This is a genomic window from Campylobacter sp. 2457A, from assembly GCF_020135895.1.
GTDB classification, from domain to species: Bacteria; Campylobacterota; Campylobacteria; order Campylobacterales; family Campylobacteraceae; genus Campylobacter_D; species Campylobacter_D taeniopygiae.
Genome location: NZ_JACHTO010000001.1, coordinates 57,672 through 150,614 on the forward strand (window position 1 = coordinate 57,672; position 92,943 = coordinate 150,614).

The following is a 92,943-nucleotide window of genomic DNA, read 5'->3' on the forward strand; positions in this document are numbered from 1 at the left end:
GTCAATGTAGGAGATTATGTTAATTCCGCAAATACAGAATTAGTCCGCGTTACAAACCTTAATCCAATTTATGCAGAATTTTACATTTCTGATACAGATAAACTTAATATTATACGAAATACTCAAAGTGGAGAATGGGATCTTAAAAATATTCAAGCTACATTGAATTTAAATGGAGAAGAAGTTAAAGGAAAACTTTATTTTATCGATTCAGTGATAAATGCAGATAGTGGAACTGTTAAAGCTAAAGCTATTTTTGATAATAACAATTCTAGTCTTTTACCAGGAGCATTCGCCACAATCACTTCAGAAGGATTTATCCAAAAAAATGGCTTTAAAATACCACAAAGCGCCATCAAACAAGATCAAAATGAAGTATATGTTTATACCATAGTTAATAACAAAGTTACAAAAAGCCCAATCCACATCAGCTATCAAAACAATGAATATGCCATCATCGACTCTGGACTTAAAAATGATGATAAAATTATTTTAGATAATTTCAAAAAAATTCACATTGGATCTGAAGTTCAAGAAATTGGGAGTAAATAATGTTCTCTAAGTTTTTTATAGAAAGACCAATATTTGCCTCTGTTGTTGCCATTATTATTTCAATTTCTGGAGCCATAGGTTTAATCAATCTACCCGTAGAGCAATATCCTGCGCTAACCCCCCCTACAGTTCAAGTAACAGCAAGTTATACTGGTGCAGATGCTCAAACGATAGCCTCAACTGTTGCAACTCCTATTGAAGATGCAATCAATGGCGTTGATAATATGATTTATATGGATTCTACGAGTTCTACAGGCCAAATGAAACTCACTGTTTATTTTGATATAGGAACTGATCCTGATCAAGCAACTGTGAATGTAAATAATAGAATTTCAGCAGCAACAGCAAAACTCCCAGAAGCAGTTAAAAAACTTGGGGTAACCGTTAGAAAATCTTCTTCTTCGATACTTGAAGTTGTTTCCATCTATTCGGATGATAATTCGATGAGCGATGTAGATATTTTTAACTATACTACTTTAAATATCTTAGATGAATTAAAAAGAATTCCTGGAGTTGGAGATGCTAACGCCATAGGTGGTAAAAACTATTCTATGAGAATTTGGCTTAAACCTGATTTATTAAACAAATTTAACATAACCGCTACAGATGTTATCAATGCAATTAATGAACAAAATGCTCAATATGCGACAGGAAAAATTGGCGAAGAACCTGTTATCAATAAATCCGCTCAAGTACTTTCTATAACAATGCAAGGAAGACTTTCCACTCCTAAAGAATTTGAAAATATCATTATAAGAGTTAATAAAGATGGATCTTTCTTGAGAATTAAAGATGTGGCAAATGTAGAAATAGGATCTCAAGAATATACCTCAACCGGACGTTTGGGCACCAAACCAGCTGTTCCAATTATGATTAATTTACAATCAGGTGCTAATGCTGTAAGCACTGCAAAATTAGTCAATAAAAAACTTGAAGAACTTTCTAAAAATTTCCCTCAAGGTTTAAAATATAAAGTTCCTTTTGATACAACAATTTTCGTTAAAGCTTCTATTAAAGAAGTGATAAAAACTTTTGCTGAAGCCTTAATTTTAGTTCTTATTGTTATGTATCTTTTCTTGAAAAATTTCAGATCAACCCTTATTCCAATGATCGCTGTTCCTGTTTCATTACTGGGAACTTTTGCTGTACTTTATTTACTTGGCTTTAGCATTAATCTTTTAACTCTTTTTGCCCTTGTTTTAGCCATAGGTATTGTTGTTGATGATGCTATCATAGTGGTTGAAAATATTGATAGAATTATACATTCTAACCCCAATATTTCGATCAAAGATGCAGCTATTCAAGCTATGCATGAAGTAAGTTCACCGGTTATTTCTATTGTTCTTGTTTTATGTGCTGTTTTTATCCCTGTGTCATTTATTTCAGGGTTTGTAGGAGAAATTCAAAAACAGTTTGCCCTAACCTTAGCCGCTTCTGTTGCTATTTCTGGATTTGTTGCACTCACATTGACTCCTTCATTGTCTGCAATTTTTTTAACAAGAAATGAATCAAAACCTTTCTATTTTGTTCAAAAATTTAATGATTTTTTTGACTGGAGTACTTCTGTATTTAGTGCTGGTGTAGCCTATATGCTAAAACGCACTATTCGCTTTGTTCTTATTTTTTGTATTATGCTAGGAGCGATTTTTTATTTATATAAAATTGTACCAAGCTCTCTTGTTCCAAGTGAAGATCAAGGTGCTATTATAGGTCTTATCAATCTACCTGCTGGCACACCTTTACATAAAACCATAGAAGAAGTAGAAAATATGAATAAAGATATCTACAAAATGGATAGTGTAGAATCAGCTATTTCTCTTATAGGATTTGATCTTTTTACAAGCTCTTTAAAAGAAAATGTTACGGTAACATTTTTAAAATTAAAAGATTGGAGTGAAAGAAAATTAAATTCTAATCAAATCATTGGTATGTTATTTGGAAAATATGCAAACGATAGAAACGCTCAAAGCTTTTTTATTAACCTTCCTGCGATCCCTGGAATCAGTTTAACAGGTGGTTTTGAAATGTATGTCCAAAATAAAAGCGGAAAAACTTATGATCAAATTCAACAAGATGTTAATAAATTACTAGAAGCAGCAAAAAAAAGAAAAGAATTATTTAATGTAAAAACAACCCTTGATACTAATTTTCCACAATATAAACTTATTATTGATCGAGATAAAATGAAATATTTTAATCTCAATATGCAAGATGTTTTTAATACTATTAGTGCAACAATAGGAACTTATTATGTTAATGATTTTCCTATGTTGGGAAAAAATTTCCAAGTTAATATTCGAGCTTTAGGAGATTTTAGAAATACTCAAGACGCGTTAAGAAATATCTTTGTAAGATCAAATGATGGAAAAATGATCCCTCTTAACTCATTTTTAACCCTCTCTAGAAGTGTTGGGCCTGATGATGTTAAAAGATTTAATCTTTTTCCAGCTGCTCTTATACAAGGAGATCCTGCATCGGGTTATTCTTCTGGACAAGCTATTGAAGCGATCTCAGCTGTTGCTAAAGAAACCTTAGGAAGTGATTATTCAATTGCTTGGGCAGGAACTGCTTATCAAGAAGTTAATTCTAAAGGCACTGGATTATTTGCTTTCACCTTAGGAATGGTTTTTGTATTTTTAATTTTGGCAGCTCAATATGAAAGATGGCTTATTCCACTTGCTGTTGTTACCGCTGTTCCTTTTGCAGCATTTGGATCTTTTCTTTTAGTAGCTCTTTCAGGATTTGACAACGATATATATTTTCAAACTGGACTTTTGCTTTTAATCGGACTTTCTGCAAAAAATGCAATTTTGATTATTGAATTTGCTATGGAAGAACATCTTAAAAAAGGAAAAAGTGTTTTTGATGCTGCCATTAGTGCTGCAAAATTAAGATTTAGACCTATTGTTATGACTTCACTAGCCTTTACTTTTGGTGTTTTACCAATGATTTTTGCTCATGGGGCAGGAAGTGCTTCCCGTCATGCTTTAGGAACTGGGCTTATAGGTGGAATGATCGCTGCTTCTACTTTAGCGATTTTCTTTGTTCCATTATTTTTCTATCTTTTAGAAAATCTAAGTATTTGGATTAACAAGAAAAGAGGTAAAATCCGTGAATAAGATTATTTCAATAAGTATTATTACAAGTCTTGGATTATTGATTTCAGCCTGCTCTTTAAGCCCAAATTTAAATATTCCTGAAGCAAATTATACCCTTGCTGATAGCAAACAAGAAAATAATAACGGTATTGATCAAAGATGGTGGGAAGAATTTCAAGATGAACATTTAAATAAACTTGTTGATTTAGCCCTTAGAAACAATTCTGATTTAAAAATTGCTTATATACATTTAAAACAAGCTAGCGCACAATTAGGGATCGATTTTAGCAATTTATTGCCAAAATTTGATGCAAGTGCAAATGCTCTAAGAAGTAAAACTTCGATAAATGCACCAACAAATAAAAGTGGTCAATTTAATTATGGCAATGACTTTAAAATGGGGTTAAATTTAAGCTATGAAATTGATCTTTGGGGTAAGTACCGAGATTCTTACAGATCAAGTAAAGCTTCTTTTGAGGCAAGTAAATATGATTATGAAGCGGCGAGACTTTCCATTATTTCAAATACAGTTCAAACGTATTTTAATCTCGTAAATGCTTATGAAAATGAAAATGCTTTAAAGCAAGCTTATGAAGCAGCACAAGAAATTTATCGCATTAACAATGAAAAATTTTCAGCAGGAACTACTGGAGAGTATGAATTATCTCAAGCTAAAGCCAATCTTGAAAGTATTTCTTTACAATACAATCAAGCACAACTTAATAAAGAAAACTATCTTAAAGCCTTAAAAATATTAACCTCCAATGATTTAAATAATATACTTTATCAAAATCAAGACTACCAAACCTTTAATCTTAAAGAGTTTGATATTCCAACTGGAATCACTAGCGAAATTTTATTACAACGTCCTGATATCAGCTCTTCTTTAGAAAAACTCATGCAAAAAAATTATCTTATAGGCGTTGCTCGTTCAGCTTTTTTACCTAGTCTTTCCTTAACCGGACTTTTAGGTTTTGAAAGTAATGATTTAGATACTTTGGTAAAAAATGGCTCTAAAACGTGGAATATAGGTGGAAGTTTTTTAATGCCTATTTTCCACTGGGGTGAAATTAATGAAAATGTTAATTTAGCCAAATTAAATAAAGATGAAGCCTTTATAAACTATGAGAATACTTTAAAAACGGCCTTTGGGGAAATTCGGTACGCTTTAGTTTCTAGAAAAAACATACGCTTACAATACGATAATGCTTTATCTAGCGAACAAGCCTATAAAAGGATTTATGAAATTGCTAAAGAGCGTTATGATGTAGGAGAAATGTCTTTGCAAGATTATTTAGAAGCTCGAAAAAATTGGCTTAATTCTCAAATCAATTTCAACAATACAAAATACTCTTATGCTAACTCTATCGTAGATGTTATCAAAGCCTTTGGCGGTGGATTTGATCGACAAGATGAAAATTCTTGGGAAAATGCCCAAAAAGAAGAGTTTCAAAATTTAGAAAATTCTTTAAAATAAACGTTTGATTTAGAAATCTTTTTCTAAATCAGCGCTTGTGATTTTATAGGCCTTATAAATAGCTGGTAATATTTTTCTTATTGCATAATCATAATGATAAAATCGTTTATACATCTCTTGGGCATTTAAATCTTTTGCATTTTTAAAATCAAAAACTTCAGTATTTTTCAATTTTTCAATATTTTCATCAAAAAAAGAATAAAATTCTGATCTTTTTTTAAATAAGGCATTTAAATCCTTAATAATTTCTGATTTTTCCATAATATCACATCCTTTTAAAATAATTTCTATTGAAATATAAAAAATTTACCATTAATTTAGTAAAAATTTGATAAAGTTCTCTATCATACTTTAATTATTAGGTTTATTCGATGAATTTGTTTCAAAATTTAGCTTTAAAATATTCTCATATTATGATGGAAAAATCTTTAGAAAAAGGTTTTAATGTTGAGCTTTTAAAGGATCCAAAAGAAAAAATCCCAAAAAATGATAAAACTTATATGCTTTATGCTCATATACCTTTTTGTCATACTTTTTGTCCTTATTGCAGTTTTCATAAATATTATTATGATGAAGAATTAGCTAAAATTTATTTTGAAAATCTAAGAAAAGAAATACTCTTAATTAAAGAAAAGGGGTTTGATTTTACCTCTATGTATGTTGGTGGCGGCACAACTCTTATTCATGAAGAAGAACTACTAAAAACCTTGGAACTTTGTAAAAAAATTTTCAATATTAAAGAAATTTCTTGCGAAACGGATCCAAATCATATAAAACCTGAAAAACTTTCCATGTTTAAAGGCGTAATCGATAGGTTAAGTTGCGGAGTTCAGAGTTTCAATGACGATATTTTAAAAAAAGTTGCAAGATATAATAAATTTGGCTCTTCTCAAATGCTTCAAGAAAAAATTTCAAAAGCAATAAATATTTTGCCTATTTTTAGTATAGATTTGATCTTTAATCTTCCAGGACAAACAACAGAGCAACTTTTAAATGATTTAACTGTTGCTAAAAATTTAGCTCCTCAACAAATTACAACTTATCCCTTAATGAAATCAGGATTAACCAAAGATAATATAGCTAAAAGTTTAGGCGTAAGCACTGAAGATAATGAATTTAAATTTTATCAAATCATACGAGACTTTTTTAAAGATTATCAGCAAAATAATGGCTGGAGTTTCTCTTTGGAAAAAAATACATTCAATGATGAATATGTAAGCTCTCATCATGAATATTTAGGAGTGGGTAGCGGTGCTTTTAGTTTTTTAGATGGAGAACTTTTAATCAATGCTTTTGATTTAAACGATTATTCAAGACTTATAAAAGAAAAACAAAATGCAAATATTGCAAAAGCTGATTTTGATAAAAAAGAAATCATAAAATACGTCTTTTTAACTGAAATTTTTGCGGGAAAAATAGATATCAAACGCTTCAATAAAACTCTTAATTGCGATCTTGAAAAAGAGCTTTTTATTGAGCTTTTGGGTCTTAAAATGAGCGGAGCCATCAAAAAAGAAGATGATTTTTTAACTACAAGCAAATTTGGTCAATATCTTTTTGTTGTTTTAATGAAAGATTTTTACACTGGAATGGATCTTGTTCGTGCAGTTTTTAGAGATAGTAAGCGTATTAAAAATAAAAACTTTATCGACATTATGAAAGAAGATGTTAATCCGCTTGAACCCGCTAGTATGGAGATCAAGGCGAATTAAGATTAGAACGGGCGGACAACCATCATTAAAGCGATAATGATAAACATAATTGTGGGAAATTCATTATAAATTCTAAAGTATTTTCCGCTTTTTGTATAAATATCTTTAGATAAAGCTTTTAAACAAAAATAATTGTGTATATGAAAAAGGATTAAAAGCGTTACACAGGTAAGTTTTACATGCATATAAGCTGCCCCTACCATTAAAATTTCTTTATGAGCATGCAACATTAAACTTCCGGTAATCAAAGTCGCAATCATTGCAGGGTTTTGTATAGCAAAATAAAGTTTTTTCTCTTGAATTTTTACCACATCAGTAAAACCTTTATTTTCTTTATGTTCTACATGATATACAAAAAGTCTTGGCAAGTAAAAAAGTCCGGCCATCCAAGAAACAAAAGCTAGATAATGCACCCATTTAATCCAAAAATAATATTCATTAATCCATTCTGTCATTTTTACTCCTTCTTTTTATAAAAATTTCTTGTATAAAAATCAACGCAACACTAATATTTATCATAACATCTGCTACATTAAAAATAGCAAAATTAAACCATTTGTGCCAAAAAAACATATCTACAACTCCACCATGCACAAAACGATCCAAAAGATTTGAGCATCCAGAACCTAACATTATCCCAAAAGCTATGATATGTTCTTTTAAAAATTTTTTTTGCCAAAAAAGATACATGACAAGTATCAATATAAATACCAAATGAAAATATTTTAAATAATGATCTAAAAAACTAAGCATTGAAAATGCAATACCAGTGTTTAGAGCAAAGGTTAAATCAAAATATTCACTTTGCCACCTCATCCCCCCTAAAGTCAATTGCTTAACCCATTGATCTAGGATAAATGCTGCTATAAAACAAAGGATAAATTGTAAATTTTTACTCATTTAAAGCTTTCTTAAAAAAATTAATAACATTATTCATTTCTTTTTCCAAAACTTTACTATCTTTATTTTCTAGCAAAAGCCTAATCAAATTTTCAGTTCCAGAGTAACGAAATAAATAATTAATATTTTTATTTTCCAAATCTTTTTTTAGTTCTTTTAAACCTTTAATTTTTTCTAAGTCTTTTTTTTCAGAAATTTTCAAATTTGTTAAAAGTTGCGGATAAGGCTTAATTTGACTTAAAATCGCACTCGCACTTTTTTTCCTTGAAAGCATTAATGCACTAAATTGCAAGGCTGCTATAAGCCCATCTCCTGTTTTAGCATAATCACTAAAAATAATATGCCCACTTTGTTCTCCACCAAAATTTCCACCGATGGCTTTTAGTTTTTCGAGTACATATTTATCTCCAACATTGCAAGTTTCAAGTGAAATTTCATGCTTATTTAAAAATTCTTTCAACGCCCCATTACTCATAATAGTTGCAACAACGCTTGATTTTAACTTGCCTTGCTCTTTTAAATAAAGAGCTAAAACACCTAATAAGCTATCACCATGTGCCACTTCGCCTTTTTCATTCACTACCACCAAACGATCAGCATCTCCATCGAAAGCAAAACCAACATCTGCACGAAATTTTATCACTTCAGATGCTAAATTCGACGGGTGCAAAGCTCCACAATTTTCATTAATATTAAGCCCATTTGGTTGATCATTGATCACAATAACTTCTGCCCCAAGCTCTCTAAATACAGTTGGTGCTACCTTATAAGAAGCTCCATGCGCCACATCTAAAACAACACGTAATGATTTTAAAGTCAAATCTTTAGGAAAAGAATTTTTAATTGAAACAATATAACGTCCTATAACATCATCAATTCTTTTAGCTTGTCCTATTTGATCCATACTCACTTTAGAATCTTGTATAAGTTTGTCATTAAAATAAATTTCTTCTATTTTTCTTTCAACATCTTCATTAAGCTTATTTCCATGTGCGTCAAAAAATTTAATACCATTATCATAATAAGGATTATGAGAAGCCGAGATCATTATACCTGCATCGCAACGCATATCTTCTGTTAAAAAAGCAATAGCAGGGGTTGGCATAGGTCCTATTTCAATGACATTATATCCTATAGAAGTCAAACCTGATACAATAGCATTTTCTATCATATAACCACTTCGCCTAGTATCCTTACCTACTAAAATATTATTTGTAATACTTTTATCTTTAAAATAAATTCCAGCAGCCATAGCCAAACGCATCGCTAAAAAACTATCTAGGAATTCTCCAGCTTTTGCTCTTACGCCATCCGTTCCAAAAAGTTTCATTTATATCCTTTTTTGATAGTATTACTTTAAATTATAACAAAAAATAAAGTCTGAAAAACTAATAGACTTAAAAAAGTCTATTAGTTTAATTAGAATTGAGGTAGTGGTGTTTTTTCTGTGGAAACTGGAAGCTGAGGATAAATTATTTTAGGTTTAACACCTGTTAAAGATTTTAAAAATGTCTCTATACTTTTTGCATCTTTATTAGAAATGTTAATTCCAAGTTGCACACTTCCCATCTCTTTAATAGCATCGGTTAATTTCCAAATCGCCCCATTGTGAAAATAAGGTGCTGTTTCAGCTACATTTCTTAAAGTTGGTGTTTTAACCATTCCATTTGCATCTCCTTTAAAATCACCTAAATTAGAAAATTTATATTTTCCAGCTACTTCGAAAGGTTGCATATTTCCGCCCAAATTAACTCCGTTATGACAAGCCACACATCCTTTGTCTATAAAAAGTCTTAAACCTTTTTTCTCATCATTACTTAAGGCTTTTTCATCGCCATTTAAAAAAGCATCAAAGCGAGATGGAGTGATCAAAGTTCTTTCAAAATTTGCAATCGCATCGGCTATATTGTCAAAACTAACACCACTTTTGCCATAAATTTGTTTAAATTCTTTCACATATTCAGGTAAAGATGAAATTTTTTCAACAGCTAATTTTGCAGGAGTAGCCATTTCTGGTTCTGATTGTATAGGGCCTTTGGCTTGATCTGCTAAATTTTTCGCACGACCATCCCAAAACTGCACATTATTTAAAAATGCATTATAAACGGTTGGAGAATTTAAATGATGGGGATTTTCTTTCCATTTATTTCCTATAGCAGTTGAAACTCCATCTGCACCACCTAAACCTAAATTATGACAAGTATTGCATGAAATAATACCACTTTTTGAGAGTCTAGGATCAAAATAAAGTTTTTTACCAAGTTCAACTTTTCTAAGATCAAATTGACTTACTTTCACTCCATTTGATTTTAAAATTTCCTCAACGCCTTTTTGATCTTTTGGCAAAGGCTTTAAACCAGAATTTTTAGCCTCATCAATTAAATTCATTGCACTTAGACTTGAAGCAACAAATATTGCTGCAAACAACAAAAATCTCATCTTTTACTCCTTTATATAGAATTAAAAATTTTAAATTTATTAATCTATATTAATAAATTATGAATAAATACTATTCTTTTAACGCTTAAATAAGAATAAAAAATATGTATTAATATTTTTTATTATTAGCTAGACTTATTTATTTTTTTTATCTATAATATTCCTTTACAAACAACCTAAAAATAATATTATGAGGTTTATAACAGTGGAAAATTTAATTATTTACGCTATGGCTTATTGCTTAGGTGCAATTCCTTTTGGCTTAATTTTGACAAAAAAATTTGCAAATATAAATATCAAAAATCAAGGATCAAAAAATATAGGAGCAACTAATGTTTTAAGAGTTGTAAAAGAATATAATCCCACTTTAGCTAAAAAACTTGCCATCACAACAGTGATTTTAGACTTTGCAAAAGCTGCATTACCTTTACTTGTGTTAAAATTTTTAAATTATGATTTAAATGTGCTTTGGAGCGTTGCTGTATTAGCTGTATTTGGACATTGTTATTCTATTTATTTATTATTTGAAGGTGGAAAAGGTGTTGCAACAGGCGCTGGAGCTATGATTGTACTTTTACCTTTAGAGGTTGTAACAGCTTTTGTTGTTTGGTTTATTGTGGGTAAAATTTTTAAAATTTCTTCCTTGGCATCTTTATTGGCCTTAGTAACCTTTATTGGAAGTTCTTTTATTTTTAATTACAATATGGAAGTTATTAATACTCACGCACCTGTATTTATCATAGCTTTTCTTATTTTTTATAAGCATATTCCAAATATTTATAGATTAATTTTCAAAAAAGAATGCAAAGTCATATAAGCATAAAAATACATTTTAAATGTATTATCGGAATTTTAAACTTTGAACGCAAAAAAAAGCAAAAAATTTGTGTTAAATTAAAAGCTAAGGCAAATGATTTTTTAGACTATGCAAAGGTTTCAAAAAAAATCAAAAAAATATACAAAAAAGAAAAATTTTTTACCTTAGAGGAATCTTTGGATTTTGTAAGTGAAAAACTTCATTGTAAATTTCCTCAAATCACTTATTTGAAAATAGCAACTTTTAAACCTAAAATAATAAAAAATGGCAAAGTTGGAGTAAAATTAAAAAAAAGATATTAATTTTTTTTTAAAGATATCTAAACATTTACTTAAACTATGTTATAATTTTTAAAATTTTCTTATTACGAAGGATAAAACAATGAGAATTTTAGTTATAGAGGATGAAATTAGCCTTAATAAGTCTATTATAGATAATCTCAATGAATTTGGCTATCAAACAGATTCATCGGAAAATTTTAAAGATGGGGAATATTATATTGGAATAAGACATTATGATTTGGTATTAGCAAGCTGGAACCTATCTGATGGTGATGGTACAGAACTTATCAATATCATAAAACAAAAATCCCCTAGAACTTCAATAGTTATCATGTCTTCAAAAACTGATAAAGAAACGGAAATAAAAGCTCTTAAAGCAGGAGCTGATGATTTTATAAAAAAACCTTTAGATTTTGATATTTTACTAGCAAGAATTGAAGCAAGATTAAGACTTGGTGGAACAAATGTGATTAAAATTGAAGATCTTATCATTGATCCAGATGAAGAAAAAATCACTTATAAGGATCAAGATATAGAACTCAAAGGGAAACCTTTTGAGGTTTTAACTCATTTAGCTAGACATTCAGATCAAATTGTATCTAAAGAACAACTTTTAGATGCTATTTGGGAAGAACCTGAACTTGTAACCCCAAATGTTATTGAAGTGGCTATCAATCAAATTCGCCAAAAAATGGACAAACCTTTAAATATTTCTACTATTGAAACAGTTCGCAGAAGAGGATATCGTTTCTGCTTTCCTAAAAAATCTTGAAAAAAATTTTACACCATTTCTTGGTGTAAAATTTATCTTTTTTATTTAATTTTATATTATATTTAAGTTTGATTATTGTATAAACTAGACAAATATTATTTAGTTTATGAAAGGTTATAATGGCTCTTTTAATAACAAAAGATTGCGTATGTTGCGACGCTTGCAGAGAAGAATGTCCTGATGAGGCTATTTATGAACATAGTCCAATTTATGTTATTGACGCTGATCTTTGCTCTGAATGTGTGAATGATTTTTCAGAACCTGCTTGCATAGTGGCCTGTCCTTATGAATGTATCATTCCAGATCCTGATAACATAGAAAGTATAGAAGAGTTAAAATTAAAAAATCGCAATAGAGATCTATAATGGCCAAAAAAACCGCTGTTGTTGATTTAGGATCAAATTCTATTAGAATGGTGATTTTTGAAAAAACTTCAAGATATGGTTTTTATACAACTTGTGAATACAAACGTAAAGTAAGATTAGGTGAAAATTCTTACAATAATGGTAAAATTCTTCAAGAAGAAGCTATGCAAAAAGCTGAAAATGCTTTAAGATTTTTCAAGCAATGCTCTTTAAAACACAAATGTAAAAAAATTTTCATCATAGGAACTTCAGCTTTAAGAGATGCCCCTAACTCTAAAGAATTTATAAAAAGAATCAAAACCAAGCTTAATTTAAATATACGATGTATTGATGGGAAAGAAGAAAGTTATCTAGGTGGTTTAGCCGCTTTAAATCTTTTAAGCCCTTTTAAAGATGCCACTACTCTTGATATAGGTGGAGGATCAAGTGAGCTTTGTTTGATTAAAAACAATAAAATAGTTTCTTGTATTTCTTTAGACATAGGAACAGTTAGATTGAAAGAATTGTTTTTTGACAAAGGAAAAACCAAATCTTTAGATCAGTTTATTGATCCTATTTTAAAACAAATTCCTAAAGAATTTTGCAATCACAATCTTATAGCCATAGGCGGAAGCTTAAGAGCTATTTCAAATTCTATTATGCAAAAAAATTCTTATCCTTTAAAAAATTTACACGATTTTCGTTATGATTTAGAAGAAGAAAGAGAACATATTGAAAAAATTCTTGAAGCTAAAGTTGATTCTTTGGCAAATTTTGGCATCAAAAAAGACCGTTTTGATACTATTAAAAAAGGAATTTTTATATTTTTAAAAATTGCCCAAAAACTCAATACAAAACATATTATAACAAGTGGAGTGGGAATTAGAGAAGGAATATATTTAAAAGATTTATTACGCCCAAACAATCGTTTTCCTGTCAATTTCAATCCTAGTTTAAAATCTTTACAAGATAGATTTCTACAAGAAGATAAAAATAATCATACAGCCAAATTTGCAATGCAATTATTCAATGCTTTAAAAAACATTCACAAAATTCATGATCATTATAAACAAAGCTTGTTAGCTGCAGCCAAACTATGTCATATAGGAGAGTATTTGAATTTTTATTTTTCAAATGAACACTCTGCGCATTTTGTTTTAGGTGGATTAAATTATGGTTTTTCACACAAAGAAAAAGTTTTAATCGCAAATATTATTAAGCTAAATGGAAAAAAAATCAACCCATATAATCTAGAGCCTCATAAACAACTTTTGCCTAATTTTCATATTCTTTCTTGGTTAAATTTCATACTCAATTTAGCAAAAACTCTAAACAATACCAATGAAAGCAAAATCAATTTTACCGTTTTAGATAATACGCTTTATATTTTTAATGAATTTAAAGAACTAAATTTACCAAAAGAAGAATTGAAAAAAATTGCAAAACCTGCATCAATAGCTTTAAGCTTTAATCAAAAGCCTTAGAGCTATTTTTTCTGACGTTGTTCTATAAGATTTTGTATGCGTTTTTTATTTTCCTCAAAAAAAGAATCAAAATTCTTTTCTTTTTTTTCTAAATCAATTTGCCCCTGCTCTGCTTCTGCACTCTCTAAAACAATATTAGAATTACCTATTATCATAGTATATCTTTTATGGGCGTATTCAAAAACGACTAATTGATTGTTTTTATCTAAAAATCTTTGAAAAATCATACGAAAATCTCTTGAAATACCGCTTTTTTTTGAAATCAAAGAATTTTTAAGCCACCAAAGTATTATAAGTAAAATTATTAAAATCACCATAACTAAAATATAGTTTGTATAATCATATTTAACCAAATTTGCATCCTTAAATTCAAATGAAGTTTCTTTTTCTTGATTTGATTTCAAAATAGAATCTTGACTCAAATTTTCTTGTTTATTTTGCTGTGTAACTCGAATTCTTACTCCGAATTTATCATTAATAGAACTCACATTAAGTGAAATATTTTGTTTGTTTTTTAACATGATATAAGTATCATTATTTTTCGAGCTAATACTAACTCTATCAACGAGTTTAGAATTTAAATTTTTTAACTCGTCTTTAGAATACGTTAATTTGCTAAAAGTTAAAAGAATAAAATTCTTATCTTTTGTTTGAGAAATTTTTCCATTATAAGCATTATCAAAAGAAAGCATCAAATCGACTCGATCATTTCTATCATAAATATTATAATCGACTAATTTAACCGCAAACAAAGGCAAAGTCAAAAAACACAATAAAAAAAATTTCATTTATATTTCTTTTTTAAAATATTGAAGCACAGTTTTAGAATCTAAAATTTCATTAATCCTTATCGCTAAATTTTTCTCATAAACCATAACTTCACCCTTGCCAAAAATACGTTTATTGATATAAAGTTCCACGCTTTCACCAGCAGGTTTTTCAAGATCAATCACTGAACCTACTTCTAATCTTAAAAGATCTGCCACACTCATATTTGTTGTACCAAGCTCACTGACAAAATCTACACTGATATCTAAAATATCTTCATAAGATTGTAAAAGTCCGTGAGTTTCAAATTCTATTTCATTGCTCATTATTGACAATATCCTATTCTAAAACAATAATCTTTAAAACCATAAGTTAATGACTGGTCTAAAATAATATTTGGATTATGTATTCTTCCTAAATATTCTGGTATGCCGAGTTTATACTCATCATCACCACCTTTAGCATCATTGAGTAATTTTTTCGCATATCCTACAATCTGATTAGCACATTCTTTAACAAGATCACACCTATCATCTTCTTGAAAATCTTCCTCTCCAATGAAAATGGTTGAAACTAAATGTAAAAATTCTGTCGAAAAAAATAAATAAAAATTATATTCTCTACCGCTTTTTTCTACCACAGAAATGCTAGAGCCATAAAATTCACCTTTTAATTCTTCAATGGGTTCCATATGAACCTGTAAAATGTGCTCAAAAAAATGTATTATGGAATATTCAAGAGTTTTTAACATAATCTATTAACCGCCTTTAATTAAAACCCTATAATTATTATAAAATATAATAAAATAAATTTGCTTATAAACTATTTATATCGAATAAATAATGCGAAAATTATAAATACCAAAATACCTTTTAATATTAAACATAAGATAATACTTAGCTTAATAAGATAAAATATTTAACTTAAAAATAACAATTACTAGGAAAAATTATGGATTTTTCAGATCTACCTTATTTATTAATAGGCATATTTTCAGGTATAACTTCAGGTCTTTTTGGTATAGGTGGAGGTATGGTTATCGTTCCTGCGATGCTCGTTTTAAATGAGAGTTCCCATCATGCAATTGGAATTTCAATCTTGCAAATGATTTTTGCTGCAATTTTTGGATCTTATATTAATTACAGAAAGAAAAATTTAAATATTAAAGATGGTATCGTTATAGGACTTGGCGGGCTTTTAGGCGCAAGCTTTAGCGGATTGCTTTTAAAATTTTTAAATGATATTAGCCTAACAACAATCTTTTTATGCGTCAGCTGTGTTTTTTTTATAAAATATGCTTTTGGCTTTAAAGAAAATGCCGTTAAAAGTGAAAGAAGTGCTTTGCAAAAAAATATTATTTTATTTATAGCTGGCTCTTTTACTGGAATTTTTGCGATTTCTTTGGGTATAGGCGGAGGACTTTTGATCGCTCCAATTCTGGCTTATTTTTTAGGATATGATAGCAAAAAAGTAGTTTCTTTATCTTTATTTTTTGTTATTTTTGCTTCTATTTCTGGGATTTTGTCTTTATCAACTTCAGGAGTTATTGATCATGTAGTAATTCATAAAGGTATTATTGTAGGCATTGCCTCTATGATAGGAGTTTTCATTGGTATAAAAATCATTGAAAAAATGCAAATTTCTTCTCATAGAAAAATTTTACTTTGCATTTATGCCTTATCCATACTTGGGACAACTCATTCTTTACTTAAAAAACTTGCAATCATAAGCTTTTAGTAAAATTGTGTTAAAATTTTAATTTATTTAATATAAATTTTTAGGAAAAATGATGAATGATAAAATTAAAATTATCGGTGCTAAAGAGAATAATTTAAAAAATATTGATCTTGAAATTCCAAAAAATAAACTTATAGTTTTTACAGGGCTTAGCGGTAGTGGAAAATCAACACTTGCTTTTGGGACACTCTATGCTGAAGGACAACGCCGCTACATAGAAAGTTTAAGTGCTTATGCAAGGCAATTTTTAGATAAAGTAGGCAAACCCGATGTAGATAAAATAGAAGGCTTAACTCCAGCTATTGCCATCGATCAAAAAACTACATCTAAAAATCCTCGTTCTACTGTCGGGACTATCACTGAAATTTATGATTATCTAAGACTTTTATACGCAAGGATAGGCATTCAACATTGCCATCAATGCGGTCAAGAAATTTCATCCATGAGTGCTAATGATATAGTCAATGAAATTTTAAAATTTCCTAAAGGGGCAAAGATTATTATTTATGCACCTTTAATAAGAGAAAAAAAGGGCACTTATACTGATTTGCTTGAAAATTTACGCAATAAAGGCTACGTTAGAGCACAAATTGATGGAGTTTTAGTTAGACTTGATGAAGAAATAGAACTCGCAAAAACAAAAAAACACACGATAAAATTAGTCATTGATCGCCTTGAAATTAGTGAAGATTTACTTTCAAGACTTGCAAGCGATATTGAAAAAGGTTTGGAAGAAAGTTTTGGAGAGATTGAAATCGAAGTTTTAAATCACGAAGAAGTAGGCATCAATAAACACTATCACTATAGTGAGCATTCAGCTTGTTTTAATTGTAAAATTTCTTTTGTTCCTCTGGAGCCTTTAAGCTTTTCATTTAATTCTCCAAAAGGTGCTTGTCAATCTTGCGATGGCCTAGGCATTCGTTATACCTTGGATATGAAAAAAATCATCGATGAAAGTTTAAGCATAGAAAATGGTGCTGTAAAAATCATGTATGGCTTTAACAAAAGTTATTATTATAAATTTTTAATCGCTTTTTGCGAACAAAATGAAATTTCTATCAAAAAACCTTTTTTAGAGCTTAGTGAAGAAGAAAAACGTCTTGTATTATACGGCAATGCAAAAACTATAGAGTTTTTTTGGAAAAGAAATCGCTTAAAAAGAACTTTTGAAGGCGTTGTTAAAATGGCTTATGAAATGCTAAAAGATGAAAAAGACTTGGGTGAATATATGAGTGAAAAAATCTGCAAAGATTGTCAAGGACACCGTTTAAAACCTGAAAGTTTAGCTGTGCGTGTTGCCAAAAAAGATTTGGGTGAAATTTTAGATATGAGCATAGAGGATAGCACGACTTTTTTTTCCAATGAAAAAAATTTCTCCTATTTAAGCAAACAGCAAAAGCTTATTGCTAAACCTATTTTAAAAGAAATCAATGAAAGACTTTTCTTTTTATATGATGTAGGTCTTGGTTATCTTTCTTTGGGGCGCGATGCAAGAACTATTAGCGGAGGGGAGGCACAAAGAATTCGCATTGCTTCTCAAATTGGAAGTGGATTAAGCGGGGTTATGTATGTCTTAGATGAACCAAGCATTGGACTTCATGAAAGAGATACAGCAAAACTCATTAAAACTTTAAGAAATTTACAACAAAAAGGCAATACCTTAATCGTTGTAGAACATGATAAAATGACTATAGAAGAAGCAGATTTTATAGTCGATATTGGTCCAAAGGCAGGAAAATTTGGAGGAGAAGTTGTATTTTGTGGAACCTACAAAGAGCTTTTGAAAAGCAAAAGTGAAACTGCGCTTTATATGAATGGCAAAAAACAAATTTCACAACTTCACAATAGAAAACAAGAAGAATGGCTAGAGCTTAAAAATGTTAATATTAACAATATCAAAAATCTAAACGTTAAATTTCCTTTACAAAATTTAGTTGCCATTACCGGCGTTTCAGGATCAGGAAAAAGTTCTCTTATACTTCAAACCCTTTTACCTTTTGCTCAAGAAGAATTAAATCGTGCCAAAAAAGTTAAAAAACTTGGTGGTGTAGAAATTGAAGGACTTGATAAATTAGATAAGGTTATTTATCTTGATCAAAGTCCTATAGGAAGAACTCCACGTTCCAATCCTGCTACCTATACTGGTGCTATGGATGAAATAAGAAATCTTTTTGCAGCTACTAAAGAAGCAAAAATGCGAGGCTATAAAGCGGGGCGTTTCTCTTTTAATGTCAAAGGGGGACGTTGTGAAAAATGTAGCGGCGATGGAGAAATTAAAATAGAAATGCATTTCTTACCTGATGTTATGGTGGTTTGCGATACTTGCCATGGCAAACGTTACAATGATGCTACTTTAGAAATCAAATATAAAGGCAAAAATATAAGCGAAGTATTAAATATGAGTGTTTTAGAGGCAAATGAATTTTTTACTTCAGTGCCAAAAATTCGCCAAAAATTAGAAACTTTAGTTAAAGTGGGACTTGATTATCTTACTTTAGGACAAAATGCTACAACTTTAAGTGGTGGAGAAGCTCAAAGAATTAAACTAGCTAAAGAATTAAGTAGAAGTGATACTGGAAAAACACTTTATATCCTTGATGAACCTACTACTGGACTTCATTTTGAAGATGTTAATAAACTTATTTCTGTATTACAACATTTAGTTGATCTTAAAAATTCTGTTTTTGTTATAGAACATAATTTAGATGTCATTAAAAATGCTGATTATATTATCGATATGGGTCCAGAAGGCGGGATAAAAGGCGGAAAAGTAATCAGCACAGGAAGTGTAGAAAAAGTAGCTAAAGATCATAAAAAAACAGGGTCTTATACCGGATATTATCTAGATTTAGAACTTAAAAATATAAAAAATTAAAAATGACACAAGTGCAAAAAATAGTATTTTTTAAATTACTGATTATCTTGCCATTAAAATTTAACAACAAATTAAAACCTATAAAGGATTTTTATAGGTTTTAATAATATCTTTATGATTATTTGTACGATCTAAAATATAAATGATATCATTTTTTATGGCCATAGATTTTGGATTTTCAAGCCCATTTATTGTATATGCATCTATAATTTTAGCATTCTTATAATCAATCACAAGCATAGTGCTATAACGCAAACTTAAAGCTAACATTTTATCTCCAACTATATCGGTTGCAACAATATAATAATCATTAATATTTCTATCTTTTTTAAGCTTTAAATTTTTATCCACACTTAAAACAGATTCTCCGCTTAAAAGATAATCTTTTGTACTTGCATAAGATAATATAAGTTTAGGACTAAATTGATTTGGAACCGTAATAAGATATAAAAAATTACCATCACTGGTATAAGAATGAACATAATTTTGCTTAGATCTTATGGTTAAAATATATTTTCTTAAAGGCTCATACCACCCTTCCTTGTGAGAAAAAAATGCTGGCATAATAGATCCACTAGTTTGTTTAAATGCTTGCCATTCAAGCATAGGATCAATTTTCACTTCTTTAGAAACTTTTTGAGTTCCACTAAAAGTTTTATTAAAAGCCCCTATAATCAATTTATCGCCAACAAAAGTAGCGCCAACTATATACTTCATATCATTACCATTGGTTTTATCAAATAAAACGAAACCATTTGATCTGTTAAAATCTTTAGTATAAACCACAGCCATTTCATTGGTTATTAAAGCAAACTCGTCGCTATTTTTATTATAAGCTATAGCATTAATTGATTTAAATTGATTTAATTCTGGAATAGTAACTTCATAACTGCGATTAAGAGATACAATACTCTTATTGATTTCAAAGGCACCTTTAGAGCTATCTCTTTCAAAAGTTAAATTTTTTGGTTCATTTAAATCTTTGATAAATACACTTTCTGGAACATTTTTACCTAAAAGATTAAATTTAGCTAACCTACTCCAAACTTCAGTTGTCCAAGTTTTTGTCATAATCGACATATCAAAAGTCAAACGATCAGGATTAGATTTTCCAGTAAATGGAGGAATTCCATTAACAATTAAGGCTTGAAAAGCATTTGAGCAAACCACTATAAAAGAAAGCGTAAATACAATTTTTGAATATAGACTTAAAGGCTTTGGTTCCATTTTTTCACTCGCTAAATCTCGCATCATGGAACTTTTTTTACGTATAAAAAGAAGAGCTAAACTCATTACTACTACAACACACCAATAAACTACAACAGCCCAAGTATAAGTATGAGCTCCTACAAGCTTATCTCCAAGTCCTATACCTATATCTCTTTGCCACCAACTAGCAGTATGGCGAATTCCCATATAAATTCCATAAGATGCAAATAAAAAAACACAAACAATATATTTTACCTGTGGTCCATAACGTAAAATAAACATTCCTAAAACACCTATAATCACCATTCCTATGCGTTCAAACCAGCAAAGAGTGCAAGGTGATTCATTGTGAAAATATCCTAAATATATGTTAGCAAATCCAACCGGCACAGCGAGTATAAGCAATACCGCAGTTGTCATAAACAGATAAAAATACTGATCATTTTTATTTAAATAAGCATTCATTGTTTCACTCCTTACCAATTACCGCTTGGAATAACAGAATCAAAACTAGCTATTAAATACATAAAATAATTTAAACATGCACCTATAAGAAAAATTCCAAAAATCAATCTTTCTCTTTCCGGCTTTATCAATATAAGCAATATAGAAATTGCTAATAAAACAAGTATAGTAAATTCCATAAACTGACTCCTTGATTTTGAAGATTATAAATTATATAAAAATAAAAATTAAATAAAAATTATAATTTTTTAATATAAAATTAATATTTTATAAAAATATAGACATTTTAAACAATTTAAAATATAATATTATTTTATTTGGCGGATTAAAATGTTTGATTTTTTATATAGTGATATAAGCTATTTAGGGCTTTTTTTAGTATGCTTTCTCTCAAGCACTCTTTTGCCTTTAGCAAGCGAAGCTTTTGTTTTAGGTTTTATAAAACTCAATTTCAACCCAACACTTGTGCTGATAATAGCTACCTTAGGCAATACTTTAGGAAGTTTAAGCACCTATGGCTTAGCTTTTTTGGGTAAAAAAAATATTTTGGAAAAATATTTTAAAAAATCTTTAAAAAAACTTGAAAAATGGGATACAAATTTTTTTAAATTTGGTGCTTTTTTTGCTTTTTTTACTTTTTTACCTTTGGTTGGTGATATTTTTGCACTTGGACTAGGTTTTGCTAAATATCCTTTCTTAAAAAGTACCTTTTTTATTTTGCTTGGAAAATTTAGCCGTTATTTTTTTATCATTTTTTTATCAAGTTATTTTTAAAATCATAAGTTTTTAATATAAAAATTGACATAATATAAAAATTTTAATCCAAAAATTAAGAGAAAGATTTTGAAAACTTTAACAATTATAGATACTTTTGGCTTTTTTTTCAGACTTTTTTATGCTTTAAAAGGTTTTAAAAATTCCCAAGGACAAGCTAGTGGAATGATTAGTGGCTTTGCTAATTTCATTTATAGTTTAAAAAATGAATATCAAAGCGATTATATTATCTTTGCGCTAGATTCTAAAGGAAAAACTTTTAGAAGTGATATCGATCCAAATTATAAACAAAATAGAACTCCTCCGCCTCCTGAATTATTAGAACAAATTCCAATCTGTATTGACATGATAGAAAAAATGGGGTTTATGAATATTTCTTGCGAAGGATATGAAGCTGATGACATCATCGCTTCTGTAGTGAAAACTTTTAAAAATGAAGATGTTTTTATCCGTATTATCACTCAAGATAAGGATCTTTATCAACTTATAAAAAATGAAAAAACAAGCATTTATAGTCCTATTTCAAAAAATGAATACAACGAAGAAGCTTGTTTGGAAAAATATGGTGTTAAACCTTGTCAAATTAGAGATTTTTTAGCACTTTGTGGGGATACTTCAGATAATATTCCAGGAGTTAAAGGTATAGGAGCTAAAGGAGCTAAAAAACTACTTGATGAATTTGAAAATATTGAAAATATATATGAAAATCTAACATTGATCCGCAATGAAAGAACTCGTTCTTTGCTTTTAGAAGGAAAAGAGAATGCTTTTTTGAGTAAAAAACTCACTTCCTTATATGAAGATTTAAAATTTGAAAATTTACTCGAAAAAGCTGTATTTCCTAAAGGTGAGCCTCTTTTAAATGTGCTTGAAATTCTAAAACATTATGAGCTTAATTCCTTGCTAAAAAAATTACATAACAATTCCGAAAGCTACGATAAAAAATTAGATTTTAAAGCTAATTTAATTTTAGATGAAGATAAACTTTTTGAAATTTTAAATTCCCTTGATCAAGAAAGCGTTGTTGCCTTTGATACAGAAACTACAGGACTTGATACTAAAGAAGCTAAAATTGTAGGATTTAGCTTTTGCATTAGCGAAAATGAAGCTTTTTATGTGCCTTTAACACATAGCTATTTAGGAGTAAAAGAACAAATTTCACTTTCAAGTGCCAAAAAAGCAATAGAACTAATTTTTAGACATTTCATAATAGGACACAATCTAAAATACGATTTTCAAATCATTCAAAACAATTTTGCTTTAAATCCCCCAAAAAATTACGCAGATACTATGATTTTAGCTTGGCTTTTTAATCCATCTTTAAAAGTTAATATGGATGATTTAGCCCTTAGACTTTTTAATCATGAAACCTTACATTTTGAAAATCTCGTAAAAAAAGGTGAAAATTTTGCAAATGTAGAACTTGAAAAAGCTTGTCAATACGCAGCTGAAGATGCTTACATTACCTTAAAATTTTATCTTTATTTTTTAAAAAATCTTGATCCTAATTTATTAGAAATTGCTAAAAATCATGAATTTAATTTTATAAAAATCATTATGATGATGGAAGAAAATGGAATTAAACTTGACACACAAGCACTTGAAAGTTTAATGAAAAAATTTGAAGGTGAAATCAAAAATTTAAGCGAAGAGATTTACACACTATGTCAAGATAAATTCAATCTTAATTCACCAAAACAAGTGGGTGATATACTCTTTGAAAAATTAAAACTTCCTAGCGGTAAAAAAACTAAAACAGGTTATTCTACAGATGAAAAAGTTTTAAATGAAATCATTGATCAACATCCAGTTGTAGCTAAAATTCTAGATTATAGAGAGCTTGCAAAACTTTATTCTACCTATTGCGAACCTTTAATAAAACTAGCTTTAAAAGATAAAAATTCACGTATTTATTCAAGTTTTTTACAAACTGGAACCGCCACAGGGCGTCTTTCTTCAAAAGATCCAAATTTGCAAAATATCCCAGCTCATGGACAATATGCCAAAGATTATAAATCATGTTTTATTTCACAGGATGGTTTTAGTTTTATTAGTCTTGATTATTCTCAAATAGAGCTTAGAATGCTCGCGCATTTTAGCGAAGATGAAAAACTCTTAAATGCTTTTGAAAACAATGAAGACATTCATGCTAAAACAGCTTTAATGATTTTTGGTGAAAACAACTATCAAACAAGAAGTGTAGCAAAAAGCATTAATTTTGGCCTTATTTATGGAATGGGCTATAAAACTTTAAGCAAAAATTTAAAAATTGAAACCAATCTTGCAAAATCTTATATAGAAAAATATTTTGAAAATTTCACTAGTATTAAAAATTATTTTGAAAAAGTCAAAAAAGAAGCAAAACAAAATGGTTTTATTTCAACCTTGCTAGGGCGCAAACGTTATTTTGATTTTGAAAATGCAAAACCTATGCAACTGGCTATGTATGAAAGAGAAAGTATTAATTCCATCCTACAAGGATCGGCTGCAGATATCATAAAATTAGCCATGATAGAAATTTCAAAAGATTTAGATGAAAATAAAAAACTCATTTTGCAAATTCATGATGAATTGATTTTTGAAGTTAGAGATGATTTATGTGTAAATTTTGTTAAAAAAGCTAGTGATATTATGGAAAATATAGTAAAATTAAAAGTAAAATTGCAAACAAGTTCTAGCATCGCCAAAAAATGGGGCGATTTAAGCAAATAAGGAGAAATAATGGATCTTTCAACCATACTAGGGATGGTTCTTGCGGTAACTAGTATTTCTGTAGGGGATATATTAGAAGGGGGAAATCCTTTACATGTTATTCACCTTTCTTCTTTTCTTATCGTTATGCCAACTGCCGCTTTTTGTGCAATGACCTCAACTCATAAAAAGATTGTTAAGGCAGCTTATAAAGAATTAAAAATTGTTTTCAAGGGTTCAGGAGTTAATTTACCAGAAAGAATAGCTCAATTGATCGAATTTGCAGTTATAGCACGTAGAGATGGACTTTTAGCTCTTGAATCAAGAACTAATGAAATTGAAAATGAATTTTTAAAAAATGCCATGATGATGCTTGTTGATGGTAAAAGTTTTGAAGAAATTCATGAAAGTATGGAAATTCAAACCGAACAATTAGAGGAACACTATAAAGAATGTGCCGAATATTGGATAGTCTTTGGAGAAACTTGTCCGACTATGGGACTAGTTGGAGCGGTTTTTGGTTTGATTTTGGCTCTTAAACTTTTGGATAACCCTCAAGCAATGGCGGCAGGTATTTCAGGTGCATTTACAGCTACGGTTACGGGAATCTTTGGAGCATACGCTTTATATACTCCATGGGGTAGAAAATTAAAAGCCAATGGTATGGAGTTTGTTAAAGAACAAATTGTAATTACAGAAGCCGTTAAAGGAATAGCAGAAGGAGCAAACCCTAGAGATTTAGAAGCTAAACTCTTTAATTTCTTAAGCCATGATGATGTAAGAATTTCACAATTTGATAAAGGTTAAAAATGGCTAAAAAAGTAAAATGTCCAGAGTGCCCAGCTGGTGAAAAATGGGCTGTTCCTTATGCAGACTTTTTATCTTTACTTTTGGCACTTTTTATTGCTCTTTGGGCTATTTCAAAGTCTAATCCAGCTAAAGTAGAAGCTTTAAAAACTGAATTTGTTAAAATTTTTGACTATACCGCGACTCAAACAGTGCAACAACAAAATCAAGATACCCATAAATTTAAAGGTTCTCAAGAAGAAAAAGATGATGAATTAAATAAATTAAAAAAAATGACTCTTAATCAGCAAGAAATCATTAAAAAACTTCAAGCTGCACTTGATCAATCAGACAATCAAGAAATACTCAATCTTCCTTCTAAAGTTGAATTTGAAAAAAACAGCTCTGAAATAGAATCTGCTGATATTCAAGATTATCTAAAACGCATAGCTCAACTCATTTCATATCTACCGCCTCAAGTAAAAATTGAAATTAGAGGTTATACGGATAACAGTGAATCTTCTCTTAGAAGTTATGAGTTAGGATACGCAAGAGCTCAAAGCGTTTTAAAATACCTTATGAAAGGTGGAATTAATACTAAAAATATCACCCTAAAAAGCTATGGACTCAATGATCCTCTAAATGGAAATCCTCAAGCTTTAGAAAACAATCGGGCAGAAATTTATTTTAAAGTTGATACACAAGATAAAGACGCTAAACAATCTGTATTAGATCTTATAGAAAAGAGTAAATAAAATTTACTCTTTTAACTATTATTTTTCTTTACTTGCCCTGCTAAACGCCCCTTATTATTAGTATTATAAACAAAGCCTAATACCTCAGCAACCGCTTTAAATAATTCTCTAGGAATCAAATCATCAACATCGCAAACCTTATAAAGCTCTCTTGCTAAAGGAGGGTTTTCATAAACCACTACATTATTATCATAAGCAACTTGCTTAATACGTAAAGCAAGAAAATCAACTCCTTTAGCAACTACACGAGGTGCTTGCTCTTTTGTAGTATCATAACGTATAGCAACTGCATAATGCGTAGGGTTTGTGATCACCACATCAGCTCCAGCAACATCTTGCACCATACGACGCCTTGCAGCTTCCATTTGCAAACGTCTGATTCTACCTTTAACTTGTGGATCTCCTTCCATTTGTTTATATTCATCTTTTATCTCTTGTTTGCTCATCCGCAAACTTTTAAAATATTGAAATCTCACTAAAAAAACATCTAAAACAGCAATCACTAAAAAAGCAATGATCACAATAGAAGCTAAAATAATTACTTTATCTCTAAGCCAATTAAGTTGTTCAACTAAATTATAACGCTCAAGAAGGGGCAATTCATTCATAAATTTCAAAAGAACAACAAAAGCTATACTAAAAACCACTCCTACTTTTAGAAGAATTTTAAAAGTATCTAATATCTTTTTTAAAGAAATTAAATTTTTAATTCCTTTTAAAGGATTGATTTTTCCTAAATTTGGCATAATGGGTTTAGTAGTAAAAATAAAACCAAACTGCATAATATTTCCCAAAACCCCAGCCACCATAATACTTAAAACTATAGGTGCAAGCATGATTAAAACCTCCAAAATACTTTTAATCATAATACCTTGAACTATACGCAAATCCAATTCCGCACCAATAAAACTTTGATAATATCTATATAAATTTGTAATTCTTTGGCCTATAAAACCCATAGTAAATAAAGTAACAGCTAAGCCTATTATTAAGGTTACTATAGCTGCAGCATCTTGAGATTTTGGAACATTACCTTCATTACGGGCATCTTCTATTTTTTTGGACGTGGGTTCTTCGGTTTTTTCTTGATCTTCGCCTGGCATTAACAATCCTGATTAAAATGATAAGAAAATTATATAATGAAAAAGGATGAAATTCAATAAATTTAAGAAGTTTTAAAGAGGGATGCCTCTTTAAAGAGGCATTTTAATTATAATTTGCTTTCGTTTTTATTAAGATATTCAGCAACACCTTTAGGATCAGCTTTCATACCTTCATCACCTTTATTCCAACCTGCAGGGCAAACTTCACCGTGTTCATTTGTGAAAAGCATAGTATCTACCATTCTAATCATTTCATCGATATTTCTACCTAATGGTAAATCGTTAATAACTGCATGACGAACTGTTCCATCAGCATCTAATAAGAAAGAACCTCTAAGTGCCACCGCTTCAGCATAAAGAACATCAAAATTTCTAGCAATTTGTTTTGTTAAATCAGCTACAAGTGGAAATTTAACCTGACCAATACCGCCTTGATTAACTGGAGTGTTTTTCCAAGCAAAATGTGAAAATTCATTATCTCCTGAAATTCCGATTACTTCGATGCCACGATCTTTAAATTCTTGATATCTCTTATCAAAAGCGATAATTTCTGAAGGACATACAAAAGTAAAATCTTTTGGATAAAAAAATACCACAGCACCTTTTGGTCCTATATTTTTATAAAGATTAAAATCTTGAACTATTTCATTATTTCCTAGTACTGCAGGTGCAGTAAAATCTAAAGCTTTTTTTGTAACGATCATATTTTTCTCCTAAATAATAAATTTTATTAGTAACAAAATTATATCATTTAAATCTTTAAAAAATTTTAAAATAAGATAATTAATGTATTTTATTAAATTCTTTGGAATTTTTACAAAACATAATCTTTATAAAATATTAAAATATTATTATCAAAATTTTAGTTTTTTGATTATCAAAATTTTAGTTTTTTTAAGAATAGTATGATACAATTTTTTTCGTAAAATCTCAAATTAAAAGGAAAAAAGATGGCTGTAAAAATTACAGATATTTGTATTGCTTGTGGTTCTTGTATCGATGAGTGTCCAGTTAGTGCTATTGTTGATGATGCTAGCAATCCAGAAGGTCAAGATAGTTATTATGTTTATGCAGATAAATGCGTTGAGTGTGTAGGTCATAATGATCAACCAGCCTGTGCAAGCGCTTGTCCAACTGATGGATGTATAGTATGGAGCGAAGTTGCTTCAGGGCAACCAAGCCGCGATAATATCGGTGCAGATATGAGAAATGGAGATACTCCAGTTTTTGCTTAATCCATCCAAAAGCTAGTTTCTACTAGCTTTTCTTTAATTTTTTTTAAAAAAAATCTAGTATAATTCCAACTTTGCTTAACATAACAAAAAAACAAATTTATTATTTTGGTATTATTTTAGGAGTAAGTTTATCATGGAAAAAACTTTATCAATTATTAAACCAGATGCTGTTCGAAAAAATCTCATAGGTAAAATTTTAGATCGTTTTGAAAGCAATGGACTTAAAATAATTGCATTAAAAAAAATTCAACTTACAAGCGAACAAGCGGAGAATTTTTATGCTATTCATAAAGAAAGACCTTTTTTTAAAGATTTAGTGAATTTTATGATCAGTGGTCCTGTTGTTATTTCTATACTAGAAGGCGAAAATGCTGTCTTAAAAAACAGAGAACTAATGGGAGCAACCGATCCAAAAGAAGCTAAATCCGGCACTATTAGAGCAGATTTTGCAGAAAGTATCGATGCAAATGCTGTTCATGGAAGTGATAGTTTAGAAAACGCAAAAAACGAAATTGAGTTTTTCTTTAAATCAAATGAAATTTGCTAAATGAAAATTAGTTTTTCAAAGATTAATAACACAAACTATCCTTTTAAACTTAATCTTGAAAATATAATTTTTGAAGGAAATTTAGCAAAAATAAATACAAAACTTGTTAAAATAAATGCAATAATGCAAGGTTTTGTTTATAGACCTTGTGATAGCTGTGGTGAAGAATTGGAACTTTGTGTTCATGAAAATCTAGAGCTTTTTGCAAGCGATGGTATTTTTAAAGATGAAAATAATGAATTAAGCAATACCATAGAATTTTTCGATGGACAAATAGATCTTATAGAAGTTGCAATTAGCGAACTTGAAGCTTATTTGAGTGATTATTTTTATTGTAATCACTGTAAAAATAAAAATTAATTAAATTAAAAAGGAGATAAAATGGCAGTACCTAAGAGAAGAGTAAGTAAAACTCGTGCAGCAAAAAGAAGAACTCACTATAAAGTTAGTCTTCCTATGCCTATAAAAGATAAAGATGGCAGCTATAAAATGCCACATCGTGCAAACCCAAATACTAAGGAATATTAAAATCAATGATAAGCATTGCTATTGATGCAATGGGGGGAGATTTTGGGGAAAAACCTATTATAGAAGGCGTTATTGAGGCATTAAAAGAAAAACCTTTTAATGCTATACTTGTCGGTGACTCTAAAATTTTAAAACCTCTAATTCCAAAAGATTTTGAACAATATATCCAATACGAAGAGGCTCATGAAGTTTTTTCTATGGATGAAAATGCAACTGATGCTTTAAAACGCAAAGATACTACAATTTACAAAGCCATAGAATTAGTCAAAAATGGAAAAGCCAAAGCTGTTGTTTCAGCTGGTCATAGTGGGGCAAGTATGTCTTTAGCCACTTTAAGACTTGGAAGATTAAAAGGAATTTTAAGACCTGCGATCGCTACTTTAATGCCAAATGTAGTCGGCAAAACTCTCTTTTTAGATGTGGGAGCAAACACAGACTGTAAAGCAGATCATTTGTTTCAATTTGCTATTATGGGAGATATCTACGCTAAAGAATTAATGAAAATTTCTAAACCTCGCTTAGCATTGCTATCCAATGGAGAGGAAGAATGCAAAGGGAATGAACTCACTAAAGAAGCACATCAAATGATGAAGCAGATTCCAAATTTTATCGGCAACGCTGAAGGTAGAGATATTTTTAATGGAGAAATTGATATTTTAATTTGCGATGGCTTTAATGGCAATGTGATATTAAAAGCATGCGAAGGTGTAGCGACAGCTATTTTTCAAATTTTAAAAAGAGAAGTTCGACAATCAATTTTTGCAAAAATAGGCGCTTTAATGATGAAACCTTGCTTTAAAAAACTTAAAAAACATATGGATTGGCAAGAATATGGAGGAGCACCTTTGCTAGGAGTGAATGGTTGTGTGATCATTAGTCATGGAAAAAGCGATGCTAGGGCGATTAAAAATGCTATTTTTCAAGCGATCAATTTTGGAAAATCCAATATTAACACCTTAATAGAAAATGAATTAGAGAAGTACAATGCCTAAAGCAAGTTTAAAAAGTATAGCTTCTTATGCACCTGATAAAATTTTAAGTAATTTTGATCTTGAAAAAATGGTAGATACAACCGATGAATGGATTGTTAAACGCACTGGAATTAAAGAACGCAGAATTGCTAATGATGATGAACAAGCTAGTGATTTGGGAACAAAAGCAGCCATAAAGGCCATTGAAAGGGCGAATTTAAAAATTGAAGATATTGATGCCTTACTTGTTGCGACTTTAAGTCCTGATTATTTTACCATGCCATCTACAGCTTGTAAAATTGCTGCAAATTTAGGACTTAAAGATGTTACGGCTTTTGATGTTTCAGCTGCTTGTACTGGATTTATTTATTTATTAGAACAAGCCAAAGCTTTTGTAGAAAGTGGTCTTAAAAAAAATGTTCTTATTATAGGAACAGAAAAAACAAGTTCTATTATTGATTATAGTGATAGAAGCATGTGTATCCTTTTTGGAGATGGCGCAGGAGCTGGTATTGTCAGTCTTGATGAGCAAAATACCATCCTTGATGTCCATACAGCAAGTAATGGTAATTTTGGAAATCTTTTAATGACTCAAAGAGCCCAAAAATCTAGCATTTGCCATCCTTTAATGATGCAAATGAAAGGAAATGAAGTTTTTAAAGTAGCAGTGCAAACACTTAGCAATGATGTTGTTGATATTTTAGCAAAAAACAATATTGATTCTAAAGATATAGATCTTTTTATCCCTCATCAAGCTAATTTACGCATCATTAAAGCTGTTCAAGAGAGACTAAATTTAAGTGATGAAAAGTGTGTTGTTACAGTCCATAAATACGGTAATACTTCAGCAGCATCTATACCTATGGCTATGAATGATGCTTATGAAGAAGGACGTCTTAAAAAAGGAGATTTAATCTTGCTTGACGCCTTTGGAGGAGGATTTACTTGGGGTTCTGCTTTATTAAAATTTGGTGGAGAAAATTATAAGCAATAATTAATTATTGCTTATTTTTCCAAAAGCTTGAATTTCCACAAGATAGCCTTCTGCTAAAATGCTTTGAACACAAGCTCTTACAGGTTTAGCATAATCTTTAATCCATTCATCATAAATTTCATTCATAGCTTCAAAATCATCCATATTAGCAAGCCATATTTGAATTTGTATGAGAGAATTTTTATTGGCACCTATTTTTTTAAGTAAAAATTCAATTTCTTGCAAAGCTTCTTGGGTTTGTTTTTTAATATCACCTTTAGGATCAAAAGCTACTTGTCCTGCTGTTTTAAAATAATCATCATAAACGACAACTTGAGACATTCTTTGACATTCATCATAACGTTTTATCATTGATATTTCCTTCTAAATTCTTTCATAAATTCACATAAAATTTGCACCTGTTCTAAAGTGATGGCATTATAAATACTTGCCCTAATTCCACCTAAAATTCTATGACCCTTTAAACCTATTAATCCTTCTTTTTCAGCCTCTTGAACAAAAATAGGATCTAAGTCTTTATTGATTGAAAAACTAACATTCATTAAAGATCTATCTTTTTTATGAGCATGTCCTTGATAAAATCCTTCACTTGAGTCTATACAATCATAAAGCATTGTAGCTTTTTTTAAATTTTTATCATATATTTGATCAAGTCCACCTTGTTTTAAAATCCATTTTGTTTCCAAATCAAAAATATAAATAGCAAAAGTTGGAGGCGTATTATATAAAGATTGATTTTCAACATGGATAGCATATTTAAGCATGCTAGTTAATTTTTTTTGACGTGATCTTTCGATCATATCTTTACGTATAAAAACACAACTCAAGCCAGAAATTCCAGCATTTTTTTGTATACCCCCATAAAAAAGAGCTATATTTGAAAAATCAACTTTTTTAGAAAAAAAATCACTTGATGCATCTACAATCAAAGGACTTTTTGTTTTAGGATAATCTTTAAACTGCGTTCCATAAATAGTATTGTTAGAGCAAATATAAGCATAATCAGCATGATCGCTAAAATCGATATTTGGAATGTGATTGAAATTATCATCTTCACTGCTAGCAACTACTTTAACATCAACGCCTAAAATTTGAGCTTCTTTAATAGCCTTACTTGTCCAAACCCCTGTATTAGCATATTCACAAATTCCACCCAAAGATAAATTCATCGGTATCATTGCAAATTGCAAACTAGCGCCTCCATGCAAAAAGAGAACTTCATAATCATCATCTAAACCATAAATTTCTTTTGCTCTTTCCATAGCTCCAAAATGTATTTCTTCAAAAACTTTAGAGCGATGTGAAATTTCCATAATAGAATATCCCTTGCCTTGATAATCACATAATTCATTTCTTGCATGCTCTAAAATTTCCAAAGGTAAGGTAGAAGGACCTGCACTAAAATTAATCTTTCTCATCTTTCACTCCTCTAAAATTTTTGCTTGTTTTTGCACAGTTTGAGAGCTTAAAAGCACGGTATCACCATCTTTTAAATCTTGCAATTTTACTATTTTACCATTTTGACTTAATGAAATTAAATTTTCACTTTTTTTAAAAAAATTTTCATGCTGAAAAAAAGAATTTTCTATTTTTTCCAATTTTAAATTTGCTTTTTCTAATTTATTTTTAATTAAAAGCTTGATTTGTTTCATTAAAAGTGAAATTTGATCTTGTTTATCCCCTATAGTTTTTTTTAAAGATTTAGCTTTAAAAATTTGATACAAATTTAAAAGCAAGTCTTGGTAATTTTGCATCTTTTGATTCATCGTTTTTCTAAAATTTTCTTCTAAATTATCCAAATTTTGCTCTAAATCTAACTTAGAATAAAATAAAAAATCTATCGCTGCCGAAGGAGTTGGCGCTCTAAAATCAGCAACAAAATCACTAATAACATAATCAATCTCATGTCCAATAGCTGAAACAATAGGGGTTTTAGCTTTAAAAATTTCTCTTGCTAAATTTTCATCATTAAAGCAAAAAAGATCTTCTCGACTGCCACCTCCTCTAGCTATAATAAGAATATCAAGATCCATAGCATCGGCTTTTCTTAAAGCATTGATTAAAGAGTTTGGCGCTGTATTGCCTTGGGTTAAAGCATTAAAAATATAAATTTTGGCCAAAAAATATTCTTTTTGATCAATAAGCTTTAACATATCTTGTAAAGCCGCTGAAGTTTTTGAAGTGATGATTCCTACTTTTTTTGGAAATTTGGGCAAAGCTTTTTTATGGATACTATCAAATATACCCTCGTTTTGCAATTTTTCTTTTAGGGCAATGAATTGACTTTCTAAATCACCAAATCCAGATTTTTTCATATTATTAGCAACAAATTGGTACCTTCCGCTTTCAGGATACAAACTAACATTGCCAACCAATTCTAGCAAATCCCCTACTTCGGGCTTAAAATGAACTTTTAAATTATTATTTTTAAACATAACGCAAGCTATGCTTGATTTTTCATCTTTTAAATCAAAATACCAATGTCCTGAACCATGTATAGTGATTTTTGAAATTTCACCACTAAGCACAATATCAACAAAATGCGTTTCTAATAAAGCCTTAGCTTTTAAATTTAATTCACTTGGAGTCATAATTTTTTAGCTATAAACATTGAACTAACACCAAAACTAAAGCTTTTAAAATCTATCATTTCAAAACCAGAGTCACTCAATTCTTTTATAAATTCTTCCTTGCTTAAAAATTCATCAATAGAATTAGGCAAATACTCATACGCGCTTTTATTTTTACTGATAATTCCACCTAAAGTTGGTAAAATATTTTTCAAATAAAAATCCCTCAGAGTTGCTATAAATCCGCCTTTTTCTCTTTTTGTAAATTCTAAAATAACAAAAATTCCGCCTTTTTTCAAGACTCTAAAAAATTCATTTAAAGCTTGTTTCCTCTCTACTACATTGCGAATTCCATAACTTATACTTACGATATCAACGCTTTGACTCTCTAAAGGTAAATTTTGAGCCTTTGCTTGTATAAAATCAATGTTTGGAAATTTTTGCTTAGCAATCTCTAGCATACCTTCGCTTGGATCAATGCCTTTAATGCTTGCAATATTTTTAGAAAGCATCTTAGCTTTTTCTTGCCATATAGCGATCATATCGCCTGTTCCGCAAGCAACATCAACTATATTGATAAAATCAGGTTTGTAATACTTTAAAACCTTTTTGCAAGCGAATTTACGCCAACTTATATCAACCCCAAAACTTAAAATTCTATTGGCTTTGTCGTAACTTGGAGCAATTTCATTGAACATTTCTATGATTTTATCTTGTTTTTGCATTAATACCCTTTATAAATTTTTAATCCTTTATTTGATCGAGAGATTAATTTAAAGAATTTTTCTCTTTTTTTAATCATTTTTGCAATCATTTTTTCTTTAGTTTCAAAAAGAAAAAATTTTTCATTGAGCTTATTTAAAGATTTTATATCAAAAAAATTGCAAAAATATTCTAAAAAAATTAACAATTCTGAAAAACTCCTTGAAAATTTTTCATTCTCAAAATTTTTCAATAAATTTTTTTTAAAAAAAATCAGCTTTTTTCTAAATTCATTAGCTAAAATTTGTTTAAAAAGTTTATCCTTTTGCAAACCCTCATAAAAAGAATTTTCTTTTATAAAAAAATCAAAATCACTAAACAAACTTTGCAAATTTTCACTGCTTAAAAATAAAAGCAATTCTTCAAGATTTTCATCTTTTTGAAAAAAAATATTGCATTTTTCGACAATTTCTTGAAATCTTAAAGATAAATTTGTATTTAAATTCTTATCAAAAATTTCTTCTGTGTCTAATAAAACTATATTAATTTTATCAGCATAAGAAATAAACTCGTAAAAATATTCTTCTTTTTTCTTATCTAAAGCCAAATTCCAATAAAATTTTAACTTTTTAAAAAGATAAAATAGGAAAATTCTATAACCCTCAAAAGCATTGATTAAGCCTGAAAATTTTAAATCAAAAGTCTGATTTTTTTCGATACTCTTAAAATATTTTTCTATATTAATTTGTTCAAAATCACAACCATAAAGAGTTATAAATTTAGAATCCAAAATATAATCAAATTCCTTTTGAATTTTAAACTCATAAGGCAAAGTAAAACGATTTGCTTCATCTAAGGTTGGAAAAAAAATTTTCAAAATATAAATTTTAGATTTATTATAAACTTCAATAAAGCTTTTTAAAGAACAAAATTTAAACTCGTAACGTTTCTTTTTGATACTCTTTCCTATACTTTTTTTACGAGCTTTTTCAAATTCTTTTTTTGATATTTGTTTTTCTTGATTTTGTTCTAAAATTTTATCATTGGTTTCTATAATTTTGTAATAAAAACCATCAACACTCTTAAATTTGATACTTTGAGAATGGGTTATTTTAGTATAAAAAATCTCAAGTTCGTGAATTTTAAACAAAACACCATCTCCTTGAAGATTTTTTAAAAGTGTGGCATCAGGAAGTAAAAAATTTTTTTGAATTTCATATACCATTAAAATAACCTTTAAATTAATAGGTTATTTTAACTTTATTTTCCTTAATGACACTTTTTGCAACTATCAATATAGGTGCAAACCGCTAAATAGTTGATCAAGCTTCCTATTTTCTTTTCTAAAAATTCTTGATACTCTTTAAGTTTTACATCCTTAAAACTAAGATCTTCTATATTCCCACATTTAGAACAAACAATGTGCATATGTTCTTCTTCATAAATGTCATAACAAGTTTTTTGATTTAAAGCATTGATTTCAACAACTAAACCTTGCTCTCTTAAAGTATTTAAATTCTTATAAACTGTAGCAAGCGATATGGAAGGATATTCTTGCTTGATTTCCTCATAAAGCTCTTCAATATTTGGATGTTCATGTCTTTTTAAAATCTTTAAGATACATAATCTTTGTGGAGTAGCTTTTAAATCATGCTTTTTAAGCATTTGTAATATTTCCATTATCAACAATCCTTAAAAATTTATGATGAAAGGAATGATAATAAAATTTTCATTAAAAGAAGTTTATATCAAATAATATTTTTTATCAATTAATAAAATAAAATTTATTTATCATTATAAATAAATCTTTATTTTTTCCACTATGCTTTTAACATCGAGTTTTAACTTTTTCTCTACTTCGCTTGTCTTTCCGTGTTCAATAAATTCATCTTCATATTCAAAAGAAATGATTTTAATGTCTAAATTGTATTTTTGAATAAAGCTTTGCAATAAACTTGCTACTCCACCAATTTTAGCATTTTCACTAAATACAAACCAAATTTTACTTTTTTGTGCCAAATCTTTTAAAAGCATCTCATCCAAAGGTTTAGCAAAAATCAAATCAATTAAATTAATTCTTTCTTGCATTTCATTTAAAACTTGCCAAGCTTTGCCCACGCCTTGCCCATAACCTATAAAAGCGATTTTACTTTGTTCATTTTTTATCAACCATTGTGCTTTACCTAACTCTATCTTAGAAGGAGAAAATTCTTGATTTAAGATAAAACTACCCCTAGGATAACGAAAAGCTAAAGGTCCTTGATGATGATAAGCATATTTCATAATATTTTCCATCATCAACTCATCTCTAGGAGCAACAAGGGTTAAATGAGGCAAAGGCGCTAAAAAACTCACATCAAAAACGCCTTGGTGAGTTTCTCCATCTTCGCCCACTATACCAGCTCTATCCATAGCAAAAACAACATTTAAATTCATAATGGCACAATCATGAATCACTTGATCATAAGCACGCTGTAAAAAAGTACTGTATATAGCTATAAAAGGTTTAAATCCTTCTCTTGCCATAGCTGCCATAGAAGTCACTGCATGCTGTTCAGCAATGGCAACATCCCAAAATCTTTGAGGATATTTCTCAATTAATTTATCAAGCCCTGTTCCACTAGGCATAGCAGCTGTAACACCTACGATATTTTCATATTTTGAAGCTAATTCTAATAATTTTTGAGAAAAAATTTCAGTTGCACTTTTAGTAGAACTTTTTTTCAAAGCCTCGCCGCTATCAATATCAAAAGCTCCCACCCCATGCCATTTAGAATGCTGACCCTCTGCTAAAGCATAACCCTTACCTTTTAAAGTTTGAGCGTGAATTACACAAGGTTTTTGCATTGCCTTTGCTTGCTTTAAAGCAGAAATAATCTCTGCTAAATTATGCCCATTAATAGGCCCTATGTATTCAAGTCCTAATTCTTCAAACAAAAGCCCAGGAGTGATCAATCTAAAACTTTCCTCAAAACGCTTAGCCATATAGGTTGCAGAATCTGGTAAAACACCCAACATTTTTGCAACTCGTTTTTTAAAATTTTGATAAAACTGTGTCGCCATTGCTTGAGAAAGATATTTTGAAATCGCACCTATTGGTTTTGAGATACTCATCTCATTATCATTTAAAATTACAACGCAAGGAAATTTAGAATCCCCTAACTCATTTAAAGCCTCATAAGCCATTCCTGCACTTAAAGCTCCATCGCCTATGAGTGCCACAGGGATACGTTTTTCACCCTTTAAAGCTATAGCTTTACAAGCCCCAACCGCTAAAGAAAGAGATGTGCTAGAATGTCCCGCAATAAAATAGTCTCCCTCGCTAGGCTTTGTATAACCGCTTAATCCATCAACTTGTCTTAGAGTATGAAAAATTTCTTCTTTTCCGCTTAAAAGTTTATGGGTGTAAGATTGATGAGAAACATCAAAAATAAAAGGATCGGTTTTTGCATCAAAAACCGTATGCATAGCTATTGTTAATTCCACCGCTCCCAAATTAGAACTTAAATGCCCCCCATTTTTAGAGACAACTTTTATAATTTCTTCCCTAATTTTTTGAGCTAAATTTTCAAGTTCATTAATACTTAAAGATTGTAATTTTTCTTGAGTATGAGTAAAAATTTTATTCATTATTGATCATCTTTTTAATTTTAGTCAAACGAGAATTTAAATTAGACTCTATATTTCCAGCATCACTTAAGATAATCACACTTCCTTTACTAATAGCATCATCAAGATTTATTTTTATGTGTTTAAATTCACTAAAATGCTCTTTTAGATAATCATAATCATTAGAATTAACCTTAATTTCAATCGCACTAGCCCCTTTTAATTCACTCACTAAATTTTGAGCTAAAGCATACGCGATTTTGCTAGAATTATTTTCAAGTTCTTTAATAATAACTTCCTTAGCTATATCTATAGCTGTATCAGCTAATTCTTTTTCATTTTTTTCTATAAAAGAATCTAATTTTATACAAGCTTCATCAAGCTTGGCAATGCTTTTTAAATATTTATCTTTTAATTCATCTAATTCTTTTTGGAATTCTATCTTAGCTTTTTCGTATCCTTCTTTTGAAAATTTTTCTTTAGCATTTTCAAGTTCAGAATTTAAACGATTGTTAAATTCATTTTCTTGACTTTCAATTTGCATTTGAAGTTTTATAATATTGCTTGACATTTCATCAGTTTTCTTAAGTAAATCCTCTACAAAACTTGGTTGAAAAGCAGGTATTGTATTGGATTCATTTTGTATAGGTTCTAAATTGGACACTTCTTCTTGTTTTAATTCTGGCGTTATAGGAGTGGGGATTGCTTTCTCATTTTCTTGAGTATTTTTCTCTACTTTATTATCAAATTCTGAAATAACCTTAAAATGATAACCTTCAACAACATGCTGTTCTGAAGTTGCACCCGAAATAACATTACTACGACTAGCCATTTTCTACCTACTCTATCATTTCATCAGCATCGCCTGTTTGAACTAGGCCTTGCTCTGCTAATTTTTGAACCACTTCAACCACTTTTCTTTGCGCATCTTCAACATCTTTCACACGCACAGCTCCCAAAAATCCCATTTCTTCAAGAAAAGCTTCACTCGCACGTGTAGACATATTTGCTAAGAATTTTTGCTTTAATTCTTCACTAGCTCCTTTAAGACCTATCATAAGATCTTTTTTATCTGCTACTTTTAAAATTTCTCTTATTGCTTGAGTGCTGAGTTTTTGTATATCATCAAAAGTAAACATAAGTTCTTTAATAGTTTCAGCCAATCTCTCATCACTTTGTTCGATATAAGTAATTGTAGATTTAGAAGCCTTTTGACCCAAGCGATTAAGCACTTCAGCCACGGCTCTTGGACCACCCACTTCAACTTTATAAGAAGTAAGACTTTCAAGCTTGCTTTCCAATACAGCAGAAACCCTTTTAATAATGCTTGGAGAAATATCCCCAAGATTTGCCATTCTGATCACAACTTCAGCTCTTAATTCATCACTAAAATACTCTAAAGTTTCCGCAGCATGAATTGAATCCATGTGTGCTAAAATAAGAGCAATAGTTTGTGGGTGTTCTTTTACAATAAAATCAGCAAGTTGCTGAGGTTTAATTTGTGCCAAATAAGCAAAATTCTGATTATTTTCCATACTTTTAGTAAGTTTTTCAAGAATTTTATTAGCAATTTCAGGACCAAAAGTACGAAATAATATTTCTTTAGCGTATTCTAAACCGCCACTTTTAATGTATTGATTAGATTGAAGTAAGGTATAAAATTCTTCCAAAACAGCTGTTGCTACAGATCTATCAACATTTTTTGCCATAGCAATATATCGTGAAATTTCTGTAATAACATCAATTTCCATATGCGAAAAAACAGAAGTTGTAGCATCTTCACCAAGCTGTATAAGAAAAATCGCTACCTTTTCAGGCATCGATAAATCATCATAAACCATTTTTTGTTCTTCACTAAGCTTGATCATCTATATATCCTTATCACCAAATTCACTATCATTTTGAATTAAATTCTGTAAAAGCACAGCAATTTCTTCACCCTTATCACTTACCAAACCTCTTAATTTTTCAAGTAAAACCTCATATTGGATAGTATCTTCATTAAAGCTATCTCCAAAACCAAGTTGTTCTTCAACCTTTTTCCTAGCCATATTGAATTTTTCCAATGCATCTTCAGCCTCATCTATAATTGCATTAACCCCACCCTCTTGAGCTTCCTCTTGAGCGGCCATATCCTCAAGCATTTTTTGTGTAAATGGCGTAATGACTTTTTTGTAAAAAATAAAAAGCAAAATCGCTGCAATAAAATACTTAACAGGCGGAATGAAAGGCTCAACAAAACGATTGTAAAAGGTTTTAACCTTGCTTTCAACCCTAACAGTCTCGCGATGGAATGGTAAATTTTGCACCACAACACTATCACCTCTAGCTTGATTGTAATTAATAGTGCTTTTAACGATACTTTCTATACTAGCTAGTTCTTGTTTTGTGAGAGGAACATATTCACTTTTAACATCTCCATTTGCATCAACAACATCTTGATATTTTCCATCAATCGTAACCGCAGCTGAAGTTCTAATAATGGTTGCAAATTGTTTTTTTGTATTGGTAATTGTTTTTGAAATTTCATTATTGGTTGTAACTTGATTTTTCTTATAAGTATCAATTTCTCCCTTATTATCAAGCCCTTCAACAGGACCTGTATTTGAAACCGCACCTGGAACACCTTGAACTTCACGATCTTTTCTTCCGGTTCTTTCTTCATTTAAAGTTTGCTCACTTCTTACAACAGTATTTGGATCATAAATTTCACTTTGAGATTCTTGTTTAGAAAAATCAAAATCTATATTTACACTTACCTTTACCTTATCTGTCCCTCCTGCAAAAGGAGCTAAATTCTCTATAATTTTATCCTCTAAGGCTTTTTCTTGATCGCTTTTATATTTGATCTGCTCTCGAACTAAATCATCACTGTTATCTTTATCATCTAAAGGAATACCTCTTTGATCACTGATTTTAATATTGTCTTTTTTAAGATTTGCAACTGCAGCCGAAACGATATTTTTAATCCCATCAATTTGCTTTGCCGTAAGCCTTAAACCTTCTTTAACATTAACTACTACTGAAGCGGTTGGCGGAATCTGTCTTTCTGTAAAAACAGAATCTTTTGGAATAGCTATATGCACGACTGCACTACGAATAGGCTCTAAAGTTTCAATCGTTCTTGATAGTTCTCCTTCAAGGGCTCTTCTATACTTTATAGCGATATCTTGATCGGTTGCACCAAATTGCTGTTGATCAAAAGCTTCAAAACCTATACGACTATCCTTAATAAGTCCTTCGCTTGCAATGAACATTCTTTGGCGATAAACCTGATCTTTAGGAACTAAAATTTTATTTTCACTAGCAAGTTTGTAAGGGATATTGTTTTGCTCAAGCTTAGCTACAATAGCAGCTGAAGAGCTAGGACTAACATTTTCTACTAAAACTGCATATCCATCACTGGAACCACTTCCACCTCCGCGAAATAATGCTAAAAACACTAAAAAACCTACAACAACCACTATAGATGCAGCAATAACAATCAATTGCTTACGAGTTAATTTTTGAAAAAGTTGTCCGATTTGGTGTAGCATTTCTTTAAAATCCATTAATTTCCAGTCCCCAGCTTAATGATTTTTATATTTTCAATTCTTTAAATTTCAATAAAATCAGCAAATTTTATCAATTTTAATATAATTTTACCAAATTTATTTATTAAACTCATAAATTATTTTTATATTATCAAACATTTTAGCAAAAAGCACTTTATAATTTTTAAAAATTTACATTAATTTTATATTTTGTTATAAAAAATATAAAGTTTATTTCAAAATCTTTCCAAAGTTCTTGCAACGGCAAAAATTTTGTCATAAATCAATTCTATGGCATCATGATCTAAATTTTTTAAATTTTTATTTTTTAAACGATCAAGAATCTCTTTTTCTCTTTTGGGATAATAAATTTCTTTATTATGTTTTTTTTTAATTTCTCCTATAATTTTAACATAAGTCATTCTTTCATTTAAAAGCTCTAAAATTTTATCGTCCACTATATCAATTTTATCTCTTAGTTCTTTTAAATCAAGCATTGCTCTTCCTTTAAAATTTCAAAAACACTCGGATAAACTCCATCAAGAACGCTTGTATCAATGCCTTTAGTATTATTTAGTTTTCCACTTAAAACTAAATAAGTTTTCATATTTAATTCTTTTGCTTTAAACAAATCCCCTTTAAAATCGTCACTGATTATTTTTATATCTTCAAATCGAGCATTTTGATTTTGCGTTTTTAACAATTTCAAAGCCTCATTATAAAAAATCACACTTGGCTTACCCACAACATCATATTCAAAATGAATTGCGTTTTTAAGCATAGCCATTATACTTCCTACCCCTGGGTAAGATTTATTGTCTTTTTTATAAATGCTACTTTCATGCATAGCCACAACTTTAACTCCATTTTTAATCATTTCTATAATACTAGCAAAATCATTAAATTTAAAATCATCAAAACTAGCAATAAGAACTAATTCTGGATTTTTAAAATCCAACTTAAAGCCAAGCATTTCAAGACTTTGCAAAAACTCATTAGCACCAAAAGCAGCAACTTTACAAGGCTTAAAAAGAGTTTTTAAAATACAAAAAGGATCTAAATAAGCATTATCTTTTATATTTAAGCCCTTTTGTCTTAAAATTTCTAAAAAATCAAGTTTTTTGGTATTGTTTGTGATAATCACATAAGCAAGATTATTTGTATTTAAAAAATCGATTAATTCTTTGGCTCCAAAAATTAAAGATTTATCAGCATCTGAAATAAGCGTTCCTTGAACATCTAAAAAAAACATTTTAAACCTTTATAAACTTCTCCTCTAAAGCAATTTGATCTTCAAAGCTTTCTCTTTGGCGAATCAGTCTTATCATCCCATTTTCTAAAGCTAATTCGCAAACTTTATTTCTAGTGTTGTAATTACTACTCATACTAAAGCCGTATGCTCCAGCATTTTTAATCACCATTATATCACCATTTTGCGTATGAGGTAATAATCTTTCCTTAGCAAAAAAATCACCGCTTTCACAAACCCCACCTACAACGTCACATAGGCTTTCTTCTCCTTGATTATAAGGCATATCAATTTCATGATAAGCTTCATATAAACTTGGGCGTATCAAATCATTCATAGCGCCATCAACGATAATAAAACGCTTTGTTTTATTGTGTTTTTCATAAAGAACTGAACAAACAAATTCCCCATTTGAGGCTACCAAAAATCGCCCTGGTTCCATTCCTATAGTTACATCAAGTCCATTAAGACTAGCTAAAATTGCTTGTGCGTACTCATAAAGATTAGGCTCTAGATCTGTTTTTTCATAAGCTACGCCAAGCCCTCCACCAATATCAAAAAATTTAAGATCAATCTTTAAAGCTTTTAATTCTTTAACGAGTTTTGCAACAATACTAGCTGCTTCATATATAGGGCTTAAATCTAAAAGTTGTGATCCAATATGAAAATGTATCCCAACAGGTTCCAAAAAAGAAGAATTCTTTGCATAAATATACATTTTCTTAGCACTCTCAATTTCAACCCCAAATTTATTTTCATTTAATCCTGTAGAAATATAAGGATGAGTTTTTGCATCTACATTAGGATTAACCCTTATGCTAATTCTTGCCTTAGTGTTTAATTCTTTAGCCACTTGCTCCAAAAGTATCATTTCAGCTTCACTTTCAAGATTGATATATAAAATGTTATATTTTAAAGCAAGTTTGAGTTCTTCTTTGGTTTTACCTACTCCACTAAAAATAATTTTATAAGGTTGTGCGCCCACTTTTAAAGCACGTTTAACCTCACCTATACTCACACAATCAAATCCGCTATCTAATTTAACAAGCATTTGCAAAAGGCTTAAATTTGAATTGGCTTTTACGGCATAAAAAATTTGTGATTTTCTAGCTTTAAAGGTATTTTTTAATTCTAAAAATTTTTCTTTAATCGCATCAAAATTATAGATATAAAAAGGGGTTTGAAATTCATCTTTAAGTTTTTTATAATCCATACTTTCCTTCTTTAAATTTTAATATCAAATCAACGATTTTTATAAAACTTCATTAGGCCAAAAAAGCCTAGCAATACAATAGGCAAAACGATACCAATTTCACTGATTATAACGCCATTTTCACTTAATCTTGAAAACAAATATAAAAATCCCCAAGATAGTAATGTCACCACAAAAGCCACAAAAGCCACAAAAGCAAGATTAAAAAATCTAGAAATAACAGGAAAATAATAATACATAATAAGCATTAAAAAAGGAGCAAAAAATGGCATAAATATAAGTTTATAAAGATTAATCTTTAGCGTTTCTATGCTAATATTTTGATCCTTGAAAAGCCTTAGACTCTCCCAAGCATCTAAAATAGAATAATTACTATTGCTCGCAACACTTTCAATGATTTTCGGTTTAAAGCCCTCTAAAGCACTTAATTCTTTAAAATCTTGCACATCAATGCCTTTAGCACCCAGTATATATTCTTTAGGAAGAGTGGTTAAATTTCCATCTTTTAAGATCCAATTTCCCTCTTTAAAGGATGCTTTTTTAGCTTCAACAAAAGAATTTAAGGTAGAGTTATTAAGATCAAAAATTTTGATATTTTGGACGCTGTTTTGTCCATTGTTTATTTTAGAAATATAAACAAAATCATTATTGAATTTTAAAAAAACTTCTCCACCTTGTTTATTTAAAACTCCATTTTTTAAAATATTTTTTTTATAATCATTTGCATAGGCAAAAGAAGTAAAATTTAAACCAATATAAACACAGCAAAAAAACAAAGCCCATAAAAAAGGGAAGATAACGACTAAATTTTTACTGATTCCTAAAGCGTAAAAGCTTACAAATTCATTAGTTCTAATCATTGAAATGAGTGACAATATAAATGCAAAAACTATAGAAAGTGGCAAAATATAAGGCACAGCAGAACAAGCTAAAAAAACCACATAAAGTAGCTGAAGATTGACACTTTGTGGCAAATCTTTAAAATTTAAAAGCAAATCAATACCACAATAAAAACCAATTAAAGATAAAAATATTATGAAAAAATTCTTAAGATAAATTTCTGAAATGAAACGAAAAAAAATCCACATTTTAAGCTCTTAAACTATACAAAGATGAAACACTTGATAAATCTTTTTCAATCAGTTCAAATAATGCTTTTTTAGAGTGTTCTAAGATTTTATCTAAAATTATTTTTTCCTCGTCTTTAAATTGTCCTAAAACATGAGAGATGACGTTTTCTCCCTTGCCTACGCCTATACGCACTCTTTCATAATCATTGCCACATAAAGAATCGATACTTTTTAGCCCATTGTGTCCGCCGCTTGAACCGCCTTTTTTAAAACGCAAAGCCCCTAAATTTATATCGATATCATCATGTATAACTATAAGTCTTTCACATTTATAAAAATCCTTAACCGCTTTAACGCTAGTGCCTGAATTATTCATATAAGTGCTAGGTTTAAGAAGAAGTAAGGAGGAGCCAATCTTAAATAGCTCTCCTTTAAATTTTGAATTGTTAAGATTTGTAAAATTTTGATCTTTTAAAATCAAATCAATGAGCATAAAGCCTACATTATGGCGAGTATTTTTGTATTCCTCACCTATATTGCCAAGCCCTACGACTAAGATCATCTAGCTTTTTCTACGCCAACAACCGCTATCCTATCAGCGTCTAAAATAGTAACACCCTCAGGAACTACTACATCACGAACAAGTAAAGCATCACCTACATCAAGTTTGCTAACATCAAGTTCAAAGAAATTTGGTAAATTTTCAGCTTTACATTTAACTTTTAATCTTCTCTTAGATTGGATTAAAACACCTTTATTTTTAAGACCGATAGCTGTTCCTGTGATTTTAACTGGAACCATATATTTAGAAATCACACCTTTTTGTGCTACTTTTAAATCTACGTGTTTTAAATCACTTGTAACTGGATCTTTTTGATAATCCACAACCACAACATTTAAAGTTTGAGAACCCACTTTAACATCAAAAGCTAAAGTTGTTTTTTTACGAACTTCTTTAATGAATTCATTGACCTTAAAAGCAGCGTGGATATTTTCCAATCCTTTACCATAGATGTTTGCTATTAGATAACCATCTCTTTTTAAAGCTTTAGCTGCTTTTCTACCGATACTCTCTCTAACGATACCTTCTAACATCTTTTTATCCTTTCAAAAAAATAAGCTTTAATTTTAGCAAATATTGGCTTAGTTAAAAGTAAAAAAGTATATAATTACGATTTAAAACTGTATTTGGGATATTTTTTTGAAAAAAGAATTAAATACTGCTTGGCTATGGGTTATTTTTGGAGCCTTGATAGAGTGCTTTTGGGTGAGTGGTTTAAAATACTCCTATGAAATTTGGCATTATTGCTTAACCGCTATAGGCATTTTTATCTCTTTTAATTGTTTTTTAAAAGCATGTAAAAAAATAGAAATCAGCGTAGCTTATAGTGTTTTTGTAGGCATTGGAACCGCTGGCATTGTGATAGCTGAAATTGCCATTTTTCATGAAAAATTTTCTATTTTAAAAATCTTTTTCATACTGCTTTTATTACTCGGTGTGATAGGTTTAAAATTCAGTTCTAAAGAGAATTAATGGCTTGGATATTTTTAATCATTGCTGGAATTTGTGAAATTATAGGTGTTATCATCATGAAAAAATATGTCGATACACACGCAAAAAAATATCTTTTATCTCTCATATTGTGCTTTATGTGTTCTTTTATGAGTTTGAGTTTGAGTATGCAAAGCATTGCTATGAGTATTGCTTATGCTATTTGGACGGGTATTGGTGCTGTGGGCAGCGTTGTAGTGGGCGTGGTTTTATTTAAAGAGAGTAAAAATTTCTTAAAACTCTTTTTCATTTTAGTGATTTTAATTTCTACTATAGCTTTAAAATTACTTTCTTAAATAAGGATTAAAATGCAAATTTATATTAGCGGAATTCATACTGATACTGGAAAAACGTATTTAAGTGCTAGAATTTGTAAAGAATTGGGTTTTGATTACTTTAAACTCATTCAAGCAGGCACTCCAAAAGATAGCGATATCATAGCTCAATTTAGCCCAAAAACCAAAATTTTTAAAGAGGGTATATTTTTACAAACTCCCGTATCACCTCACAAGGCAAGAACTTTAGAAGGATTAAATTATAAAGCTTTTGATATTGCTTTGCCTCAAAGTGATAAACTCATTATAGAGCTTGCAGGCGGCCTTTTTTCGCCTATTGATGATGAAAAAACCATGATTGATTTTATGCAAAAATTTAAACGCCCTACCATTTTAGTCGCAAAAGATTATTTAGGAAGTATCAATCATACGCTTTTAAGCATAGAAGCCTTAAAACAAAAAAATATACCCATCCTAGCCTTAGTTTTAAAAAGTGAAGATCCTTTTAGTAAAGATTTTATACAAAAATATACACAAATTCCCATCATAGATTTTGATGATAAGGTTTGCGAGAAACTTTTAAAAATCATTAATAAATTTTAATGTATTATTTGTTTATCAATAAAGGAGTGAAAAATGAAACAAATATTATTTAAATTTTTGATTTTGAATTTTTTATTTGTAGTTTGTGCATGTTCACAGGATGGTTCATCCGTAGATGACTTGTTTAAAAAAGGTCAAGAGGCGTTAAAAAGTGGTGATCGAGATAAGGCTATAGAGTATTTAAAACAAGCTTGTAATTTAAATTCGGGATTAAGATCAGGATTTTCTTGTTATCAAGTTGGAAATTTTTATCGCAATATTGTGGGTGATACACGTAAATCTTCGGAATATTATGAAAAAGCTTGTGATTTAAATTTAGGACTTGCTTGTTTTGCAAGTGCAGATACATACCGTATTATAAATCCTGATAAAGCTTTAAACTATTATAAAAAAGCTTGTGATTTAGAAATATCACAAAGCTGTGTTGAACTTGCAAATTTATACATAGAAGAAAATAATGCTTCTAAATTTTTAGAATATCTTAACAAAGCTTGTGATTCAAAAGATGCAAAAACTTGCAATGATCTTGCAAAAATATATGAACAAGGGGTAATAAAATATAAACTAGGAATAGAAGATAAAGAAATATTGATCAAAAAAGATAGCTCTAAGGCCTTACAATACTATAAAAAAGCTTGTGATGAAGCTGAAAGTAATGATAGCGCTAAACAAGATTATTGCGAAAAATATCATCAATTAAAAAGCAATTTTTAAAAATTATTTTAATCCTGACTTTTGCATTACAAAGTTAGGATTTTGCATTTTAACTTCACGTAAAATCTAATTTTAAAAAATCTTTAAAATTTTTATCATGTAAGCAATTTTCTAAGCTTCTTTTTATTGTATATCACTAATTTCAAAAATCATTGAAAATTTGCTCTAAACTATCCACTACATAATAAATTTGCTCCTTTGTAATCACATAAGGGGGCATAAAATAAATTGTATTTGCAAGCGGCCTCAAAAGCAAATCTTTTTTTAAAGCTCTTTTAAAAACCTCAAGTCCAGCTCTTTCGTATTTTGCATTTAAAATATCAAAAGCACTGATCATCCCGCAAGTTCTAAAATTACCAAGAAAATCAAATTTTTTAAGTCTTGAAAACTCTTGCTGTATAAAGGTGCTTAAAATTTTATTTTTTTCTAAAATATTTTCATTTTCAAATATATCTAAAACTGCATTTGCCGCAGCACACGCTAAAGTATTTCCCGTATAACTATGAGAATGCAAAAAAGCTTTATACTCTTTGTAAGGTGCGTAAAAAGCTTGATAAATTTTATCCTTAGTAAGCACCACAGAAAGAGGCATAAACCCGCCCGTAATCCCTTTTGAAAGGCAGATAAAATCAGGGCTTTGTTTGCATTGATGTAAAGCAAAAAGCGTCCCTGTGCGTCCAAATCCCACGGCAATTTCATCAAAAATAACTTGCACATTAAATTCATGACAAAGCTTTATGGCTTCATCAATAAATCCTGCCTCATACATATGCATATTTCCAGCACACTGCACTAAAGGTTCTAAGATAAAAGCACAAATTTCACTAGAATGCTTTTCTAAAATCCCTTTTAAAACAAAAAGTTCTTCTTGATAGTCTTTATTTTTTGGGACAGGGGTATTAAGACATTCTAAAAGCAAAGGATTGTAAGTATCTTTATAAAGTGCAACATCTCCCACGCTTAAAGCCCCTAAAGTCTCGCCATGATAAGAATTGCTTAGAGATAAAAATTTATTTTTTTTCAAACCCTGATTTAAATGATAATGAAAACTCATTTTAAGTGCTATTTCTACCGCACTTGATCCATTATCTGCGTAAAAACATTTATTAAAATCTCTCCCAACTTTTTCACAAAGTCTAGCTGAAAGTTTGATAATAGGCTCATGCGTAAAACCAGCCAAAATCACATGTTCAAGCTCATCAACTTGCTTTTTAATGGCATTTGCGATTTTTTCATTACAATGCCCAAAAAGATTCACCCACCAAGAACTGATACAATCTAAATATCTTTTATCGTCAAAATCATAAAGCCAAACCCCCTTAGCTTTTTTTATAGGGATTAAAGGCACATTCTCATGATCTTTCATTTGAGTACAAGGATGCCAAATGTGTTCTAAGTCCAGTTCTTTTAAATTCATTTTTACTTCTTTGATTTTTAGTGCAATAATACTACATTTTTATACAAAAGCACTTTAAAATCAACATAGATATTTAGAAAATATTTATATAATTAAGATTTATAATTATCATTTTTATTTTGAAAGGAAAACGATGAAAAAAATATTAATTATTTTGGGATTTTTATTTAGTTTTGTATATGCTCAAGAAGATTTAGTCAAAAAAGGAGTTGAAGCTTATAGCAAGGGTGATTATCTGACAGCTTTAAAATATTTTCAAAAAACTTGTGATTTAAAAGATGGTGAGGGTTGCAGTAATCTTGGATTTATGTATGCATTTGGATTAAAAGTTAATAAAAATTATTTTAAAGCTATGGAATTATTTAAAAAAGCTTGTGATTTAAAAAATGGTGACGGGTGCAGTAGACTTGGGGTTATGTATCAAGAGGGAATAGGTATTAAAAAAGATCTTTCTAAAGCTTTAGAGTTTTATAAGAAAGCTTGTGATTTAAATCATGGTTTTGGATGTTGCAATCTTGGGATTATGTATGCAGATGGAACAGGTGTTAAAAAAGATATTTCTAAAGCTTTAGAGTTTTTTGAAAAATCTTGTGATTTAAATGACGATCTTGGGTGTTATTATCTTGGTGCTATGTATGAAGATGGAATAGATGTTAAAAAAGATCTTTCTAAAGCTTTAGAGTTTTATAAGAAATCTTGTGATTTATCAGGGGAAGATGAAGCTTGTCAAAGTTATATAAGGCTCAAAAAATAAAGCTTAAATATGCAAATTGTACAAATTTTAGATGAATTAAAAAAACAAGATAATTTTAGAATTTTACGCCCACTAAGGCATGAAGGAAAATATGTCTATAAAGAAGGCAAAAAGCTTTTAAATTTAGCCTCAAATGATTATCTAGCGCTCTCTTATGATAAAGAATTAAAAGAAGAATTTCTAAGCACTTTAAAAGATGAAAATCTATTTTTTTCAAGCTCAAGTTCAAGAAGCTTGAGTGGGAATTTTGAAATTTATGAAGAATTAGAAGATTATTTAAAAGCTGATTTTAAAAATAAAGAAATACTTCATTTTAACAGCGGATATCATTTGAATTTATCCTGTATAGCCGCACTTTCAAGCTTAAATAAAACTCTTTTTTTGGCTGATAAATTTATCCATGCGAGTATGATTGATGGATTAAGACTCAATGGAGCTAATTTTTTTCGCTATAAACACAATGATTTAGATCATTTAGTATCTTTGATCCAAAAACACTATGAAAAATATGAAAATATCATCATACTTAGCGAAGCCTTATTTAGCATGGATGGAGATTTTAGTGATCTAAAAGCCCTTGTCGAACTTAAAAAAACTTATCCAAAAATAAAACTCTATATTGATGAAGCCCATAGTGTTGGATGTTTTGATAAAAAGGGCTTAGGATTTGCAAAATCCCTTGGCTTAGAAAATGAAATTGATTTTTTGGTTTTTACCTTTGGAAAAGCTATTGCTTCAATGGGTGCTTGTATGATTTGTGCTAAAAAATATAAAGATTTTTTCATCAATAAAGCACGTGCTTTTATCTATTCTACGGCTTTACCTCCTATCAACGTTGCCTTCACGCTTTTTATTTTTAAAAATATGACAAAATTTCAAAATAAAAGAGAAAATTTATATCATCTAAGCCAAAATTTTAAAAACAAACTCAAAGAAAAAAAATATCAAATTTTAGGGGATTGTTATATCATTTCTTTGATCTTAGGGGATAATAAAAAAGCCTTAGAAATATCTAAAATACTTGAAAAAGGTGGCTTATTTGCTCCGGCAATTAAAGAACCTACCGTGCCTAAAAATACAGCTAGAATTCGCTTTTCTATGCACGCAGGACTTAATCAAAACGATCTTGATCCGATTTTGGAGTTATTATGAAAAATACTTTTTTATGCAAAAATCCTAATTGTGATGAATTGATTGTTGTTTTTGGAGGATTTACAAGCCATCCAAGTCATTTTTTGCATTTAAAAAGTGAGAAAAATGTTGTATTGTTTTATGATTTTGAAAATTTAGATTTTGAATTTGATTTTAAAGCTTTTTCAAAAATCAAATTAATAGCCTTTTCCATGGGAGTTTGCCTTGCTAATTATCTTTTAAAAGAATACAACTTTAATCAAAAAATTGCCCTCAATGGCACAAATTTAGGTATAGATAAAGAAAAAGGTATCCATCCTACGCTTTTTAGTAAAACTATAAAAAAATTTAATTTAGAAAATTTTAAAAATTCTTTATTTAAAAATCATAAAGATAAAACTAAAAATTTTATTTTTAAAGATGAAAATGCCTTAAAAAATGAACTTAATGTGCTTTTTGAATTTGCTTTAAAAGAGCAAAAAGAAAATTTAATTTGGGATAAAATTTACTCAAGCAATCAAGATGAGATCTTTCCACAAAATGCTTTAAAAAAAAGCTTTGAAAATTTAATTTTTCTAAATGAGCCTCATTTTGCTTTTTTTCATTTTCATTCTTGGGATGAACTTTGAATTTTTTAAAAGCCAAATCAAGCTATCAAAAAGCTGCAAAAGTACAAGATTGGATGGGAGATAAGCTTTGTGAAAAAATCCCTACAAATGAAATTTTTGATCAAATCTTTGAATTTGGTTGCGCACAAGGTGAATTCACACAAAAATTAAAAAAGAAAATCATCTTTGAAAAATACATTTTAAACGACATTTTAGATTACAAAATTCAAGATAAAGTTGAAATTTTTGATATGAATGATATTGCTCATCACCCTTTAAGCACTCAAAAATTCGATCTTATTGCTTCTAATGCAACCTTACAATGGCTTGATCTAAAAAAAATACTGCCAACCCTTAAAAACATGCTTAACAAAAAAGGTATTTTACTTTTATCTACTTTTGGTGAAAAAAATTTAGAACAAATCGCACAAAGCACAGGATTTTCTTTAAACTATCTTTCTCTTTTTGAAATAAAAAAAATCCTACAAGAGTATTTTTTTGAAATTTTTATAGAAGAAGATTTTATCACTTTAGAATTTGAAAACCCTTTGGAGGTTTTTAGACACTTAAAATTAAGCGGGGTAAATTCTTTAGGTTATCACGCTTTATCAAAAACTTTTTTAAAAGACTATGAAAAAAGATTTCAAAACAAACTCACCTATCATCCTATTTTTATTTATGTAAAAAAAATATAAAATTATTTTGTTATAATCTGGGCAAATTTCCTTAGGAACTATCACAAATGAAAAAAATATTATTTTTTTGTATGTTTTTATTTTTATGTCTTAAAGCAGAAAATCTTAGCATTTTTGTCGCTTCTTCAGCTTCAAAAGCTATGAGTGCGATTAAAGATGAATTTTTAAAAACCCATCCAAATGATAATATAGAAATGATTTTTGGCGCCTCTGGAAAATATTACCAACTTTTAAAGCAAGGGCGAAAATTTGATTTATTTTTTTCAGCCGATGAAAAATACGCTGAGGCAATTTTTAAAGATCAAAACGCCTTAGAAAAACCAAAAATTTATGCTTTGGGTGTTTTAGCCTTATATAGCTTAGACCCAAATTTAATCCATTTTGAAAATCTCAAAGAAAATTTAACAAAAATCAATCATCTAAGCATAGCAAATCCAAAAATCGCTCCTTATGGAGTTGCCGCTAAAGAAATTTTAGAAAAACTTAATCTAGGTGAAAGTTTAAAAAATAAAATTATCCTAGGTGACAATATCGCACAACCGGTTTTATATGTTGATTCTAAAGCATCCAAACTTAGCATAGTGGCTTATTCTTTAGTTTCTCCTATTAACCACCCCAAAGGATACGCAAGTATTATCAATCCAAAATATTTTACCCCTTTAAAGCAAAGCTTTGTGATCACAAAATACGCCAAAAATAAAAAATTAGCCTTTGATTTTAGCGATTTTATAAGCTCAACCAAAGCAAAAGAGATTTTTAAAAAATATGGATTTAATACCCCATGAATATTTTAAAAGGCAAAGTTTGCGAAGTTAATTATCAAGATGATTTGATACTCGTAAAAATAAATTGCGAAAATGAAATTTTTAAGGTTTTAATGCTTGCTCCATTTAAAGAACTTAAATTAGATCAAGAACTTCAAATGCTTTTTAAAGAACATGAACTTTGTTTTGCCTCGCTAAATTCTAATTTAAGCGTAGAAAATTCCTTTAAGGCAAAAATTTCAAAAATCAAAGAAGGAAAACTCTTATATCATGTATTTTTCAAATTCCACGATCAAGAACTTTCTAGCTTGATCACCAAGGAAAAAGCTTTGGAATTGAAACTTTGTCAAAATCAAGAATGGCTTTGCTTTATCAAAGCAAATGATATTATTTTAAGGACAAACAATGCTTGATCCTGTCTTTTTGCAAACTCTCTTTCTAACTCTTAAACTAGCTTTTATCACCACTTTTATACTTTTTTTTATAGGTGTTTTTTTAGCCTATATTTTAAGTTTTACTCATTTTCCTTTTAAAGCTTTATTACAAACTTGTATCAATTTACCTTTGGTTTTGCCTCCTAGTGTTTTAGGTTTTTATCTTTTGATCAGTTTTTCAGCCAATACTTTTTTAGGGAATTTTTTGCAAAAATATTTTCACCTTTCTTTGGTTTTTACCTTTGAAGGACTCGTTTTTGCTTCTATTATTTTTTCTCTACCCTTTATGATTAATCCTTTGCAAAGTGCTTTTTCATCGATCAATCAAAATCTCTTAGATGCTTCTTATACTTTAGGCAAAAGCAAAATAACCACGCTTTTTAAAGTCATCTTGCCTAATTGCAAAGCGGGTATTTTTTCAGCTTGTGCGATGAGTTTTGCCCATACTATGGGTGAATTTGGAGTTGTTATGATGATAGGCGGACACAAACAAGGCGAAACTTTAGTCGCTAGTATCGCAATTTATGACGAACTTGAAACCTTAAATTACACCCTAGCGCACCAATACGCTTTTACGCTTTTTATCCTTTCTTTTGCCATACTTTTAAGCCTATATTTTGTCAATAAAAAGTTAAATTTTTAGGAAATTAAATGCTAAAACTAGACCTAAAATATCAAGTCAATGCTAAAAATTTTGAATTTAAAACTCACATTGATCAAGGTGAAATCACAGCTATTTTTGGAGAAAGCGGAGCTGGAAAGACAACCTTGCTTAAAATCATAGCGGGGTTAATCAAACCAAATTGCGGTTACTTAGAAGTAGATAATGAAATTTGGTTTGATCATAAAAAAAATATCAATCTAAATATACAAAAAAGAAAAATAGGTTTTATGTTTCAAGATTATGCTTTATTTCCTAATATGAATGTCAAAGAAAATTTAAGCTACGCAAATAAAAATGAAAAAAAAATCAATGAATTTTTAGAGCTTATGAATTTAAAAGAATTAGCCAAAGCATATCCTAAAGAACTTTCAGGCGGACAAGCTCAAAGAGTTGCTCTAGCAAGAGCCTTAATAACAGAGCCTAAAATTTTGCTTTTAGATGAACCTTTAAGCGCTTTAGATTTTAAAATGCGTATGAATTTACAAGATGAACTTGCAAAAATTTTACATCATTTTAAAATCACAACTTTATTTGTAAGCCACGATATAGCTGAAATTTACAAACTAAGCCATAAAATTATAGAAATTCAAAATGGCAAGATCATTAAAAATTTACCCAAAAATGAATTTTTTACACAAGCAAATTTAAGCGCAAAATTACGCTTTAGCGCGACTTTACTTGAGATTAAAAAAAGCGATATTTTGATCATTTTTACCCTACTTTTAAATCAAAACATCGTTAAAATCACACTCAGCGAGGAAGAATTTTTAAAAGATTATCAAGATGTAAAAATCGGCGATACGCTTTTACTTTCTATAAAAGCTTTTAATCCTATCATCGTAGGGAAAATAAACAAGAAGGAATAAAAATGAAAAAAATCATCATAAATTTAATTTGCATTTTATTTATCAGTGGATGCAGTCAAAAAACAACTGAAATAGTAGGCTACAGCATAGCATTTGCACCCTCAATAGCAGTTTCTGCTGTAGGACTTACTGCTCTTGGAGTGCTTTATCCTCCAATGTGGCTTTTAAGTAAAATTGATAAGAAAACAAGTAAAAATTCAAAGCATTCTTTTTGTAAACTTGTAGATTTATGTCAATCTCAATTGAATCTAGATTCAAAAACTACTAATGAAATTTTAAACGAGATTAAACATGAAATTTCTTATTTTAAAAAACGTGAAAAGTATTTTTCTCAAGTATATAATAAATTATTTGACAGCAAAAATGAAGAATATAAAAAATTCACTCAAGAATATGAAAAAAATACCCAAAAATATATCGATGCTTATAAAAAAGTTCTTGCAAGTGAAGATGATACTTGGTTAGCATATTCCAATGAAACAAATAAAAAAATATTGCATGCTTTTTATAAGGCTTATGAACGTTATCCTTTTATTAACAATGCTAAAACATTAACTGATAATAAAATTTTTGCCGTGAGTGATATAGATTTTGATTATTTTTATTTTGATAATGAGTTTTTAGTAAAAAAAGAAGATGAAGTTCTAGAAAAACTCAGCAAAAAACATATTAAAGAATATAAGAAATTTAAAGAAAAAACTTTAGAAAAATCCAAAAAAATCAATCAAAAAGAAATCGCTTACAATGGTTTTGTTATATTTTTTCAAATACAAGATGAAAAATTTAAACCTATTTTAGGCTATGTTTCTTACAAGCTTGTAAATGAACCTGATGTGCATTGTACTTTATATTGATGGAAAAATGTAATTTATAAAAAAAGATTTAAAAGAATAGCTAAGCAAGCATTCTTTTAATATCTTTTAATCTCTTAACGCAAATTTCAAGATCTTTATTTTTAGTCGCATTGTCTTTTTTAGCATAGGCGTGCAAAATAAATAATTTCGTTTCAAAAGCATAAAAAATTCTGATCGAATGTCTTGGAGTTTTCAATCTTATCTTAAAAATATCATCACATCTTGTTTTGCTGTGTTGCTCATCAAGCTTGTTGCCATTTATAGCTAATTCTTGTATCATTTTATAAGCTTTTTCTTTATAACTAGACTCAAGGTTATTTATAAATTTCGTGATTTTATTATTATAATAAACGATTTCATACATAAAAAAACCTTTAATTTATCGATATTTACTTTATCTTATTTTTTAAAATCCTTAAATAAATAATTTAAATATTGATTTAAAATTTCTTCTCTTTTATATAAATCTTTAAAATTTGAAATTTTAACATTGAGTGCAAAAGATTGATAAGAATGAAATTTTTTCAAATAAACAAATCCTACAATCCAAGCAATACTATCATTAAAGCCCGTTTTACCATAAAGAATAAAATCATCATTTTGTCTTAACTCGATCGTTTTAATGACTTCTTCTTGAATTTTTTTAGAATAAGGAAGTTTTAAATTGGCAAGTTTAAAAAGTAAAGCGGCTTGTTCTTTGGCTGAAATTTGTAAAGTATTATCAAGCCAAAAAGCATCAATTTTAGAAATTTTTTTATTGCCATAATCAAGCTTGTTTAAATTTTCTTGCATTCTTACTTTGCCTATTTTTCTAGCAAGTTCTTTAAAAGCAGGTACTTGAGATCTTTTTATAGCTGAAGTTAAATTCGCATCCTGTGCCCAAGAAGGTAAAAAGACTTTTTCGCCTTTATAATGATAAAAAACTTCACTTGTATCTTTGAATACATGAGAATTTAAAGCGATTAAAGCATTAAAAATTTTAAAAGTAGAAGCTGGAGAAAAACGCTCTTTAGCTTTTAAAAAATCATTACTCAAAAACTCTTTACCATCATAAACAATCATTACTCCGCTAAGATTTTGCTCTTTAAAAAAATCTGGCAAATTTTTAGCAAAAATAAAATTTTGAAAAAGTAAAAATAAAATAAATATTCTTATCATTTTTTATCCATAACCTTTTTAAAAGCCAAAGAAGCTAAAGCCAAACCAAAAGAAGCCGTAACCCCCATAAAAGAACCAAGATCCTTACAGCAAGGCACTTCATCTGAAAAAACCACGTCAAAATCTTGATTAAAACCCGATTTTCTAAGTTCATAACGAAATTTTTTTGCCAAAGCATCACCGTAAGTTTTAAAAATACTTGTCGTTTTAATACGCGTAGGATCAAGTTTTCTTGCTCCACCTGTAGAAGAAATAAAAATTTGCTTTTTAAAATCAATCCTATTAGCCAAAGCTACTTTAGCAGGAATATCATCAATCGCGTCGATAATAAGATCAAAAGAACTCAAATCAAATTGATTAAGAAAATCTTGATCAATTCTAGCTACAATACCTCGAGCTTGATAAATTCTTTCAAAAACTTTCGCTTTTTCTTCACCTATGTGCTCACTATGAATTTGGCGATTTTGATTTGTGCTTTCAAAGCAATCCCCATCGATTAAAGTAAGATTTGTAAAACCACTTCTAAAAAGCGCATCAACACAAATTCCACCAACTCCACCAAGCCCACAAACTAAAACTTTAGTTTGAGAAATTTTCTCTAAATTTTCTTCTCCAATCAACCATTTTATACGCGTAAATCTATCATTCATTATTTTTCCTTAATCCATTTTTTTGTTTGTTTTAATTTTTTATAAGCCGTTAAATCAAGCATTATAGGCGTAATAGTCGCATAACCTTTCTTTAAAAGAGCGATATCGGATTTTTTTTCTTCTTCAAAATCCAAATTAGCACTTGCAAGCCAAAAATACTTCTTTCCTCTTGGATTGACATTACAATGGGCTTTATAATTGTAAATTCTTTTTCCAACTTTAGCGATTTTAATCCCTTTAAATTTAGTTTTTGAAGATGGAAAATTCACATTTAAAAATTCTTTTTTATCTAAAGGAAATCCTTGATTAAAAATTTTTTTCACAAGTTTTTTTATAATTTTTAAAGCGATTTTATAATCTATTTTTTCATTATTTTTATAAAATTGTGAAAAAGCAATAGCCGGAACTCCTTGTAAAACAGCCTCCATAGCTCCCGCACAAGTACCAGAATATGTAATATCCTCACCTACATTTGCGCCTTTATTGATCCCACTTATAACAAGATCAGGTAATTTTTTCTTATAAAAAGCATGTAAAGCCAGATAAATACAATCCGCAGGAGTTCCATCATCTAGCTTATAAAATCTTTTTTTAACTTTAACAAACTGAAGAGGTCTTACTAAAGTAATAGAATGAGAACAAGCTGATTTTTCATTTGAAGGTGCAACTACTGTTATTTTTGCTTTAAATTCTTTTTTCAGCATCTCAACAAGTTTTTTCAAGCCTTTGCTTTCATAGCCATCATCATTAGTAATAAGAATTTCTTTCATTTTCAGCCTTGTTATAATTTAAATAAAGAAATTATTTTCAAAAAAAGTAAATTAAAATTATATACAAAAAATAATAATTTGTATTACTTTTTAATCTGTAATTTAAATTCAAATTAAATTTTTGTAAATTATGTTATGATACTAAATATCAAAATTAAGGATATTGCCCATGAAAAAAATCAAATATGGCTTATTTTTTCTAGTTTTTACCATGATGTTTTCAGCTTGTTCGACTAAAGAACTCAATCCTTTAGGACGCTCTTATGGGGAAATGTATGATAGTGATCCTTTAAAAATCGGTCAAGAACCAACAGCACCACAAAAGCAAACTGGTTTAGCTGAAGGACAAAAATTTCCAGCCATCCCTTTAGTGCCACCTGTTTTGCATTTTGACTCTGCTGATGCTAATTCTACAGAAATTCCAAGACCGAGATTAAAATCAAATGGTGAATTTAATGACGTCTCCGCCGTTGGAGGGATCAGCTATACAAGTGATTATGTAACCGTTATGAATCCAAATGGAGCAGCATTGACTATATCAAACACCAATCCAGGAAATTGGATATGGGGATATAATCTATATGCAAGTAAAGGTTTTGAAGATGCAAGAACTTGGCGTTTGGTTGAATTCGCAAGCAATATTGTTATGTTTAAAAATGCCCAAACCAATACTTGTCTTAATGCTTATGGCAATGGTATAGTGCATTATCCTTGTGATCAAAGCAATCACGCACAATTTTGGAAACTCATTCCTATGAGTAATGGAGCGTATCAGATTAGAAATGTTGCCACACAACAATGTATCCAAACCCCTGTAAATGATGTCATGCATGAATTTAATCTTAGCTCTTATAAAATTTATTTAACAGAGTGCGTCAAACCAGGTGAAAAAACTTTGGACAGACAATGGTATATCACAGCGCCTACTTATGGGGCTATTTCACCTTATTAAAGGAATAAACAATGAAAAAAGTAATTTTATTTTTATTTTTTAATATTAGTTTTGTTTTTGGAGCTTTGGAAAATTATTCTAGCGGAACTTGGAATATGCAAGGGTCTTCAGCTTCAACTGAAAGCAAATGGAATGTTAGCGTTAGACAGCTTATAACTGGGGATAATCCTTTAGATATAGTTGCCATACAAGAAGCAGGAGTTCTACCCTCAACTGCTACAATGACTACAAGACAAGTACAACCTGTGGGCGTTGGAATTCCTATACATGAGTATGAATGGAATTTAGGAACTTCATCGCGTCCAAATGTAGTTTATATTTATTACTCAAGAATAGACGTTGGAGCTAATCGCGTTAATATGGCGATAGTAAGTAGAACAAGGGCTGATGAGGTTATAGTATTGCCTCCTCCAACCGTGGCCTCAAGACCTATTATAGGGATTCGAATTTGTAATGATGTATTTTTAAATGTCCATGCTTTAGCTAGGGGCGGAAATGATGCGGGTGCTTTAGTAACAGCTGTAGATATGCACTTTAGAAATTTACCCGATATTAGCTGGATGATCATGGGAGATTTTAATCGCAACCCTAATCAACTCCTCCCATTACTTGATGCTGATTTAAGAAGACGCATTAACATTGTCTATCCACCTTCTTTTACGCAAACTTCAGGCAATACGATTGATTATGCTATCACTGGAAATTCTAATCAAGCAGCAGCCTATAGACCACCATTGATCACAGCTGTTTTAGCCTTAGCGGGTATTAGAACTTTTTTAGCATCGGATCATTTTCCAGTTAATTTTAGGAGGTTTTAAATGAAAAAAATTTTAGTTTTATGTGCTGTATTGATGAGTTTAGCTTTTGGCATTGAACCTAAAGGGGATTTGCCTGATTATACGCCTATGTTTGCAATCAGATCTCTTCAAACTGGAATTTCAATCAGTATTTTTAGAGAAAGCTCACAAGATCTAACCGATCAAAATTGGGTATTAAGAGAAATCACTTTAAGTGATAAATTAAAAGCTAAAGATACACTCGCTGATAAATTTCCTTTTGGTTATGTTCAATTTGTCAATCCAAATGATGATGATATATGTTTAGCTATTTTAGAAAGTGGTTTTTTTGGGGTTAAATCTTGTAAAGGAGATTTAGAAGATGAAAAATTAGAAACTGTTTTTTCTATCATGCCAACAACAAGTTCTGCGGTGCAAATTAGATCTTTGGTTTTGGGTGGAGTGGAATGCATATCTACCTTTCGCAACCCTCAAATTCCTTTAGAAACTCGTATAGGCATACAAGAATGCTTTAGGGGACCTCATCAATTTATCGCACCTTTTCAGTTATTGTTTTTCACTCCTGCTATCGTTGAAGCAACTCCGCTTAATTAATTTACCTTTTTAGGTAAATTAATTATTAACTTTTATAAATAAACTAAAAACACTTAAAAAATATTTTTTAAAAAATCAAGCTTTATTTGCTATAATTGCTAAAAAATTATTTTAAAAAGGAAATTTTTATGTTAAATCTTTTGCTTTTAAGCAGTTCAAGTTATCAAAATACTGGTTATTTAACCCATGCCAAAACCTATATACAAGATTTTTTAAAAGAATGTAATTTGTTAAATGAAGAAATACTTTTTATCCCTTATGCAGGGGTAAGAAGAAATAATGATGAATATGAGAAAAAAGTAAAAGAAAGTTTAAATCAAGAAAATATCGTCTCTATACATCGTTATAATCACTCTAAAAAAGCTATTTTAAAAGCTAAAGTCATTTTAGTCGGTGGGGGTAATACTTTTATGCTTTTATCTAAACTTTATGAATACGATCTTTTAGATTGTCTAGCTCAACGCGTCAAAGAAGGGGCTTGTTATATCGGCTGGAGTGCTGGATCAAATATAGCAGGAAAAAGCATAAAAACAACCAACGATATGCCAATTATCATGCCTCAAAGTTTTAACGCACTCAATCTTTTTCCTCATCAAATCAATCCTCATTTTATCAGCGGCAAAATTCAAGGGCACAATGGAGAAAGTCGAGAAGAACGCTTAGAAGAATTTTTAATCGCCAATCCTCAAGAAAAAATTTACGCCATACCTGAAGGATCAGCTCTTAGAATAAAAAATGATAAAGTTAAAATTATAGGACATAATCCAGTGCTTAAATTTGAACACCCTATGAAAAGCACAATTTTAGAACTCAATCAAGAATACCCTTATTAAAAGGAATTAAAATGCATAATTTTTATTTGATATTAGCAGCTTTAGGAACTTTAGCAACTGTTATTTTACTCATTAAAAAAGCAGAGACAAAAACAACTTTATTTGGTGTTGGTTTTATCCTTTGTTTGGTTTCTTTAAAACCAATTGATGCCTTAAATGCCTTTACTTCTTCAATGACTCAAGCCTCTTTGCTTAAAGCCATTTGTGCGAGTATGGGTTTTGCCTTTGTGATGAAATTCACTCGATGTGACGCTCATTTAGTTCGATTGCTCACCGCTCCTTTAAAAAATTTAGGCTTTTTCTTAATCCCTATTGCTTTTATCATAACTTTTTTTATTTCCATTGCCATACCTTCTGCGGCCGGTTGTTCTGCGGCTGTTGGGGCAACTTTAATCCCTTTATTGATGGCTTCTGGGATCAAACCTGCTATGGCAGCGACTGCGGTTGTAAGCGGAACTTTAGGAAGTGCTTTAAGCCCTGGCACTTCTCATAATGGCATCATCGCTGATATGAGTGGCTTAAGCATCCCTCAAGTTTTAAGTGTTCAATTTAATTTTACTTTTGTTTCTGGAATCATCACTTGTATTTGTTTAATCATTATGGCTCTTATTTTTAAAGATTATCAAAAAGGAGCAGTTTATGAAAGCAAAACACAAACCGAAGAAGGAATTAAAAAAGCAAATTTCTTATATGCTTTGATGCCTTTAGTTCCTATTGTTATTTTGATCGTCGGTGCAAGCAATTTACCAAAAATTGAAATTTTAAATCCTATTTTAACATGGACAACTAAAATTCAAGTGGCAGAAGCTATGCTTTTAGGTGCTATTTTAGCTATGGTTGTAACTATGAGTAATCCTACTAAAATTTGTCAAGAATTTTTCAATGGTATGGGAAGTTCTTATGCTAATGTTGTGGGTATTATCGTTGCTGCAAGTGTTTTTGCTGCGGGATTGGAAGCTTGTGGGGCTACTAAGGCTGTGATTGAATTTTTAAAAAATGAGCAGCATTATGTCCGATTTGGAGGAACCTTTATACCTTTTTTAATGGCTATGGTAACAGGTTCAGGCGATGCCCCAACGATGGCTTTTAATCAGTCAATCACCATACACGCTAAAGATTTAGGCTTTGATCAAGTGGCATTAGGTATGGTAGCCACAGTCGCTGGGGTACTTGGAAGGGTTGTTTCACCTATCATGGCGGCAAGTATTATTGTCGCGGGTATCGCAGGGATAAATACCATAGAAATTGTAAAAAGAACTGCGCTAGGCTCGATCATTTCTCTTTTAGTGATCGCTTTTATTATGCTTTAATTTCACTAGCTAAAAGAATAATTTCTTGCAAAACTTTACTTGCTGCTTTTAAAGATTTAAGTGGCAAGTATTCATAAATAGAATGAAAATTATGTGCTCCAGTAAAGATATTTGGACACATAAGCCCTTTTTCAGATAGCACAGCCCCATCATAACCGCCACGCATAGGAATGATCTTTGCCTTTATATCTAAATTTTCATAAGCTTTTAAAGCCAGTTTTACAGGGAGACAATCCGTAGTTTTTAAGGCATTAAAAACATTTTTATAACGATTTGATAAATGAATTTGTATCCTTTGCTCACCCCACATTTTTTTACAAGAATCGCATAAATCTTGCAAGAATTGCATTCTTTGCTTATATTTTTCCTCATCAAATTCTCTAATGTCTATTTTTAAAATCGTTTTTGCGCTATTTCCATTTATTTCTTTCACCCAAAAATATCCTTCCTTGCCTTGCGTGTATTCAGGTGCCTCACCTCTTGGCAACATAGAAATAAATTGATGGGCTAAAATCAGCGAATTTACAAGTTTGCCTTTTGCACTCATAGGGTGTGCTGAAACTCCTTGAAAAGTTACTATAGCATCTCCAGCATTCCAATTTTCATAGATAAACTCACCTATACCACAACAATCCAAACAATACCCAAAATCAGCGTTAATTTCTTTCACATCAAAAGCCTTAGCCCCTCTTAATCCCTGCTCTTCATCAGGCAAAAAGCCCACAATGATATCCCCATGTTTTAAAGAAGGATTTTTAACAAAAAATTCAAGCATATCCATAATCGCAGCGATGGCAGCTTTATCATCCGCACCTAGCAAACTCGTTCCATCAGTATGGATAATATCATCGCCTTTGTAATTTTTAAGCTCTTCAAATTCACTTTCTCTTAGATAAAGATCTAATTCTTTATTAAGACAAATATCTCCACCTTCATAATGCGTGATCTGTGCTTTGGTATCATTTTTTTGCTCACTACTAGTATCTAAATGTGCAAAAAAAGCTATACGGGGTGCATTGGAAACATTTGCAGGTAAAAGTGCTGTTGTGATAGAATTTGATCTTTTAACAATCTGACTCAATCCAAGCTCTTGAAGTTCCTTTTCTAGCAAACTAGCTAGTTGCATTTCATTAGGATTTGAAGGCATGATACCTGCCAAACCATTTTCTTTATTGGTTGTGGTATTGATCTTAGTATAATTTATAAATCTTTGGGCGATATCCATAAAAACTCCTTAAATTTTACGCTTTAGGAAAAAGAATTAATCATCTTGTATTATAATCGCATTTCATTAAATTTTTAGGATGAAAAATGAAAAAAATATTAAATTTATTTGGTGCTTGTGCGGTTTTTGCAAGTTTAGCTTTTGCAGATGTTAATATGTATGGTCCAGGTGGCCCTCACTTTGCTTTACAAGAAATAGCAAAAAAATATGAGAAAAAAACCGGCGTAAAAGTCAATCTTACCTTTGGTCCTCAAGCTAGTTGGATCGAAAAAGCAAAAAAAGATGCGGATATATTATTTGGTGCTTCAGATCAATCAGCTTTAGCCATTACAACAGATTTTGATAAAAAATTTGATGTTAAAAAAATCGAACCATTGTATTTTAGAAAAGCGATCATTCTTACTCAAAAAGGCAACCCTCTAAAAATCAAAGGCTTAGAAGATCTTGCTAAAAAAGGAGTGAAAATCGTTGTCCCGGAAGGTGCAGGAAAAAGCAATACTTCAGGAACAGGCGCTTGGGAAGATATGATAGGAAGAACTCAAAATATAAAAATGATTCAAGATTTTAGAAACAATATCGTTGCTTTCACCCCTAACAGCGGTGCTGCTAAAAAATTATTTTTAGAAAAAAAAGCGGATGCGTGGATCACTTGGATCGATTGGGCTAAGGCAAATCCAGACTATGGCGACGTTGTTAATATCGAAAAAAAATTAGTCGTATATAGAACTTTCAACATAGTCGCAAAAAATAATGCAGATAAACAAATTCAAGATTTTATCACTTATCTTAAAAGTGATGATGCTTATAAAGTATTTAAAAAATACGGATATAGAAAATAAAGCCTACACAAACACGCACTCTAGTGTGTGTTTGATTTTATTCTTTTTAAATTAAGCCTATATACGCTACAATTAAAACAATTTAATTGCAAGGTTTAATTATGAATTTCAAACAAGCATTTTATTCAAAACTAGAAGATTGTTATTTGGGTGCTAAAATCAAATATTCAAAAAATCAAACTAAAAATGGTTTTACAAATTTGCTTTCCATAAAAGAAAAGTATTTTCAAAAAATTAAAGAATATTTAGACACACAAAAAATTTATACAAACACTTACAATAAACTTTATAATTTTTTTAGCTCTTATTTAAATGAAACAGGAACTCCATTTTTCTACGATACGCCAATTTATAAAAATATCTATGCAAAAGTATATTCAAATTCAAAAGATACAAATCTTTTTTACAAAACACAAAATTTATATTATGTAAAATCAGATACTATTTACAATCCTCTAAGTTTGCAAAGCGATGAATATACTTTTAATTTTCTTACCGATGAATACGTGCAAAATCCTGACAATAACAAGAACAAAATAAATTTTTATTTGCAAGACATACAAGATAATAATATAAATATAAAAGTGATCAATTCTAAAAATTCTGATTATATCAATATATTTAAGCAAAACTCAAACGAATTCAGTGATGATTTTTTAAAATTTTTAAAAAAAGAAAAGATAAGCATAAAAGAAGAAGAGTTAAAAAAGCTTTTTAAATCCTATAAAAAACAAAATGAGGTGGATTTTTTCATACACAAAGATGCTAGAAATTTTTTAAAAGAACAATTTAATTTATGGTTGTTTTTTTATGTGAATGACAGCGTCACTGATTGGACTAAACAAAAAATAGAAGATATCAATTCTCTTAAACAAATCGCCTTTAAGATCATAGACTACATAGCCGATTTTGAAGATGAACTAAAGGCTATATGGTTAAAACCAAAATTTGCTAAAAATACCCACTATGTTTTTAGCATAGACACTATAAAAACTCACGCAAACAATGCTGATAAAATTTTAAAAACCATTTATAAAGATACAAAATTTAAAGATCAAATCACAGAATGGCAAGAACTAAAATTTATAGAAGATGATTTTGATATAAAAAGCATAAATAAAGAAAAATACAAATTTTTACCTCTTGATACAAAGTATCTAAGCGAAGAAAACTACTATAAACTTTTAAGTTCCTTTGAAAATTTAGATGAAATTCTAAATGGAGAACTTATAAAAAGCGATAATTTTCAAGCATTAAATTCCTTAATGCCAAAATATCAAAATAAAATAGATCTAATCTATATAGATCCACCCTTTAACACCGGCAGCGATTTTGAATACAAAGATAAATTTCAAGATAGCACTTGGCTTTCTTTGATGCATAATCGTTTAGAATTAGCAAAAGAATTTTTAAGTGATAAGGGAAGTTTTTATTTACATTTGGATTATAATGCAAATTATCGTGGCAGAGAATTATTGAATGATATTTTTGGCAAAGAGAAATTTATTAATGAAATAATTTGGAATTATAAAGGAACTACCAATACAAATGTAAAATTTGCACCAAAACACGATACTATATATTTATATGGATATGAAAATCATATTTTTAATTTTGATGATGTTAGAATTCCCTATGAAGATGATAATAAATTCTCAAAAGATGAAAATGGAAAATATTATATGATGTGGAAAAAAGATCAGCCTTATTATCCACCTCAAAAATTTGAAAACAATGAATGGATATTACTAGGAAAATCTCAATATGATGTATGGAATGATATTCCATCTATGGCTACTGCCCATGGAACAGAATTTTTAAATTTTTCAACACAAAAACAAGAAAAATTACTCCAAAGAATAATTAAAGCAAGCAGTAATACAAATTCTATCATTTTTGATTACCATTTAGGCAGTGGAACGACGATTACTACCGCACATAAACTAGGACGCAAATGGCTAGGTATAGAAATGGGAGAGCATTTTTATAAAGTCATCATTCCTAGAATGAAAAAGGTTTTAAGTGGTTTTGTTTGTGGCATAAGCAAAGAGGTAGAATTTAAAGGCGGTGGTGCTTTTAGATATTATGAACTTGAAAGCTATGAAGAAAGTTTAAATGAATGTAAGTATGTTTTAAATAAAAATACAATCATTGATTATCGTAAATCAAAAAAACTTATAAAAGGACTTAAAAAAGGAGAAAACATCTGCCTTGATATGAATGCTTACAATAAAGAATTTGATATATTTTTAACTATGTCAAATCTTTTAGGGCTTAAAATCAAAAATATTTTCATAGATAAAAATGGCATAAAATCTTGCAAATTTGAAAACGATGAGGTTGTAAATTTAGAAAATATAGACTTGATACAATATCCAAAACTTAAAAATCTAATATGGTGGAAAAGTGATGAATAATACATATGAAAAACCTGAAATCAATAAAGATGCGTTTAATTGTCCTTTTTGTGGAACTTATGCAAAAATGGAATTTTTAAATTTTTCAGATGATGAACGCCAAATTAAGTATAAAATTAATGAAATAGTTTCAAGTATTAATCATAAATATTATAATAGCATTGGTGAAAAAGAAAAAATTATCATTGAAAAAATAAAAGAAACAATATATATTTATGCTAAAATAGTTCCAATTTTAAGCTTTTGTCATAAATGCAAAAAAACTGCTATTTGGGTAGATGAAAAAATAGTTTATCCAAAACCAAGATTAACACCAATGCCTAATGAAGATTTAGATGATAATTTAAAAGAAGATTATGAAGAAGCATCTAAAATTGTTCAAGATTCGCCAAGAGGTGCCTGTGCTTTATTGCGTTCAGTTCTACAAAAATTGCTTATCAACTTAGGAGAAGACAAAAATATAAACAGTGCAATAAAAAATTTAAGAGATAAAAATGAAATAGATGAAAAACTACTAAAAGCGTTAGATTCTGTTAGAATTATAGGAAATAGTGCAATTCATCCAAACGAGCTAGATTTAAAAGATGATAAAGATACAGCATTAGCTTTATTTGACATTATAAACTACATAGCAGATAGAATGATAAGTTCTAAAAAGAAAATAGATAAAATCTATGAACTATTGCCCGCAAGTGCAAAAAATGCCCTTCCTGAAATAAAAAATCAATAAATTTTTAAAGGAAAGATAATGGCAAAACAAAATACAAAAAAACATTTATTGTTAAATGAATTTATCCATAAAAAAATACTTATGCAAGATTTTGATAAAGGTTATGATTTTGATAGCTTTTCAAATGGCATAAATTTACAATACTATCAAAAAAGAAGTATTAAAAATGCCTTAACCATTCTTTCTTTTTATATGAGCGATGAATTAAAATCTGATATACATAATCAAGAGCGTAGAAAACTCTTAGAATTTTATCAAGAAGAAAGCAAAAATATAAAAATTCAAAAAAAAGATATTGCAAGGGCTTCTTTTTGGATGGCCACAGGAAGTGGAAAAACCATAGTTATGATTAAACTCATAGCCTTGATAAATAAATTCATTAAAAATAAACTTTTGCCTAAAAAACCTATAATGCTTTTAGCCCCTAATGATAAAATTTTAAATCAATTTAAAGCAAATATAGCAAAATACAATAATCATCATAGTGATTTTATCAAAATAAAAGATCTAAAAGATTTTGAAAACTTGGAAAAAGATGTTAGTTTGCTAAATGAAGCTGTGGTGTATTTTTCTAGGAGTGATTTACTCGAAAACGAAGAAAACGTAGGCAAAGATAAAAAAGCAAAAAGATTAAATTATAAAAATTATTTAAATCAAGACGGTTGGTATATATTGCTAGATGAAGCACACAGAGGCGATAGCAAAACATCTTTAAGAAAAAACTATTATCATGAAATTGCTAGGGGTTTTACTGAAGAAGATGAATTTCCTAAAGGTTTTGTGTTTAATTTTTCAGCTACTTTTGAAGATGAAATAGACTTTATAACTTGTGCTTATAATTATAATTTGCAAAAATTTAACCAAGATGGGTATGGCAAAAATATTGCGGTTTTAAGTGAAAATTTAGAATTTAAAAATGAAAACAGCGATGAAAACAAAATGAAAACAATTTTAGAAAGTTTTTTGATTTTTAATGCCATTGTTAAGACAAAAGAAGAACTGTTTTCAAAAAGACAAGATTTTAAATATCACAATCCTTTAATGATAGCAGTTTCTGATAAAGTAAATACTCAAGATGCAGGAATTAAACTATATTTTAAAGCAATACTTGATGTGCTAAAAAATAAAACTGATATAAAAAATTTAGCTTCAAATCTTTATAATAAACTTCAAAATCAAAATTTATTTTTTAATGAAAATGAATTAAGTGATGAATTTTTAAATCATATTAAAAATGCAAACAATGATGAGCTTAGAAAAAATATTTTTTATGCGAGCTCAAATGCAAATTTGGAATGTTACACTATTAAAGGAAATGATAAAGAATTAGCCTTTCAAAGTAAAAATTCCAATAAACCTTTCATGCTTTTAAATATTTCAAACGCAAAAGAATGGGAAAAAGAATTTCTACTTGAGCTTGGAGTAGAAAGCATCAAAGATATATCACAAAGTTATTTTGAAGATATCAATAGTGAAAATTCACCTATTAATATAATGCTAGGAAGTAAAGTTTTTTCAGAAGGATGGGATAGCAATCGTGTAAATTTAATCTCTTTTATAAACATAGGTAGCATTAACGCTAAAAAATATGTCCTTCAAACCATAGGAAGGGGAGTCAGAATAGAACCTTTTTTAAATCAAAGAAAAAGATTATATCCCCTAAAAGAAACATTTGAAATTGATGAGCAATGTATAAAATTAGCATATGGTTTAGAAACTCTTTTTGTAATGGCGAGCGATAATGAAGCCATTAAAGCTATTATAGAGGGCATAGAATATGAATTTATGGAGAGTAGATTTCTTAAAGGCTTTAAGGAAACAAAATTATCATTTAACTTACCAGTGCCAAAATACAAAAATGAAGCAAAATTAAAAAATATTTATAAAATCTCAAAAAGAGAAGCAAATTCTTTAGAAGAGTTTATAAATTCTTACGATGAAGATGTTTTAATTTTAGAACAGTGTTTATATAAAAATTTTAAATATTCTACATTGCAAGAGTTACATAAATTTATCGATAAAAAAGAAAGTAGAATACAGCTATCAGGAGACAAGGTAGAATTTAATGAAAAAACAACATTAAAAACAATCAATAATGTATTAAATTCCAATACTAAAATTTTAGATAAATTTGTAAAGCTAGATAAAGAAATAACACATCATAAAAATATACAAGCAAAGTTAGATCTTGAAACAGTTCAAGAGATCAACAAGGTTATAAAAGATGTTTTAAATGCAAAAAATGAAGATGAACTAAAAGCAGATTTCGAGAATAAAAAGATAAATTTAGATGAGCTAATGCGGAGCATAAAAGAAAGTGATAAAAGCAAAAAAGTGCAAGGATATACAATTAGTGCAAGGCTTAGCAAACATTATTATAATCCTTTAATTATCTATAATGAAAATGATAAAGAAAATAAAATTAATTTTGCTATTTCCAATAAAAGTGAAAAAGAATTTTTAAATGAATTAGAAGAAAACTTAAATTTGCCTTTTTTTAAGCAATATAAATGGTATTTTTCTAAATTAGTGGAAAATCAAGATGAAATTTATATTCCATATTTTGATGAAGAGCAACAAAAAGAAAGGAAATTTTATCCTGATTTTATATTTTGGTTAAAACATAGACAAAGCGGAGAATTTATTATATATTTTATAGATCCAAAAGGTTTAAAAATAGAAGATAATCCTAGATTTAAATTAAAAGGATTTAAAGAAATATTTGAAAATAACAATTTAATTTATGAAGATAAAAATATAAAAGTTAATTTATTTTTTTACAATAAAGAAGGAGATGCATTTATATCAGACGAATTAAAAGAATTTGTTAAAGCAAATATAGAGGATATTTTCAAATGAAAACCTTTCTCGTTTGCGCCTTAGAACCTTCAGCAAATTTGCACCTCAAAGAAGTTTTAAAGGCCTATAAAGATGAGTATAAAGAATTTGATTTGGTGGGAATTTATGATGAAAACTTATGTGATGAATTTAATCTAAACTCAAAACCCCTCTATAGCTCACACGAATTTAGCGCTATGGGTTTTGTAGAGATCCTACCTCTTATCTTTAAAGCAAAACGCGCGATAAAAGAATTAGTCCATTTAAGCTTTACGCAAAAAATAAATGCGATTTTATGTATAGATTCTCCCGCTTTTAACATCCCTTTTGCAAAAGCTTTAAAAAAAGCCGATTCTAAGATAAAAAGAATTTATTATATCTTGCCTCAAGTTTGGGCATGGAAAAAAGGAAGAATTCCCATCATAGAAAGTCATTTTGATGTTTTAGCCTCTATTTTGCCTTTTGATGATCAGTTTTTTAGCAAAAGTATTTACGTTGGACACCCTCTTTTGGACGAAATCAAAGAATTTAAAGATGAAAAAGATACACAAGTTCTACTTTCAAAAAAAGAACATGAAAAAATCGTTGCTTTTTTACCTGGATCAAGAAGAAGTGAAATCAAACGCTTAATGCCTATTTTTAAAGAGCTTTCTAAAAATTTTCAAGGTGAAAAGATCCTTTGTATCCCTTCTTTTAATCTTAACAAACTCGATCTTTATGGCGATATTAGCGAATTTAAAATAGAGAGTAATACACCTAAAGTTTTAAAAAAATCAGATTTTGCCTTTATTTGCAGTGGCACAGCAACTTTGGAGGCAGCTTTGGTTGGAACTCCTTTTATTCTTGCTTACAAAGCAAAGGCTATTGATATTTTTATAGCAAGGCTTTTTGTGAAGTTAAAACACATCGGCCTTGCAAATATTTTTTGCGATTTTGCAGGAAAAGAAGAGTTAAACCCTGAATTCTTACAAAATGAAGTCAATGTAGAAAATTTATATCAAGCTTATCTTAAATACGATTATAAGAGTTTTTTTGCTAAAGTTAATTTTTTAAAACAGTATTTAAAATTTGGAAGTGCAAAAAATTTAGCTAAAATACTTGATGAAAATTAAAAGGATAAATTATGCAAAAAGAACCAATGAGTCAATTTGGATATGATAAATTAGTTGCTGAATTAAAAGACTTAAAAGACAATCAACGCCCAGCAGTCGTCATAGAAATCGACACTGCAAGAAGTCATGGGGATTTAAAAGAAAATGCAGAATACCACGCAGCAAGAGAAAAACAGGCCTTAATCGAAAGTCGCATAGCAGAACTTAGCGATTTGCTAGCTCGTGCGCAAGTTATAGATCCTGCAAGTTATGAACACGATAGCGTAAAATTTGGATCTAGTGTTGTGATTATGGATTTGGACACTGAAAAAGAAAGTAAATACACTCTTGTTGGAATTTGTGAAGGAAATTTGGATAAAGGTTATATTTCCATTGCTTCACCTATAGCAAAAGCTATGCTTGGAAAAAAAGAAGGCGATGAATTTAAAGTTCGCTTACCTAAAGGTGAAAGCGAATTTGAGATCGTTTCTATTAGCTATGAACCTTTGAAATTCTAAGGATGCAAGAGCTAATCTTACAAAATAAGGCAATTTTAATTGCCGATGCGCATGAAAATACTCAACGAAGAGGCTTTTGGAAATTTTTACAAGCTTTGAAAAATGATGAAATTTCCACACCTCAACTCATCTTAATGGGCGATATTTTTGATCTGCTTATCGGAGAAATTTCTGCCACTCATGAATTTGCAAAACCTTATATTTATTTACTTGAAGAATTAGCACAAAAAATAGAAATAATCTACCTTGAAGGAAATCATGATTTTAATCTTTCTTACTTTTTTGAAAAGGTAAAAATTTTTTCCCTAGAAAAACAACCTTTGAAACTTAAATTGCACACAAGTAAAGTTAAAAATGAAAATTCCTATATTTTTTTAGCACATGGCGATATTTTTTTATCTCCTTGCCTACAATTTGCACTCAAAAGCCTTAGAAATCATTATTTACTTGTATTTTTAAACTGGATAAATCAAATCAGTTTTCACGCTATATCAAAAAAAATCTTAAAAAATCAAAATCGAAAAAATCTATTTTATAAGATAAAAAATTTTGAAAATTTAGCCAATGAAAGATATCTAAAATATAGGAATTTAGGCTCTTGGGTGTGTGAAGGGCATTATCATCAAAATTTTATTATCAATAAAAAAGACATTAAATATTTTAATCCTGATAGTTTTGCACATAAGGAAAGTTTTTTTTTAGTAGAATACAAACAAGAAATTGAATTTCGAGAACAGAAATTGAGGGGTCAAAATGTTTGATGAAAATATCGTGAAAACGGGTTCAAATGAAATGGAGCTTGTCGATTTCCGTATCTTTAAGCAAGGACAAGATAAGATTTATGAAGGAATTTATGGAGTAAATGTCTCTAAGGTTAGAGAAATTATCAAAATTCCAACCCTTACAGAACTCCCAGGAGTACCTGAATACATCGAAGGGATCTTTGATCTTCGTGGTATCGTTATTCCTGTAGTTAATCTTGCTAAATGGATGCAAATCACCGAGCCAGAAAGTACTTTGCTAAAACCTAGGGTAATTATTACCGAATTTAGCAATATTCTTATAGGTTTTATTGTGCATGAAGCTAAAAGAATTCGTCGTATCAATTGGAGAGATATAGAACCAGCAAGTTTTTCAGCAGGTTCTGGTGCTTTAGATAAAGGTAAAATTACCGGAGTTACACGTATAGAAAATGACGAAGTATTACTGATACTTGATCTAGAAAGCGTTATAGAAGAACTAGGAATTTACACACCTAAAACTGATGTTGATTACAAATTAGAAAAATTTAGCGGAACAGCACTTATCTTAGATGATAGCTTAACAGCTAGAAAACGTGTAAAAGATATGATGCAACAACTTGGCTTGCAAGTTGTTGAGGCTAAAGACGGAGTTGAAGGCTTAAACAAACTTGAAGAACTCAGCCAAGTTTATGGTGAAAATTTATGTAATATTTTAAAAATTATAATCAGTGATGTTGAAATGCCTCAAATGGATGGTTTCCATTTTGCAGCACGTCTTAAAGATGATGTAAGATTTAAAGATATTCCTATTGTCTTTAACTCATCATTGTCTAATGAATTTATGAATGAAAAAGGTGTCCAAGAAGCTGGTGGAGAAGGCTATTTGGTTAAATTTAATGCTAGTGATTTCTTTAGTGAAGTAACTAAAGTTTTAAAAAGACACCAATCACAAGAACAGGGGTAAAATATGGAAGATATGCAAGAAATACTTGAAGACTTTTTAGTTGAGGCTTTTGAGCTAGTTGAGCAAATCGACCATGATTTGGTAGAACTTGAATCAAATCCAGAAGATTTAGAATTACTTAATAGAATTTTCCGTGTTGCACACACAGTAAAAGGCTCTTCAAGCTTTTTAAATTTTGATGTTTTGACAAAATTAACTCATCACATGGAAGATGTTTTAAATAAAGCAAGACATGGGGAATTAAAAATCACTCCAGATATTATGGATGTAGTTTTAGAATCCATCGATAGGATGAAAACTCTACTTAACTCTATCCGTGATAATGGAAATGATACAGCTATAGGTATGGATATAGAGCCGATTTGCACAAGATTGACTGCTATTTCTGAAGGAGAATCTCCAGCTGGAAATTCAGCACCAGTAGAAGAAAAACCAGTAGAAACTCCTCAAGAAGAACCTGTGCAAGAACCAGAAGTAGATGTTAATCAATTAAGCGATTCTGAAGTAGAAGCTGAAATTGAAAGATTGCTAAAAGTAAGAAAAGCGGAAGATCAAGCACGTCGTGCGCAAAAAAAGAAAAATCCAACAACACAAGCTCCACAAAAAACAGAAAGTGGTGAAAAGAAAGTTCCAGCATCAAGTAGCGGTGGAGGTATGGATCAAACCATTCGTGTTGAAGTTAAAAGATTAGATCATTTGATGAATTTAATTGGAGAACTTGTTCTTGGTAAAAACCGCTTACTTAAAATTTATGATGATGTTGAAGAGCGTTATGAAGGTGAAAAATTCCTTGAAGAACTTAATCAAGTTGTAAGTCAGCTTAGCATTATCACAACCGATGTTCAATTAGCGGTTATGAAAACTAGGATGCAACCTATTGCGAAAGTTTTCAATAAATTCCCAAGAGTTGTTCGTGATTTAAGTCGTGAGCTTGGCAAACAAATAGAACTTGAAATTTCTGGTGAAGAAACAGAGCTTGACAAATCTATTGTTGAAGAAATCGGCGATCCAATCATGCACATGATTAGAAATTCTTGCGATCATGGGGTAGAAGATCCAGCAACTCGTGTAGCTAATGGCAAACCTGAAAAAGGTATCGTTCAGCTTAAAGCTTACAACGAAGGAAATCATATAGTTGTTGAAATTACCGATGATGGTAAAGGGCTTGATCCAAATGGCTTAAAAGCAAAAGCTATGGAGAAAAATTTGATCACAGAAAGAGAAGCAGATCAAATGACCGACAAAGAAGCCTTTGCACTTATTTTCAAACCAGGTTTTTCAACTGCAGCTAAAGTTACCAATGTTTCTGGACGTGGCGTTGGAATGGACGTTGTAAAAACCAATATTGAAAAACTCAATGGTGTGATTGAAATTGATAGCGAATTAGGCAAAGGAAGCACCTTTAAACTTAAAATTCCTCTTACTTTGGCTATTATCCAATCCTTGCTTGTGGGAACTCAAGAAGAATTTTATGCTATTCCACTTGCAAGTGTTCTTGAAACTGTTAGAGTGCCAGTTGATGATATTTATACCATTGAAGGTAAAAACGTATTACGCTTAAGAGATGAAGTTTTATCTCTTGTAAGACTTTCTGATGTGTTTGGCGTAAAACAAGTACTTGAAAGTGGTGATCAAACCTATGTTGTAGTCATCGGTGTGGCTGAAAGTAAGCTTGGTATTATAGTAGATACACTCGTAGGACAAGAAGAAATTGTTATCAAATCTATGGGAGAATACTTACAAAATATCCAAGGTATAGCTGGAGCTACAATACGTGGCGATGGTAGAGTAACATTGATCATCGATGTGGGTGCTATGATGGATATGGCTAAAGAAATTAAAGTTGATATTAAAGCCCAACTTGAAGCCAGTTCTAAAAAAGTGAAAGAACAACCAAGTGATTATAAAGTTTTAATCGTAGATGATTCTAAAATGGATAGAACTTTAATGCAAAAAGCATTAGAACCACTTGGAGTAAGCTTGATCGAAGCAACAAATGGAGCTGAAGCACTTAATATTGTAAAATCTGGTGAGCACGATATTGATGCTATGCTTATAGATATTGAAATGCCAAGAATGGATGGTTATACCTTAGCAGCTGAAATTAGAAAATATTCTAAATATCGCAATTTACCACTTATAGCTGTAACCTCTAGAACAAGCAAAACAGACCGCTTAAGAGGAGTGGAAGTAGGTATGACTGAATATATTACGAAGCCTTATTCTCCAGAATATTTGGAAAATGTGGTGAGAAAAAATTTAAAACTAGGATAAGAATATGAGTAATGAAAAATTAGAGCAAATATTGCAAAAACAGCAAACTCAGATAGCTGGTCCTGATATCGATCAAAAAGAAGATGATATTATTCAACTTGTTGGATTTGTGGTTGGAGATGAAGAATACGCTATTCCAATCCTCAATATTCAAGAAATCATTAAGCCTATAGAATATACAAGGGTTCCAAGTGTGCCTGATTATGTTCTAGGCGTGTTTAATATGCGTGGTAATGTTATGCCACTTATTGACTTAGCACAGCGTTTTCATTTGGGTAGCTCAAAAATGACTCCTCAAACTCGCTATATTGTTTTAAGGGGTTCAACTGATGCAGGTAGCAATGCTTCTGGAAATGCGGGTTTTGTCATAGATAGATTAACAGAGGCTATCAAAATTCATAGAAACCGTATTGATCCGCCACCTGAAACTTTACTTAAAGAAAAAGGTATGATATACGGTATAGGTAAAAGAGATGAGAATATCTTAACCATTTTAAAGGTTGAAGCCTTACTTAAACGTGAATTTTGATGATAAAGCTTTGTATTTTTGATTTTGATTCCACTTTAATGGATGGCGAAACTATAGATATCTTAGCTGATTCTTATGGTGTAGGTGATAAAGTAAAAAATATCACTTACACAAATTCTAACGAACAACTTGATTTTTTTGAAATTCTTGTTAAAAAAGTATCTTATCTTAAAGGCATGTCTTATACAGAAGTTTTAAAAATAGGACAAAAACTTCCATTGATGAATGGAGCCTATGAACTCTGCGAATTTTTAAAATCCAAAAACATATTTTTAGCTATTTTTAGTGGTGGTTTTTACGAAGGAATTAATCCGGCAATGCAAAAGTTAAATATTGATGTAGGTTTTGCCAATCATTTACATCATAAAAACGATATTCTCACTGGATGTGTAGGTGGAGAAATGATGTTTTTAAATTCTAAAGGACTGATGCTTCAAAAACTCAAAAAAATGCTTTGTTTAAAAAATGAAGAAGTTATGTGTGTTGGAGATGGCTTTAATGATATCGCTATGTTTGAAGAAAGTGGCTTAAAAATTGCATTTTGCGCTAATGAACTTTTGCAATCTAAGGCCGATATTTGCATAAACAAAAAAGATTTAAAAGAAATAATAAAGGCTATATAATGAAAAAATTTTCTTTGTGGTGTGATTTTATTGAAAATAGTTTTTTAGATCATGATTTTTTAAACCTATTATCTTTTGGGATTAATGGTGCGACTTCTAATCCAGCAATTTTTAAAAATGCTATTTTAAATTCTCCAGTTTATCAAAATAAAATCGCTGTTTTAAAAGGAAAAAAGGCAAAAGAAATTTATGAAGAACTTGCCATTTATGATATCAAAAAAGCTGCTGATAAACTCGCTCCTTTGTTTTATCAAAAAAATGATGGTTTTATCAGTATAGAAATAGATCCAAGATTTTATGATAATACTGCCTTAAGTTTAGGAGAAGCAAAAAAGCTTTATACAGCCATTGCTAAAGAAAATGTTATGATTAAAGTTCCAGCAACCAAAGCTTCTTATGAAGTCATGTATGAACTCATGAAAAATGGTATCAATGTCAATGCGACGCTGATTTTTTCACAAGAACAAAATAAACAATGCTTTGAAGCTCTTAATCAAGGTTTAATAGAATTTAGAAAAACTCATGCCCATTTAAAAGGAAATCTAAATACTCCAAAAGCTGTAATCAGTATCTTTGTGAGTCGTTTTGATAGACTCTTAAATGCAAAAGCAAAAGAACAAAATCGCATAGGCATCTTAAATGCAAATTTAGCTTATAATTACATTGTAAGTCAAAATGAACCTAATATCCGCGCACTTTTTGCTAGCACTGGAGTAAAAGGCGATGATCTGCCAAAAGATTATTATATCAAAGAACTTCTTTTTGAAAATAGCGTAAATACCGCTCCACTTGATGCCATTAAAGCTTTTGATTGGAAATTTGATTTTAAAAATCCACTGGATAATACAGAAATTAAAACACAACTTGATCAAATAATCGCAGAGGATGAATTGAAACAATCTTATGATGTTTTATTGAAAGAAGGTTTAGAACAATTTTGCATAGCTTTTGAGGAAATTTTAAAAGCTTTATCGGATTTTTAACTTTTTACTCCCTCTGATTTTTAATATTTTAGAGGGAGTGCTTTCAAAAAAAACTTTATCTAAAATCACATCAGCTACACTTTTAGCCCAAATTTCATCAAATTTCTTTCCATGTTTATTTGCAGAACTCGAGTAAAAAAAACCATTTTGAAATAAAAATTCAGCATGCTTACAATCTTTAACAATACGGATGGCTTGATTATTAGGATAAATAAAAGTAGTTTTCTTAGCACGACGCACCAAATTTTTAAAACCTTTTGGCACCCTTGTGAGATTTTGCAACTCGCTAAATTTTGCTGAAGTGATAAGACAAGGCTTATTTTTAGCCCTGCCTTTTAAGGCATTTATTTCTTCTAAATTTTTACTTAAAAAACCAGCTGTTGTATCTGTTTGCGCTAAATAGATCATAAAATATTTTAAACTTTTAAGTGCTCTTGTAAGCTTTTTATTTCCAAATAAGTTTTTCCTTGTATAGCTTTGATCGACTTAGCACCCGCTAAAGCGGAACGTAAATTAGTAAAATATGGAATTTTAAAGCGTATGATATTTTCACGGATTTTTTTTGTATCTCCTTGAAAACTATGACTATCGCTTGTATTAATCACTAGATTAATTTCACCATTTTTTAATTTATCCTCAACATTTGGACGACCTTCAGAAATTTTATGTACAAGCTCACAGTTAAAGCCATTCGCTTGTATTTCTTTACAAGTTCCACTCGTTGCCATTAACTTAAAGCCTAATTTAGTATATTCTGCAGCCATTTTTTTAGCATACTTTTTATCTTTTTCTTTTAAAGAAATAAATACAACTCCGTTTTCTGGCAAATGATTAAACGATGCAATTTGACTTTTTGCAAAAGAATTAGCAAAATCTTTACTAATTCCCATTACTTCACCAGTAGAACGCATTTCAGGTCCAAGTTCTAAATCACTACCGCTTAGTTTTGCAAACGGAAAAACCGCTTCTTTTACGCTAACATATTTTAAAGCTTTAGGTTGTAAAATTTTACGTGTAAAATCAATAATTTTAAAACGATCGTAAAATTTTAAAGCTTCTTTTAAATCGCCTTGCCACATCACACGTGTTGCTACTTTAGCTAAAGGAAGACCTGTAGCTTTACTGACAAAAGGCACAGTTCGACTCGCTCTAGGATTAACTTCTATGATATAAAGTTCATTATTGTAAATAGCAAATTGGATATTTAAAAGTCCAACAACACCCAAATTTAAAGCTATATCTGCTGTTTTTTCTGCAATTAAATTTTGCATTTTTTCATCTATATTGCAAGGCGGCAAAGAACAAGCACTATCACCAGAATGAACTCCTGCTTCTTGGATATGCTCCATAATTCCAGCAATATAAACATCTCTTCCATCGCAAATTGCATCCACATCAATTTCTGTAGCATTGTCTAAATATTGATCAATTAAAACCGGACTTTTATCACTTACGCTTACCGCTTCTTGCATATAAATTCGAAGTTCGGATTCATTGCTCACTACACGCATGGCTCTACCACCCAAAACATAACTTGGGCGAACTAAAACCGGATAACCAATTTCACTCGCTTTTAGCACGGCTTCTTCTACGGTAATTGCTGTCGAATTTTTAGGCTGATTAATGCCTATTTTTTCAATAAATTCAGCAAATTTTTTCCTATCTTCAGCCATATCAATCACTCTTGCGCTTGTGCCTATAATTTTTGCACCAAAAGCACTAAGACGCTTAGCAAATTTTAATGGAGTTTGACCACCAAAATGTACAATAATTCCATCAGGTTTTTCTCGCTCAATAACAGCTCTTAAATGTTCAAAATCAATAGGTTCAAAATATAAAATATCACTCGTATCATAATCAGTTGAAACAGTTTCTGGATTACAATTATACATAATGGTTTTTATGCCCATATCTTTTAAGGCAAAAGAAGCATGCACACAAGCATAATCAAATTCTATCCCTTGTCCTATACGATTTGGCCCACCCCCTATAATCATAACTTTTTTTTCTTTTTTATCTCTTGATTCTTGCTTACTTTGAGTTAATTCACTCACATTGATACTAGAATAAAAATAAGGAGTTAAGGCTTTAAATTCACCTGCACAAGTATCCACTTCGCTAAATTCTGCTATGATTTTATGTTTCATTCTTGCATAATAAATATCATTTTGACTGAGTTCTAAATTATCTTTTAAATTAACTTGCAAGGCGATCATCTTATCAGAAAAGCCCATAGTTTTTGCTTTTCTTAAAAGAAATTTATCATTTAAAATATCCATATCGATTTGTTTTTCAAAATCTACAATTTCTTTAATTTGAGCTAAAAACCAAGGATCTATACTGCTTAACTCATAAAGCTCTTCTATATCAAATCCTTCTCTAAAAGCTTGTGCAACATAAAGCAATCTTTTTTCATTAGGATTGCGAATTTTAAATATAAGATCATTCTTATCTTCAAATTTAATCTCATCAAATCCACTTAAAGATCGCTCTAAAGAACAAAGTGCTTTTTGAATACTCTCTTTAAAAGTGCGACCTATGGCCATCACTTCACCTACACTCTTCATTGCTGTGCCTAAAGTTGTATCTGCGTTTGGAAATTTTTCAAAAGTAAAACGAGGAATTTTTGTAACAATATAATCAAGCACAGGTTCAAAACTAGCCGGAGTTCCTGTGATATCATTTTTTATTTCATCTAAGGTAAAACCAACCGCTAAAAGAGTCGCTACTTTTGCTATAGGATATCCCGTTGCCTTACTTGCTAAAGCACTCGATCTTGAAACTCTTGGATTCATTTCTATCACTATCATTCTGCCATTTTTTGGATTGACAGCAAATTGCACATTTGAACCGCCAGTATCCACTCCGATTTCACGTAAAATAGCAAAGGAAGCATTTCGCATAACTTGATATTCTTTATCAGTTAAAGTAAGGGCAGGTGCCACGGTAATACTATCGCCCGTATGCACCCCCATAGGATCGACATTTTCTATACTGCAAACAATAATACAATTATCATTTTTATCGCGTATAACCTCCATCTCATATTCTTTCCATCCAAGCAAACTTTCTTCTATAAGAATTTCATGTATAGGAGATAAAGCTAAGGCCATATTAGCAAGTTCTTTAAATTCATCCATATTATAAACAACACCACTTCCAGCGCCACCTAAAGTATAAGAAGCACGGATCATTAAAGGAAAACCAATTTCATCAACAGCTTTTAAGGCCTCATCATAATTATACGCATACATCGATTTTGGCAAATCCATACCAATTTTTTTCATGCACTCTTTGAAAACTTGACGATCTTCGCCTTTTTTAATCGCTTCAGGATTTGCCCCTAAAAATTTCACATCTCCTAAAAGTCCGCTTTCATAAACTTCCATAGCGACGTTAAGTGCTACTTGCCCACCCATAGTAGGTAAAATAGCATCAATTTTTTCTTTTTTAATAATATTTAAAATATTTTCTTTTGTAATAGGTTCTATATAAGTTGCATCTGCAAATTCTGGATCTGTCATAATCGTCGCAGGATTAGAATTAATAAGCACTATACGGTAACCTAATTCTTTCAAGGTTTTAGCTGCTTGAGTCCCAGAATAATCAAACTCGCAAGCTTGACCTATCACAATAGGACCACTTCCTATAAGTAAAATATTTTTTATATCGGTTCTTTTTGGCATAAATCCTTCCTAAGTAGCGTAATTTAGCCCTAATTATAACAAATTTTACATTGAGTTTTAATATATTTTTTTTAAATTTCTAGAAGAAAAAATATCTTTAATCATACACTATCGACAATATAAAGATAAGCAGGGATATTGATTTTAACATAAGGTTTTACCACAACGCTTTTATAAATTTCTCCATCGCTAATTGCCACTACTTTGCCCACTGGAACATCTGAAAAAAATATATTATCAAGCCCACTGGTTAAAATTTCATCTCCTATATGTATTTTGGCAGATTTTGCAATAAAATTAACCACAACCTTACCATTTTCACCTTGAAGAAGTCCTGGAATTTTATCTTTTCCTATATAAACTGCAAAAACACATTTTTCATCACCTTGCAAAATTGCCATAACTCTATCATTTTTATTGATAGCAATACCCGCTGTATATCCTTGATAGATTAAACCTTTATTTTTATCAGGTGGAACTCTAGCAAAATCAAGCCATAATCTCTTATAATCATTTAAGCTTACATAAGAAATAGCTCTTGTTAAAGAAACTTGAGGTAAATATTTGGTTGAATTTTTATCTTCTAAAATTCGGTTGAGTTGATTGGCAAAGCTTGTAGTTAAAACTGCCATATACTCTAACTCTTGATTTCTAGCTTTTAGTTTTTCGATTTGTTCTGCTTGATTAAAATGCTTAGAAAACTCTTCGGAAATAAAATCCTTAATTCCATAAAATTTTTCTATAACTACATCATTTACAAAAAGAACATTTTTTTTAATTAACCCTCCATAATAAAAAGATATAAAGATTAAAAAAAATAAAATAAGAATAAAAATAAGTTTATTCTTCATTAGTTAGCTGTTGCAAAATTGAAATTTCTTCTAATGCTTTACCCGTTCCCTTAGCAACAGCTAAAAGTGGTTCATCGGCAATATATACTGGCAAACGAACAATTTCTGAAAGATATTTATCAAGACCACGGATTAAGGCTCCTCCGCCAGTTAAAACAACTCCATTTTCTACAATATCACTTGCTAAATCAGGTGGCATCATTTCAAGAACCATTTTTAAGGCATCTGCTATTTCTTTAAGCTGCTCTCTCATTGCCTCTCTAATATCTTCACTAGTAAGTTCTATACGACTTAAAAGCCCACTCACTTGATCTCGACCTTTAACTACCATAGAAAGCTCTTTTGGAAGTTGAATAGCTGAACCTATTGTGATTTTTATCTCTTCACCTGTTCTTTCTCCAATAATTAAATTATATTTTTCTTTAACATAATTTACAATACTCATATCCAATTTATCACCGGCTGTTCTGATTGACTTTGAAATCACAAGTCCGCCTAAAGAAATTACCCCTATTTCTGTCGTTCCACCACCAATATCTACAACCAAACTTCCCTTAGGTTCATCAATAGGTAAATTCGCTCCTATAGCTGCTGCCATAGGTTCTTCTATTAAAAATACCTCTCTAGCTCCAGCACTTAAAGCACTTTCTCTAACCGCTTTTCTTTCAACTTGAGTTAAACCATAAGGAACTGAAATAATAATTCTAGGGCGTAAAAAAGACTTTCTTCTGTGTGTTTTTTCAATAAAATATCGGATCATCTTTTCAGTAATGTCAAAATCAGCAATCACTCCATCCTTCATTGGACGAATTGCTTCTATATTGCCAGGAGTTTTGCCCACCATATCTTTAGCTTCTTTTCCTACGGCTAAAATTTTGACTTTAGCTCCGTATTTTTCACGTTCAACTGCAACAACAGAAGGCTCATTGATAACAATGCCCTTATCTTTAACCAAAATAAGAGTATTAGCCGTTCCAAGATCTATACCCATATCACTCGAAAAAAATCCTATAAGTTGATCTAAAATCATTACATTCCTTTATTTTAGCTTATTTTCTTTTTAATCAATAATGCTTTAGCATTATCTCTTACAACTTCTTTTGTAATAATAATATCATAGTTTTTATATTCTGGTAATTCAAACATTAAATCCACCATCATTTCCTCTATAATACTCCTAAGTCCTCTAGCACCAGTTTTTCTTTCTAAAGCCAATTTAGCAATTTCTTTTAAGGCTTCATCTTCAAATTTTAAATTCACATTATCAATTGCAAAAAGTTTTTGATATTGCTTAACAATAGCATTTTTTGGCTCTGTTAAAATTCTTACCATATCATCTTCATCAAGTTCATTTAAAGATGCTATAACATGCAAACGCCCGATTAATTCAGGTATAAGGCCAAAATGAACTAAATCATCCGGTTCGATTTTATCAAGTAAGGCTTTATTTTCTTGAGTATTATCATCAAAAAAACCTACAACTTTATCACCTAACTTGCGTTTTAATATAAGATCTAAGCCATCAAAAGCTCCACCGCAAACAAATAAAATATTTGATGTATCTATTTGGATAAAATCTTGATTAGGATGCTTTCTCCCACCTTTTGGAGGAATATTTACAAGGCTACCTTCTATGATTTTAAGTAAGGCTTGTTGTACCCCTTCTCCGCTTACATCTCTAGTTATAGATCGATTCTCACTCATTCTTGCAATTTTATCAATCTCATCAATAAAAACAATACCTTTTTGAGCACGTTCAACATCTCCATCAGCAGCCTGTAAAAGACGTGTAAGTATATTTTCAACATCTTCACCAACATAACCCGCTTCAGTTAAAGACGTTGCATCACAAATTGCTATAGGCACATCTAAAAATTTGGCCAAAGTTTGTGCAAGCAAAGTTTTACCGCTTCCAGTTGGACCGACCAGTAAAATATTTGATTTAAAAAGCTCTGTATCATCTCCGTCGAGTTTTGATCTAAATAATCTTTTATAGTGATTATAAACACCCACGCTAAAAACTTTTTTAGCTCTTTCTTGCCCGATCACATAACGATCAAGATACTCTTTTAAAATTTTTGGCGTCATATCATTAAAATTAATATTGTGCCCTTGCTCACTTTCTTTAGTCTCTTTTTCTTCTCCAAAAATAATATTATAAGCTGCCTCAACACAACACTCGCAAATAAAAGAATTATGATCACCATTTTCCAAAATTCTTCTTTGAGAATTTTCAAATTCATTACAAAAACTACATTTTCTAGGCATTATTTTTTACCTTTATATACTGGAATTCCACGCTTTGTTGTCAAAATAAAATCACACATTTTTTCAACATTCTCACTTTGTGTGTTTTCAAGAAGCTCTTGGGCATTATCTTTTAAATTCCCTTTTCTAAATAGAAATTTAAAAGCTTTATTTAAAATATCCACTTCATCTTTATCAAAACGGCGGCGTATGCCTACTAAATTTAAACTTCTAATGCTAGCACGATTTCCTTCAGCTAAACAAAAAGGAACGATATCTTGAGATAAAGCACTCGCACCTGCGATCATACAACTTTCTCCTACTTTTACAAATTGATGAATAGGTGTTAAACCTCCAACGACGCAAAAATCTCCAAGTTCCACATGACCTGCTAGAGTTGCGTTATTGGCTAAAATTATATTATGACCCAAAATGCAATCATGTGCGATATGACAATAAGCCATGATAAAAGCATTATCGCCTATACGTGTAAAGCCATCTCCTTTTATTGTGCCCGAATTAATAGTTACAAATTCTCTTATGGTTGCATTTTTACCTATAATAACACCACTTTTTTGCTCATCTTTATAAGAAATATCTTGAGGAATATCGCCCACAATAGCATAAGAAAAAATTCTAGAATGATCTCCTATTGTTGTATCCGAAAGAATTCTAGCTCCCTGTTTTATGGTAACATTATTTCCTATTTTTGCTTCTTTACTTACATATGCATAGGCTTCAATTGTAACATCTTCACCAAGAATTGCACCTTCTTCTACCACTGCACTAGGATGAATTTTTGTCATTACTTATCCACAATCATCGCTTTAAGTTCGGCTTCTGCAACTAAATTTTCATCCACAAAAGCTTGACCTTTAAAAACCCACATATTACCACGATTTTTCACCACTTTCATTTCATAATCAAGTCGATCTCCTGGACGCACTGGATTTCTAAATTTTGCTCCATCAATGCCGGTAAAATATACAACTTTACTTTTAGGATCTACCTTATCATCCATACTTTCAAAAGCCAACACTCCACCCGTTTGTGCCATTCCTTCTAAAATTAAAACACCTGGATAAATAGGATGATCCGGAAAATGACCTAAAAAAACAGGATCACTAATGCTGATATTTTTGTATCCTTTAACTATCTCATTTTTCTTTAAATCAACAATTCTATCGACCAATAAAAAAGGATATCGGTGTGGTAAAATTTCTTGAATTTGCGATACATTTATCATTTAAAGCCCTCATGTGTTTTCTTCTATGAAAATTAAAATTTTACAAAAAAAATACTAACAAAAGCATAAAAATTATTTTTAAATTAAAAGAATTTTTTCCTCTGTATCAAAATAAATTTCACTTTTGGCACAAATTTCATAACGACCTTGATGAATTTGATCTAAGATAATCACGGGAGAGAGATTATAAGAATTAAATAATTTGTGACGCAAATTGATTTCTTGATTGATTTTTAAAGGCTTATTTAAAAACTCTTCAAAAGTCTTAAATTTATTTTTTAATAAAGAATTAAAATATTTAAAACTCCAAAAATTAATTTCATCTTTAAAACTGACATAAAAATCGACTTTGTCTTCTTCTATGCTCAATTTTGTATAAGAATTTTTAAAATGAGAATAAAATAAAATATATGATTTAATTGGTTTTTTATCCAATTTTACTAAAGCGTTTAAAAGTCGGTAATTTAAAAATTTATCTCTTTTGATTTCAAATTTTTTTCCTTTTTTTTCAAGAGTTTTAATTTTTTTATAAAAAGCTATTCTAGATTCTATACTTGCGGGCAAAATTTGTCCATTAATCGGAGACATCAATTCATCAATAAAACTTTTATCCTGCTTTTGTTTTTTCAGTCCATAAATACACCCGCAATAATTTTGATGATAAAGTTTTTGTTCTTTAGCTAAAGCAAATTGTCTTTGCGTTCCTCCATTTTTACGAAAATCTGGAGCTAAAAATTCTATACCGTAAGGTTCACATTCTTTTTGTAAAGCGTTTTTTAATTGTTCTAAATCTTTTTTTGGGCTTGTTAAAAGCGTAGTGGTAAGTTTTTTTTGTCCTAATTTAGCGGCAAATTCTACGCTAGATCCCATTCTTAAATCAAAACAAATCTTACATCTTGCACCCTTCTCTGGCTCATCTTCAAATCCACGCACAGCATTGAGCCATTTCTCATACTCATATTCACCTTTATAAAGCTTAATTTTTAGCTTCTCGCAACTTCTTTTAACATCTAAAAATCGCAATTCATATTCACTTAAAGGATGGATATTAGGATCATAAAAATAACCTATAATTTCTTCCTTAGGATAAGCCTTTCTTAGCTCTTCTATAAAATAGTGACTATCTACGCTACAACAAATATGTACAAGCATTAAAGACTTTCAAGCACTTTTAAAGCATGATCTTTTACGCGAACATTGCTATAAATTTGCATAATTTTTCCATTTTCATCAATCACAAAAGTCGAACGTATAATGCCTTCGTATTCTTTGCCGTAATTTTTTTTAAGCCCCCAAGCTCCATAAAGTTTTGCCACTTCTTTTTCACTATCACTCAATAAAATATGTTTTAAATCAAATTTAGAGATAAATTTTTCATGAGTAGAGGTGCTATCTGGACTTACTCCTAAAATCACAGCATTTTTATCGCTAAAACGATCATAATTTTGACTAAAATCACACGCTTCTGTTGTGCAACCTGGGGTATTATCTTTTGGATAAAAATACAAAATCACTTTTTTTCCGATAAAATCTTTGAGTGCTATTTTAATTCCATCTTGATTTAAAAGCTCAAATTCGGGAGCTTTGTCTCCTATTTTTAAATCACTCATTTTGCAGCCTTTGCTTTAATTTGCTCTACACTCTCTCCACCAAATCCTATATCATAATTTTCTACATCTTCTATCATTACAACTACTCTTTCTTTATTTTTATTATATTTTGTGCTTAAAAGATGAGTAATATCAGCTATAAGTTCAGCTTTTTTCTCCTTGCTTAATGCGGGTTTAGCTAATTTTATATTTACAATTGGCATTTTTTCTCCTTTTAATTTTTGTAATTATTTCAAATTTAATAAAATAAAACAATACTAATTATTGTAAAATCTGTAGTTATTTTTATAAAAATTTCAAGCTTTACTAAATTAAATCAAGCTTAATTCTTAATTATTTGCATTTAATGCAACCGAATTTAAAATATTATTAAAAGTTTATTGTTAGTTTATTTTTGATAGAATTGAGTCCTAAATTTTTAAAAATCAAAATTAAGGAAAAAAATGCCAGCTGATTTAAATGATTATTTTAATAAGAAAAATAAAAATTCCAATGAAAATAATCAAAAAAACTTTAATTTCAAAATGTCTGATTTTAAATTTTTTGGAAAAATTTCACCCTTTGTCTATACAATAGCAATACTAATCATATTTATTATACTCATCAAACCTTTTGTGGTGATTAACTCTGGAGAAATGGGGATCAAATCAAATACAGGTAAATACGATCCCGAACCTATCGCTCCAGGACTTCATTTTTTCTTACCTTTTATTCAAAAAATCACTATTATTGATACAAGAATACGACAAATCAATTATGCATCTTTTGAAGGTGCTAATGAAAATTTAAGTTCTGGATCAGGCGTTATCAATAAAAACAGTATTTCTGTTTTAGACTCAAGAGGACTTCCTGTATTTATAGATGTAACAGTGCAATACCGCTTAAACCCTTCTCAAGTACCACAAACCATTGCCACTTGGGGATTAAACTGGGAAAATAAAATTATTGATCCTGTAGTGCGTGATGTTGTAAGAAGTGTCGTAGGAAAATATACAGCCGAAGAATTGCCTACTAATCGTAATACCATAGCAGCACAAATTGAAGAAGGGATAGGAAAAACCATATCTGCTCAACCAAACAAACCTGTTGAACTTCGTGCAGTTCAATTAAGAGAAATCATCTTGCCTTCTAAAGTAAAAGAACAAATAGAACGTGTTCAAATTGCCAAGCAAGAAGCAGAAAGAGCAAAATATGAAGTTGAAAGAGCCAATCAAGAAGCATTGAAAAAAGCGGCTTTAGCAGAGGGTGAAGCAAATGCAACTATTATCAGTGCTAAGGGTAAGGCCACAGCTGTTAAAATTCAAGCTGATGCGCAAGCTTATTCTAATAAAGAAATCGCCAATAGCTTAAATAATTCTTTATTGACTTTAAAACAAATAGAAACACAAAAAGAATTTAACGAGGCTTTAAAAATCAATAATGATGCTAAAATTTTCTTAACGCCTGGCGGAGCTGTGCCTAATATTTGGGTTGATACCAAAGATGCTAAAAAACAAAGTTCCTTTCAATAATTTTTAGGAAAAAACGGTGATAGAAAAAATAAGAGAAATAGTGCTTTTTTATACCACTCATTTATACTTGGTAGATTATATGCTCATTTTGTTTATTTTTTTTCTTTTCACTGGAGTTTCGCTTTTATGTGTTTTTTTACGCCATAGACCAGTTATAGCGCTTTTTATCATTGCTTTAAATTTAATTTTTTGCTTCATAGTCTTTATTTTTGGATTTAAAATAATAGATCACGAGGCAAGAAGTAGAACTCTTGAAATTATATCTCAAAGAATGCTACATACCTCTGGAGATTTAATTGTTGATTTTAATATAAGCAATACCTCAAAACATGATTTTAAAGAATGTAAAATTACAACAAAAATTTTTAAAAATGTCTCGCCAAAAGATAATTTTATCAATCGATATAAAAATAAATTTATACCTTATAGACAAAAAAGTGCTGAAGTAAAAAACTTAAAGAAAAATACAACTCAATTTCAAAGAGTTGCCTTTGAGAATTTTCAATATGAAAATAACTTCACCATACATCTAGCTTCAGAGTGTTTTTAATGCAACTTACAATTTATCACTTATTCGCTTTTATTGTTATAATTGTTTGTTTTGTTTTAATTTGTGTTTTAATTTTTTTAAAGATAAAGCAAAAAGAAATAGCTTTAATGGCTTATACCATCAATACTATTTTTTCCGCATTATTGATTTACTCTATTTTTTTAACCATCAATCAATTTACCGTTCAAGCTAAACTTGATAATTTATCCTATACTAGAGATTTAAGAAATGAAAGCGTTATCATTAATGGAAAAGTAGAAAATTTAACTCGATTCAATATTAAAAAATGCTATTTAATGCTTAATATATTCAACAAACAACATGTAAGTGGAGATATTTTTGACGATAAAAATATCCGAAATGCTAAAATGAAAAATATGAGTGTTTCTTACACTATAGAAATTATAGATAATCTTCCTGGAAATACTTACAAAAATTTTTCAGCTTCAGTGCCATTTCCACCAAGCTTTAATGATGTAGAATTTTATCATACTTTTAAATGTTTTTAAAATAAAATTCACTATTAAGTATTTATTATTACCTTTTAATTATTTTTTTTAAAATAAATATAGATATTATATCCATTTGCAAAATTTAAATTATTTTTACGAAAGGATTAAAAAATGTTTAAATCTTTAAATATTGGCACGAAACTGATTTTATGTGCTGCCATAAGCATCATCATAGGATTAGCAATAATGATTTTTTTCATATCTTTACAAGTCTCTTCAAATATGGAAAAACAAGCTGAAGAAGCCATTACAATAGCTTCAAAAAGATATATAAACTATATGCAATCTGCACTTAACGAGCCTATAGTGCTTTCAAATACTACAGATATGGTGATTCAAGATATAATAAAAGATGATGGACAAGTTAATACTAACATAGTGCAGAATTTAATTAAAAATACTTTAGATGGTAGCGTTCATACCACTTATGCTTTTTTATATTTAAAAGATCCTTCAATACTTACTGGCGGCGATAAAGACAAATTCTTAAATAAAGACGGCACCTTATCAATGATTTTTTATGATTCAACTCTAGGAAGTGCCGGTGGAATAAAAATAACTCCTTATGAAAATCTTTATCAAAGTGCTCTTGTTTTGCAAAAACTTGAAAAAAATGCCGATTTTAATAATCCTCATGTTGAATTTGGAAAACCTATGAAATTAAACTATGGGCATGGCGAATTCCTAGGAATAAATTTTGCTGTACCGCTTTTCAATAAAAGTGGAAAATATATCGGATCTTTAGGTTTTTCTCTAGAATTTTCAGAAATGTCTAAAACTTTATTGGATCCAAAATTAAATTTTCATGAAGGCGATCAAAGAATCCTTTTCTCGGATGATGCAAGATTTATTATACATGAAAATCCTAAAGCACTTTTAGAAAAAATAAGTGATTATAATCATTCTCCTTCTGTTAAACCTATCGTAGAAGCGATTAAGGGGCATAAAGATTTACTTATAGATGATTTTCTTACTTCCACAGGATTTTTAAGCTATGCTTCTGTGGTATCCTTTAGCACACCTAATGATTCAAGTCACTGGAGTATATTAGTAACAACACCGCGTTCATCAGTTTTAGCTCCCGTATATAAATTACAATTTTCTATTATTATAATTGCTATTATCTTTTTAGTGATAGTTTTAGGCGTTATTTATATTTGCGTTAGAAAAATAATAAGCAGTAAAATCAGTATGACTTTGCATTATTTACAAAATTTCTTCCGCTTCTTAAATCATGAAACTAAAGATGTTCAAACTATAGAAATCCATAGCAATGACGAATTAGGACAAATGGGCAAAAT

General features: G+C 29.8%; 97 protein-coding genes and 2 pseudogenes (1 of these 99 cut by a window edge). 55 read left to right on the forward strand and 44 right to left on the reverse strand.

Annotation, left to right across the window (positions count from 1 at the left end; translation table 11 throughout):
* The 3 genes in view from H2280_RS00325 to H2280_RS00335 are tightly spaced (each overlapping or abutting the next) and all read left to right on the forward strand, a layout consistent with a single transcriptional unit that may run on beyond the window.
* Positions 1-552, forward strand: the 3' portion of a protein-coding gene (locus H2280_RS00325) for an efflux RND transporter periplasmic adaptor subunit (protein WP_337195231.1). It extends 549 nt beyond the left edge of the window; only the last 552 of its 1,101 coding nucleotides appear in the window; its start codon lies beyond the left edge, outside the window; its stop codon occupies positions 550-552.
* Positions 552-3,671: an efflux RND transporter permease subunit gene (locus tag H2280_RS00330; RefSeq protein ID WP_137623256.1), complete on the forward strand. Its 3,120-nt coding sequence runs from the start codon at positions 552-554 to the stop codon at positions 3,669-3,671. The genes H2280_RS00325 and H2280_RS00330 overlap by 1 nt, the downstream gene beginning before the upstream one ends.
* Positions 3,664-5,127, forward strand: a complete 1,464-nt coding sequence (locus H2280_RS00335; protein ID WP_337215341.1) for a TolC family protein — start codon at positions 3,664-3,666, stop codon at positions 5,125-5,127. The genes H2280_RS00330 and H2280_RS00335 overlap by 8 nt, the downstream gene beginning before the upstream one ends.
* Positions 5,128-5,136: 9 nt before the next feature.
* Here H2280_RS00335 and cmeU read toward each other — a convergent pair whose 3' ends face one another.
* A complete protein-coding gene (gene cmeU / locus H2280_RS00340) occupies positions 5,137-5,388 on the reverse strand; it encodes a CmeU family protein (RefSeq protein ID WP_337215342.1) in 252 nt (83 codons plus the stop codon).
* A 110-nt stretch (positions 5,389-5,498) separates the two neighbouring features.
* Here cmeU and H2280_RS00345 point away from each other — a divergent pair, with 110 nt between their 5' ends.
* Positions 5,499-6,839, forward strand: coding sequence for a coproporphyrinogen III oxidase family protein (locus tag H2280_RS00345; RefSeq protein WP_337215343.1), 1,341 nt, complete (start codon positions 5,499-5,501; stop codon positions 6,837-6,839).
* Positions 6,840-6,841: 2 nt separating this feature from the next.
* On the opposite strand, the gene hemJ is transcribed toward H2280_RS00345, so the two are convergent.
* From hemJ to H2280_RS00365, 4 genes are all read right to left on the reverse strand, one after another.
* Positions 6,842-7,294 carry a protoporphyrinogen oxidase HemJ gene (gene hemJ, locus H2280_RS00350; RefSeq protein WP_337215344.1) on the reverse strand — a complete coding sequence of 151 codons (453 nt, stop codon included), beginning with the start codon at positions 7,292-7,294 and terminating at the stop codon, positions 6,842-6,844.
* A complete protein-coding gene (gene lspA, locus H2280_RS00355) occupies positions 7,278-7,739 on the reverse strand; it encodes a signal peptidase II (protein ID WP_337215345.1) in 462 nt (153 codons plus the stop codon). The genes hemJ and lspA overlap by 17 nt, the downstream gene beginning before the upstream one ends.
* Positions 7,732-9,069, reverse strand: a complete 1,338-nt coding sequence (glmM, locus tag H2280_RS00360) for a phosphoglucosamine mutase (RefSeq protein WP_137623262.1) — start codon at positions 9,067-9,069, stop codon at positions 7,732-7,734. Before glmM ends, lspA begins: the two co-directional genes overlap by 8 nt.
* An 89-nt stretch (positions 9,070-9,158) precedes the next feature.
* Positions 9,159-10,178, reverse strand: coding sequence for a cytochrome-c peroxidase (locus H2280_RS00365; protein WP_137623263.1), 1,020 nt, complete (start codon positions 10,176-10,178; stop codon positions 9,159-9,161).
* A gap of 205 nt (positions 10,179-10,383) precedes the next feature.
* On the opposite strand from H2280_RS00365, the gene plsY reads away from it, so the two are divergent.
* The 5 genes from plsY (at position 10,384) to H2280_RS00390 (ending at position 13,876) form a co-directional block, all read left to right on the forward strand.
* Entirely contained in the window at positions 10,384-10,995 is a 612-nt protein-coding gene (gene plsY, locus H2280_RS00370) for a glycerol-3-phosphate 1-O-acyltransferase PlsY (protein WP_337215346.1), read from the forward strand.
* Entirely contained in the window at positions 10,980-11,297 is a 318-nt protein-coding gene (locus H2280_RS00375) for a dihydroneopterin aldolase (RefSeq protein WP_137623265.1), read from the forward strand. Before plsY ends, H2280_RS00375 begins: the two co-directional genes overlap by 16 nt.
* A 79-nt stretch (positions 11,298-11,376) precedes the next feature.
* Positions 11,377-12,048 (forward strand): homeostatic response regulator transcription factor HsrA, encoded by a 672-nt coding sequence (gene hsrA, locus H2280_RS00380; RefSeq protein ID WP_137623266.1) that lies wholly within the window; start codon positions 11,377-11,379, stop codon positions 12,046-12,048.
* Between the two features lie 119 nt (positions 12,049-12,167).
* Positions 12,168-12,413, forward strand: coding sequence for a YfhL family 4Fe-4S dicluster ferredoxin (locus H2280_RS00385; protein WP_137623267.1), 246 nt, complete (start codon positions 12,168-12,170; stop codon positions 12,411-12,413).
* A complete protein-coding gene (locus tag H2280_RS00390; RefSeq protein ID WP_337215347.1) occupies positions 12,413-13,876 on the forward strand; it encodes a Ppx/GppA phosphatase family protein in 1,464 nt (487 codons plus the stop codon). Before H2280_RS00385 ends, H2280_RS00390 begins: the two co-directional genes overlap by 1 nt.
* A 2-nt stretch (positions 13,877-13,878) precedes the next feature.
* Here H2280_RS00390 and H2280_RS00395 read toward each other — a convergent pair whose 3' ends face one another.
* The 3 genes from H2280_RS00395 to H2280_RS00405 are packed head-to-tail and all read right to left on the reverse strand — an operon-like array spanning position 13,879 to position 15,395.
* On the reverse strand, positions 13,879-14,664 hold the full coding sequence (locus H2280_RS00395; RefSeq protein ID WP_337215348.1) for a hypothetical protein: 786 nt from the start codon (positions 14,662-14,664) through the stop codon (positions 13,879-13,881).
* Positions 14,665-14,970: a flagellar motor switch protein FliN gene (fliN, locus tag H2280_RS00400; RefSeq protein ID WP_137623270.1), complete on the reverse strand. Its 306-nt coding sequence runs from the start codon at positions 14,968-14,970 to the stop codon at positions 14,665-14,667.
* Positions 14,970-15,395 (reverse strand): chemotaxis protein CheX, encoded by a 426-nt coding sequence (locus H2280_RS00405; protein WP_137623271.1) that lies wholly within the window; start codon positions 15,393-15,395, stop codon positions 14,970-14,972. The genes fliN and H2280_RS00405 overlap by 1 nt, the downstream gene beginning before the upstream one ends.
* A gap of 200 nt (positions 15,396-15,595) precedes the next feature.
* Here H2280_RS00405 and H2280_RS00410 point away from each other — a divergent pair, with 200 nt between their 5' ends.
* Complete coding sequence (locus tag H2280_RS00410) at positions 15,596-16,381, forward strand: sulfite exporter TauE/SafE family protein (RefSeq protein WP_137623272.1); 786 nt, start codon at positions 15,596-15,598, stop codon at positions 16,379-16,381.
* 52 nt (positions 16,382-16,433) lie between these two features.
* The gene (gene uvrA / locus H2280_RS00415) at positions 16,434-19,256 is read left to right on the forward strand and encodes an excinuclease ABC subunit UvrA (protein WP_337215349.1); all 2,823 of its coding nucleotides are present in this window, start codon (positions 16,434-16,436) and stop codon (positions 19,254-19,256) included.
* 78 nt (positions 19,257-19,334) lie between these two features.
* Here the strand turns inward: uvrA and H2280_RS00420 are convergent, their stop codons facing one another.
* Together H2280_RS00420 and H2280_RS00425 are read right to left on the reverse strand one after the other, a co-directional pair.
* Positions 19,335-20,930, reverse strand: a complete 1,596-nt coding sequence (locus H2280_RS00420) for a disulfide bond formation protein B (RefSeq protein WP_337215350.1) — start codon at positions 20,928-20,930, stop codon at positions 19,335-19,337.
* Positions 20,931-20,941: 11 nt separating this feature from the next.
* Entirely contained in the window at positions 20,942-21,109 is a 168-nt protein-coding gene (locus tag H2280_RS00425; protein WP_171000065.1) for a hypothetical protein, read from the reverse strand.
* Positions 21,110-21,260: 151 nt separating this feature from the next.
* Between H2280_RS00425 and H2280_RS00430 the strand changes: the two genes are divergently transcribed.
* From H2280_RS00430 to motB, 4 genes are all read left to right on the forward strand, one after another.
* Entirely contained in the window at positions 21,261-21,704 is a 444-nt protein-coding gene (locus H2280_RS00430) for a YqaA family protein (protein WP_337200674.1), read from the forward strand.
* Between the two features lie 69 nt (positions 21,705-21,773).
* Positions 21,774-24,416 (forward strand): DNA polymerase I, encoded by a 2,643-nt coding sequence (gene polA, locus H2280_RS00435; protein ID WP_337215351.1) that lies wholly within the window; start codon positions 21,774-21,776, stop codon positions 24,414-24,416.
* A 9-nt stretch (positions 24,417-24,425) separates the two neighbouring features.
* Positions 24,426-25,202 carry a flagellar motor stator protein MotA gene (motA, locus tag H2280_RS00440; RefSeq protein ID WP_137623277.1) on the forward strand — a complete coding sequence of 259 codons (777 nt, stop codon included), beginning with the start codon at positions 24,426-24,428 and terminating at the stop codon, positions 25,200-25,202.
* Between the two features lie 2 nt (positions 25,203-25,204).
* On the forward strand, positions 25,205-25,936 hold the full coding sequence (gene motB, locus H2280_RS00445; protein WP_137623278.1) for a flagellar motor protein MotB: 732 nt from the start codon (positions 25,205-25,207) through the stop codon (positions 25,934-25,936).
* Positions 25,937-25,947: 11 nt separating this feature from the next.
* Here motB and flhB read toward each other — a convergent pair whose 3' ends face one another.
* On the reverse strand, positions 25,948-27,039 hold the full coding sequence (gene flhB / locus H2280_RS00450; RefSeq protein WP_137623279.1) for a flagellar biosynthesis protein FlhB: 1,092 nt from the start codon (positions 27,037-27,039) through the stop codon (positions 25,948-25,950).
* A 107-nt stretch (positions 27,040-27,146) separates the two neighbouring features.
* Positions 27,147-27,743, reverse strand: coding sequence for a peroxiredoxin (locus tag H2280_RS00455; RefSeq protein ID WP_137623280.1), 597 nt, complete (start codon positions 27,741-27,743; stop codon positions 27,147-27,149).
* A 246-nt stretch (positions 27,744-27,989) separates the two neighbouring features.
* Here H2280_RS00455 and H2280_RS00460 point away from each other — a divergent pair, with 246 nt between their 5' ends.
* The 6 genes from H2280_RS00460 (at position 27,990) to H2280_RS00485 (ending at position 31,314) form a co-directional block, all read left to right on the forward strand.
* Positions 27,990-28,274: a DUF362 domain-containing protein gene (locus H2280_RS00460; RefSeq protein WP_137623281.1), complete on the forward strand. Its 285-nt coding sequence runs from the start codon at positions 27,990-27,992 to the stop codon at positions 28,272-28,274.
* Between the two features lie 133 nt (positions 28,275-28,407).
* Positions 28,408-28,821 (forward strand): nucleoside-diphosphate kinase, encoded by a 414-nt coding sequence (ndk, locus tag H2280_RS00465; RefSeq protein WP_137623282.1) that lies wholly within the window; start codon positions 28,408-28,410, stop codon positions 28,819-28,821.
* Positions 28,822-29,181 carry a hypothetical protein gene (locus H2280_RS00470; protein WP_137623283.1) on the forward strand — a complete coding sequence of 120 codons (360 nt, stop codon included), beginning with the start codon at positions 28,822-28,824 and terminating at the stop codon, positions 29,179-29,181. It abuts the gene before it with no gap.
* A 21-nt stretch (positions 29,182-29,202) separates the two neighbouring features.
* A complete protein-coding gene (gene rpmF, locus H2280_RS00475; RefSeq protein WP_002778205.1) occupies positions 29,203-29,349 on the forward strand; it encodes a 50S ribosomal protein L32 in 147 nt (48 codons plus the stop codon).
* Positions 29,350-29,354: 5 nt separating this feature from the next.
* Positions 29,355-30,341: a phosphate acyltransferase PlsX gene (plsX, locus tag H2280_RS00480; RefSeq protein WP_337215352.1), complete on the forward strand. Its 987-nt coding sequence runs from the start codon at positions 29,355-29,357 to the stop codon at positions 30,339-30,341.
* Positions 30,334-31,314 carry a beta-ketoacyl-ACP synthase III gene (locus H2280_RS00485; protein ID WP_137623285.1) on the forward strand — a complete coding sequence of 327 codons (981 nt, stop codon included), beginning with the start codon at positions 30,334-30,336 and terminating at the stop codon, positions 31,312-31,314. The genes plsX and H2280_RS00485 overlap by 8 nt, the downstream gene beginning before the upstream one ends.
* Here the strand turns inward: H2280_RS00485 and H2280_RS00490 are convergent, their stop codons facing one another.
* From H2280_RS00490 to H2280_RS00565, 16 genes and pseudogenes are all read right to left on the reverse strand, one after another.
* Positions 31,315-31,665, reverse strand: coding sequence for a RidA family protein (locus H2280_RS00490; RefSeq protein WP_337215353.1), 351 nt, complete (start codon positions 31,663-31,665; stop codon positions 31,315-31,317).
* Positions 31,662-32,732 carry a phosphoserine transaminase gene (gene serC, locus H2280_RS00495; RefSeq protein WP_337215354.1) on the reverse strand — a complete coding sequence of 357 codons (1,071 nt, stop codon included), beginning with the start codon at positions 32,730-32,732 and terminating at the stop codon, positions 31,662-31,664. The genes H2280_RS00490 and serC overlap by 4 nt, the downstream gene beginning before the upstream one ends.
* Positions 32,733-32,735: 3 nt before the next feature.
* Entirely contained in the window at positions 32,736-33,905 is a 1,170-nt protein-coding gene (xseA, locus tag H2280_RS00500) for an exodeoxyribonuclease VII large subunit (protein ID WP_137623288.1), read from the reverse strand.
* Entirely contained in the window at positions 33,902-34,609 is a 708-nt protein-coding gene (ubiE, locus tag H2280_RS00505; RefSeq protein ID WP_137623289.1) for a bifunctional demethylmenaquinone methyltransferase/2-methoxy-6-polyprenyl-1,4-benzoquinol methylase UbiE, read from the reverse strand. The genes xseA and ubiE overlap by 4 nt, the downstream gene beginning before the upstream one ends.
* Entirely contained in the window at positions 34,609-35,811 is a 1,203-nt protein-coding gene (locus H2280_RS00510; RefSeq protein ID WP_337215355.1) for a hypothetical protein, read from the reverse strand. Before H2280_RS00510 ends, ubiE begins: the two co-directional genes overlap by 1 nt.
* A gap of 44 nt (positions 35,812-35,855) precedes the next feature.
* A complete protein-coding gene (gene perR, locus H2280_RS00515) occupies positions 35,856-36,266 on the reverse strand; it encodes a peroxide-responsive transcriptional repressor PerR (RefSeq protein WP_137623291.1) in 411 nt (136 codons plus the stop codon).
* Between the two features lie 114 nt (positions 36,267-36,380).
* The gene (gene dxs, locus H2280_RS00520) at positions 36,381-38,216 is read right to left on the reverse strand and encodes a 1-deoxy-D-xylulose-5-phosphate synthase (protein ID WP_337215356.1); all 1,836 of its coding nucleotides are present in this window, start codon (positions 38,214-38,216) and stop codon (positions 36,381-36,383) included.
* Complete coding sequence (fliH, locus tag H2280_RS00525; protein WP_337215357.1) at positions 38,209-39,027, reverse strand: flagellar assembly protein FliH; 819 nt, start codon at positions 39,025-39,027, stop codon at positions 38,209-38,211. The genes dxs and fliH overlap by 8 nt, the downstream gene beginning before the upstream one ends.
* Positions 39,028-39,034: 7 nt before the next feature.
* A complete protein-coding gene (fliG, locus tag H2280_RS00530) occupies positions 39,035-40,063 on the reverse strand; it encodes a flagellar motor switch protein FliG (RefSeq protein ID WP_200281438.1) in 1,029 nt (342 codons plus the stop codon).
* Positions 40,064-41,746, reverse strand: coding sequence for a flagellar basal-body MS-ring/collar protein FliF (gene fliF, locus H2280_RS00535; protein WP_337215358.1), 1,683 nt, complete (start codon positions 41,744-41,746; stop codon positions 40,064-40,066).
* 227 nt (positions 41,747-41,973) lie between these two features.
* Positions 41,974-42,225: pseudogene (gene pheA, locus H2280_RS00540) on the reverse strand (chorismate mutase); the annotation flags it as partial.
* A complete protein-coding gene (locus H2280_RS00545) occupies positions 42,213-42,980 on the reverse strand; it encodes an HAD-IIA family hydrolase (RefSeq protein WP_337215359.1) in 768 nt (255 codons plus the stop codon). The pseudogene pheA and the gene H2280_RS00545, both read right to left, overlap by 13 nt.
* Position 42,981: 1 nt before the next feature.
* On the reverse strand, positions 42,982-44,190 hold the full coding sequence (lysA, locus tag H2280_RS00550; RefSeq protein WP_337215360.1) for a diaminopimelate decarboxylase: 1,209 nt from the start codon (positions 44,188-44,190) through the stop codon (positions 42,982-42,984).
* A 29-nt stretch (positions 44,191-44,219) separates the two neighbouring features.
* Positions 44,220-45,278, reverse strand: coding sequence for an LptF/LptG family permease (locus tag H2280_RS00555; RefSeq protein WP_337215361.1), 1,059 nt, complete (start codon positions 45,276-45,278; stop codon positions 44,220-44,222).
* Position 45,279: 1 nt separating this feature from the next.
* Positions 45,280-45,822 (reverse strand): aminoacyl-tRNA hydrolase, encoded by a 543-nt coding sequence (pth, locus tag H2280_RS00560; protein ID WP_137623300.1) that lies wholly within the window; start codon positions 45,820-45,822, stop codon positions 45,280-45,282.
* Positions 45,819-46,355, reverse strand: a complete 537-nt coding sequence (locus H2280_RS00565) for a 50S ribosomal protein L25/general stress protein Ctc (RefSeq protein ID WP_137623301.1) — start codon at positions 46,353-46,355, stop codon at positions 45,819-45,821. Before H2280_RS00565 ends, pth begins: the two co-directional genes overlap by 4 nt.
* Before the next feature lie 106 nt (positions 46,356-46,461).
* Here H2280_RS00565 and H2280_RS00570 point away from each other — a divergent pair, with 106 nt between their 5' ends.
* From H2280_RS00570 to H2280_RS00585, 4 genes are read left to right on the forward strand one after another with little or no spacing between them, the layout of a single operon-like run.
* Positions 46,462-46,794 (forward strand): DMT family transporter, encoded by a 333-nt coding sequence (locus H2280_RS00570; protein ID WP_137621930.1) that lies wholly within the window; start codon positions 46,462-46,464, stop codon positions 46,792-46,794.
* On the forward strand, positions 46,794-47,108 hold the full coding sequence (locus tag H2280_RS00575; protein ID WP_337215362.1) for a DMT family transporter: 315 nt from the start codon (positions 46,794-46,796) through the stop codon (positions 47,106-47,108). The genes H2280_RS00570 and H2280_RS00575 overlap by 1 nt, the downstream gene beginning before the upstream one ends.
* A gap of 12 nt (positions 47,109-47,120) precedes the next feature.
* Complete coding sequence (bioD, locus tag H2280_RS00580; RefSeq protein WP_337215363.1) at positions 47,121-47,690, forward strand: dethiobiotin synthase; 570 nt, start codon at positions 47,121-47,123, stop codon at positions 47,688-47,690.
* Positions 47,691-47,723: 33 nt separating this feature from the next.
* A complete protein-coding gene (locus tag H2280_RS00585) occupies positions 47,724-48,404 on the forward strand; it encodes a tetratricopeptide repeat protein (RefSeq protein ID WP_337215364.1) in 681 nt (226 codons plus the stop codon).
* Between the two features lie 142 nt (positions 48,405-48,546).
* Here the strand turns inward: H2280_RS00585 and H2280_RS00590 are convergent, their stop codons facing one another.
* Entirely contained in the window at positions 48,547-49,821 is a 1,275-nt protein-coding gene (locus tag H2280_RS00590) for an adenosylmethionine--8-amino-7-oxononanoate transaminase (protein ID WP_337215365.1), read from the reverse strand.
* A gap of 133 nt (positions 49,822-49,954) precedes the next feature.
* Between H2280_RS00590 and H2280_RS00595 the strand changes: the two genes are divergently transcribed.
* The 9 genes from H2280_RS00595 to H2280_RS00635 are packed head-to-tail and all read left to right on the forward strand — an operon-like array spanning position 49,955 to position 56,591.
* Positions 49,955-50,575 carry a tetratricopeptide repeat protein gene (locus tag H2280_RS00595; RefSeq protein WP_337215366.1) on the forward strand — a complete coding sequence of 207 codons (621 nt, stop codon included), beginning with the start codon at positions 49,955-49,957 and terminating at the stop codon, positions 50,573-50,575.
* A 9-nt stretch (positions 50,576-50,584) separates the two neighbouring features.
* On the forward strand, positions 50,585-51,727 hold the full coding sequence (locus H2280_RS00600) for an aminotransferase class I/II-fold pyridoxal phosphate-dependent enzyme (RefSeq protein WP_337215367.1): 1,143 nt from the start codon (positions 50,585-50,587) through the stop codon (positions 51,725-51,727).
* Positions 51,724-52,335 carry a pimeloyl-ACP methyl esterase BioG family protein gene (locus tag H2280_RS00605; RefSeq protein WP_337215368.1) on the forward strand — a complete coding sequence of 204 codons (612 nt, stop codon included), beginning with the start codon at positions 51,724-51,726 and terminating at the stop codon, positions 52,333-52,335. Before H2280_RS00600 ends, H2280_RS00605 begins: the two co-directional genes overlap by 4 nt.
* A complete protein-coding gene (gene bioC, locus H2280_RS00610; protein ID WP_337215369.1) occupies positions 52,332-53,009 on the forward strand; it encodes a malonyl-ACP O-methyltransferase BioC in 678 nt (225 codons plus the stop codon). The genes H2280_RS00605 and bioC overlap by 4 nt, the downstream gene beginning before the upstream one ends.
* Positions 53,010-53,056: 47 nt before the next feature.
* Positions 53,057-53,794: a molybdate ABC transporter substrate-binding protein gene (modA, locus tag H2280_RS00615; RefSeq protein WP_337215370.1), complete on the forward strand. Its 738-nt coding sequence runs from the start codon at positions 53,057-53,059 to the stop codon at positions 53,792-53,794.
* A complete protein-coding gene (locus H2280_RS00620; protein WP_337195198.1) occupies positions 53,791-54,186 on the forward strand; it encodes a TOBE domain-containing protein in 396 nt (131 codons plus the stop codon). Before modA ends, H2280_RS00620 begins: the two co-directional genes overlap by 4 nt.
* Positions 54,179-54,850, forward strand: a complete 672-nt coding sequence (gene modB / locus H2280_RS00625; RefSeq protein WP_137623312.1) for a molybdate ABC transporter permease subunit — start codon at positions 54,179-54,181, stop codon at positions 54,848-54,850. Before H2280_RS00620 ends, modB begins: the two co-directional genes overlap by 8 nt.
* An 8-nt stretch (positions 54,851-54,858) precedes the next feature.
* On the forward strand, positions 54,859-55,737 hold the full coding sequence (locus H2280_RS00630) for a sulfate/molybdate ABC transporter ATP-binding protein (RefSeq protein ID WP_337215371.1): 879 nt from the start codon (positions 54,859-54,861) through the stop codon (positions 55,735-55,737).
* A gap of 2 nt (positions 55,738-55,739) precedes the next feature.
* Positions 55,740-56,591: a hypothetical protein gene (locus tag H2280_RS00635; protein ID WP_337215372.1), complete on the forward strand. Its 852-nt coding sequence runs from the start codon at positions 55,740-55,742 to the stop codon at positions 56,589-56,591.
* A gap of 40 nt (positions 56,592-56,631) precedes the next feature.
* Here H2280_RS00635 and H2280_RS00640 read toward each other — a convergent pair whose 3' ends face one another.
* From H2280_RS00640 to surE, 4 genes are read right to left on the reverse strand one after another with little or no spacing between them, the layout of a single operon-like run.
* Positions 56,632-56,955 carry a type II toxin-antitoxin system RelE/ParE family toxin gene (locus H2280_RS00640; protein WP_137621917.1) on the reverse strand — a complete coding sequence of 108 codons (324 nt, stop codon included), beginning with the start codon at positions 56,953-56,955 and terminating at the stop codon, positions 56,632-56,634.
* A 35-nt stretch (positions 56,956-56,990) separates the two neighbouring features.
* A complete protein-coding gene (gene blaOXA, locus H2280_RS00645; protein WP_337215373.1) occupies positions 56,991-57,749 on the reverse strand; it encodes a class D beta-lactamase in 759 nt (252 codons plus the stop codon).
* Entirely contained in the window at positions 57,746-58,402 is a 657-nt protein-coding gene (locus H2280_RS00650) for a ThiF family adenylyltransferase (protein ID WP_137623316.1), read from the reverse strand. The genes blaOXA and H2280_RS00650 overlap by 4 nt, the downstream gene beginning before the upstream one ends.
* A complete protein-coding gene (gene surE, locus H2280_RS00655) occupies positions 58,399-59,169 on the reverse strand; it encodes a 5'/3'-nucleotidase SurE (RefSeq protein ID WP_137623317.1) in 771 nt (256 codons plus the stop codon). The genes H2280_RS00650 and surE overlap by 4 nt, the downstream gene beginning before the upstream one ends.
* Positions 59,170-59,338: 169 nt before the next feature.
* Between surE and H2280_RS00660 the strand changes: the two genes are divergently transcribed.
* The 5 genes from H2280_RS00660 (at position 59,339) to dcuC (ending at position 63,655) form a co-directional block, all read left to right on the forward strand.
* Entirely contained in the window at positions 59,339-60,121 is a 783-nt protein-coding gene (locus H2280_RS00660) for an RICIN domain-containing protein (protein ID WP_137623318.1), read from the forward strand.
* 11 nt (positions 60,122-60,132) lie between these two features.
* Positions 60,133-60,939 carry a cytolethal distending toxin subunit B family protein gene (locus tag H2280_RS00665; protein WP_337215374.1) on the forward strand — a complete coding sequence of 269 codons (807 nt, stop codon included), beginning with the start codon at positions 60,133-60,135 and terminating at the stop codon, positions 60,937-60,939.
* Positions 60,940-61,512: a cytolethal distending toxin subunit A gene (locus tag H2280_RS00670; RefSeq protein WP_137623320.1), complete on the forward strand. Its 573-nt coding sequence runs from the start codon at positions 60,940-60,942 to the stop codon at positions 61,510-61,512. It begins immediately after the preceding gene.
* Between the two features lie 128 nt (positions 61,513-61,640).
* Positions 61,641-62,345 (forward strand): dipeptidase PepE, encoded by a 705-nt coding sequence (gene pepE / locus H2280_RS00675; RefSeq protein ID WP_337215375.1) that lies wholly within the window; start codon positions 61,641-61,643, stop codon positions 62,343-62,345.
* Positions 62,346-62,356: 11 nt separating this feature from the next.
* Entirely contained in the window at positions 62,357-63,655 is a 1,299-nt protein-coding gene (gene dcuC / locus H2280_RS00680) for a C4-dicarboxylate transporter DcuC (protein ID WP_337215376.1), read from the forward strand.
* Here the strand turns inward: dcuC and pepT are convergent.
* Positions 63,645-64,880 (reverse strand): peptidase T, encoded by a 1,236-nt coding sequence (pepT, locus tag H2280_RS00685; protein ID WP_337215377.1) that lies wholly within the window; start codon positions 64,878-64,880, stop codon positions 63,645-63,647. The genes dcuC and pepT overlap by 11 nt on opposite strands.
* An 86-nt stretch (positions 64,881-64,966) precedes the next feature.
* Here pepT and H2280_RS00690 point away from each other — a divergent pair, with 86 nt between their 5' ends.
* The 12 genes from H2280_RS00690 to H2280_RS00745 all read left to right on the forward strand — a co-directional run bounded on the left by H2280_RS00690 (position 64,967) and on the right by H2280_RS00745 (position 79,429).
* Complete coding sequence (locus H2280_RS00690; RefSeq protein WP_337215378.1) at positions 64,967-65,719, forward strand: extracellular solute-binding protein; 753 nt, start codon at positions 64,967-64,969, stop codon at positions 65,717-65,719.
* A 101-nt stretch (positions 65,720-65,820) separates the two neighbouring features.
* Positions 65,821-68,136, forward strand: a complete 2,316-nt coding sequence (locus H2280_RS00695; protein ID WP_337215379.1) for a site-specific DNA-methyltransferase — start codon at positions 65,821-65,823, stop codon at positions 68,134-68,136.
* Positions 68,129-68,866 (forward strand): DUF4145 domain-containing protein, encoded by a 738-nt coding sequence (locus H2280_RS00700; protein ID WP_337215380.1) that lies wholly within the window; start codon positions 68,129-68,131, stop codon positions 68,864-68,866. The genes H2280_RS00695 and H2280_RS00700 overlap by 8 nt, the downstream gene beginning before the upstream one ends.
* Positions 68,867-68,884: 18 nt before the next feature.
* Positions 68,885-71,725, forward strand: coding sequence for a DEAD/DEAH box helicase family protein (locus H2280_RS00705; protein ID WP_337215381.1), 2,841 nt, complete (start codon positions 68,885-68,887; stop codon positions 71,723-71,725).
* A complete protein-coding gene (lpxB, locus tag H2280_RS00710; RefSeq protein ID WP_337215382.1) occupies positions 71,722-72,816 on the forward strand; it encodes a lipid-A-disaccharide synthase in 1,095 nt (364 codons plus the stop codon). The genes H2280_RS00705 and lpxB overlap by 4 nt, the downstream gene beginning before the upstream one ends.
* An 11-nt stretch (positions 72,817-72,827) precedes the next feature.
* Positions 72,828-73,313, forward strand: coding sequence for a transcription elongation factor GreA (greA, locus tag H2280_RS00715; RefSeq protein WP_137621905.1), 486 nt, complete (start codon positions 72,828-72,830; stop codon positions 73,311-73,313).
* Positions 73,314-73,315: 2 nt separating this feature from the next.
* Positions 73,316-74,074, forward strand: a complete 759-nt coding sequence (locus H2280_RS00720) for a UDP-2,3-diacylglucosamine diphosphatase (RefSeq protein WP_337215383.1) — start codon at positions 73,316-73,318, stop codon at positions 74,072-74,074.
* On the forward strand, positions 74,067-75,020 hold the full coding sequence (locus H2280_RS00725) for a chemotaxis protein (RefSeq protein WP_337215384.1): 954 nt from the start codon (positions 74,067-74,069) through the stop codon (positions 75,018-75,020). Before H2280_RS00720 ends, H2280_RS00725 begins: the two co-directional genes overlap by 8 nt.
* 3 nt (positions 75,021-75,023) lie before the next feature.
* On the forward strand, positions 75,024-77,294 hold the full coding sequence (locus H2280_RS00730) for a hybrid sensor histidine kinase/response regulator (protein WP_137623329.1): 2,271 nt from the start codon (positions 75,024-75,026) through the stop codon (positions 77,292-77,294).
* Between the two features lie 4 nt (positions 77,295-77,298).
* Complete coding sequence (locus tag H2280_RS00735; RefSeq protein WP_137621902.1) at positions 77,299-77,823, forward strand: chemotaxis protein CheW; 525 nt, start codon at positions 77,299-77,301, stop codon at positions 77,821-77,823.
* A complete protein-coding gene (gene serB / locus H2280_RS00740) occupies positions 77,823-78,446 on the forward strand; it encodes a phosphoserine phosphatase SerB (RefSeq protein WP_337215385.1) in 624 nt (207 codons plus the stop codon). The genes H2280_RS00735 and serB overlap by 1 nt, the downstream gene beginning before the upstream one ends.
* Positions 78,446-79,429, forward strand: a complete 984-nt coding sequence (locus tag H2280_RS00745) for a transaldolase (protein WP_337215386.1) — start codon at positions 78,446-78,448, stop codon at positions 79,427-79,429. The genes serB and H2280_RS00745 overlap by 1 nt, the downstream gene beginning before the upstream one ends.
* On the opposite strand, the gene H2280_RS00750 is transcribed toward H2280_RS00745, so the two are convergent.
* The 10 genes from H2280_RS00750 to H2280_RS00795 form a co-directional block, all read right to left on the reverse strand.
* The gene (locus H2280_RS00750; protein WP_137623332.1) at positions 79,415-79,837 is read right to left on the reverse strand and encodes a Sua5 YciO YrdC YwlC family protein; all 423 of its coding nucleotides are present in this window, start codon (positions 79,835-79,837) and stop codon (positions 79,415-79,417) included. The two genes, H2280_RS00745 and H2280_RS00750, sit on opposite strands and share 15 nt — an antisense overlap.
* A gap of 8 nt (positions 79,838-79,845) precedes the next feature.
* Positions 79,846-83,115 (reverse strand): carbamoyl-phosphate synthase large subunit, encoded by a 3,270-nt coding sequence (carB, locus tag H2280_RS00755; RefSeq protein WP_337215387.1) that lies wholly within the window; start codon positions 83,113-83,115, stop codon positions 79,846-79,848.
* A 101-nt stretch (positions 83,116-83,216) separates the two neighbouring features.
* Entirely contained in the window at positions 83,217-83,966 is a 750-nt protein-coding gene (mreC, locus tag H2280_RS00760) for a rod shape-determining protein MreC (protein WP_337215388.1), read from the reverse strand.
* Complete coding sequence (locus H2280_RS00765) at positions 83,956-84,996, reverse strand: rod shape-determining protein (protein WP_337215389.1); 1,041 nt, start codon at positions 84,994-84,996, stop codon at positions 83,956-83,958. The genes mreC and H2280_RS00765 overlap by 11 nt, the downstream gene beginning before the upstream one ends.
* A 14-nt stretch (positions 84,997-85,010) precedes the next feature.
* Positions 85,011-86,234: an ATP-dependent Clp protease ATP-binding subunit ClpX gene (gene clpX, locus H2280_RS00770; RefSeq protein ID WP_171000066.1), complete on the reverse strand. Its 1,224-nt coding sequence runs from the start codon at positions 86,232-86,234 to the stop codon at positions 85,011-85,013.
* The gene (gene lpxA / locus H2280_RS00775) at positions 86,234-87,019 is read right to left on the reverse strand and encodes an acyl-ACP--UDP-N-acetylglucosamine O-acyltransferase (RefSeq protein WP_337215390.1); all 786 of its coding nucleotides are present in this window, start codon (positions 87,017-87,019) and stop codon (positions 86,234-86,236) included. Before lpxA ends, clpX begins: the two co-directional genes overlap by 1 nt.
* The gene (fabZ, locus tag H2280_RS00780) at positions 87,019-87,459 is read right to left on the reverse strand and encodes a 3-hydroxyacyl-ACP dehydratase FabZ (RefSeq protein WP_137623338.1); all 441 of its coding nucleotides are present in this window, start codon (positions 87,457-87,459) and stop codon (positions 87,019-87,021) included. Before fabZ ends, lpxA begins: the two co-directional genes overlap by 1 nt.
* A gap of 78 nt (positions 87,460-87,537) precedes the next feature.
* Positions 87,538-88,611, reverse strand: a complete 1,074-nt coding sequence (locus H2280_RS00785; protein ID WP_337215391.1) for an epoxyqueuosine reductase QueH — start codon at positions 88,609-88,611, stop codon at positions 87,538-87,540.
* Positions 88,611-89,069 (reverse strand): thioredoxin-dependent thiol peroxidase, encoded by a 459-nt coding sequence (gene bcp, locus H2280_RS00790; protein ID WP_337215392.1) that lies wholly within the window; start codon positions 89,067-89,069, stop codon positions 88,611-88,613. Before bcp ends, H2280_RS00785 begins: the two co-directional genes overlap by 1 nt.
* Entirely contained in the window at positions 89,066-89,272 is a 207-nt protein-coding gene (locus H2280_RS00795; RefSeq protein ID WP_137623341.1) for a tautomerase family protein, read from the reverse strand. The genes bcp and H2280_RS00795 overlap by 4 nt, the downstream gene beginning before the upstream one ends.
* Positions 89,273-89,512: 240 nt before the next feature.
* Between H2280_RS00795 and H2280_RS00800 the strand changes: the two genes are divergently transcribed.
* From H2280_RS00800 to H2280_RS00815, 4 genes and pseudogenes are all read left to right on the forward strand, one after another.
* The gene (locus H2280_RS00800; protein WP_137623342.1) at positions 89,513-90,580 is read left to right on the forward strand and encodes a prohibitin family protein; all 1,068 of its coding nucleotides are present in this window, start codon (positions 89,513-89,515) and stop codon (positions 90,578-90,580) included.
* Positions 90,581-90,599: 19 nt separating this feature from the next.
* A complete protein-coding gene (locus H2280_RS00805; protein WP_137623347.1) occupies positions 90,600-91,130 on the forward strand; it encodes a DUF2393 family protein in 531 nt (176 codons plus the stop codon).
* A complete protein-coding gene (locus H2280_RS00810; RefSeq protein ID WP_137623343.1) occupies positions 91,130-91,639 on the forward strand; it encodes a DUF2393 family protein in 510 nt (169 codons plus the stop codon). Before H2280_RS00805 ends, H2280_RS00810 begins: the two co-directional genes overlap by 1 nt.
* 114 nt (positions 91,640-91,753) lie before the next feature.
* A pseudogene (locus tag H2280_RS00815) lies at positions 91,754-92,943 on the forward strand (methyl-accepting chemotaxis protein); the annotation flags it as partial.

Coding starts and splice junctions, on each gene's coding strand:
- H2280_RS00330 (WP_137623256.1), top strand. CDS start 552: ATGTTCTCTAAGTTTTTTATAGAAAGACCAATATTTGCCTCTGTTGTT.
- cmeU (WP_337215342.1), bottom strand. CDS start 5,388: ATGGAAAAATCAGAAATTATTAAGGATTTAAATGCCTTATTTAAAAAA.
- H2280_RS00345 (WP_337215343.1), top strand. CDS start 5,499: ATGAATTTGTTTCAAAATTTAGCTTTAAAATATTCTCATATTATGATG.
- hemJ (WP_337215344.1), bottom strand. CDS start 7,294: ATGACAGAATGGATTAATGAATATTATTTTTGGATTAAATGGGTGCAT.
- lspA (WP_337215345.1), bottom strand. CDS start 7,739: ATGAGTAAAAATTTACAATTTATCCTTTGTTTTATAGCAGCATTTATC.
- glmM (WP_137623262.1), bottom strand. CDS start 9,069: ATGAAACTTTTTGGAACGGATGGCGTAAGAGCAAAAGCTGGAGAATTC.
- H2280_RS00365 (WP_137623263.1), bottom strand. CDS start 10,178: ATGAGATTTTTGTTGTTTGCAGCAATATTTGTTGCTTCAAGTCTAAGT.
- H2280_RS00375 (WP_137623265.1), top strand. CDS start 10,980: ATGCAAAGTCATATAAGCATAAAAATACATTTTAAATGTATTATCGGA.
- hsrA (WP_137623266.1), top strand. CDS start 11,377: ATGAGAATTTTAGTTATAGAGGATGAAATTAGCCTTAATAAGTCTATT.
- H2280_RS00385 (WP_137623267.1), top strand. CDS start 12,168: ATGGCTCTTTTAATAACAAAAGATTGCGTATGTTGCGACGCTTGCAGA.
- H2280_RS00390 (WP_337215347.1), top strand. CDS start 12,413: ATGGCCAAAAAAACCGCTGTTGTTGATTTAGGATCAAATTCTATTAGA.
- H2280_RS00395 (WP_337215348.1), bottom strand. CDS start 14,664: ATGAAATTTTTTTTATTGTGTTTTTTGACTTTGCCTTTGTTTGCGGTT.
- fliN (WP_137623270.1), bottom strand. CDS start 14,970: ATGAGCAATGAAATAGAATTTGAAACTCACGGACTTTTACAATCTTAT.
- H2280_RS00405 (WP_137623271.1), bottom strand. CDS start 15,395: ATGTTAAAAACTCTTGAATATTCCATAATACATTTTTTTGAGCACATT.
- H2280_RS00410 (WP_137623272.1), top strand. CDS start 15,596: ATGGATTTTTCAGATCTACCTTATTTATTAATAGGCATATTTTCAGGT.
- uvrA (WP_337215349.1), top strand. CDS start 16,434: ATGAATGATAAAATTAAAATTATCGGTGCTAAAGAGAATAATTTAAAA.
- H2280_RS00420 (WP_337215350.1), bottom strand. CDS start 20,930: ATGAATGCTTATTTAAATAAAAATGATCAGTATTTTTATCTGTTTATG.
- H2280_RS00425 (WP_171000065.1), bottom strand. CDS start 21,109: ATGGAATTTACTATACTTGTTTTATTAGCAATTTCTATATTGCTTATA.
- H2280_RS00430 (WP_337200674.1), top strand. CDS start 21,261: ATGTTTGATTTTTTATATAGTGATATAAGCTATTTAGGGCTTTTTTTA.
- motA (WP_137623277.1), top strand. CDS start 24,426: ATGGATCTTTCAACCATACTAGGGATGGTTCTTGCGGTAACTAGTATT.
- motB (WP_137623278.1), top strand. CDS start 25,205: ATGGCTAAAAAAGTAAAATGTCCAGAGTGCCCAGCTGGTGAAAAATGG.
- flhB (WP_137623279.1), bottom strand. CDS start 27,039: ATGCCAGGCGAAGATCAAGAAAAAACCGAAGAACCCACGTCCAAAAAA.
- H2280_RS00455 (WP_137623280.1), bottom strand. CDS start 27,743: ATGATCGTTACAAAAAAAGCTTTAGATTTTACTGCACCTGCAGTACTA.
- H2280_RS00460 (WP_137623281.1), top strand. CDS start 27,990: ATGGCTGTAAAAATTACAGATATTTGTATTGCTTGTGGTTCTTGTATC.
- ndk (WP_137623282.1), top strand. CDS start 28,408: ATGGAAAAAACTTTATCAATTATTAAACCAGATGCTGTTCGAAAAAAT.
- H2280_RS00470 (WP_137623283.1), top strand. CDS start 28,822: ATGAAAATTAGTTTTTCAAAGATTAATAACACAAACTATCCTTTTAAA.
- rpmF (WP_002778205.1), top strand. CDS start 29,203: ATGGCAGTACCTAAGAGAAGAGTAAGTAAAACTCGTGCAGCAAAAAGA.
- plsX (WP_337215352.1), top strand. CDS start 29,355: ATGATAAGCATTGCTATTGATGCAATGGGGGGAGATTTTGGGGAAAAA.
- H2280_RS00485 (WP_137623285.1), top strand. CDS start 30,334: ATGCCTAAAGCAAGTTTAAAAAGTATAGCTTCTTATGCACCTGATAAA.
- H2280_RS00490 (WP_337215353.1), bottom strand. CDS start 31,665: ATGATAAAACGTTATGATGAATGTCAAAGAATGTCTCAAGTTGTCGTT.
- serC (WP_337215354.1), bottom strand. CDS start 32,732: ATGAGAAAGATTAATTTTAGTGCAGGTCCTTCTACCTTACCTTTGGAA.
- xseA (WP_137623288.1), bottom strand. CDS start 33,905: ATGACTCCAAGTGAATTAAATTTAAAAGCTAAGGCTTTATTAGAAACG.
- ubiE (WP_137623289.1), bottom strand. CDS start 34,609: ATGCAAAAACAAGATAAAATCATAGAAATGTTCAATGAAATTGCTCCA.
- H2280_RS00510 (WP_337215355.1), bottom strand. CDS start 35,811: ATGGTATATGAAATTCAAAAAAATTTTTTACTTCCTGATGCCACACTT.
- perR (WP_137623291.1), bottom strand. CDS start 36,266: ATGGAAATATTACAAATGCTTAAAAAGCATGATTTAAAAGCTACTCCA.
- dxs (WP_337215356.1), bottom strand. CDS start 38,216: ATGAATAAAATTTTTACTCATACTCAAGAAAAATTACAATCTTTAAGT.
- fliH (WP_337215357.1), bottom strand. CDS start 39,027: ATGGCTAGTCGTAGTAATGTTATTTCGGGTGCAACTTCAGAACAGCAT.
- fliG (WP_200281438.1), bottom strand. CDS start 40,063: ATGATCAAGCTTAGTGAAGAACAAAAAATGGTTTATGATGATTTATCG.
- fliF (WP_337215358.1), bottom strand. CDS start 41,746: ATGGATTTTAAAGAAATGCTACACCAAATCGGACAACTTTTTCAAAAA.
- H2280_RS00545 (WP_337215359.1), bottom strand. CDS start 42,980: ATGTTTTTTTTAGATGTTCAAGGAACGCTTATTTCAGATGCTGATAAA.
- lysA (WP_337215360.1), bottom strand. CDS start 44,190: ATGGATTATAAAAAACTTAAAGATGAATTTCAAACCCCTTTTTATATC.
- H2280_RS00555 (WP_337215361.1), bottom strand. CDS start 45,278: ATGTGGATTTTTTTTCGTTTCATTTCAGAAATTTATCTTAAGAATTTT.
- pth (WP_137623300.1), bottom strand. CDS start 45,822: ATGATCTTAGTCGTAGGGCTTGGCAATATAGGTGAGGAATACAAAAAT.
- H2280_RS00565 (WP_137623301.1), bottom strand. CDS start 46,355: ATGTTAGAAGGTATCGTTAGAGAGAGTATCGGTAGAAAAGCAGCTAAA.
- H2280_RS00575 (WP_337215362.1), top strand. CDS start 46,794: ATGGCTTGGATATTTTTAATCATTGCTGGAATTTGTGAAATTATAGGT.
- bioD (WP_337215363.1), top strand. CDS start 47,121: ATGCAAATTTATATTAGCGGAATTCATACTGATACTGGAAAAACGTAT.
- H2280_RS00585 (WP_337215364.1), top strand. CDS start 47,724: ATGAAACAAATATTATTTAAATTTTTGATTTTGAATTTTTTATTTGTA.
- H2280_RS00590 (WP_337215365.1), bottom strand. CDS start 49,821: ATGAATTTAAAAGAACTGGACTTAGAACACATTTGGCATCCTTGTACT.
- H2280_RS00595 (WP_337215366.1), top strand. CDS start 49,955: ATGAAAAAAATATTAATTATTTTGGGATTTTTATTTAGTTTTGTATAT.
- H2280_RS00600 (WP_337215367.1), top strand. CDS start 50,585: ATGCAAATTGTACAAATTTTAGATGAATTAAAAAAACAAGATAATTTT.
- H2280_RS00605 (WP_337215368.1), top strand. CDS start 51,724: ATGAAAAATACTTTTTTATGCAAAAATCCTAATTGTGATGAATTGATT.
- modA (WP_337215370.1), top strand. CDS start 53,057: ATGAAAAAAATATTATTTTTTTGTATGTTTTTATTTTTATGTCTTAAA.
- H2280_RS00620 (WP_337195198.1), top strand. CDS start 53,791: ATGAATATTTTAAAAGGCAAAGTTTGCGAAGTTAATTATCAAGATGAT.
- modB (WP_137623312.1), top strand. CDS start 54,179: ATGCTTGATCCTGTCTTTTTGCAAACTCTCTTTCTAACTCTTAAACTA.
- H2280_RS00630 (WP_337215371.1), top strand. CDS start 54,859: ATGCTAAAACTAGACCTAAAATATCAAGTCAATGCTAAAAATTTTGAA.
- H2280_RS00635 (WP_337215372.1), top strand. CDS start 55,740: ATGAAAAAAATCATCATAAATTTAATTTGCATTTTATTTATCAGTGGA.
- H2280_RS00640 (WP_137621917.1), bottom strand. CDS start 56,955: ATGTATGAAATCGTTTATTATAATAATAAAATCACGAAATTTATAAAT.
- blaOXA (WP_337215373.1), bottom strand. CDS start 57,749: ATGATAAGAATATTTATTTTATTTTTACTTTTTCAAAATTTTATTTTT.
- surE (WP_137623317.1), bottom strand. CDS start 59,169: ATGAAAGAAATTCTTATTACTAATGATGATGGCTATGAAAGCAAAGGC.
- H2280_RS00660 (WP_137623318.1), top strand. CDS start 59,339: ATGAAAAAAATCAAATATGGCTTATTTTTTCTAGTTTTTACCATGATG.
- H2280_RS00665 (WP_337215374.1), top strand. CDS start 60,133: ATGAAAAAAGTAATTTTATTTTTATTTTTTAATATTAGTTTTGTTTTT.
- H2280_RS00670 (WP_137623320.1), top strand. CDS start 60,940: ATGAAAAAAATTTTAGTTTTATGTGCTGTATTGATGAGTTTAGCTTTT.
- pepE (WP_337215375.1), top strand. CDS start 61,641: ATGTTAAATCTTTTGCTTTTAAGCAGTTCAAGTTATCAAAATACTGGT.
- dcuC (WP_337215376.1), top strand. CDS start 62,357: ATGCATAATTTTTATTTGATATTAGCAGCTTTAGGAACTTTAGCAACT.
- pepT (WP_337215377.1), bottom strand. CDS start 64,880: ATGGATATCGCCCAAAGATTTATAAATTATACTAAGATCAATACCACA.
- H2280_RS00690 (WP_337215378.1), top strand. CDS start 64,967: ATGAAAAAAATATTAAATTTATTTGGTGCTTGTGCGGTTTTTGCAAGT.
- H2280_RS00695 (WP_337215379.1), top strand. CDS start 65,821: ATGAATTTCAAACAAGCATTTTATTCAAAACTAGAAGATTGTTATTTG.
- H2280_RS00700 (WP_337215380.1), top strand. CDS start 68,129: ATGAATAATACATATGAAAAACCTGAAATCAATAAAGATGCGTTTAAT.
- H2280_RS00705 (WP_337215381.1), top strand. CDS start 68,885: ATGGCAAAACAAAATACAAAAAAACATTTATTGTTAAATGAATTTATC.
- lpxB (WP_337215382.1), top strand. CDS start 71,722: ATGAAAACCTTTCTCGTTTGCGCCTTAGAACCTTCAGCAAATTTGCAC.
- greA (WP_137621905.1), top strand. CDS start 72,828: ATGCAAAAAGAACCAATGAGTCAATTTGGATATGATAAATTAGTTGCT.
- H2280_RS00720 (WP_337215383.1), top strand. CDS start 73,316: ATGCAAGAGCTAATCTTACAAAATAAGGCAATTTTAATTGCCGATGCG.
- H2280_RS00725 (WP_337215384.1), top strand. CDS start 74,067: ATGTTTGATGAAAATATCGTGAAAACGGGTTCAAATGAAATGGAGCTT.
- H2280_RS00730 (WP_137623329.1), top strand. CDS start 75,024: ATGGAAGATATGCAAGAAATACTTGAAGACTTTTTAGTTGAGGCTTTT.
- H2280_RS00735 (WP_137621902.1), top strand. CDS start 77,299: ATGAGTAATGAAAAATTAGAGCAAATATTGCAAAAACAGCAAACTCAG.
- serB (WP_337215385.1), top strand. CDS start 77,823: ATGATAAAGCTTTGTATTTTTGATTTTGATTCCACTTTAATGGATGGC.
- H2280_RS00745 (WP_337215386.1), top strand. CDS start 78,446: ATGAAAAAATTTTCTTTGTGGTGTGATTTTATTGAAAATAGTTTTTTA.
- H2280_RS00750 (WP_137623332.1), bottom strand. CDS start 79,837: ATGATCTATTTAGCGCAAACAGATACAACAGCTGGTTTTTTAAGTAAA.
- carB (WP_337215387.1), bottom strand. CDS start 83,115: ATGCCAAAAAGAACCGATATAAAAAATATTTTACTTATAGGAAGTGGT.
- mreC (WP_337215388.1), bottom strand. CDS start 83,966: ATGAAGAATAAACTTATTTTTATTCTTATTTTATTTTTTTTAATCTTT.
- H2280_RS00765 (WP_337215389.1), bottom strand. CDS start 84,996: ATGATTTTAGATCAACTTATAGGATTTTTTTCGAGTGATATGGGTATA.
- clpX (WP_171000066.1), bottom strand. CDS start 86,234: ATGCCTAGAAAATGTAGTTTTTGTAATGAATTTGAAAATTCTCAAAGA.
- lpxA (WP_337215390.1), bottom strand. CDS start 87,019: ATGACAAAAATTCATCCTAGTGCAGTGGTAGAAGAAGGTGCAATTCTT.
- fabZ (WP_137623338.1), bottom strand. CDS start 87,459: ATGATAAATGTATCGCAAATTCAAGAAATTTTACCACACCGATATCCT.
- H2280_RS00785 (WP_337215391.1), bottom strand. CDS start 88,611: ATGCTTGTACATATTTGTTGTAGCGTAGATAGTCACTATTTTATAGAA.
- bcp (WP_337215392.1), bottom strand. CDS start 89,069: ATGAGTGATTTAAAAATAGGAGACAAAGCTCCCGAATTTGAGCTTTTA.
- H2280_RS00795 (WP_137623341.1), bottom strand. CDS start 89,272: ATGCCAATTGTAAATATAAAATTAGCTAAACCCGCATTAAGCAAGGAG.
- H2280_RS00800 (WP_137623342.1), top strand. CDS start 89,513: ATGCCAGCTGATTTAAATGATTATTTTAATAAGAAAAATAAAAATTCC.
- H2280_RS00810 (WP_137623343.1), top strand. CDS start 91,130: ATGCAACTTACAATTTATCACTTATTCGCTTTTATTGTTATAATTGTT.